83 protein-coding genes and 2 pseudogenes (2 of these 85 only partly in view) are annotated in these 115,343 nt (G+C 73.2%); 34 read left to right on the plus strand and 51 right to left on the minus strand.

What is annotated here, in order from left to right:
* Positions 1-677 carry the 5' portion of an amidohydrolase family protein gene (locus O7609_RS02580; RefSeq protein WP_269733277.1) on the minus strand. It extends 415 nt beyond the left edge of the window, so the window shows 677 of its 1,092 coding nt (coding positions 1-677); its start codon is at positions 675-677; the stop codon falls past the left edge of the window.
* A 482-nt stretch (positions 678-1,159) separates the two neighbouring features.
* On the opposite strand from O7609_RS02580, the gene ectA reads away from it, so the two are divergent.
* From ectA to thpD, 4 genes are all read left to right on the plus strand, one after another.
* Positions 1,160-1,675 carry a diaminobutyrate acetyltransferase gene (gene ectA / locus O7609_RS02585; RefSeq protein ID WP_269733278.1) on the plus strand — a complete coding sequence of 172 codons (516 nt, stop codon included), beginning with the start codon at positions 1,160-1,162 and terminating at the stop codon, positions 1,673-1,675.
* 181 nt (positions 1,676-1,856) lie between these two features.
* Complete coding sequence (gene ectB / locus O7609_RS02590; RefSeq protein ID WP_269733279.1) at positions 1,857-3,125, plus strand: diaminobutyrate--2-oxoglutarate transaminase; 1,269 nt, start codon at positions 1,857-1,859, stop codon at positions 3,123-3,125.
* 91 nt (positions 3,126-3,216) lie between these two features.
* Entirely contained in the window at positions 3,217-3,615 is a 399-nt protein-coding gene (locus O7609_RS02595) for an ectoine synthase (protein WP_219090865.1), read from the plus strand.
* 162 nt (positions 3,616-3,777) lie between these two features.
* Positions 3,778-4,677, plus strand: coding sequence for an ectoine hydroxylase (thpD, locus tag O7609_RS02600; protein WP_269733280.1), 900 nt, complete (start codon positions 3,778-3,780; stop codon positions 4,675-4,677).
* 268 nt (positions 4,678-4,945) lie between these two features.
* On the opposite strand, the gene O7609_RS02605 is transcribed toward thpD, so the two are convergent.
* Positions 4,946-5,995 (minus strand): aminotransferase class V-fold PLP-dependent enzyme, encoded by a 1,050-nt coding sequence (locus O7609_RS02605; RefSeq protein ID WP_269743008.1) that lies wholly within the window; start codon positions 5,993-5,995, stop codon positions 4,946-4,948.
* A 538-nt stretch (positions 5,996-6,533) separates the two neighbouring features.
* Here O7609_RS02605 and O7609_RS02610 point away from each other — a divergent pair.
* From O7609_RS02610 to O7609_RS02635, 7 genes and pseudogenes are all read left to right on the plus strand, one after another.
* Positions 6,534-7,172, plus strand: a complete 639-nt coding sequence (locus O7609_RS02610; RefSeq protein WP_269743009.1) for a hypothetical protein — start codon at positions 6,534-6,536, stop codon at positions 7,170-7,172.
* A gap of 41 nt (positions 7,173-7,213) precedes the next feature.
* On the plus strand, positions 7,214-7,513 hold the full coding sequence (locus O7609_RS24540) for a hypothetical protein (protein WP_332330030.1): 300 nt from the start codon (positions 7,214-7,216) through the stop codon (positions 7,511-7,513).
* A gap of 26 nt (positions 7,514-7,539) precedes the next feature.
* A complete protein-coding gene (locus tag O7609_RS24545; RefSeq protein ID WP_332330031.1) occupies positions 7,540-7,869 on the plus strand; it encodes an ATP-binding protein in 330 nt (109 codons plus the stop codon).
* A gap of 69 nt (positions 7,870-7,938) precedes the next feature.
* Positions 7,939-8,079: pseudogene (locus tag O7609_RS02620) on the plus strand (DNA-binding response regulator); the annotation flags it as partial.
* Between the two features lie 263 nt (positions 8,080-8,342).
* Positions 8,343-8,546 carry a hypothetical protein gene (locus O7609_RS02625; RefSeq protein WP_269743010.1) on the plus strand — a complete coding sequence of 68 codons (204 nt, stop codon included), beginning with the start codon at positions 8,343-8,345 and terminating at the stop codon, positions 8,544-8,546.
* A 31-nt stretch (positions 8,547-8,577) separates the two neighbouring features.
* A complete protein-coding gene (locus O7609_RS02630) occupies positions 8,578-9,297 on the plus strand; it encodes a class F sortase (protein ID WP_269743011.1) in 720 nt (239 codons plus the stop codon).
* Positions 9,298-9,355: 58 nt separating this feature from the next.
* Complete coding sequence (locus O7609_RS02635; RefSeq protein WP_269743012.1) at positions 9,356-10,522, plus strand: TerD family protein; 1,167 nt, start codon at positions 9,356-9,358, stop codon at positions 10,520-10,522.
* A gap of 60 nt (positions 10,523-10,582) precedes the next feature.
* Here the strand turns inward: O7609_RS02635 and O7609_RS02640 are convergent, their stop codons facing one another.
* Positions 10,583-12,112 (minus strand): hypothetical protein, encoded by a 1,530-nt coding sequence (locus O7609_RS02640; protein ID WP_269743013.1) that lies wholly within the window; start codon positions 12,110-12,112, stop codon positions 10,583-10,585.
* Between the two features lie 260 nt (positions 12,113-12,372).
* On the opposite strand from O7609_RS02640, the gene O7609_RS02645 reads away from it, so the two are divergent.
* Positions 12,373-14,229 (plus strand): endonuclease/exonuclease/phosphatase family protein, encoded by a 1,857-nt coding sequence (locus tag O7609_RS02645; RefSeq protein WP_269743014.1) that lies wholly within the window; start codon positions 12,373-12,375, stop codon positions 14,227-14,229.
* A 13-nt stretch (positions 14,230-14,242) separates the two neighbouring features.
* On the opposite strand, the gene O7609_RS02650 is transcribed toward O7609_RS02645, so the two are convergent.
* The 12 genes from O7609_RS02650 to O7609_RS02705 all read right to left on the minus strand — a co-directional run bounded on the left by O7609_RS02650 (position 14,243) and on the right by O7609_RS02705 (position 24,623).
* Complete coding sequence (locus tag O7609_RS02650; RefSeq protein WP_269743015.1) at positions 14,243-15,052, minus strand: EI24 domain-containing protein; 810 nt, start codon at positions 15,050-15,052, stop codon at positions 14,243-14,245.
* Between the two features lie 239 nt (positions 15,053-15,291).
* Complete coding sequence (dapD, locus tag O7609_RS02655; protein ID WP_269743016.1) at positions 15,292-16,281, minus strand: 2,3,4,5-tetrahydropyridine-2,6-dicarboxylate N-succinyltransferase; 990 nt, start codon at positions 16,279-16,281, stop codon at positions 15,292-15,294.
* A gap of 85 nt (positions 16,282-16,366) precedes the next feature.
* A complete protein-coding gene (locus tag O7609_RS02660; RefSeq protein WP_269743017.1) occupies positions 16,367-17,320 on the minus strand; it encodes an NAD(P)/FAD-dependent oxidoreductase in 954 nt (317 codons plus the stop codon).
* Between the two features lie 78 nt (positions 17,321-17,398).
* Positions 17,399-17,719 carry a DMT family transporter gene (locus O7609_RS02665; RefSeq protein ID WP_269733290.1) on the minus strand — a complete coding sequence of 107 codons (321 nt, stop codon included), beginning with the start codon at positions 17,717-17,719 and terminating at the stop codon, positions 17,399-17,401.
* Positions 17,720-17,849: 130 nt separating this feature from the next.
* On the minus strand, positions 17,850-18,191 hold the full coding sequence (locus O7609_RS02670) for a metal-sulfur cluster assembly factor (RefSeq protein WP_269733291.1): 342 nt from the start codon (positions 18,189-18,191) through the stop codon (positions 17,850-17,852).
* Positions 18,188-18,655, minus strand: a complete 468-nt coding sequence (gene sufU, locus O7609_RS02675; RefSeq protein ID WP_219090877.1) for a Fe-S cluster assembly sulfur transfer protein SufU — start codon at positions 18,653-18,655, stop codon at positions 18,188-18,190. The genes O7609_RS02670 and sufU overlap by 4 nt, the downstream gene beginning before the upstream one ends.
* A 14-nt stretch (positions 18,656-18,669) precedes the next feature.
* Positions 18,670-19,926, minus strand: coding sequence for a cysteine desulfurase (locus O7609_RS02680; protein WP_269733292.1), 1,257 nt, complete (start codon positions 19,924-19,926; stop codon positions 18,670-18,672).
* Positions 19,923-20,687 carry a Fe-S cluster assembly ATPase SufC gene (gene sufC / locus O7609_RS02685; protein WP_269733293.1) on the minus strand — a complete coding sequence of 255 codons (765 nt, stop codon included), beginning with the start codon at positions 20,685-20,687 and terminating at the stop codon, positions 19,923-19,925. Before sufC ends, O7609_RS02680 begins: the two co-directional genes overlap by 4 nt.
* 6 nt (positions 20,688-20,693) lie before the next feature.
* Positions 20,694-21,026, minus strand: a complete 333-nt coding sequence (locus O7609_RS02690; protein WP_269743018.1) for a non-heme iron oxygenase ferredoxin subunit — start codon at positions 21,024-21,026, stop codon at positions 20,694-20,696.
* Positions 21,023-22,195 carry a Fe-S cluster assembly protein SufD gene (sufD, locus tag O7609_RS02695; protein ID WP_269733295.1) on the minus strand — a complete coding sequence of 391 codons (1,173 nt, stop codon included), beginning with the start codon at positions 22,193-22,195 and terminating at the stop codon, positions 21,023-21,025. Before sufD ends, O7609_RS02690 begins: the two co-directional genes overlap by 4 nt.
* A gap of 179 nt (positions 22,196-22,374) precedes the next feature.
* Positions 22,375-23,796 (minus strand): Fe-S cluster assembly protein SufB, encoded by a 1,422-nt coding sequence (gene sufB / locus O7609_RS02700; protein WP_269733296.1) that lies wholly within the window; start codon positions 23,794-23,796, stop codon positions 22,375-22,377.
* Positions 23,793-24,623: a helix-turn-helix transcriptional regulator gene (locus O7609_RS02705; protein ID WP_443072043.1), complete on the minus strand. Its 831-nt coding sequence runs from the start codon at positions 24,621-24,623 to the stop codon at positions 23,793-23,795. The genes sufB and O7609_RS02705 overlap by 4 nt, the downstream gene beginning before the upstream one ends.
* A gap of 159 nt (positions 24,624-24,782) precedes the next feature.
* Between O7609_RS02705 and O7609_RS02710 the strand changes: the two genes are divergently transcribed.
* Both O7609_RS02710 and O7609_RS02715 read left to right on the plus strand, forming a co-directional pair.
* Positions 24,783-25,709, plus strand: coding sequence for an ABC transporter ATP-binding protein (locus O7609_RS02710; protein WP_269743019.1), 927 nt, complete (start codon positions 24,783-24,785; stop codon positions 25,707-25,709).
* A gap of 142 nt (positions 25,710-25,851) precedes the next feature.
* Entirely contained in the window at positions 25,852-26,574 is a 723-nt protein-coding gene (locus tag O7609_RS02715; protein WP_269736989.1) for an ABC transporter permease, read from the plus strand.
* Between the two features lie 11 nt (positions 26,575-26,585).
* On the opposite strand, the gene O7609_RS02720 is transcribed toward O7609_RS02715, so the two are convergent.
* Both O7609_RS02720 and O7609_RS02725 read right to left on the minus strand, forming a co-directional pair.
* Complete coding sequence (locus O7609_RS02720; protein WP_269733298.1) at positions 26,586-26,786, minus strand: hypothetical protein; 201 nt, start codon at positions 26,784-26,786, stop codon at positions 26,586-26,588.
* Between the two features lie 77 nt (positions 26,787-26,863).
* On the minus strand, positions 26,864-29,764 hold the full coding sequence (locus O7609_RS02725; protein WP_269743020.1) for a type 2 lanthipeptide synthetase LanM family protein: 2,901 nt from the start codon (positions 29,762-29,764) through the stop codon (positions 26,864-26,866).
* A gap of 154 nt (positions 29,765-29,918) precedes the next feature.
* Here O7609_RS02725 and O7609_RS02730 point away from each other — a divergent pair, with 154 nt between their 5' ends.
* From O7609_RS02730 to O7609_RS02760, 7 genes are all read left to right on the plus strand, one after another.
* On the plus strand, positions 29,919-32,858 hold the full coding sequence (locus O7609_RS02730; protein WP_269733300.1) for a helix-turn-helix transcriptional regulator: 2,940 nt from the start codon (positions 29,919-29,921) through the stop codon (positions 32,856-32,858).
* A 182-nt stretch (positions 32,859-33,040) separates the two neighbouring features.
* Positions 33,041-50,062 (plus strand): non-ribosomal peptide synthetase, encoded by a 17,022-nt coding sequence (locus O7609_RS02735; RefSeq protein ID WP_269743021.1) that lies wholly within the window; start codon positions 33,041-33,043, stop codon positions 50,060-50,062.
* A gap of 1 nt (position 50,063) precedes the next feature.
* Positions 50,064-51,854, plus strand: a complete 1,791-nt coding sequence (locus O7609_RS02740) for a carbamoyltransferase family protein (protein ID WP_269743022.1) — start codon at positions 50,064-50,066, stop codon at positions 51,852-51,854.
* Positions 51,847-55,203, plus strand: a complete 3,357-nt coding sequence (locus tag O7609_RS02745) for a non-ribosomal peptide synthetase (protein WP_269743023.1) — start codon at positions 51,847-51,849, stop codon at positions 55,201-55,203. Before O7609_RS02740 ends, O7609_RS02745 begins: the two co-directional genes overlap by 8 nt.
* On the plus strand, positions 55,200-56,744 hold the full coding sequence (locus O7609_RS02750; RefSeq protein WP_269743024.1) for an amino acid adenylation domain-containing protein: 1,545 nt from the start codon (positions 55,200-55,202) through the stop codon (positions 56,742-56,744). The genes O7609_RS02745 and O7609_RS02750 overlap by 4 nt, the downstream gene beginning before the upstream one ends.
* Positions 56,745-56,860: 116 nt before the next feature.
* Complete coding sequence (locus O7609_RS02755) at positions 56,861-57,070, plus strand: MbtH family protein (RefSeq protein ID WP_269733305.1); 210 nt, start codon at positions 56,861-56,863, stop codon at positions 57,068-57,070.
* A gap of 94 nt (positions 57,071-57,164) precedes the next feature.
* Complete coding sequence (locus O7609_RS02760; protein WP_269733306.1) at positions 57,165-58,367, plus strand: MFS transporter; 1,203 nt, start codon at positions 57,165-57,167, stop codon at positions 58,365-58,367.
* Positions 58,368-58,392: 25 nt separating this feature from the next.
* On the opposite strand, the gene pgl is transcribed toward O7609_RS02760, so the two are convergent.
* Genes pgl through tkt form a run of 5 tightly spaced genes read right to left on the minus strand, consistent with a single transcriptional unit; the run spans position 58,393 to position 64,986 of the window.
* The gene (pgl, locus tag O7609_RS02765) at positions 58,393-59,175 is read right to left on the minus strand and encodes a 6-phosphogluconolactonase (protein ID WP_269733307.1); all 783 of its coding nucleotides are present in this window, start codon (positions 59,173-59,175) and stop codon (positions 58,393-58,395) included.
* Complete coding sequence (gene opcA, locus O7609_RS02770; protein ID WP_269733308.1) at positions 59,172-60,194, minus strand: glucose-6-phosphate dehydrogenase assembly protein OpcA; 1,023 nt, start codon at positions 60,192-60,194, stop codon at positions 59,172-59,174. The genes pgl and opcA overlap by 4 nt, the downstream gene beginning before the upstream one ends.
* Positions 60,191-61,738 carry a glucose-6-phosphate dehydrogenase gene (zwf, locus tag O7609_RS02775; RefSeq protein WP_269733309.1) on the minus strand — a complete coding sequence of 516 codons (1,548 nt, stop codon included), beginning with the start codon at positions 61,736-61,738 and terminating at the stop codon, positions 60,191-60,193. The genes opcA and zwf overlap by 4 nt, the downstream gene beginning before the upstream one ends.
* 5 nt (positions 61,739-61,743) lie before the next feature.
* Positions 61,744-62,862 carry a transaldolase gene (tal, locus tag O7609_RS02780; protein ID WP_269733310.1) on the minus strand — a complete coding sequence of 373 codons (1,119 nt, stop codon included), beginning with the start codon at positions 62,860-62,862 and terminating at the stop codon, positions 61,744-61,746.
* A 39-nt stretch (positions 62,863-62,901) separates the two neighbouring features.
* A complete protein-coding gene (gene tkt, locus O7609_RS02785; protein WP_269743025.1) occupies positions 62,902-64,986 on the minus strand; it encodes a transketolase in 2,085 nt (694 codons plus the stop codon).
* Positions 64,987-65,344: 358 nt separating this feature from the next.
* On the opposite strand from tkt, the gene O7609_RS02790 reads away from it, so the two are divergent.
* Positions 65,345-66,295: a heme o synthase gene (locus O7609_RS02790; RefSeq protein ID WP_269743026.1), complete on the plus strand. Its 951-nt coding sequence runs from the start codon at positions 65,345-65,347 to the stop codon at positions 66,293-66,295.
* A gap of 106 nt (positions 66,296-66,401) precedes the next feature.
* A complete protein-coding gene (locus O7609_RS02795) occupies positions 66,402-66,764 on the plus strand; it encodes a hypothetical protein (protein ID WP_269733313.1) in 363 nt (120 codons plus the stop codon).
* Between the two features lie 139 nt (positions 66,765-66,903).
* Here O7609_RS02795 and O7609_RS02800 read toward each other — a convergent pair whose 3' ends face one another.
* The 15 genes from O7609_RS02800 to O7609_RS02870 form a co-directional block, all read right to left on the minus strand.
* A complete protein-coding gene (locus O7609_RS02800) occupies positions 66,904-67,899 on the minus strand; it encodes a COX15/CtaA family protein (RefSeq protein ID WP_269736990.1) in 996 nt (331 codons plus the stop codon).
* Positions 67,900-68,020: 121 nt separating this feature from the next.
* Entirely contained in the window at positions 68,021-69,679 is a 1,659-nt protein-coding gene (pgi, locus tag O7609_RS02805) for a glucose-6-phosphate isomerase (protein ID WP_269733314.1), read from the minus strand.
* Between the two features lie 140 nt (positions 69,680-69,819).
* Entirely contained in the window at positions 69,820-70,155 is a 336-nt protein-coding gene (locus tag O7609_RS02810) for an RNA polymerase-binding protein RbpA (RefSeq protein ID WP_219090901.1), read from the minus strand.
* 208 nt (positions 70,156-70,363) lie between these two features.
* Positions 70,364-70,591, minus strand: coding sequence for a preprotein translocase subunit SecG (gene secG / locus O7609_RS02815; protein WP_219090921.1), 228 nt, complete (start codon positions 70,589-70,591; stop codon positions 70,364-70,366).
* 176 nt (positions 70,592-70,767) lie between these two features.
* Complete coding sequence (gene tpiA, locus O7609_RS02820; protein WP_269733315.1) at positions 70,768-71,544, minus strand: triose-phosphate isomerase; 777 nt, start codon at positions 71,542-71,544, stop codon at positions 70,768-70,770.
* Between the two features lie 5 nt (positions 71,545-71,549).
* Positions 71,550-72,761: a phosphoglycerate kinase gene (locus tag O7609_RS02825; RefSeq protein ID WP_269733316.1), complete on the minus strand. Its 1,212-nt coding sequence runs from the start codon at positions 72,759-72,761 to the stop codon at positions 71,550-71,552.
* A gap of 120 nt (positions 72,762-72,881) precedes the next feature.
* Positions 72,882-73,886: a type I glyceraldehyde-3-phosphate dehydrogenase gene (gene gap / locus O7609_RS02830; RefSeq protein ID WP_269733317.1), complete on the minus strand. Its 1,005-nt coding sequence runs from the start codon at positions 73,884-73,886 to the stop codon at positions 72,882-72,884.
* 279 nt (positions 73,887-74,165) lie between these two features.
* A complete protein-coding gene (whiA, locus tag O7609_RS02835) occupies positions 74,166-75,143 on the minus strand; it encodes a DNA-binding protein WhiA (RefSeq protein WP_219090905.1) in 978 nt (325 codons plus the stop codon).
* Entirely contained in the window at positions 75,134-76,150 is a 1,017-nt protein-coding gene (locus O7609_RS02840; RefSeq protein ID WP_269736991.1) for a gluconeogenesis factor YvcK family protein, read from the minus strand. Before O7609_RS02840 ends, whiA begins: the two co-directional genes overlap by 10 nt.
* A 5-nt stretch (positions 76,151-76,155) precedes the next feature.
* Entirely contained in the window at positions 76,156-77,151 is a 996-nt protein-coding gene (rapZ, locus tag O7609_RS02845) for an RNase adapter RapZ (RefSeq protein WP_269744303.1), read from the minus strand.
* Between the two features lie 49 nt (positions 77,152-77,200).
* The gene (gene uvrC / locus O7609_RS02850; protein ID WP_269743027.1) at positions 77,201-79,198 is read right to left on the minus strand and encodes an excinuclease ABC subunit UvrC; all 1,998 of its coding nucleotides are present in this window, start codon (positions 79,196-79,198) and stop codon (positions 77,201-77,203) included.
* A gap of 119 nt (positions 79,199-79,317) precedes the next feature.
* Positions 79,318-79,734, minus strand: a complete 417-nt coding sequence (locus tag O7609_RS02855; RefSeq protein WP_269743028.1) for a RipA family octameric membrane protein — start codon at positions 79,732-79,734, stop codon at positions 79,318-79,320.
* Positions 79,689-80,309, minus strand: a complete 621-nt coding sequence (locus O7609_RS02860) for a GNAT family N-acetyltransferase (protein WP_269743029.1) — start codon at positions 80,307-80,309, stop codon at positions 79,689-79,691. Before O7609_RS02860 ends, O7609_RS02855 begins: the two co-directional genes overlap by 46 nt.
* 86 nt (positions 80,310-80,395) lie before the next feature.
* Positions 80,396-81,052 carry an MBL fold metallo-hydrolase gene (locus tag O7609_RS02865; RefSeq protein WP_269733320.1) on the minus strand — a complete coding sequence of 219 codons (657 nt, stop codon included), beginning with the start codon at positions 81,050-81,052 and terminating at the stop codon, positions 80,396-80,398.
* A gap of 52 nt (positions 81,053-81,104) precedes the next feature.
* Entirely contained in the window at positions 81,105-81,806 is a 702-nt protein-coding gene (locus tag O7609_RS02870) for a maleylpyruvate isomerase family mycothiol-dependent enzyme (protein ID WP_269743030.1), read from the minus strand.
* Between the two features lie 243 nt (positions 81,807-82,049).
* Here O7609_RS02870 and uvrA point away from each other — a divergent pair, with 243 nt between their 5' ends.
* Positions 82,050-85,076 (plus strand): excinuclease ABC subunit UvrA, encoded by a 3,027-nt coding sequence (uvrA, locus tag O7609_RS02875; protein WP_269743031.1) that lies wholly within the window; start codon positions 82,050-82,052, stop codon positions 85,074-85,076.
* Positions 85,077-85,098: 22 nt separating this feature from the next.
* A complete protein-coding gene (locus O7609_RS02880; protein WP_269733323.1) occupies positions 85,099-85,524 on the plus strand; it encodes a Rieske (2Fe-2S) protein in 426 nt (141 codons plus the stop codon).
* A 72-nt stretch (positions 85,525-85,596) separates the two neighbouring features.
* On the opposite strand, the gene O7609_RS02885 is transcribed toward O7609_RS02880, so the two are convergent.
* The 4 genes from O7609_RS02885 to uvrB all read right to left on the minus strand — a co-directional run bounded on the left by O7609_RS02885 (position 85,597) and on the right by uvrB (position 91,704).
* Positions 85,597-86,619 carry a TerC family protein gene (locus O7609_RS02885; protein WP_269733324.1) on the minus strand — a complete coding sequence of 341 codons (1,023 nt, stop codon included), beginning with the start codon at positions 86,617-86,619 and terminating at the stop codon, positions 85,597-85,599.
* A gap of 254 nt (positions 86,620-86,873) precedes the next feature.
* A complete protein-coding gene (locus O7609_RS02890) occupies positions 86,874-88,790 on the minus strand; it encodes a TerD family protein (RefSeq protein ID WP_269743032.1) in 1,917 nt (638 codons plus the stop codon).
* Between the two features lie 29 nt (positions 88,791-88,819).
* Positions 88,820-89,398: a TerD family protein gene (locus tag O7609_RS02895; RefSeq protein ID WP_269733326.1), complete on the minus strand. Its 579-nt coding sequence runs from the start codon at positions 89,396-89,398 to the stop codon at positions 88,820-88,822.
* 161 nt (positions 89,399-89,559) lie between these two features.
* On the minus strand, positions 89,560-91,704 hold the full coding sequence (gene uvrB, locus O7609_RS02900) for an excinuclease ABC subunit UvrB (protein WP_269743033.1): 2,145 nt from the start codon (positions 91,702-91,704) through the stop codon (positions 89,560-89,562).
* A 205-nt stretch (positions 91,705-91,909) separates the two neighbouring features.
* Here uvrB and O7609_RS02905 point away from each other — a divergent pair, with 205 nt between their 5' ends.
* Entirely contained in the window at positions 91,910-92,935 is a 1,026-nt protein-coding gene (locus O7609_RS02905; protein ID WP_443072045.1) for a glycerophosphodiester phosphodiesterase, read from the plus strand.
* 61 nt (positions 92,936-92,996) lie between these two features.
* Positions 92,997-93,641, plus strand: a complete 645-nt coding sequence (locus tag O7609_RS02910; protein WP_269743034.1) for a methylated-DNA--[protein]-cysteine S-methyltransferase — start codon at positions 92,997-92,999, stop codon at positions 93,639-93,641.
* A 32-nt stretch (positions 93,642-93,673) separates the two neighbouring features.
* On the opposite strand, the gene O7609_RS02915 is transcribed toward O7609_RS02910, so the two are convergent.
* The gene (locus O7609_RS02915; protein ID WP_269733329.1) at positions 93,674-94,435 is read right to left on the minus strand and encodes a PIG-L deacetylase family protein; all 762 of its coding nucleotides are present in this window, start codon (positions 94,433-94,435) and stop codon (positions 93,674-93,676) included.
* 72 nt (positions 94,436-94,507) lie between these two features.
* On the opposite strand from O7609_RS02915, the gene O7609_RS02920 reads away from it, so the two are divergent.
* The 3 genes from O7609_RS02920 to O7609_RS02930 all read left to right on the plus strand — a co-directional run bounded on the left by O7609_RS02920 (position 94,508) and on the right by O7609_RS02930 (position 97,383).
* Positions 94,508-95,287, plus strand: a complete 780-nt coding sequence (locus tag O7609_RS02920) for a class I SAM-dependent methyltransferase (RefSeq protein WP_269733330.1) — start codon at positions 94,508-94,510, stop codon at positions 95,285-95,287.
* A 156-nt stretch (positions 95,288-95,443) separates the two neighbouring features.
* Positions 95,444-96,616: a CapA family protein gene (locus tag O7609_RS02925; protein ID WP_269736994.1), complete on the plus strand. Its 1,173-nt coding sequence runs from the start codon at positions 95,444-95,446 to the stop codon at positions 96,614-96,616.
* 23 nt (positions 96,617-96,639) lie between these two features.
* Entirely contained in the window at positions 96,640-97,383 is a 744-nt protein-coding gene (locus tag O7609_RS02930) for a Mut7-C RNAse domain-containing protein (RefSeq protein WP_269743035.1), read from the plus strand.
* A gap of 2 nt (positions 97,384-97,385) precedes the next feature.
* Here O7609_RS02930 and O7609_RS02935 read toward each other — a convergent pair whose 3' ends face one another.
* The 6 genes from O7609_RS02935 to rpsA form a co-directional block, all read right to left on the minus strand.
* Positions 97,386-98,363, minus strand: a complete 978-nt coding sequence (locus O7609_RS02935) for a pirin family protein (protein ID WP_269733332.1) — start codon at positions 98,361-98,363, stop codon at positions 97,386-97,388.
* A 634-nt stretch (positions 98,364-98,997) separates the two neighbouring features.
* Positions 98,998-99,711, minus strand: coding sequence for an HNH endonuclease family protein (locus tag O7609_RS02940; protein WP_443072225.1), 714 nt, complete (start codon positions 99,709-99,711; stop codon positions 98,998-99,000).
* Positions 99,712-99,844: 133 nt separating this feature from the next.
* The gene (locus tag O7609_RS02945; RefSeq protein WP_443072046.1) at positions 99,845-100,207 is read right to left on the minus strand and encodes a tetratricopeptide repeat protein; all 363 of its coding nucleotides are present in this window, start codon (positions 100,205-100,207) and stop codon (positions 99,845-99,847) included.
* 62 nt (positions 100,208-100,269) lie between these two features.
* Positions 100,270-100,863 carry a dephospho-CoA kinase gene (gene coaE, locus O7609_RS02950; RefSeq protein ID WP_269743036.1) on the minus strand — a complete coding sequence of 198 codons (594 nt, stop codon included), beginning with the start codon at positions 100,861-100,863 and terminating at the stop codon, positions 100,270-100,272.
* Between the two features lie 10 nt (positions 100,864-100,873).
* A complete protein-coding gene (locus O7609_RS02955) occupies positions 100,874-101,842 on the minus strand; it encodes a PAC2 family protein (RefSeq protein WP_269733336.1) in 969 nt (322 codons plus the stop codon).
* A 231-nt stretch (positions 101,843-102,073) separates the two neighbouring features.
* Positions 102,074-103,573, minus strand: a complete 1,500-nt coding sequence (rpsA, locus tag O7609_RS02960; protein WP_269733337.1) for a 30S ribosomal protein S1 — start codon at positions 103,571-103,573, stop codon at positions 102,074-102,076.
* Between the two features lie 385 nt (positions 103,574-103,958).
* Here rpsA and O7609_RS02965 point away from each other — a divergent pair, with 385 nt between their 5' ends.
* Together O7609_RS02965 and hrpB are read left to right on the plus strand one after the other, a co-directional pair.
* Complete coding sequence (locus O7609_RS02965) at positions 103,959-104,855, plus strand: class I SAM-dependent methyltransferase (RefSeq protein WP_269743037.1); 897 nt, start codon at positions 103,959-103,961, stop codon at positions 104,853-104,855.
* A 6-nt stretch (positions 104,856-104,861) separates the two neighbouring features.
* A pseudogene (gene hrpB / locus O7609_RS02970) lies at positions 104,862-107,406 on the plus strand (ATP-dependent helicase HrpB).
* 7 nt (positions 107,407-107,413) lie between these two features.
* Here hrpB and O7609_RS24550 read toward each other — a convergent pair.
* Positions 107,414-109,030, minus strand: a complete 1,617-nt coding sequence (locus O7609_RS24550; protein WP_332330032.1) for a lytic transglycosylase domain-containing protein — start codon at positions 109,028-109,030, stop codon at positions 107,414-107,416.
* A gap of 177 nt (positions 109,031-109,207) precedes the next feature.
* On the minus strand, positions 109,208-111,877 hold the full coding sequence (polA, locus tag O7609_RS02980; protein WP_269736995.1) for a DNA polymerase I: 2,670 nt from the start codon (positions 111,875-111,877) through the stop codon (positions 109,208-109,210).
* A gap of 185 nt (positions 111,878-112,062) precedes the next feature.
* Between polA and O7609_RS02985 the strand changes: the two genes are divergently transcribed.
* Together O7609_RS02985 and O7609_RS02990 are read left to right on the plus strand one after the other, a co-directional pair.
* Positions 112,063-114,348, plus strand: a complete 2,286-nt coding sequence (locus O7609_RS02985) for an FdhF/YdeP family oxidoreductase (RefSeq protein ID WP_269743038.1) — start codon at positions 112,063-112,065, stop codon at positions 114,346-114,348.
* 80 nt (positions 114,349-114,428) lie between these two features.
* Positions 114,429-114,881, plus strand: coding sequence for a PaaI family thioesterase (locus O7609_RS02990; protein ID WP_269733342.1), 453 nt, complete (start codon positions 114,429-114,431; stop codon positions 114,879-114,881).
* A 66-nt stretch (positions 114,882-114,947) separates the two neighbouring features.
* On the opposite strand, the gene O7609_RS02995 is transcribed toward O7609_RS02990, so the two are convergent.
* A protein-coding gene (locus O7609_RS02995; protein WP_269733343.1) for an ABC transporter ATP-binding protein crosses the window boundary here: on the minus strand, positions 114,948-115,343 show its 3' portion. Its footprint extends 372 nt past the window's final position; 396 of the gene's 768 nt are visible here — the last part of the coding sequence; its start codon lies off the right edge, out of view — the gene reads right to left on this strand; the stop codon is at positions 114,948-114,950.

The following is a 115,343-nucleotide window of genomic DNA, read 5'->3' on the forward strand; positions in this document are numbered from 1 at the left end:
CCGCGTTCCGCGAAGAGCGGGATCGTCTCCTCCGTCAGCCCGGTGGCGTGCTCGACGCAGTCGATCCCCGCGTCGGCGAGGTCGCGCAGGGAATCCTCGGCGAAGCAGTGCGCCGTGACGCGGGCGCCCTCCTCGTGGGCGGCGGCGATGGCCGCGTGGACGGCCTCCCGGGGCCAGCAGGCGGAGAGGTCGCCCGCGTCGCGGTCGATCCAGTCCCCGACGAGCTTGACCCAGCCGTCACCTCGCCGAGCCTCCCGGCGCACATAGGCGACGAGGTCCTCGGGCTCGACCTCGTGGGCGTAGTTGCGGATGTACCGGCGGGTGCGGGCGATGTGCCGCCCAGCGCGGATGATCTTCGGCAGGTCCTCGCGGTCGTCGATCCAGCGGGTGTCCGCCGCGGAGCCGGCGTCCCTGATCAGGAGGGTGCCGGCCTCCCGGTCGGTGAGCGCCTGCTTCTCGCTGGTGACCTCGTCGACGGCGCCGTGGGCGTCCAGGCCGACGTGGCAGTGTGCGTCGACGAGGCCCGGCAGCGCCCAGCCGCGCACCGTGACCGCGTCCCGAAGCCCGCGCGGGCGCTCGTAGGTGACGCGGCCGTCCACCACCCACAGCTCGTCCCGTACGTCCTCCGGGCCCGCCAGTATCCGTCCCGTGATGTGCAGCACCGCGCTCGCGTCCATGACCGCACTGTACGAGGACCGCCCGGGCCGGCACGAGGGCCTCACGGGGAGGGCGGCGGCACGGTCTCCGGGAAAGCCGGCCGAGGAATTCACCGGATGCGCTACGATCACGGAATCAGTGAGATCGAATACATCCCGAATTCACTGCACTGCGTAGCCGCCCGTCCTCTTCTGCCCGGTTTTCCCCAGGTCAAACCATCTTCTTTTCCAGTGACCACAGGCGCCCGTGATTCGGACAGGAGCCTCGGTCGTTATGCACCTGTGACAGACTCCACATCGCCTGGATTCTGTACCCGCATGTCCGACATGACCAGTCATTTTACCCCTACCTGTGAGCACAGGCGCGCCCGCGCGCGATAACACATCATCGGGCTCCGCGTAACCCCGCGCCGCGATGCAATCTGACTTTTTCCTGGGTAAATTGAATCGACATGACCCCCGCACAAGCTGACCATGCAAGTGCCCGAAGCGAATTTCTCGAAATGCCCGAGGGGCTGAAGCTCGACACGCCAAGGGTCGACGACGGCGCGGCCATCTGGCGCATCGCCCGCGACTCCCAGGTGCTCGACCTGAACTCCTCGTACAGCTACCTCCTGTGGTGCCGCGACTTCGCCGCCACCTCCGTGGTGGCGCGCGACGGGGACGGCGAACCGGTCGGCTTCATCACCGGCTACATCCGCCCGCAGTCACCGCAGACGCTGCTGATCTGGCAGGTGGCGGTGGATCACAGCCAGCGGGGCCGGGGGCTCGCCGGTGCCATGCTGGACGGACTGACCGCACGGGTGTCGGAAGACCTGGGCGCCGACCGGATCGAGACGACGGTCACCCCCGACAACGCACCCTCCAACCGGCTGTTCACCTCCTTCGCCGAGCGCCACGGCGCCGAGCTGCACCGCGAGGTGCTGTTCGACGGCGCCGTCTTCCCGGGCGACGAGCACGAGCCCGAGGTGCTGTACCGCATCGGCCCGGTGCGCACGCTCGTCGGCGCACTCGGCTGAACCCGGTGCCCGGCCGTCGCGCGGCCCGTCCCGGCGCCCTTCGGCCCGGTGCGAACCGCCCCGGCACGAGCCGGTCCGGACGTGGGCCGTACGGCCTCCCGGACCGCCGGCCCGGCCGACCGCCGGTTACCCCCCGACCACAGACTTCCCTCCCTTCACGACTCACTCCCAGGAGCCTTCCGTGACCATCACCCAGCCGGACCTGAGCGTCTTCGAGACCCTGGAGTCGGAGGTGCGTGGCTACTGCCGTGGCTGGCCCACGATCTTCGACCGTGCCCAGGGCAGTCACATGTACGACGAGGACGGCCATACGTACCTCGACTTCTTCGCCGGCGCCGGGTCGCTCAACTACGGGCACAACAACCCGGTGCTCAAACGCGCCCTGATCGACTACCTGGAGCGCGACGGCGTCACCCACGGCCTGGACATGTCCACCGTCGCCAAGCGCGCCTTCCTGGAGACGTTCCAGAACGTCATCCTGCGCCCGCGTGACCTGCCCTACAAGGTCATGTTCCCCGGTCCGACGGGCACCAACGCCGTCGAGGCCGCGCTGAAGCTGGCCCGGAAGGTCAAGGGCCGCGAGTCGATCGTCTCCTTCACCAACGCTTTCCACGGCATGTCGCTGGGCTCGCTGGCCGTGACCGGCAACGCCTTCAAGCGCGCCGGGGCCGGCATCCCGCTGGTGCACGGCACCCCGATGCCGTTCGACGCCTACCTCGACGGGCAGACGCCGGACTTCATCTGGTTCGAGCGGCTGCTGGAGGACTCCGGCTCCGGTCTGAACAAGCCCGCCGCCGTGATCGTCGAGACGGTCCAGGGCGAGGGCGGCATCAACGTCGCCCGCCCGGAGTGGCTGCGCGCCCTGGCCGACCTGTGCGAGCGGCACGACATGCTGCTCATCGTCGACGACATCCAGATGGGCTGCGGCCGCACCGGTGCCTTCTTCTCCTTCGAGGAGGCGGGCATCACCCCGGACATCGTCACCGTCTCGAAGTCGATCAGCGGCTACGGACTGCCCATGTCCCTGACGCTGTTCAAGCCGGAGCTGGACGTCTGGGAGCCGGGCGAGCACAACGGCACGTTCCGCGGCAACAACCCCGCCTTCGTCACGGCCACCGCCGCCCTGGAGACCTACTGGGCCGACGGCCAGATGGAGAAGCAGACCCTGGCCCGCGGCGAGCAGGTCGAGGCCGCCCTGCGCGAGATCGCCGCCGAGCACCCGGACGCCGTCGTGGAGTACCGCGGCCGCGGCCTGGTGTGGGGCATGGAGATGGCCGACAAGGCCGTCGCCGGCAAGATCGCCCGGCGCTGCTTCGACCTGGGCCTGCTGGTGGAGACCTCCGGCCCCGAGAGCGAGGTCGTCAAGCTGCTGCCCGCCCTGACCACCACCCCCGAGGAGCTCGACGAGGGCCTGCGCATCCTGGCGCGCGCCATTCGCGAGACCCTCTGACCAGCAAGGACACCCGGCCCGCCCCGACCGGGGCGGGCCGCCCCGTGGCTGGGCCAACCCGTAGCCGAACGACCAGAAAGGCACTCCGACTGTGATCGTCCGTTCCCTTCAGGAGATCGAAGGCACCGACCGGGACGTCAAGTCCGCTTCCGGCACCTGGCGCAGCAAGCGCATCGTCCTCGCCAAGGAGAAGGTCGGATTCTCCCTGCACGAGACGGTGCTCTACGCCGGTACCGAGACGTCCATGTGGTACGCGAACCACATCGAGGCCGTGCTCTGCGTGGAGGGCGAGTGCGAACTCACCAACGACGAGACGGGTGAGAAGCACTGGATCACCCCCGGCACGATGTACCTCCTCGACGGGCACGAGAAGCACACGCTGCGCCCGAAGACCGACTTCCGCGTGATCTGCGTCTTCAACCCGCCGGTCACCGGTCGTGAGGACCACGACGAGAACGGCGTCTACCCGCTGCTCACCGAGGACGACTGAGGCTTCGGCACGGGCCGTAAGCCTCCGAACAGGGGGTTTGCGGCCCGTGTCGTCATTGGAACGTTTCCTGCGGGGAACACTCCATCTCACGGGTCTCGCGACCCGCAGGCAACGATCCGGAAAGAGGACAGGGCCGTACGAGAGGAGAGGAAGGAAACTCCCATGACCACCGCACCCGAGCGCATCACCGACCTGTATCCGACCCGGGGGGCCACCGAAGTGGCCAGCCCGCGGCAGGACCCGGTGGTGTGGTCCGCACCGGGCGCTCCCGGCCCCATCTCGGCCGGGCACCTGGCGGACTACGAGCGTGACGGTTTCCTCGCGGTCGACCAGCTCATCACTCCCGAAGAGGTGACGCTGTACCGCGGGGAACTGGAAAGGCTCATCTCGGACCCGGAGATGCTCGCGGACGAGCGCTCGATCGTCGAGCCGAAGTCCCGGGAGATCCGGACCGTGTTCGAGGTGCACAAGATCAGTCAGATCTTCGCCGGGCTGGTCAGCGACCCGCGGGTCGTCGGCCGGGCGCGGCAGATTCTCGGCTCGGACGTCTACGTCCACCAGTCCCGTATCAATGTCAAGCCGGGCTTCGGCGCGAGTGGCTTCTACTGGCACTCCGACTTCGAGACCTGGCACGCGGAGGACGGCCTCCCGAACATGCGGACCGTTTCGGTGTCCATCGCTCTCACCAAGAACTACGACACCAACGGCGGCCTGATGATCATGCCGGGATCCCACAAGAAGTTCCTCGGCTGCGCCGGCGCCACGCCGAAGGACAACTACAAGAAGTCCCTGCAGATGCAGGACGCCGGGACGCCGTCGGACGAGGCGCTCACCGAGTTCGCCGACGCACACGGCATCCGGCTGTTCACCGGCCAGGCCGGTTCGGCCACCTGGTTCGACTGCAACTGCATGCACGGTTCGGGTGACAACATCACTCCGTACCCGCGCAGCAACGTGTTCATCGTCTTCAACAGCGTGGAGAACACCGCTGTGGAGCCGTTCGCCGCTCCGGTCCGGCGGCCCGATTTCCTCGGGGCACGGGATTTCACCCCCGTCCGCTGACCGCTGACCGCTGAGCCCGACCCACCCGGTGGCTCGTCCCCGGGTGCCGGAAAGGCCGGAAGACGGCCCGTCCGGCCCCCGAGGCGGATGACCGGAGCTCCCGAGTGAGCCACGCGGCGCGGTGCGCCCCTTCGTGGAGGGACGCACCGCGCCGCTGTCATGTCACGGTGCCGCTGTCGTGCCGGGGGACGCTGCCGTCGTGTCCGGACCCGCTGGCGTTCAGGGCCCGCCGGCGTTCGGGAACGGCGCGCTCCGCTGCCGCGGCGCGTCAGCGAAGCCCGGCCAGCGCCGCCAGCAGCCGGTCCACGTCGGCGGTCGTGTTGAACAGGTGGAAGGACGCCCGCAGGTTCCCCGCCCGCGCCGAGACGTCGACGCCCGCCTTGGCCAGCCCCGGGACCGCGTCCCCCAGCCCGGGCACCGCGACGATCGCGGAGTCGCCCGCTACCGGACGGTGCCCCGCCTCCACCGCTCCCGCGCGGAACCGCGCGGCCAGCTTCTTGTTGTGCTCCCCGATCGCGGCCGGTCCGACCTCCTCGATCAGGCCGAGCGAGGCGGCCGCGCCCACGAAGGGCAGGTAGGGCGGGCACTCGTCGAAGCGGCGCGCCGAGCCGGCGAGCTCGTCGATCGGTCCGTAGCACGTCTCCCAGCGGTTCTCCCCCGCGAACCAGCCGGCATGCGTCGGCCGCAGCCCGCCGCCGTCTTCCGGCACCGTCAGGAAGGACGTTCCGCGCGGGCACAGCAGCCACTTGTAGGCGCCGCAGACCGTGTAGTCGGCCAGCGCCGGGTCCATGGGCAGCCAGCCGGTCGACTGCGTCGTGTCCACGAGCACCCGGGCGCCCACCGCCCGGGCGGCCGAACTGACGCCCACCAGGTCCGCCACCCGGCCGTCGGCGGACTGCACGGCGCTGACGGCGACCAGCCCGGTGCCGGGCCGGACGGCCTCCGCCAGCCCCTCCAGCGGAGCCTGCCGCAGGGCGAGGTCGGGGCGGACGTGGAAGGGATTGACCAGGGAGCTGAAGTCGCTCTCGGCCACCAGCACCTCGGTGCCCTCCGGCAGGGACTGGGCGATCATCCCGACATGGACCGACACGGCCGAGCCCGTGGCCACGCGCCCGACGGGAAGTCCGACCACGGCGGCGAAGCTCGTCCTGGCCTCCTCGATCCGCTCGATGAGGGCGTGGTGGTCCAGCCGGGCCGCGGCCATGTCCTCCACGGCGGACCGGAGCGCGGCGGCCGTCCTGACCGGGAACACGCCGTGTGCGGCGGTGTTGAGATACGTCGTCTGCGGCGCGAACTCCGCGCCCATCGAAATCGACATGATCGGATTCTCCGGGGCCGGGCGCCGGCTGTCCACGGGGATTCGAGGTCCGTCGGGGCTCCCGGAGGACTTCTGCCGTCCTGCGGGCACGTGGGTCCTCCGGTGGCGGAGGAGGCGCTCCCCGTGGCGGAGGCGGCGCTCCCCCGCACGGGGGAGGTGAATCGCCACCACGCACGACGCCCCGGTCCCGGGCCCCACGGGACGGTGGGGGCATGGAAAAGCTCCCGCGGCTACGCCCCGTCCTGTGCACCCTCGCGATCCTCGCCTGCGGGCCCTACCTCGCGCTCAAGCTCACGTGGATGGCCGGCGGCCACCTCGGCATCCCCGAGGGCAGCCCCCTGACCGAGCCGGGCCGGGCACCTCTCATGCTGGCGGTCAACGGGGCGACGCTGCTGATGGACGTCTCCGTCATCGTCCTCGCCCTGGCGCTCGTGCGGCCCTGGGGACGCCGGCTGCCCGCGCCGCTCCTGCTGGGCCCCTGTGGCTGGCCTGCGGGTTCCTTCTCCCCGTCCTGGTCGCCACCTCGCTGGAGGCCGTGGTGGCCCTCGGCGGCGCCGGTGCCCCACCGCCCGCCGAGCCCTTCCTCGACCCGTGGGTCTTCACCGTGGTCTACGCCGGGTTCAGCCTGCAGGCCCTCGCCCTGGGCGGCCTGTTCGCCGGATACGTGATGAGCCGCTGGGGCGAACTGCCGCGGGGCCCCCACGGCCTCGGCTCCCCGATACGCCCGCGCGGGCGCCGCTCCCACGCGTGGCTGACCGCCGCCCTGGCCGCCGTCCCCTTCCTCGGAAACCTCCTCCACGGGCTCGGCCTACGCGCCGCCGGTTCCGACGGTGGCCTGAGCGTCGTCAGCCTCGTCCTCGCCTCGCTCGCCGCCTGCGCCGCCGCAGGTGTGCTGGCCCCCGTGCTCCGCCCCCGGCCCGGGCGTCGGCGGGCCCCGGCCCTCGTCGCCCTGTGGTGCGGCGGCTCCTCGCTCGCCGCCTGGGGCCTGTGGTGGCTGGTCGTCCCGCTGATCGGCCTGGCCGGCGCCCCGGCCTCAGGCGCAGGACCCTCGGCGGTGCGGTGGCTCACCTATGCTGCCCAGGTGATCGTCGGGTTCCTCACCCTCGCCGGGCTGCCCAGGGCGGTGTCGTCCGCCCCCGTCGGCCACTGCGTCCCCCGACGGCCGGTGACGTGCTGAGCCGCCGGCCCGCGTTCCCGCGGCTCCCCGCGGTACGCCGCATGGCGCTGCGCTGGGTCCACCTCCTGCTGGGTGGGGCGCTGCTGATGCCGTTCTTCCTCCTCTCCGGCATTCTCGTCGCCCTGCTGGGCGACACGGGGGGCGTCTCGGCGCACGGCCCGGCCGAGCAGACGCTGTCCTTCCTCGTCTCCCTTCCGCTGGCCGCCGTGGCGGGCCTGTCCGGGCTCGTGCGGCCGCTGTCGGCGACGGCGGTGCGGGCGCTGTGCGGGGTGGCGCCCGGGCGGCTCGCCGACACGCCGGCGGAGAGCTGGTCGGCGCGGTGGCGGACGGCGGGCTCCTGAGCCGGCTGGAGTCCGGAGGGGCGACGGTGCGGCTGACCGCTTCGGAGGAGCTCGCGGCGCGCGTGCCGCCGTTGGTCTCCCGCGAGGCCTACCGGATCGTGCAGGAAACGCTGTCCAACGCCCTGCGCCACGCAGCCTCGGCCCCGGTCGCACTGTGCCTGTCCCTGGATGACGAGGAGCTGATCATCACCGTGACCAACCCCCTGACCGGGGCGTCCCCGAGGCGCCGTGGCGGCGGCCGTGGGCTGGGCGGCATGAGGGAGCGGGCCACGCTGCTCGGCGGCAGCCTGGAGGCCGGAGCGGAGCGGGACGGCTGGCAGGTCACCGCCCGACTGCCCCTGCGAGGTCGGCGGTGAACCCGGTGCGGGTCGTCCTGGCCGACGACGAGCGGCTGGTGCGCGGCGCCCTCGGCGCGATCCTGGCCAGCGAGCCGGACCTGCGTGGGCGGGGAGACGGTCACGTCCCACGTGGGGGCCGTGCTGGCCAAGCTACGCGCCCGCGACCGGACCCAGGCGGTCATCGCCGCCTACGAGCAGGGGTTCGTCCGCCCCGGCGGGCAGGGCTGACGCCAGCACGCCCCCGCCCGGGCGCGGGTATCGCGGGGGCGGCAGCGGCCTGCCGCGGGACACGCCGGGTCGCCCGTTCGCCACAGGTCGCCCGGACGCCGTAACCGCACCGTTGAGCTGCACGGACACCCCCGAGCCGGCCGCCCCGGGGCCACAACGGCGGCGCTCGGGGTCACGATCGTCTCGCGACCGCGGCGGGCCGCCGGTTTCCTCGGTTCATGGACGGACACCGTCCCCCGTCCGGTGCCGAAGGAGTGAACCGCATGCGTACAGTCCACGCCCTGACCGGTCCCGCCCTGAGTGCCGCGATACCGGTCGCCCTCGGGCTCGCCGCCGAGCCGGCCGCGGCGGCCGGCGGGCAGGGGAGCCGCGGCACCGGAGGCTTTCTGATCACCGCCGCCGTGCTCGCCGTCGGCGCGCTGTGCGGCAGTCTCCTCCACCGCCGCCGCGGCCGGGACCGCTTCTGACGGGCGCCGCCGGGTCACCGGAGGAGCGGCGATGGGCCGCAGGAAGGCCATGAACCGAGCCGAGCGCCGACGCGAGACGATCGCCGCGACCCTCGTGGCCATCGGTCTCTGTACCGGGGTGTGGCTGCTGGACCACAGCCCCCAGGAGGCGCTGCCGCCCCAGCCCTCCCCCGAGCAGGCCGTCCGCCCCGCGGAGCGGCCGGGAGCGGGGGCCGAGCGGGACTCCGTGGCCCCGCTGCCCCCGGCGGCGCCGGTGCGGATACGGATACCGGAGATCCGCGTCGACGCGGCGGTCATGCCGCTCGGGCTGGAGCCGGACGGCGGTCTGGAGGTCCCGCCGCAGGACGCGGAGAACCTCACCGGCTGGTACGAGGGCGGGGTGACGCCCGGAGCCCGGGGAACGGCCATCATCGCCGGTCACGTGGACAGCGAGACGGGGCCGAGCGTGTTCTACGGCCTGGGGGCGCTGGAGCGGGGGAACACCGTCGCCGTGGACCGGGCCGATGGTCTCACCGCGATGTTCGAGATCGACGCCATCGAGGTGTACTCCCGGGAGGACTTTCCCGACGACAGGGTCTACGGCCCTGCGGAGGGCGCCGAGATCCGGCTCATCACCTGCGGCGGCGGCTACTCCAGCACTGAGGGCTACCTGGGAAACGTCGTCGTCTACGGCCACCTGACGGAGATCGCCGCCACCCCCGGTTCCGGCCCGGAGGGCAGGGTGGAGACCGCGGCCCGGCGGAGCGGATAGGGGCGTGGCGGGGAGGAACCGTGCCGCGCGGCCGGTCGTTACCACGGGCATGACCGCAATGACTCCTGGCTCGAACCTGCCCCTCACCGCGGCCCGCGTGGCCGTCGACGTCTCCGCTCCGGTGCGGCTGGACGTCTCGGGGCTGCTGATCGCCGCCGACGGCAAGGTGCGTTCCGACGCCGACTTCGTCTTCTACAACCAGCCGTCCGGCCCGGGCGTGTCGCACAGCAGCGGCGGTGCCGCGGACACCATCACGGTGGACACGGCGGCCGTGCCGGCCGACATCGAGAAGGTGGTCGTGACGGCGAGTCTGGACGCTGCGGGGTCGACGTTCGCCGGTACCGAGCCGACGGCCACGGTGCGGGACGCCGTCTCCGGAGCCGTGGTGGCGACGTTCACCCCGCCGCAGCTCGGCACGGAGACGGCACTCGTCGTCATGGAGGTCTACCGGCGCGGCGGCACCTGGAAGGTGCGAGCCGTCGGCCAGGGGTACGCGAACGGGCTGGCGGGCATCGCGACGGACTTCGGGGTGACCATCGAGGAGCCGGCCCCCGCTCCGGCCCCTGCTGCGGCGGCCGCGCCCGCTCCGGCCGCCGCCCCGGCTCCGCCCGCGCAGGCCGCCGCTGCGCCCGCCCCGGCGCCCGGGGCCGGGAAGATCAACCTGGACAAGGGCCGGGTGAACCTGCGGAAGAACGAGACCGTCTCCCTGGTGAAGGACAACCAGCCGGTGCGTTCCGCGCTGCGGATGGGCCTCGGGTGGGAGCCGGCCTACCGGGGCAAGAACATCGACCTGGACGCCTCGGTCATCGCCTACGACGCCAACCGCAAGCCCCTCGACGTCTGCTACTTCGGCAAGCTGAACATCCTGCGGGGCGCGATCCAGCACTCCGGGGACAACCTCACCGGTGAGGGCGCGGGGGACGACGAGAGCATCACCGTGCACCTGGAGGGGCTGCCGCCCGAGGTCACCGGGCTGGTCTTCACCGTCAACTCCTACCGGGGGCAGAAGTTCAGCGACGTGGCCAAGGCGTACTGCCGGCTGCTGGACGAGCGCGGCCAGGAGCTGGTGCGGTTCGACCTCACCGACTCCGAGCCGCGCACGGCCGTGCTGATGTGCAAGTTCATCCGGCAGTACTCCGGCGAGTGGGAGATGACGGCGCTCGGGCAGTTCCTCGACGCCCGCACCGCCCGCGGCCTCCTCAAGCCCGGCGGCCAGGCCCTGTAGGCCGGACGCCGGGTTCCGCCGCGGAGCCGGCCCGCTCGCCGCCCGTCCGCCGACGGGGGTTCAGCTCTGGCGGGAGCGGGCCTTGTAGGCCGCCTTTCGGGCCGCCTTGGCCGTGGCGCGGTCCGGGTGCGCCCGGGCCATGGCCTCCAGCACGTGTGCGGTGGCCGGGTGGTCGACGCGCCACGCCTTGTCGAAGAACCCGCTGTGCTGGGCCACCAGCCCGGCCATCAGCTCGCCCAGCTCCGGAGGCGCGACGGCCGGGTCCTCCGGGTCGAGCTGGGCGGCGAGGGTGTCCACGGTGAGCCAGAAGACGAGCTCCTCGTCCGGTGGCGGCACGTCCTGGGCACCGCGTTCGCTCAGCCAGACCCGGGCGAGCCCGCCCAGCTCGGGGTCGAACAGCACCTCGCGCAGGGCGGGTTCCGCCTCCGGGCCGACCACCGACAGACCCTGCTGGCACAGCAGCCTGCGGCGCGGGGCCAGTACGTCCGTGCCCCGGGCCGCCGACAGCAGGGCGCGTGCGGCCTCCGCCACCGGGCGGCCGTCGAGCCACTGCTCCAGCTCCGCCTGCGCCGACTCCTCGGGGTAGCCGCACACCGCGGAGAGGACCTCGGCCGCGTCGGCGCCGGCGAGATCGCCCACCAGGGGTGCCTCCACGCCCGCCTCCAGCAGCCGTACCCGCTCCCCGTAGAGCCCGAGCGCGGTGAAGCGGAGCATGCCGTAGCGGGTCAGCTCCTCGTCCTCGAGCTCCTCGGTCGCGACCTGCTGTTCGTCCGCCTCCAGCAGCAGGGCCTCGTCCACGGGCCGGTACTCGACGGCGCCCGCGGCCTCCAGCCCGCGCAACTGGGTGTCCAGCCGCATCATCACCTCGGAGACCTCCTCCAGCACGGCGTCCGTGGGGGGCTCCAGGCCGTCGGCGTCGTCGGGGAGGACCATCGAGGCGGCGAGTACGGGCAGCGGCACCGGGGCCCCGGCGGTGACGGCCGGGTCGGTCGCGGTGAGGAGGTAGAGGTTGGCCAGCGCCGCGTCGAGGAAGTCGGCCGCCTCCTCGACGTCCCACTCCGCCTCCGCGGCCTCGGCGGCCTCCGTCTCGCCCGAGCCGTCACCGGGCGCGGTTTCGAGGAGGTCGCCGACGAGTTCGTCGAGGGGCGGTACGAGGGCGAGGGCGAGAGCCGACCCCCACACGTCGCGCCAGACGTCGAGCACGTCACCGGGGCCGCCCGCCGTGAGCAGCTTGACCGCCTCGCCAGCGGTCGCGACGTCCTCCTCATCGCCGGCCTGCGGGGCGATGGTCACCAAACCCGACTCCACGGCGATCCGCCAGGCGTCCGTGACCGGTTCGTCGCCCGACCCGTCCTCGGCACCAGCCGCCTCGTCCGACGGCCGGGCGGCGGTGAGCCCGAGCGCGTCGCGGGCCTGCGCGAGCCGGTCCGCGGGCAGCTCACCGCCCACGGTGAGGCGCACACCGTCACCGGCCCACCGGGCCAGGGCCGCCGCCCGGTGGAGCAGGGGTGCGGCCAGCGCGTCCCGGGCCAACTCGGCCTCGGCGGGCAGCCGCACGGGCGGCATGGACGGACGGTCGTCACCGGTCATCGGCGTCGGACTCCTCGCGCGGATCGGAAGGGCAGGCGGCCTCCGCGCACCGGTGCGTCGAAACCCCGTCGGTGCACGGCAGTTATCAGCCGGTCACCCAGACTAGACGGAAGACGCCCCGGACGTCGGGTTCACCGATCCGTCCACCGCGGGCAACCTGGCGTGCCTTGACACGGGCCGCCCGCTGGGCGACTTTTACGCGCGTAGAAATTCCCCCCACAGACCCCTTGTCGCACCACTCCGTCCCGGAGGGACCGCACGTGACCACTCGACAGATATCCAGGCCCGGTGCCGCGCTGGCCGCGCTCACCGTCGCGGCCGTGACGTCCACGCTGCTCGCCGTCGACGCCTCGGCCGCCGATCCGGCCGGTGCCGCCGCCACGGCCGGCACCGCCGACGTCCGCATCCACGACATCCAGGGCGAGTCCCGGGTCAGCCCGCTGGCCGGGCAGCGGGTCGCCGACGTGCCCGGGATCGTGACCGGCGTGCGCCCCTACGGTTCGCGCGGCTTCTGGTTCCAGGACGTCGAGGGGGACGGGAACCCCGCCACCAGCGAGGGTGTGTTCGTCTACACGGGCCGGACGCCCTCCGTGGAGCCGGGAGACGTCGTGCGCGTCAGCGGCCGCGTCGGCGAGTACACCTACGGGGGCGGGGGCTCCGGCAACCAGTCGGTGACGCAGCTGTCCGGCGCCGAGGTCACCGTCGTCTCCTCCGGGGCCGAGCTGCCCGCGCCGACGGTGCTGGACGCGGACGCGGTGCCCGAGCGGTACGCGCCGCGCGGTACCGGCCCCGACGGTTCCCTCGACGGACTGGTCCTGCGGCCCGAGCGGTACGCGCTGGACCGCTACGAGTCGCTCGAGGGCATGAACGTCCGGGTGGACGACGCCCGCGTGGTCGGCCCGAGTTCCCGCTACCACGACCTGTGGGTCACCGTGGAGCCGGAGCAGAACCCGACGCACCGGGGCGGCACCCGCTACGGGGGCTACGAGGAGCAGAACTCCGGGCGCCTGAAGGTCACTTCCCTCACGCCCGTCTCCCAGCTGCCCTTCCCCCGGGCCGACACCGGAGACGTCCTGGGCTCCGCCGAGGGCCCGCTCGACTACGACCAGTACGGCGGCTACCTGCTCGCCGCCCGCGACCTGGGCCGGGTGCGGGACGCCGGTCTGCGCCCCGAGGCCACCCGGGCTCAGCGCCGCGGCGAACTGGCCGTGGCCACCTACAACGTGGAGAACCTGGACCCGGGCGACGACCGGGCCAAGTTCGACCGGCTCGCGGAGGGCATCGTGCACAACCTGGCCGCGCCCGACATCATCGCGCTGGAGGAGATCCAGGACGACTCGGGGCCCGAGGACGACGGCACCGTCACAGCCGACGAGACGCTGCGCCTGCTCACCGACGCCATCGCGGCGGCGGGCGGCCCGCGGTACGCGTGGCGCGGCATCGCACCGCAGGACAAGCGGGACGGCGGCCAGCCCGGGGGCAACATCCGCAACGTCTTCCTCTTCAACCCCGAGCGGGTCTCGTTCGTCGACCGCGGCGAGGGCGACGCCACCCGTGCGACGGGGGTCGTGGGGCGTCGCGGCAGGGCGTCGCTGACTCTCTCCCCCGGCCGTGTCGACCCGCTGAACCCGGCCTGGGAGGACAGCCGCAAGCCGCTCGCCGGGGAGTTCCGCTTCCGCGGCCGGACGGTCATCGTCGTCGCGAACCACTTCGCGTCCAAGGGCGGGGACCAGGCGCTCCACTCGCGCTTCCAGCCGCCGAACCGTTCCTCCGAGGTGCAGCGGCTGGCCCAGGCACGCTCGGTGAACGCGTTCGTCAAGGACGTGCTGGCCGTGCAGAGGAAGGCGAACGTCGTCGTCCTCGGGGACATCAACGACTTCGAGTTCTCACCGGTCACCGACGCCCTGACCGAGGGCGGTGTGCTGTCCAGCGCGGTGTACTCCCTGCCCGCCGAGGACCGCTACACCTACGTCTTCCAGGGCAACGCACAGGTGCTGGACCAGACGCTGGTCTCCCCCGGCATCCGCCGGTACGACTACGACATCGTCCACACCAACGCCGAGTTCTCCGACCAGGTCAGCGACCACGACCCGCAGGTCCTGCGCTTCCGGCCGTAGCGGGCGCCGCGGTCTAGCGGTACGGCCCGAGGGTCCGGGTCCGGTTGTCCTCCGGGACGCCGGGCCCGGGCCCGGGGCCGGGCCAGGTCTCGTCGTACAGCTCCCGTACCAGCAGGGCGGCCCCCGCGACCGCGCCGGGCATCAGGAAGACGGCGACGAAGGGCACCAGGAACGCGGCGGCCAGCGGCACGCCGAAGCCCAGGGCGAGCCGGAGGCGCCCCCGCACCAGCCTCATCCGCTCGCGCACCGGCACCCCGCGGCGCTGGAGGGCCACCGAGGACAGCTCCACGGTGAGGAAGAAGCCGGAGACCGCCAGGCCGGCCAGGGGGACGACGGTCTGCCCGACGAAGGGCACGAACCCGAGCAGGAGCAGCGGCACCGCGAAGACCAGGGCCCACATCAGGACGTACAGGCTGTCGCACGCGGAGCGCCACAGCCCTCGCCACAGGGGCTCGTCGGGCGCGCTGGGGCAGCCGCCCTCGCTCTCCTCCACCTTCTCCGAGAGCTTCTCGTAGAACGGGTCGCCGATCAGCAGCGTGACCGCGGTGAAGCTCAGGACGGCGAGCATCAGCCCGCCCGCGAAGACCAGTACGGCCACGGAGACCCGAAGCAGCGTGCGCCAGGTGGCGTCCCAGTCGTCGGCGAAGGGGGTCGCCCAGGCGGCGCGATCCCCCGCGAAGAGGCCCAGGATGACCAGGGCCGCCGCGTACAGGACGAGGGCGATCGCGGCCGGGATCAGCCCGAAGCCGTACCACCGCCCGTGCCCGGCCACCCAGCGCTGCCCCCGGCCCAGGCAGCGCAGCCCCGTTGTGAGATCACTCATGCGGCCAGCGTAGCGGTGCGCCGGAGGAGGCTCGGTGCGCGTGCCCGGGCACGGCCCGCGCACCCCGTGCCGCTCCCGTACCGGCCCCGGAACCGGCCGTGGTACCGGCCCCGGAACCGGCCGGAGCGCGCGAACGCCGTGCGCGACGGGGGCGTCCCTTCGCGCACGGCGTTCGCGGTGTCCGGCGTCCGGCCTCCGTCCCAGCCCTCGTACGTTCGGCGGCCGGGAGGAGGAAGCGCCTAGTTGTGGCTGTGCAGCGCCTCGTTCAGCCCGCCCCACGAACCGCTGCGGGGCAGGGCCTCCACCACGCCGGTGGAGGAGTTGCGGCGGAACAGCAGGTTCGTCACGCCCGAGAGCTCCAGCGCCTTGACGACCTGGCCGTCCGGCAGGGTGACGCGGGTGCCGGCCGTGACGTAGAGCCCGGCCTCCACGATGCAGTCGTCGCCCAGGGAGATGCCGATGCCGGCCTCGGCACCCAGCAGGCAGCGCTGCCCGATGGAGATGGTCTGCTTGCCGCCGCCGGAGAGGGTGCCCATGATCGAGGCGCCGCCACCGATGTCCGAGCCGTCGCCGACGACGACGCCGGCGCTGATGCGGCCCTCCACCATCGAGGTGCCCAGGGTGCCGGCGTTGAAGTTGACGAAGCCCTCGTGCATGACGGTCGTGCCCTCGGCCAGGTGGGCGCCGAGCCGGACGCGGTCGGCGTCGCCGATGCGCACACCCCCCGGCATGACGTAGTCCGTCATGCGCGGGAACTTGTCGACGCTGGTGACGTTGAGCTGACGGCCCTCGGCCCGGGCGGCGAGCCGCACGTCCTCCAGCCGGTCCACCGGGACGGGGCCGAGGGAGGTCCAGGCGACGTTGGCGAGCAGGCCGAAGACGCCGTCCAGGTTGATGCCGTGGGGCTTGGCCAGGCGGTGGCTGATGAGGTGCAGCCGCAGGTAGGCGTCGTGGGCGTCGGCGGGCTTCGCGTCCAGGGAGTCGATGACGGTGCGGACGGCGACGATCTCCACGCCCCGCAGCGGGTCCGGCCCCAGAGCGCGGGGGGCGGCCTCGCCCAGCAGCTCGGCCGCCTGCTCGGCGGAGAGCCGCTCGGTCCCGGCCGGGTCGGGCTCGGCGGCCAGCCCGGGGCGGGGGAACCAGGTGTCGAGGACGGTGCCGTCGGCGGTGACGGTGGCGAGCCCGGCGGCGACGGCGCCGGTGGTGCTGGTGGTGGCTGCATCGGTCATGTGGAAAACCTAACGTCACGGGGAGCCCGCCCGCGAACCGGTCTCGCACAGTGGCCCCCGGGCCGCGGACGGACTTCCGCCGGCCTCACCGGCGGGCTTCGACCGCCCGGCGGGTCTCCTCGGCGATGAGGTCGGCGTTGATCTGGGCCGCCGCCGCGGTGCCCGCCGCGGCGGCGGGGCCGACCTGGGCGGAAGGCTCGGTCACGTTGCCCGCGGCCCACACCCCGGGGACGTCGGTACGGCCCGCGGCGTCGACGGGGAGGTGCTCACCGGCGCCCGAGGGGTGCGCTACCGGCTTCAGGCCCAGCCCGGAGAGGAACCCGGCGCGGGCCACCATCCGCGGGGACACGACCAGCGCCGCGCGCCGGACCACCGTGCCGTCGCTCAGCCGGACGTCCGTCAGCCGGCCGTCGCCGACCTCCACGGAGGCCACCTCGCCGTGGACCACGGGGATGCCGCGGGCCGCCAGCTTCTCGGCGTCCTCGCCCTCCGGCGGGGGCATGGTGTGGGCGAAGTACGTCACGTCCTCGCTCCACTGGCGCAGCAGCAGCGCCTGGTGCACGGACAGCGGGCCGGAGGCCAGCACGCCGATGGGCTGGTCGCGCACCTCCCAGCCGTGGCAGTACGGGCAGTGGAGCACGTCGCGCCCCCACCGCTCGCGCAGGCCCGGCACCTCGGGCAGTTCGTCGACGAGCCCGCTGGCCACGAGCACCCGGCGCCCCCGGACGGACGCCCCGTCGGCGAGCGCGACCCGGAACCCGTCCTCCTCCCGGACGACGGCGGTGGCCTCACCGGAGAGCACCCGGCCGCCGTAGTGCCGAACCTCCTCCCGGCCTCGGGCCAGCAGCTCGCCCGGCGCCATCCCCTCTCTGCCCAGCAGCCCGTGCACCCCTTCGGCAGGGGCGTTGCGCGGGGCGCCGGCGTCGATCACCAGCACGGAGCGGCGGGCCCTGGCCAGCGTCAGCGCCCCGCTCAGCCCGGCCGCCCCGCCGCCGAGCACCACCACGTCGTATCCGCTGTTCCTCAGCGTGTCGGTCATCGTGACCACCTCCGCGACCGACGATGCGAGCCGCGCCTCGAAATCAGCAAACATCGTTGCCGATTCCGCAACACGACGTCAGTGCGCGCCGCCGAGGTTCAGTACGAGGACACCCGCGATGACGAGCAGGATGCCGGAGATCCGCGCGAGGGTCACCGGCTCGTTGATGAAGACCATGCCGATGACGGCGATCGCGGCGGTGCCCGCCCCGGACCAGATGGCGTAGGCGGTGCCGACGGACATCGTCTTGAGCGCCTGCGCCAGCAGCACGAAGGCGACGAGGTAGCCGACGCCGGTGCCCAGCGTCGGCCAGAGCCGGGTGAATCCGTCGCTGTACTTCATGGAGGTCGTGGCCAGCACCTCGGCCAGGATGGCCGCCCCGAGCATCGCGTACACCATGCCGATGATCGTACGCGTGCCCGCGCCTCACCCGGTGCGACCGGGAACCGCACCCGGGGAACGCGACGGCGCCCCGGCCGGTGGGGCCGGGGCGCCGAAGCGGACCGTCGGGTGGAGACCCGAGACGGTCTCAGACGTTGAAGCCGAGAGCGCGGAGCTGCTCGCGGCCGTCGTCGGTGATCTTGTCCGGACCCCACGGCGGCATCCAGACCCAGTTGATCTTGAGCTCCTTGACGATACCCTCGGTGGCCGACTTCGCCTGGTCCTCGATGACGTCGGTCAGCGGACAGGCCGCAGAGGTCAGCGTCATGTCGATGGTGGCGGTGTTGTCGTCGTCCACGTGAACGCCGTAGACCAGCCCGAGGTTGACGACGTCGATGCCCAGCTCGGGGTCGACGACGTCCATCATGGCCTCGCGGACCTCTTCCTCGCTGGCCGGGGTGGCCGCGTCGGCGGTGGTCGTCTCGGTCATGCCGTCTTCTCCTTCGCGGGGGAGTCGCCCAGTGCCTGGGCGGTCGCGTCCTTCCAGGCCATCCAGCTCAGCAGCGCGCACTTCACCCGGGCCGGGTACTTCGAGACCCCGGCGAAGGCGACCGCGTCCTCCAGCACGTCTTCCATGGCGTCGTCGGGCGTGATCTGGCCCTTGGACTGCATCAGCTCCAGGAACGTCTCCTGGACGCGCCGCGCTTCGGCCAGCGTCTTGCCGACCAGCAGCTCGTTCAGCACGGAGGCGCTGGCCTGGCTGATGGAGCAGCCCTGCCCCTCGTAGCTGACGTCGGCGACCGTCTCGCCGTCGTAACGCACCCGCAGCGTGATCTCGTCCCCGCAGGTCGGGTTGACATGGTGCACCTCGGCGTCGCCGTCGCGCAGCCCGCGCCCGTGCGGGTTCTTGTAGTGGTCCAGGATCACGTCCTGGTACATGGAGTCCAGCTTCACGAGTCAGGCCACCCTCATCCGAAGAAGTTCCGTACGTACTCCAGCCCCTCGACCAGGGCGTCCACCTCGGCCGGTGTGGAGTACAGATAGAACGACGCTCGTGTGGTCGCGGGAATTCCGTAGCGCAGGCACACCGGGCGGGCGCAGTGATGGCCGACGCGCACGGCGATGCCCTGCTCGTCGAGCACCTGGCCGACGTCGTGCGGGTGGATGTCCCCCAGCACGAAGGAGATCGCCGCGCCCCGGTCCTCGGCCGTGGTGGGGCCGATGATCCGCAGGTCGGGGACTTCCTGGAGCCGCCGCACCGCGTACTCGGTGATCGCGTGCTCGTGCCGGGCGATGTTCTCCATGCCGATGCCGGACAGGTAGTCCACCGCCGCGCCGAGGCCGACGGCCTGCGCGATCGGCGGCGTGCCGGCCTCGAACTTGTGCGGGGCGGGCGCGTAGGTCGAGGAGTGCATCGAGACCGTCTCGATCATCTCGCCGCCACCGAGGAAGGGCGGCAGGTCCTCCAGCAGCTCCTGGCGGCCCCACAGCACACCGATGCCCGTCGGGCCGCACATCTTGTGCCCGGTGAAGGCCACGAAGTCGGCCTGTATGGCCTGCACGTCCAGCACCATGTGCGGCGCGGCCTGGGAGGCGTCGACGACGACGAGCGCGCCGACCTCCTGCGCCCGGCGGACGATGGCCTCGACCGGGTTGACCGTACCCATGATGTTGGAGACCAGGGTGAAGGAGACGACCTTCGTCTTCTCCGTGATGATCTCGTCCATGGCGGAGAGGTCGAGCCGGCCGTCGTCGGTCAGCCCGAACCACTTCAGCTTCGCGCCCGTGCGCTGCGCGAGCAGCTGCCACGGCACGATGTTGGAGTGGTGCTCCATCTCCGTGATGACGATCTCGGTGTCCTGGTCCACCCGGTAGGGCTCGTCGGCCCAGCCGAGCATGTTCGCCACCAGGTTCAGCGACTCCGAGGCGTTCTTGGTGAAGATCACCTCGTCGCGGCTGGGCGCGTTCACGAAGGCGGCGACCTTGTCGCGCGCCCCCTCGTAGAGCGCCGTGGCCTCCTCGGCGAGGACGTGGACACCACGGTGGACGTTGGCGTTGTGCCGCTCGTAGTAGGTGGTCAGCGCGTCGAGCACCTGGCGCGGCTTCTGCGAGGTCGCCGCGTTGTCCAGGTACACGAGCCGCTTGCCGTCGTGGATCTGGCGGTCCAGGACGGGGAAGTCCTTGCGAATCGCCTCGGTGTCGAGGAGGCCCGGCAGGTTTGTCACGAAGTCGTGCCACCCTTCACGTACTGCTCGTAGCCCTCCGCCTCCAGCTTGTCGGCCAGCTCGGGCCCGCCGGACTCGACGATGCGGCCCTTGGCGAAGACGTGGACGTGGTCGGGCTTGATGTAGCGGAGGATACGCGTGTAGTGGGTGATCAGCAGCGTGCCGACGTCACCGCCCTCGCGCACCCGGTTCACGCCCTCGGAGACGACGCGCAGGGCGTCGACGTCCAGACCGGAGTCGGTCTCGTCGAGGATCGCGATCTTCGGCTTCAGCAGTTCGAGCTGAAGGATCTCGTGGCGCTTCTTCTCACCGCCGGAGAAGCCCTCGTTGACGTTGCGCTCGGCGAAGGCCGGGTCCATGGAGAGCCGCTCCATGGCCCCCTTGACCTCCTTCACCCAGGTGCGCAGCTTGGGCGCCTCGCCGCGGACGGCGGTGGCGGCGGTGCGCAGGAAGTTGGAGACGGAGACGCCGGGGACCTCGACGGGGTACTGCATGGCGAGGAAGACACCGGCGCGGGCGCGCTCGTCGACGGACATCTCCAGCACGTCCTCACCGTCGAGGGTGACGGCGCCGCTGGTGATCGTGTACTTGGGGTGACCCGCCAGGGAGTAGGCGAGCGTCGACTTGCCGGAGCCGTTGGGGCCCATGATGGCGTGCGTCTCGCCCTGCTTCACGGTCAGGTCGACACCGCGCAGGATCTCTTTGGGCCCGCTGTCGGTCTCGGCGGAAACGTGCAGGTCGCGAATCTCAAGGGTGGCCATGGGGCTTCAGGACTCCTGGGTGACGGAGACGTACACGGCCGCGTCCGGGCCGTCTCCTTCGATCTTTACGGGGTACACGGGAACGGGTCGCGTGGCGGGCAGACCCGAGGGCATTCCGGTGCGCAGGTCGAAGCTGGAGCCGTGCAGCCAGCACTCGATGGCGCAGCCCTCCACCTCGCCCTCGGAGAGCGAGACGTTCGCGTGCGAGCAGATGTCGTTGATCGCGAACACCTCGCCCTCGGTGTGCACGAGCGAGACGGGGACGCCGTCGATCTCCACCCGCTTCGGGGTGTCCTCCTCCAGCTCGCCCAGGCTCGCGACTTTGACGTATGCGCTCATGCCACCGACGCTTCCAGCTCTTCGTCGATCTTCGCGAGCAGCCGCTCCTGCAGGTCGGGCAGGCCGATCTGCTGGACCAGCTCGGCGAAGAAGCCACGCACGACCAGACGGCGGGCCTCGTCGGCCGGGATACCGCGCGCCATGAGGTAGAAGAGCTGCTCGTCCTCGAAGCGGCCGGTGGCCGAGGCGTGGCCGGCGCCGGCGATCTCGCCGGTCTCGATCTCCAGGTTCGGCACCGAGTCGACCCGCGCGCCGTCGGTCAGGACGAGGTTGCGGTTCAGCTCGTAGGTGTCGGTGCCCTCGGCGACCTTGCGGATCAGCACGTCGCCGATCCACACGGCGTGCGCGTCCTTCCCCTGCAGCGCGCCCTTGTAGGCGACGTTGCTGCGGCAGTGCGGCGCGTCGTGGTCGACGAAGAGGCGGTGCTCCTGGTGCTGCCCGTCGTCGGTGAAGTACAGGCCGTACAGCTCGGCCTCGCCGCCGGGGCCCGCGTAGGTGACGCGCGGGTGCAGCCGCACCACGTCACCGCCGAAGGTCACGACGACGGACTTGAAGCTGGCGTCCCGGCCGACGAGCGCGTTGTGCTGCGAGCAGTGCACGGCGGTGTCGGCCCAGTCCTGCACGGAGACGACGGTCAGCTTGGCGTTGTCCCCGAGGACGAACTCCACGTTGGCGGCGCGCACGGCGTCACCGGTGTGGTCGATGACGATGACGGCCTCGGCGAAGGCACCCAGCTCGAAGACGGTGTGGCCGTAGGACACGCCGCCCTCGCCGTGCAGGCCGACCCGGATGGGCTCGGTCAGCACGGCCTCCCTGGGGACGGTGACCACGGTGGCCTTCTCGAAGGCGCTGTAGGCCTGCGCGGCCACCCGGTCCACCGGCTTGCCCGCCCGGCCGAGCCGGGCGTCGTCCCGGCCGACGGCCTCGATGGTGACGACGTCGGGCGCCGACACCTCGGCCTTCAGGACTCCGGAGGCCTCGGCACTGCCGTCGTGCAGCCCGCGCAGCCGCTCCAGCGGGGTGAAGCGCCACTCCTCCTCGCGGCCGTGCGGCACGGGGAAGTCCGCCACGTCGAACGAGGGCGGTGCGCTCATCCGGGTGGCGACGGTGGACTCGGCGGCCACCGCGATGGCGGTGTTGCCCGCCGGGTTTGTCTGGGCGTCAGCCATGGCTGTCGTACTGCTCGCTTTCTGCGTCTTTTTTGTTCACTCGCCGGGCGCGTGGCCCGGTGTCGACTGTCGACCGTGCTCGGGCCCTCGGTCCTCGGGCCCTCCGCGCGCTCTCCCTTTCGACACCGGCGCGCCCTTCGGCTCGCTCACGGTGGGCGGGATGCTGAAGCGGGACGGCGTCAGCCGACCGCGCCCTCCATCTGCAGCTCGATCAGCCGGTTGAGCTCCAGGGCGTACTCCATGGGCAGCTCCTTGGCGATCGGCTCCACGAAGCCGCGCACGATCATCGCCATGGCCTCGTCCTCGGCCATGCCCCGGCTCATCAGATAGAAGAGCTGGTCGTCGCTGACCTTGGAGACCGTCGCCTCGTGGCCCATCGTCACGTCGTCCTCGCGGACGTCGACGTAGGGGTAGGTGTCGGAACGGGAGATCGTGTCCACCAGCAGCGCGTCGCACAGCACGTTGGACTTGGCGTTCTCCGCGCCCTCGGCGATCTCGATCAGACCGCGGTAGGAGGTGCGGCCACCGCTCCGGGCCACCGACTTGGAGACGATGTTGGAGGAGGTGTTCGGCGCCATGTGGACCATCTTGGCGCCGGCGTCCTGGTGCTGACCCTCGCCGGCGAAGGCGACGGACAGCGTCTCGCCCTTGGCGTGCTCGCCCATCAGGTAGACGGCCGGGTACTTCATCGTGACCTTGGAGCCCAGGTTGCCGTCGACCCACTCCATGGTCGCGCCCTCGTAGGCGACGGCGCGCTTGGTCACCAGGTTGTAGACGTTGTTCGACCAGTTCTGGATCGTCGTGTAGCGGCAGCGGCCGCCCTTCTTGACGATGATCTCCACGACGGCCGAGTGCAGCGAGTCGGAGTTGTAGATGGGCGCGGTGCAGCCCTCGACGTAGTGCACGTAGGCGTTTTCGTCGACGATGATCAGCGTCCGCTCGAACTGGCCCATGTTCTCGGTGTTGATCCGGAAGTAGGCCTGCAGCGGGATGTCGACGTGCACGCCAGGCGGCACGTAGATGAAGGAGCCACCGGACCACACGGCCGTGTTCAGCGCGGCGAACTTGTTGTCACCGGCCGGGATGACCGTGCCGAAGTGCTCCTGGAAGATCTCCGGGTGCTCGCGCAGCGCGGTGTCGGTGTCCAGGAAGAGGACGCCCTGCGCCTCCAGGTCCTCGCGGATCTGGTGGTAGACGACCTCCGACTCGTACTGGGCGGCGACGCCGGCGACGAGGCGCTGCTTCTCGGCCTCCGGGATGCCCAGCTTGTCGTAGGTGTTCTTGATGTCCTCCGGCAGGTCCTCCCAGGACTGGGCCTGCTTCTCGGTGGACCGCACGAAGTACTTGATGTTGTCGAAGTCGATGCCCGACAGGTCCGAGCCCCAGTTCGGCATGGGCTTCTTCTCGAAGAGCTTCAGGCCCTTCAGGCGGAGCTTGAGCATCCACTCCGGCTCGGACTTCTTCGCGGAGATGTCGCGCACGACCTCCTCGGACAGGCCGCGCTTGGCCGCGGCTCCGGCCGCGTCGCTGTCGGCCCAGCCGTACTCGTAGTTGCCCAGACCCTCCAGCTCGGGGTGGGCAGTCTCCGTGGGGAGCGTCATGCGGGGTTCCTCCCGGCGGTGCTTGCAGAAGCAGTTGCGTTTGCGGTGTTCTCTGAGGTCAGCGCGGGCCCGTCTGCTCGCGGGACGAAGGTGGTGCACACCCCGTCGCCGTGCGCGATGGTGGCCAGGCGCTGCACGTGGGTGCCGAGCAGGCGGGAGAAGACCTCGGTCTCCGCCTCGCACAGCTGCGGGAACCGCTCGGCGGCGTGCGCCACCGGGCAGTGGTGCTGGCAGAGCTGCTCACCCCCGGGGCTGCGCCCGGGGGTGCCCTCGGCCGGAGCCGGAGCGCTGCGCGCGGTAGCAGCGTACCCGTCCTCCGACAGCGCCTCGGCCAGCACACGCGCGCGGTCCTCGGGCGCGGAGCCCGCCAGCCGCTCGCGATAGCGGTCGGCCTGGGCGTTCGCCCGGGCCCGGGCGAACGCCGCGACGGCGGCCTCGCCCTTCTCCCCGCCGCCGGCCATCCGCGCGATCCAGCGCATGGCGTCGACGGCGAGCTCGTCGTAGGCCTGGTCGAAGGCATCCCGGCCGCAGTCGGTGAGCGCGAAGACCTTGGCCGGACGACCGCGGCCCCGGCTGCCGTAGACCCGCTGGGCGCGGGCCTCGACGGTGCCCTCGGACACCAGGGCGTCCAGATGTCGGCGCACGGCGGCCTGCGTCAGCTCCAGGCGCTCGGCCAGCTCCGCCGCGGTGGACGGGCCGTGGTCGAGAATGGACCGCGCCACGCGGTTACGGGTGCCGTGCTGCTCGTCCAGCGCGACGTGCACACCCGAAATCGCGGGGGCCACCAGCGGCTCCCGCGTCGTGCGTGCGTCTCCCGTGTTTTTCACAACGCCATTGTTGCGTAATTCCTCGGAGCCGGGCAAGCCTGGTCTGTGACCTGCGGCAATGGGCTGCGTCACGTAAGGCAAGCCTTACCCGCGCCGGGCCTCCGGCGGCGCGGACACCCGGGGCCCGGGCCGTGGGCGGGGGTTCCTAGACTGGCCGGTATGCACGAGAAGGCGGCCGTCGAGGTCGCGGGGCTGGTCAAACGGTACGGCCGGACGAAGGCCGTGGACGGCGTGGACCTCACCGTCGGGCACGGCACCGTCATGGCGGTCCTCGGACCGAACGGCGCGGGGAAGACGACCACCGTCGAGATCTGCGAGGGCTACCGCCGCCCGGACGCCGGCGAGGTGCGGGTCCTCGGTCTGGACCCCGTCGCGGACGGCGCGGCGCTGCGGCCCCGGATCGGGGTGATGCTCCAGAGCGGCGGCGTCTACCCCGGTGTGCGGGCCGAGGAGATGCTGCTCCACATGGCCGCCTTGCACGCCCACCCGCTGGACGTGGCGGCGCTGGTCGAGCGGCTGGGCCTCGGCTCCTGCGGACGCACCCCCTACCGGCGGCTCTCCGGCGGCCAGCAGCAGCGGCTCGCCCTGGCCATGGCCGTCGTCGGCCGCCCCGAGCTGGTCTTCCTCGACGAGCCGACCGCGGGCCTCGACCCGCAGGCGCGCCGCGCCACCTGGGACCTGGTGCGCGAGCTGCGCTCCGACGGCGTGGGCTGCGTGCTCACGACGCACTTCATGGACGAGGCCGAGGAACTGGCCGACGCCGTGGCGATCATCGACGGCGGCCGGGTCATCGCCCACGGCACGCCCGAGGAGCTGTGCCGCGGCGGCGCCGAGAACAGCCTGCGCTTCAGCGGCAGGCCCGGCCTCGACCTCGGCTCGCTTCTGAAGGCACTGCCCCCGGAGAGCGCCGCCGTCGAACTGACGCCCGGCGCGTACCGCATCCAGGGCACCGTGGACCCCCAGCTCATCGCGACGGTCACTTCCTGGTGCGCGCAGAACGGCGTCCTGCCCGACCGTATCGCCGTCGAGCGCCGCACCCTGGAGGACGTCTTCCTGGATCTGACCGGTAGGGAGCTGCGCTCGTGACGGGCCCACACCACGTCACCCCGCCCGGCCGGGGGCCCGGGGGTCGCCCCCGGGGACAACACAGCCTGGATCCGACCGGTAGGGAGCTGCACGCGTGAACGGCACCTACGCACCGGCGCCCGGCGCGGCGCCCGCCGGGCGGATGGTCGCCGCGCAGGCGGCCCTGGAACTGCGGATGACGCTGCGCCACGGTGAGCAGCTGCTGCTCACCGTGGTCATCCCGACGCTGCTGCTCGTGCTGTTCAGCGCGGTGGACGTGGTGGAGCTGCCCGTCGACGGCGGCGAGCGGGTCGACTTCGTCGCGCCGGGCGTGCTCGCGCTCGCCGTCCTCTCCACGGCCTTCACCGGGCAGGCCATCGCGACGGGCTTCGAGCGGCGCTACGGCGTGCTCAAGCGGCTCGGTGCCTCGCCGCTCCCCCGCTGGGGGCTGCTGACGGCGAAGACCCTCGCCGTGGTGGGCGTGGAGCTGCTCCAGGTGGCCCTGCTGGGCGCGGTGGCCCTCGGGCTCGGCTGGTCGCCGCAGGGCAGCTGGGCCGTCGTGGGGCTGCTGCTCGTCGTCGGCACGGCGGCGTTCAGCGGCCTCGGGCTGCTGATGGCCGGCACGCTCCGGGCGGAGGCGACGCTCGCGGCGGCGAACCTCGTGTTCGTCCTGCTGCTGCTCGGCGGCGGGGTGGTCGTGCCGCTGGAGCGGTTCCCCGAGGCGGCGCAGGGCGTGCTGGGCGTGCTGCCCGTCACGGCGCTCTCGGACGGCCTGCGCGACGTCCTCCAGCACGGCGCCGGCGTTCCCTGGGGTGATCTCGGCATCCTCGCCGCATGGGCGGCGGTCGCCCTGACCGCCGCCGCACGCTTCTTCCGCTGGGAGTGAGCGCCGCCGCCTCAGTTCGGCTCGCTGACCGAGGTGATCGCGCCCACGAAGGTCGCCTCGTCGGGCCGTCTGGGTGAGTAGCCGGCCAGGGCGGCGGCACGGGCTCCGACCGGGGTGCGGGAGAAGGGCCTCAGGCGGCCCGCCGGGCGTGTGACGCCGTCCTCGGTGGCCGAGGCGGCGCGGGCGGTGTGGACGCTGTTCTCCGTGGACACGGTTCTCTCCTTCTGTCGTTGCCGGACCGGAACGGCTGTCCCGGCCGTGTGTCGGGCCTGGTCGTGCGGGGGACGGCTCAGGCCGTGGCCGCCCGGCGCGCCCCCAGCGTGGGGAGCGGGGGGACGTGCTCGGGGAAACCGTGGTGGAGGAGCGCGTACCCGATGCCCGCCAGCCCGGACAGGAGTCCCGGGGTCGGTACGGCGGCCGGGGTGCCGCAGCGGGGGCCCTGGTGTTCGAGCGCCCCGAGCAGGAGCTGGCAGCGGCGTTCGAGCAGGGCGGCGGCCTCAGGGCGGCCCGTGGCAGCGGCGGCGGCGATGCCGCTGAGTACGCCCGTCTCGCCGTGGCACAGCGTCGTGTCGCGCAGGGGGCCGGTCTCCCGCAGGGCGGCGAGGGCCGCCTCGACGGCGCCCGGGTGCCGGTGGGCCAGCAGCGGGTGGGACCACAGGGCGAGCCGCCCGGCGAGACCGGAGCACCAGCCGACGTCGTCCCCGTCGGCGGGCGGACCGAGGGGGCCGCCGCGCGGGGCCGCCGCCCGGCCGACCTCCGCCGCCGCGGGGGCGTCGCAGGTCTCCGCCAGGCGCAGCAGCGCCCAGGCCGCGCCGCCCGAGCCGAAGAGGAACCCGGTGTCGTCGGCGGGCGCGGTGCCCCGCAGCCGGGCGGTCAGGGTGTCCCCCAGGCGCACGGCCGTCCCGCGGGCCGCGGCCGAGCCGGTCTCGGCGTGGACGGCGAGCAGCGCGGCCACGCCGCCGGCGAGGCCGTCGTGCAGGGCGAGGGGCCCCTCGGGGTCGGCGGCCAGCCCCGTCGCGGCGACGGCGTGGCCGAGGGAGCCGCGGAGCTCGGCGTCGTCCAGGAGGGTGGACAGGCGGGCCAGGACGTAGGTGATGCCGCCCACGCCGGCGAAGGCGCCGCAGCCGACGGCGCGGGCCAGCTCCGGGTCGGCGGCGAACCGCTCGACGAGGCCGGGCAGGGGCCCCACGGCCCGGGCGGCGAGCTCACTGTAGCGGTCGGTGCCGGTGAGCCGGCCGAGTTCGGCGAGGAAGAGCGCGACCCCGCTGTAGCCGGTGGCCAGGCCGGCGCCCATCGGCATGACCTTCCAGTACAGCTCGTCCAGGGCCTCCAGGCCGAGCCAGTTGGCGCGGGTGCCGTCGACGGCGGCGCGGGCGACCAGGCTGTCGGCCAGGGCCCGGGCGGCGGTGAGGAAGCGCTGGGGGTCGGCCTCCTCCGCCGGGGGACGGGAGGGGGCTGGCGGCCGGGAGCGGTGCTCGACGGGTGCGTTGCGGCTGGCGAGGGTGGCGGTGATCAGCCACTCCTGGGTCTGGCGGTCCACTTCGCCGAGGGCGCCGATCTTCGCCGCGGCCTGGTCGAGGCCGCTGGTGTCCAGCGCGTTCCGCAGCACACGGCCGCCGAAGGCGTGCAGGTCGGTGTCGCCGGGGCGGCAGTGGAAGACGGGGACGTCGTCGTTCCACAGCTCGGCGATCTCCTGCTCGGTGAGCCGCGTCAGGGGCGGCGGCAGCGGCTCCTCGTGCAGCCGGGCGAGGAGTTCCGCGCGGTCGGCCGCGTCGTGCAGCACGTCCGGGTGGGTGGCCTCGTCGAGCAGCTTGGCGTAGACCTGGGTGTTCCGCAGCAGGACGCGCGCGTCGTCCTCGGCGAAGGCGCGCAGCAGCCCGTCGTCGCCGAGGAGTTCGGACCGGTGGGCGGTGAGGGCCCCGTAGGCCGCGCGGAAGCCGCCGAGGAAGGACGCCGTGTGCCGGGCCGGGTCGGCGTAGCGGTCGCCGACGCGCGGGCGGTTGGCGCTGCCGGGGAACAGCGCCGTGCGCCGGACCAGGTGCATCGTGTCGGTCCCTGCGTCGGCCCAGGCGACGGTGTCCCGGGGCAGGAGGGAGTTCTTGTCGCCGCCCATCCCGGAGATGTCGAGCGCGCCGTGCTCGCCGAAGATCATGCGGGGCAGCAGGGCCGTGCGCTCCACCGACGCGGCGAGGGCTCCGGCGGCCGGGCAGGAGCCGGTCGTCGCCACGGGGGTGAACACCGGCTGGAAGAGGGTCTCGATGTCGACGAGGACGGGCTGGTCTCCGGCGGCGACGATGTTCTCGTGGTGGATGTCGGTGGCGTTGACCGCGAAGAGCAGGGCGAGAAGGGCTCCCTGGCGGCGGTAGAAGGTGTCGAATCCGGCCATCTCGGCGCAGGGGGTGTGCTCGATGAACTCCATCCACCCGTAGCCGTCCCCGGGCAGGCACTCCGGTGCCCGCAGGCCCAGCTGGGGCACCCGGCCGTTGAACCAGCTCAGCAGCGCCGTGAAGTGGACGTGCAGGTCGAGCGAGCGCGGCTTGTACACCACGGACCGGCCGTCGGCGAAGTGCAGGCGGCTGACGGACCGGCCGCCGCGGTGCCGGTCGCCCAGGCCGCGTTCGACGAGGATCAGCGGGCTGGTCTCGCCGGGCAGCAGCCGGGCCGCGAGGGCGTGCCGGTCGGCGGTCAGACGGCGCAGCAGTTCGGCGTAGGCGGCCGTGGTCTGGTCGGTGGCCTGGGTCACCAGGCCGGCGAGCACGGGGTAGGTGGCGAACAGGTCGGTCAGCGCGCCGGGCCGGGACATCGAGCGGACGAAGTCGACGAAGCGCTCCCGGCTCGTCCGTCCGGTGAGCCGCTGCTCGCGGCGGGCGCGGTGCAGCTCCACGACCATCGTGCGGGCCGTCAGCCGGGCCAGGCGGGCGGTGAGTTCGGCTCCGGCTCCGGCGGCCACGGCGTCGGCGTCCACCCTGGCGCGGCGGCCCAGCCCCCAGGCGGCCTCCCGCACCTCGGCGACGGCGGCGCGCACCAGGGGCAGCAGGGGCACGGCCAGTGCCTCGACGTCGTGTCCCACGGCCGCCTCGTCGACGTGGGGCGGCTGCTCGGCGAGTACGCGCAGCCGCCGGGCCACCGCCTCGTCGGGCGGCGACGCGATGACGGTCCGCCTCTCGGCGGTCGCGGTCAGCTCTGTCACGGTGACGATCCAAGCACCGCGGAGGCGGCCCCCGCATGGGTAACGGCCCCCCAGATTCCCGGGGAGCCGCCCCACTCGGGGTGTGGCCGGTACCTGACCTGGGGCGGCGGCGTCGTCCTGGCAGCGGGGAGGATCGCCGAACTAAGGTGTGGCCATGCGAACACGTGCTTCGTTGCTTGTCGGGCGTGACGCGGAGCTCGACCAGCTCTCCGGCACGCTCGACGACGTGCGGAGCGGCGGCGGTGCGTGCTTCTTCCTGCGGGGCGAGGCCGGGATCGGCAAATCACGCCTGGCCGCCGAGGTGGTGGGCAAGGCCGTCGACGCCGGTATGACGGTGCTGCGGGGCCGGGCGAGCACGACGGGGCCGAGCGTGCCGTTCCGGCCGCTCACCGAGGCGCTGATGTCCCTCGTGCGCAAGGGGGTTCCGTTCGACGAGGAGACGCTCGGCCCGTACCGGTCGGTCCTGGGGCGCCTGGTGCCGGAGTGGGACACCGGGGCCGTCACCCGGACCCACGGCGACTCGCTGGTGGTGCTGGCGGAGGCCGTGCTGCGGCTGACCGCCGTCGCCGGCCGGGAGTCGGGGTGCCTGCTCTTCCTGGAGGACCTGCAGGACGCGGACGCCGAGACGCTGGCCGTCGTGGAGTACCTGTCCGACAACCTGCGCTCGGAGCCGACGGTCCTGCTGTGCACGGTGCGCTCCGAGCCGAGTTCCGCGCTGGACGTGGTGCACGCGGTGGCGCAGCGGCAGAGCGGCCGCATCGTCGAGCTGCACCGCCTCGGACGGGAGGCGATGCGGGCCTTCGTGGCCAGCTGCCTGAACGCCGGTGCCGAGGAGGTCCACGAGGCCGTCGTCGAGCAGCTCTGGCGGGACAGCGCCGGGGTCCCGCTGGTGATCGAGGAGCTGTTGAACGGGCTGGTCAGCAGCGGTCGGCTCGCCTGTGACAGCGGCGGCTGGCGGTTCATCGGCGACGCGGCGACGGCGCTGCCCGCCACGCTGACCCGCAGCGTCCTGGACCGGGTCGACCGGCTCGGCCCGGTGGGCAGGCACCTGTTCTCCGTCGCCTCGGTGCTGGGGCACCGGTTCCCCCTCACCATCGTGCAGGAGGTCACGGGGCTGGACGACCACACCCTGCTGGAGCACCTGCAGGCGGGCGTCGAGGCGCAGCTCGTCACGCCGGACGAGCGCGGCCCCGACTGGTACTCCTTCCACCACCCGCTGACGGCCGACGCCCTGCTGGGCGGCCTGACGCCCGCCGAGCGCGCCCACCTGTCCCGGCGGGCGGCGGAGGCCGCCGACGCCGTGCACCCCGGGCTGCCCCGGAGCTGGTGCCAGCTCGCCGCGAAGCTGTGGCTGCGGGCCGGGGAACCGGTGCGCGCCGCCGCCCTGTTCCACGAGGCGGGCGAACGCGCCCTGGACCGGGGGGCCGTGGGCACGGCGAGGAGCCTGCTCACACAGGCGGAGGAGCTGTTCGCCGAGCACGGCGAGACGCGGGCCCGCGCCGAGGTGCTGGAGACGCTGCTGCACCTGCTGGCGGAGTCGGGCAACTGGGCCGGCGTCCACGAGAAGTCGCAGCTCCTCGCCGACGAGCTCGCAGGGATGGCCCCGGAGCGGCGCGTGGCGCTGCACGTGCGGCTGGCGTGGGCCGCCTGCATCACCGGGCGGCATGCCGACGGCGACCGCCAGGTGGGCCTGGCCCGCGCGCTGCTGCCGCCGGGCGCCGGGGTCGACGTCACCGCCCCGGTCGACGCGGTCGCGGCCTATCTGACGCTGGAGGGGACGGGCCGCGAACGCGTCCAGCAGGCCGAGGAGCTGGCGAGAGGGCTGGTCGAGGCCGCCGACCGGGTCGCCGACCCCGTCGCGCTGTGCCAGGCCTGGCACCTGATCGGGCTCGTGTCGCGCGAGCGGGACCTCGGCCACGCCCACCACTGCTTCGAGCGCGCGCTCGACATCGCCACTCGGCACGGCATCCCGATCTGGCGCGCCTACGCCATGATCGGCGCGGCCGGGGTGGCCTGGCTGCGGGACGGCAACGTCGCGGTGCTGCAGAGCGCGCGGAGCGCCGCGCTCAACGTCGGCGGCATCACGCTGGCCGAGAACATGTCCGCGACCATCGTCATGGACACCATCCTGCGCGGCGAGTTCGAGCGGGCGGCCGAGCTGCTAGCGGCCTCGCTGGCGACGGCGCGGCGGATGCGGCTGGTCACGGTCGAGCGGTACCTGCAGGTCGCCCGCGCCACGCTCGCGGCGCACCAGGGCCGACGCGCGGAGATGGAGGAGGCGCTGGCGGCGTTCGACTCCTGCGGTGGCGACCGCCCGCACGAACAGAGCCTGGCCCTCGGCCTCGCTCGCGGCGTCTGCGCCCTGCTGGAGGAGGACGGCACGACGGCGCGCGGCCATCTGACGGACGTGGTGACGGCCGAGGAGCGGTACCCGACGACATTCTACCTGGCCGGGGCCCACGGCCTGCACCTGCTGCTGCGGGTGCTCGACGGCACGCTGGACGGGGGACGACTCGGCCGGGCCGCCGCCAGCGCGCCGGCGACCATGCGGTGGAACCAGCAGTTCGTCCTCCTGGCCGAGGCCGTGCTGCACGGCCGGGCCGGCCGGCCGCGGGAAGCGGAGGACGCCGTCGCCCGGTCCGCGCTCGCCGCGCGGGACTACCCGACGGCCCGGCACCTGGGGCTGCGGCTCGTCGCCGAGACGGCCCACCGGGACGGCTGGGGCGAGCCTGTGGAGTGGCTGCGCCGGGCGGAGGAGCACTTCCACGGCGCCTCCGTACCCGCGGTCGCCGGGGCCTGCCGGGCCCTGCTGCGGGCCGTCGGCGCCCCGGTGCAGCAGCGCCGCGCCGGAACCGACCGGGTGCCCGCCTCCCTGCGGGCGCTCGGCGTGACGGTCCGCGAGTTCGAGGTGCTCGAACTGCTGCCGAACCGGCTCACGAACAAGGCCATCGCCGAGCGGCTGCACGTCTCGCCGCGCACCGTCGAGAAGCACATCGCGAGCCTGTTCACGAAGTCGGGGTGCACCGACCGGCTGCAGCTGTCGGACTACGCCTGCACGGCGCTGGCCACGGAGCCGACGGCCACCGGGGCCTGACGCCTACCCACCCCACCGGGCCGCCCCCGCGCGAATGCGGGGGCGGTCTACCCATGCCCGCGCCCGTCCGCCGGCGGCAAGCTGACCGGCGGCCGGAACCTCCGGTCTGCCGCGCAGGAGCACCGCGCTGCACCTCGGCGATTTCCCGCAGACCGCACGGGACGGGTGAGAAGGGCGTCAGCATGGACGGCAACCGCACGACAGCAGGACACGGCACCACGGGCCCGGCGGCGGCGCCCACCACGCGCCGGAGGCTGCGGGCACGCCCCGCCGAGCGCGGGCCCCTCTCCTTCGGGCAGCGACGGCTGTGGTTCCTGGACCGCTGGCTCGGCGAGAACGCCGTCTACAACGTGCCGTTGACCCTGCGCTTCACCGGCAGGCTGGACGCCGGCCGGCTCGTGCGGGCCGTGACGTCCGTCGCCGCCCGGCACGAGGCCCTGTACACGGTGTTCGAGGAGGACGCGGACGGGGAGCCGCAGCAGCACCTGCTCGACGTGCGCGAACCGCACTGCCCCCTGGTGGAGCTGAGCGGCCTGGACCCCGCCGCGGCCAGGGAACGCGCCACGACGGCCGTCGAGGCCGACGCGCGGCTCCCGTTCGACCTGGCCAAGGACCCGATGCTGCGCATGACGCTGTACCGGCTGGCCGAGGACGAGCACTGGCTGCACCTCACGTTCCACCACATCGCCTGTGACGGCTGGTCCCTCAACCTGTTCCAGCGGCAGCTCGACGAGGCCTACCGCGCGGACGGACCGGGCGGCGAGCCGCCGCCCGTCCAGTACGCCGACTACGCGCTGTGGCAGTCCGAGATGCTGGACGACCCGCGCGTGGAGGCGGCCCTGGCCCGCTGGACCGAGGCGCTGGAGGGCGCCCCCGCCGTCCTCGACCTGGGCATCGACCGGCCCCGCCCCGCCGAGCAGACCTACCGCGGCAGGACCGTCGACTTCCCGCTGGACGGCGTCTCCCTCACGGCGCTGGAGGACTTCGCCGCCGGGGAGAACGTGAGCCTCTACACGGTGCTGCTCGCCGCCTTCCAGACCCTCGCCGCACGGCACTCGGGTGCGGGGGACGTCGTCGTCGGCTCCCCGGTGGCCGGCCGCGACAACGCCAGGCTGCACGAGCTCGTCGGCTTCTTCGTGGACACGCTCGTGCTCCGCGTCGACGTCGCGGACGACCCGTCCTTCCGGGAGCTCGTGGCCCGCTCGCGCACCTCGCTGCTGGACGCCATGGGCCGCGGCCGGGCGCCCTTCGACCTCGCCGTCAGCCATCTGCATCCGGAGCGGTCGCTGAGCCACAACCCCGTGGTGCAGACGCTGTTCGCCTTCCACGAGGAGGAGCACGACACCGCTTTCGGCGCCCCCGGCGACGGGCTCACCGTCGAGCGGCACATGGTGCCCACGGACACCGCCAAGTTCGACCTCACGTGGACCCTGTACCGCCGCTCCGGCAGCCTGCTGCTCCAGGTGGAGTACGCGACGGACCTGTTCGACGCCGACACCGTCCAGACCCTCGTCGACCACTGGCGGGTGCTGCTCGGCCAGGTGACCGCCGCGCCGGACGAGCCGGTCAGCCGCCTGGAGCTGGCCACTCCCGCCGAGCGGGGGCTGGTGCGGGAGTGGGCGGGTGACGGCCGGGACCTGCCGGTGGCGACGATCCACGAGCTCGTCCTGCGTCGGGCGGTCGAGACGCCAGAGGCCGTGGCGGTCGTCTGCGGGGAGGAGACCCTGACCTACGCCGAGCTGGTGGGCCGGGCCGCGCGCGTCGCGGAGGTCCTCACCGCCCGGGGGGTCGGGCCCGAGACGTGCGTGGGCGTGTGCGTCGAACGCTCGCTGGAGACGGTCACGACGACGCTGGGCGTCATGCTCGCCGGCGGCGTCTACGTCCCCCTGGACACCGCCTTCCCCACCGACCGCATGGGCCACATGCTCACCGAGGCCCACGCCCCGGTCCTCCTCGTCCACGGGCCCACCCGGGACATGGTGCCCGAGGGGCCCTGGGCCGTCGTCGACGTCAGCGAACCCGACTTCGCCGAGCCCCTCGGCCTCGACGCCGTCCCCCCGCCCGGGGACGTGGGGCCCGAGCACGCCTGCTACGTCATCTTCACCTCCGGCTCCACCGGGCGCCCCAAGGGCACCACCGTCACCCACGCCAACGTCACCCGGCTCTTCGCAGCCGTCCGGGAGCGCCTGGCCTTCGGCCCCGAGGACGCGTGGTCCCTCTTCCACAGCTTCGCGTTCGACGTGTCCGTGATGGAGATGTGGGGCGCCCTCACCACCGGTGGACGGCTCGTCGTCGTGCCGTACCTCGTCAGCCGGGACACCGACGCCTTCTACACCCTCGTCCGGGACACCGGCGTGACCATGCTGAGCCAGACCCCCTCGGCGTTCCGCCAGTTCGAGGCCGTGGACGCCGAGCGGGGCGACGCGCTGCGGCTGCGCGCCGTCCTGTTCGCCGGGGAGGCGCTCGACCGCCCCTCCGTGCGCCGCTGGGGAAGCCGCCGCGGATACGCCGAGCCTCTGCTCGTCAACCTGTACGGCATCACCGAGACCACCGTGCACGTCACCTACACGGAGGTGACCGAGGAGCACCTCGACGGCGTGTTCAGCCTGATCGGACGGGCCCTGCCCGACCTGCGACTCCACGTGCTCGACGCCCACGGGGAGCCCGCGCCCGTCGGCGTCACCGGCGAACTGTACGTCGGCGGCCCCGGTGTGACCCGCTGCTACACCGGACGCCCCGAGCTGACCGCCCAGCGCTTCGTCCCCGACCACCTCGGCGACCGGCCCGGCGCCCGCCTCTACCGCAGCGGCGACCTCGCCCGCTGGCGGGCCGACGGCAGGCTGGAGTACCTGGGCCGGGCCGACTCCCAGGTCAAGATCCGCGGCTTCCGCATCGAACTCGGCGAGGTCGAGGCCCAGCTCAGCCGGCAGCCCGGCATCCGCCAGGCCGTCGCCGTGGTGAGGGACGACCTCGGCGGACAGGCCGATCTCGTCGCCTACCTCGTCCCCGACACCAGCCCGCCCTCCGCCGGCGAGCTGCGCGAAGCGCTCAGCGCCGGTCTGCCGCCCTACATGGTGCCGCGCAACTTCGTCTTCCTCGACGCGCTGCCGCTCACTCCGCAGGGCAAGCTGGACCGCCGGGCCCTGCCCGCCCCCACCGGCGAACGCCCCGACCTCGGCGCCGGGTTCGAGCCACCCCTGCCCGGCCGGGAAGAGGTCCTCGCCCGCATCTGGGGCCAGGTCCTCGGCGTCGACCGCGTCGGCCGCCACGACAACTTCTTCCACCTCGGCGGCGACTCCATCCGCAGCATCCAGGTGCTGGGGCAGGCCCGCAACCAGGGCATCGGCTTCCAGCTGCAGGACCTCTTCCGCACCCCGACCCTGGCCGGGCTGGCCGAGGTCGCGCAGATCACGGACGGCGAGGGCGCGTCCCAGAACCGGGAGCCGTTCTCCATGATCTCCGCCGCGGACCGGGACCGGCTGCCCGACGGGGTCGTCGACGCCTACCCGATGGCGGAACTCCAGGTCGGCATGGTCTACGAGATGGAGCTGGACCCCGAGCGGCGGCCCTACCACAACGTCGACAGCATGCGGATCAGCGGCCGGTTCGACGAGGACGCCTTCAGACGGGCCCTGGAGATGGTCGTCGCCCGGCACGCCATCCTGCGGACCTCACTCGAACTCAGCGGATACAGCGAGCCCATCCAGCTCGTGCACCGGGCCGCCGAGATGCCGTGCCGCGTCGCCGACGTGCGGGACCTCGATTCCGCGGGCCAGGAGGCCGCGATCGCCGCGTACGTCGCCGCCGAGCGCGCCAACGGCTTCGACCACTCCCGCCCGCCACTGCTGCGGTTCGGCATCCACCGGCTGAGCGAGGACGCCTTCCAGTGGACGGTGACCGAGCACCACGCCATCTTCGACGGCTGGAGCCTGCACTCCACGCTGGCCGAGATCACCGGGCTCTACCAGCAGCTGGTGGCCGGCGAGGAGCCCGAGGCCCTCGCTCCTCCCGAGTCCGCCTACCGCGACTTCATCGCCGCCGAGCGCGCGGTCCTGCGCTCGGCGGAGAGCGAGGGGTTCTGGCTGGACCGGGTCGCGGACCGCCCGGACAGCCAGCTCCCCCGCTGGTCGACCGAGGTCGACGAGCGGCTCTCCGTCCCCGAGCGGGAGGACGAGTGGCGCGTCGTCCACGAGGCGGAGATGCACGGCGCGATCGAGACGCGGCTCCCGGCCCGCCTCTGCGACGCCCTGCTGGACCTCGCGCTGCGCTGCGGCGTGCCGCTGAAGTCGGTGCTCCTGGCCGCCCACCTGCGGGTGATGAGCCTCGTCACCGGCGACGTCGACGTCATCGCCGGGCTGTCGTCCAACGGGCGGCTGGAGGAGACCGGTGCCACCGAGGTGCGGGGTCTGTTCCTCAACACGCTGCCGTTCCGGCTGCGGCTGCCGGAGGGCAGCTGGGAGGAGCTGGTGCGGGCCGTGTTCGACGCCGAGCAGGAGATGCTGCCCCACCGCAGGTACCCCCTCGGCGCCCTGCAGCGTACGCTCGGCGGAGAGCCCCTCTTCGAGACGAGTTTCGTCTACAACCACTTCCATGTGCTGACCGACGAGTTCGGCAGCGGGCGCCTGGAGATCGTCGACGGCAAGATCGACAGCTTCAGCACGCTGCGGGCCGAGCCGACCAACTTCCCCCTGAGCGTGGGCGTCATCCGCAACCCCTACTCGACGCGCCTCCTGCTGAGCCTCGACTACCACCTCGGGGTCCTGGTCGAGGACCAGGTGGCGTTGTTGCGGGACTACTACGTGCGGGCCCTGGAGGCCATGGTCGCCGACCCCACCGCCCACTACGGCCACGACAACCTCCTCAGCCCCACCGAACGCCGACTCGTCCACCACTGGTCCGGAGACGGCCAGGACCTCCCCGTCACCACCCTCCACGAACTCGTCCTCCAACGAGCCCGCCAAACCCCCCACGCCACCGCCGTCACCCACGAAAACGCATCCCTCACCTACGCCGAACTCGTGGGCCGCGCCGCACGCATCGCCCAAACCCTCACCCGCCACGGAGTCGGACCCGAGACCTGCGTCGGCGTCTGCGTCGAACGCTCCCTGGACACCGTCACCACCACCCTCGGCATCATGCTCGCCGGCGGCGCCTACGTCCCCCTGGACACCGCCTTCCCCACCGACCGCATGCACCACATGCTCACCGAAACCCACACCCCCCTCCTCCTCGTCCACGCCCCCACCCGCGACACCGCACCCGAAGGCCCCTGGGACGTCATCGACATCAGCGAACCCGAGTTCGCCCAGCCCCTCGGCCTCGACACCATCACCCCACCCCACAGCGTCAGCCCCGAGAACGCCTGCTACGTCATCTTCACCTCCGGCTCCACCGGACACCCCAAGGGCACCACCGTCACCCACGCCAACGTCACCCGACTCCTCACCGCCGTCCAGCAACGATTCCCCTTCGGCCCCGAAGACGTGTGGACCCTCTTCCACAGCTACGCCTTCGACTTCTCCGTCTGGGAAATCTGGGGCGCCCTCACCACCGGCGCACACCTCATCGTCGTCCCCCACCACACCACCCGCGACACCCACGCCTTCCACACCCTCACCCACCACCACAACGTCACCATCCTCAGCCAAACCCCCACCGCCTTCCGCCAATACGAAGCCACCGACGCCCAACACGGCGGACACCACCACCTCCGCGCCATCATCTTCGGCGGCGAAGCCCTCGACCTCCCCTCCACCCGACGCTGGACCCAACGCCACGGCCACACCCACCCCACCCTCATCAACATGTACGGCATCACCGAAACCACCGTGCACGTGACGTCCACCGAGGTCACCGAGGGCCACCTCGACGGCGCGTTCAGCCTCATCGGTGATCCTCTGCCAGACCTGCGGCTCCACGTTCTGGACGCGCACGGACAGCCCACCCCCGTCGGCGTCACCGGCGAACTCCACGTCGGCGGCCCCGGCGTGACCCGCGGCTACACCGGACGCCCCGCACTCACCGCCGAACGCTTCGTCCCCGACCACCTCACGACCACGCGGCCCGGCACCCGGCTCTACCGCACCGGCGACCTCGCCCGCCGACGCGCGGACGGCAGGCTGGAGTACCTGGGCCGGGCCGACTCCCAGGTCAAGATCCGCGGCTTCCGCATCGAACTCGGCGAGGTGGAAGCGCGGCTCAGCCAGTTGCCCGGCATACGCCAGGCCGTCGCGCTCGCCCGCGGGGACCACGGCGGCGCCGTCGAACTCGTCGCCTACCTCGTTCCCGAGGCCGACGCGCCCGACGCCACCGAGCTGCGCGAGAGCCTGGCCGGCGTCCTGCCGCCGTACATGATCCCGCACCACTTCGTCACGCTGGACGCGCTCCCCCTCACCCCGCAGGGCAAGCTGGACCGCCGGGCCCTGCCCGCCCCCACCGGCGAACGCCCCGACCTCGGCGCCGGGTTCGAGCCACCCCTGCCCGGCCGGGAAGAGGTCCTCGCCCACATCTGGGCCAAGGTCCTCGGCGTCGAGCGCGTGGGCCGCCACGACGACTTCTTCCACCTCGGCGGCGACTCCATCCGCAGCATCCAGATCCTCGGCCACGCCCGGGACGCCGGCATCGGCTTCCACCTCCAGGACCTCTTCCAGCACTCGACGCTCGCCGAACTGGCCACCGTGGCCCGGGCCGACGCGGCGGCGGAGGCCGAAGACGGCACCGTCCCGGAACCCTTCGCCCTGCTCTCGGCCAAGGACCGGGACCGGCTGCCGGACGGGGTCGTCGACGCCTACCCGATGGCGGAACTCCAGGTCGGCATGGTCTACGAGATGCAGCGCGACCCCGACCGCAACCCCTACGTCAACATCACCTCCCTCCGCGTCCCCGGCCGTTTCGACGAGGCCGCGTTCCGTGCGGCCCTGGCCCGCGTGGCGGAGCGCCACGCCGTGCTGCGCACGTCGTTCGACCTGAGCGGGCTGAGCGAGCCGATGCAGCTCGTGCACGCCGTGGCGGAGCCCCGGCTTGACGTGGTGGACGTGCGGTCCCTCGACGAGGCCGCGCGGCGTGCCGCTCTCGCCGGTCACGTGGAGCGGGAGCGGGCCACCGCGTTCGACCCGGCCGCGGCTCCGCTGTGGCGGATGGCCGTGCACCTGCTGGCGGACGACGCCTTCCAGTGGACGGTGACGGACCACCACGCCATCCTCGACGGCTGGAGCCTCGCCGCCACCCTCACCGAGGTCACGGAGGTGTACCGCGCGCTGCTGGACGGGGACGACGCCGTCCCGCGGCCGCTGCGGTCGGCGTACCGGGACTTCGTCGCCGCCGAGCGCGCCGCCCTCGCCTCGGCCGACAGCGCCGCCTTCTGGCGGAGCCTGCTCGCCGACCATCCCGAGGGCCGGCTGCCGCGCTGGCCCGCGGACCGCCCGCACCTCCCCACCGGTGAGCGCGTCGCCGACGAGAGGTCAGAGCACGACGGCGACAGCGGCTACGGCGCCCTCGTGACGGTGCTGCCGCAGGAGCTGCTCGACGCGCTGGAGGAGAGCGCGGCCCGGATCGGCGTGCCGTTCAAGAGCGTGGTGCTGGCCGCCCACCTGCGGGCGCTGAGCCTGGTCACGGGCACGCCGGACGTGGTGACGGGACTGTCGTCCAACGGACGGCTGGAGGAGACCGACGGCACCGAGGTCCGCGGCCTGTTCCTCAACACCCTCCCCTTCCGACTCCGGCTGCCCGAAGGCACCTGGGCCGACCTCGCCCGCGACGTCTTCCGCTGCGAACAGGCCGTACTGCCCCACCGCAGGTACCCGATGGCCGCGATCCAGCGGGAGTCCGGCGGTGCGCCGCTGTTCGAGACGGGCTTCGTCTACAACCACTTCCGCCAGGTCGACGCGATGACGGAGTCCGGCGCCGCGGCGTTGTCGGGCCCGCACGCGGAGGGGAGCACGGGGGTCGCCCGGACGAGTTTCCCCGTGCACGTCGCCGTCAGCCGGGAGCCGGGCCAGGAGGGCATGCGCCTGGAGCTGGAGTACGACGCGCGGTCCTTCGCCGCCGAGCAGATGCGGCTCCTGCGCGACTACCACCTGCGGGCCCTGCGGGCCATCGCCGAGGACCCCGAAGCGGCCCACCACCACGGCGAGCTGCTGGGCGAGACCGAACGGGCGCTCCTCGCCGCCTGGAACGACACCGCCGCCCCGACGCCGACGACGACCGTTCACGCCCTCGTCGAGGAGCGCGCCGCGCGGACGCCCGGACGGATCGCCGTCGTGGCCGGGGAACGGAGCCTCACCTACGCCGAACTGGCCGCCGGCGCCGAACGCATGGCGGGACGGCTGCGCCGGCTCGGGGTCGGCCCCGAGCGGTTCGTCGGCGTCTGCCTGGACCGGTCGCCGGAGCTGGTCGTCGCCCTGCTGGCCGTGCTCAAGGCCGGCGGTGCCTACGTCCCCCTCGACCCGGCCTTCCCCGCCTCCCGGGCCGCCGACATGCTGGGCCAGGCCCGGGCGGACGTGGTGCTGGCGAGCGCGGAGACCGCGGAGCGGGTGCCCGACGGCCCCTGGCGGACCGTGGACGTGGAGGTCCTCGCCGCGGAAGGCGACGAGGACCACGGCGCCGAGGCACCGGCGCTCCCCGGCGCCGGACCGGACCACGCGTGCTACGTCATCTTCACCTCCGGCTCCACCGGGCGGCCCAAGGGCGTGGTGACGCGCCACCGCAACGTGGCCGAACTGCTGCACGGCGGTTCCACGATGGAACTGAGCCAGGACGACACGCTGCTGCAGATCGCCACCGTCGCCTTCGACGTCTCCACCTACGAGATCTGGGCGCCGCTGGCGGCGGGAGCGCGACTGGTCCTCGCACCCGCCGGGCCGTACACGCCGGAGGACGTCGCCGGCTGGGTCACCGAACACGGGGTGACGGTCCTGCACGCGACGGCCTCGCTGTTCGCCCTGCTGGTCGACCAGGAGCCGGCGGCCCTGGGCGGTCTGCGGCGGCTGCTGACGGGCAGCGAGACGGTGTCACCGGAGCACACGGCACGCGCGCTCGCGCTCCACCCAGGGCTGGAGGTGGTCAACTGCTGGGGGCCGACGGAGACGACGACCTTCTCCGTCTGCGGATCCTTCACCGCCCGGAACCTGCCCGACGGCCCGCTGCCGCTGGGCACCCCACTGGCCAACACCGAGGTGTGGGTGCTGGACGAGGCGGGCCGGCCCGTTCCCGTCGGCTCCCCCGGAGAGCTGTGCGTCGCGGGCCCCTGCCTGGCCCGCGGCTATCTCGGCAACCCGGAGCTCACCGCCGAACGCTTCACGCCGCACCCCCACCGTCCCGGCGTCCGGCTGTACCGGACGGGCGACCGGGGACGGTGGTCGGCCGACGGCCGGGTGGAGTTCCTCGGCCGGGTGGACCACATGGTGAAGATCCGCGGCTACCGGGTCGAGCCCGGGGAGGTGGGCGCGGCGCTCGGGGCACAGCCGCAGGTCCGGCAGTGCGTGGTGACGGCCGTGACGGACGCGGCGGGCGTCGCCGACCTCGTCGCCTACGTCGTGTGCGAGACCCCGGCGCCCGCGGCCGGTGAACTGCGTGCCGCGCTGCGCGAGCGGCTGCCGGACTACATGGTTCCGCGCATGTTCCTCTTCCTGGACGAGCTGCCGCTGACCCCGCAGGGCAAGATCGACCGGCGCAGGCTGCCCGCGCCCACCGGGGAGCGCCCCGAGCTGTCCGCGGAGTACGCGGCCCCGCTGCCGGGGGCGGAGACGCTGCTCGCCGATATCTGGTCGCAGGTGCTCGGCGTGGAGCGGATCGGCCGCGACGACGACTTCTTCGAGCTCGGCGGCGACTCCATTCGCAGCATCCAGGCCGTCGGCCGGGCGCGGGAGGCGGGCCTGCGGTTCGGTCTGCCGGAGTTGTTCCGCGCCCCCACACCGGCCCGGCTGGCCCGGCTGGCGCGAGTGGCGGGCGCGGACGGCGAGCGGCCGGCGGCACTCCCGGCCACCGAGCCGTTCTCCGTGCTGTCCGCCGAGGACCGGGCCCGGCTGCCGCACGGCACCGACGACGCCTACCCGATGGCGGAGCTCCAGCTCGGCATGGTCTACGAGATGGAGCGGGACCCCGAGCGCAACCCGTACCACAACGTGACGACGCTCCGGCACGAGGAGCCCTTCCGGGAAGCGGCCTTCCGCGAGGCCCTGGCCCTGGCCACCGCCCGCCACGCCGTCCTGCGCACCTCCTTCGACCCGAGCGGGTACAGCGAGCCCCTCCAGCTCGTCCACACGCGCGTCGAGCAGCCGCTGACCGTGGTCGACCTGCGGGCCTCGGGCGCCGAGGAGCGGCGGGCGGCGGTGGAGCACTTCGTCCGCGCCGAGCAGGCCGCGCCCTTCGCCCCCGGTCAGGCACCGCTGTGGCGCATGACCGTCCACGTCCTGGCGGACGACGCCTTCCAGTGGACCGTCACGAACCACCACGCCATCCTCGACGGCTGGAGCCTCGCCGCCACCCTCACCGAGATCGCCGGCCACTACCGGGCTCTCCTGGCGGGGCAGACGCCTGAACCGGCCCCCGTCCGCTCCTCCTTCCGGGGTTTCGTGGCCGCCGAGCGTGCGGCCCTGGCCTCCGCCGACAGCTCCGCCTTCTGGCGGGACCTGCTCGCCGAACGGCCCGACGGCCGCGCTCCCGTGCTCCCCGTCGACCACCTGCCCGCCACCGGGGACGACACGTCCGCCGGGTCGCTCAGCACGGCCCTCCCCCGGGAACTCGGCGAGCGGCTGGAGGCGCTGGCCCGGCACGGCGGCGTACCGCTGAAGTCCGTCCTGCTGGCCGCCCACCTGCGGATGCTGAGCGTCGCCACCGGCGACGTGGACGTCGTCACCGGGCTGTCGTCCAACGGACGGCTGGAGGAGACCGACGGCACCGAGGTGCGGGGTCTGTTCCTCAACACGCTGCCGTTCCGGCTGCGGCTGCCGGAGGGCAGCTGGGAGGAGCTGGTGCGGGCCGTGTTCGACGCCGAGCAGGAGATGCTGCCCCACCGCAGGTACCCCCTCGGCGCCCTGCAGCGCACGCTCGGCGGAGAGCCCCTCTTCGAGACGGGCTTCGTCTACCACCACTTCCGCCAGCTCGACGACCTGGCCACCGGCGTCGACGGCTCAGCCGAGAGCGAGCCCATCGCCGGGGCCGGCCGGACCCACTTCCCGCTGCTCGTCGCCGTCAGCCGGGAGTCCTGGCACGACGGCCTGCTCCTGGAGCTGGAATACGACGACCGGCTGCTGTCCTCCGGGCAGGTGGCGTTGTTGCGGGACTCCTACGTGCGGGCCCTGGAGGCCATGGTCGCCGACCCCACCGCCCACTACGGCCACGACAACCTCCTCAGCCCCACCGAACGCCGACTCGTCCACCACTGGTCCGGAGACGGCCAGGACCTCCCCGTCACCACCCTCCACGAACTCGTCCTCCAACGAGCCCGCCAAACCCCCCACGCCACCGCCGTCACCCACGAAAACGCATCCCTCACCTACGCCGAACTCGTGGGCCGCGCCGCACGCATCGCCCAAACCCTCACCCGCCACGGAGTCGGACCCGAGACCTGCGTCGGCGTCTGCGTCGAACGCTCCCTGGACACCGTCACCACCACCCTCGGCATCATGCTCGCCGGCGGCGCCTACGTCCCCCTGGACACCGCCTTCCCCACCGACCGCATGCACCACATGCTCACCGAAACCCACACCCCCCTCCTCCTCGTCCACGCCCCCACCCGCGACACCGCACCCGAAGGCCCCTGGGACGTCATCGACATCAGCGAACCCGAGTTCGCCCAGCCCCTCGGCCTCGACACCATCACCCCACCCCACAGCGTCAGCCCCGAGAACGCCTGCTACGTCATCTTCACCTCCGGCTCCACCGGACACCCCAAGGGCACCACCGTCACCCACGCCAACGTCACCCGACTCCTCACCGCCGTCCAGCAACGATTCCCCTTCGGCCCCGAAGACGTGTGGACCCTCTTCCACAGCTACGCCTTCGACTTCTCCGTCTGGGAAATCTGGGGCGCCCTCACCACCGGCGCACACCTCATCGTCGTCCCCCACCACACCACCCGCGACACCCACGCCTTCCACACCCTCACCCACCACCACAACGTCACCATCCTCAGCCAAACCCCCACCGCCTTCCGCCAATACGAAGCCACCGACGCCCAACACGGCGGACACCACCACCTCCGCGCCATCATCTTCGGCGGCGAAGCCCTCGACCTCCCCTCCACCCGACGCTGGACCCAACGCCACGGCCACACCCACCCCACCCTCATCAACATGTACGGCATCACCGAAACCACCGTGCACGTCACCACCCAGAACATCGATCCCCGGCAGCTCGGCGCCGAGCACAGCAACGTCGGGCGTCCGCTGCCCGATCTCTCCACCCACGTTCTGGACGCGCACGGACAGCCCACCCCCGTCGGCGTCACCGGCGAACTCCACGTCGGCGGCCCCGGCGTGACCCGCGGCTACACCGGACGCCCCGCACTCACCGCCGAACGCTTCGTCCCCGACCACCTCACGACCACGCGGCCCGGCACCCGGCTCTACCGCACCGGCGACCTCGCCCGCTGGCGGTCCGACGGCACGCTGGAATACCTGGGCCGGGCCGATTCCCAGGTCAAGATCCGGGGCCACCGCATCGAGACCGCCGAGATCGACGCCCAGCTCAGTCGACAGCCCGGCGTCAGGCAGGCCGTCGTCACAGCCCGGGACGACCACGACGACACGACCGCGCTCGTCGCCTACCTCGTCCCCGACGGCGCGCCGCCCACCACCGCCGAGCTTCGCGAGGCTCTGGGGCGTGCCCTGCCGCCGTACATGATCCCGCACCACTTCGTCACGCTGGACGCGCTCCCCCTCACCCCGCAGGGCAAGCTGGACCACCGGGCCCTGCCCGCCCCCACCGGCGAACGCCCCGACCTCGGCGCCGGGTTCGAGCCACCCCTGCCCGGCCGGGAAGAGGTCCTCGCCCACATCTGGGCCAAGGTCCTCGGCGTCGAGCGCGTGGGCCGCCACGACGACTTCTTCCACCTCGGCGGCGACTCCATCCGCAGCATCCAGATCCTCGGCCACGCCCGGGACGCCGGGCTCCGCTTCGGGCTGCCGGAGTTGTTCGCGGCCCCGACCGTGGCAGGGCTGGCCGAGGTCGCCGAGGAGGACGAGCCGCCGGCGGACACGGGGTGGCCGCCCCCGCGGGAGCCGTTCGCGATGGTCTCCGCCGCGGACCGGGACCGGCTGCCCGACGGGGTCGTCGACGCCTACCCGATGGCGGAACTGCAGGTCGGCATGGTCTACGAGATGCAGCGCGACCCCGACCGCAACCCCTACCACAACGTGGAGAGCCTGCCGATGTCCGGCCGGTTCGACGAGGGGACGTTCCGGCGTGCGGTACGGCTGGTCGCGCGGCGGCATCCGGCTCTGCGGACGTCGCTGTCGCTGACGGGTTACGGCGAGCCCCTGCAGCTCGTCCACGCCGAGGCCGAGGTGCCGTTGACGGTGGTCGACGTGCGGGGCGAGGGCGCGGACGCGCAGCGTGCGGCGCTGGAGGCGACGGTGCGCCGGGAGCACGCCACGCCCTTCGTCCTGGAGACGGCTCCGCTGATGCGGATGACCGTGCACGTGCTGTCCGGCGCGTCCTTCCAGTGGACCGTCACCGAGCACCACGCGATGCTCGACGGCTGGAGTGTCGCGTCGACGCTGGCGGAGATCGCGGAGACCTACCGCGCGCTCCTGGACGGGGAGGACGTCGCCCTGCGGCCGCTGCGGTCGGCGTACCGGGACTTCGTCGCCGCCGAGCGCGCCGCCCTCGCCTCGGCCGACAGCGCCGCCTTCTGGCGGAGCCTGCTCGCCGACCGCCCCGAGGGCCGGCTGCCCCGGCGCGCGGCGGACGACGGTGAGCCTGACGGTGACGGCGTCCTGTACGCGTCGGTTCCGGCGCGGCTCGTCGACGCGCTGGAGGAGTTCGCGGCGCACGCGGGCGTGCCGTTCAAGAGCGTGGTGCTGGCCGCCCACCTGCGAGTGGTGGGGCTGGTCACCGGCCGGTCGGACGTGGTGACGGGGCTGACGTCCAACGGGCGGCTGGAGGAGACCGACGGCACCGAGGTCCGCGGCCTGTTCCTCAACACCCTCCCCTTCCGCCTCCGGCTGCCCGAAGGCACCTGGGCCGACCTCGCCCGCGACGTCTTCCGCGCGGAGCGGGACCTGCTGCCGCACCGCAGGTATCCGATGGCGGCGCTGCGCCGCGAGCTGGGGGGCGGTCCGCTGGTCGACGTCAGCTTCACCTACAACAACTTCGCGCAGTACGGCGGCCTCGCCCGCTCCGGTGCCCTGGACACCGAGGGCCCGGGGAGCGGTGTCCAGGGCGTGGCGCTGACCGACTTCCCGTGCAGCGTCACCTTCAGCCGCGAGCCGGTGTTCGGCGGCATGCGCATGGAGCTGGAGTACGACGGCAGGGAGATCTCGGCCGCGCAGGCCGAGCGGCTGCGGGACTACCACCTGCGGGCGCTGGCGGCGATGGCCAGGGACGCCGGGGCCGGCCTGCGGGAGACCTCGCTGCTGAGCGGGGCCGAGCGCGCCCGGCTGGCGGCGTGGCGCGAGGAGGACGCCGACGGGGGCGCCGGGGAGGAGCGGGCCACGGTGCCGGAACTGCTGCGCCGTCAGGTGGCCCGGACGCCCGAGGCGGTCGCCGTCGAGCACGGTGCGGGGCGGCTGACCTTCGCCGAGCTGGACGCCCGGACCGACGCCCTCGCGCACCGGCTGCGCGCCGAGGGGGTGCGCCGGGGCGATCTGGTCGGAGTGCTGCTGCGGCCCGGCGTCCCGGTGGTGATCAGCCTGTGGGCGGTGTGGAAGGCGGGGGCGGCGTTCGTCCCCCTGGACCCGGACCTGCCTGAGCGGCGGCTGCGGCAGCTCCTGGACGACGCCGGGCCCGTCCTGGTCGTCACGGAGGCGCCGCACGCGGTGCCGCGGGGGCCACGGGTGCTCGACCTCGCCTCCGCCACGGAGGCGTCGGCGGCGGGCGATGCCGGGGGGCTGCCGGTCGTCGGGCACCGTGACCTCGCCTACGCGATCTTCACCTCCGGCACCACCGGACGGCCCAAGGGCGCGCTGATCGAGCACGGCGGCCTGGCGAACTACGCGACGGGCGCGCTGCGGGAGCGGGCGCGCTGCGTGGACGCGCCGAGCCCCGCCCGTCCCCTGCGCGTCGTGACCGGCACCTCCGCCTACGTGTCCGACTTCTTCCTCGGCCAGGTCCTGTTGCTGCTCGAGGGGCACACGCTGTGCGTGCTGGGCCCCGAGGAGCGGCGCGACCCGGCGCGGCTGGTCGCGTGGGCGCACGACGCGGAGCGCGCGGCGGACGTCCTGGACATCACGACAGCCCAGGCGCAGGTGCTGGTCGACCACGGACTGCTGGACGCCCCGCATCCGCCGCGGCTGCTCGCGGTCGGCGGCGAGGCGTGCCCGCCCGACCTGTGGCGCCGGCTGGCGGCGCGGCCGGGGCTGCGGGCCTTCAACACCTACGGTCCGGCCGAGGCGACGATCGAGGCCACCGTCGCCCCGGTGGACGCCCGCACGGGGCCGACCATCGGCACGCCGTGCCGCGGGGTCCGCGTGCATCTGCTGGACGACGTCGGCGACGAGGTGCCGCCCGGCTCCGTGGGCGAAGTCCACATCGGCGGGCCGGGAGTGGGGCGCGGCTATCTGGGGCGGCCCGGGGCGACGGCCGAGCGCTTCGTGCCGGACCCGTGGGGCGCGCCCGGCGCCAGGCTGTACCGGACGGGCGACCTGGCGCGCCGGACCGAGCGGGGCGACCTGGAGTTCCTGGGCCGGGCGGACCACCAGATCAAGGTGCTGGGCCAGCGGGTGGAGCCCGAGGAGGTCGAGGCCGTGCTGCGCTCGCACCCGGCGGTGACCGGCGCGCTCGTGGGCCGCGCGCCGGACGGGGAGCGGCTCGTGGCGAACGTCGTCACGGCCGGCGGCCGGCCGGTGGGGAGCCGGGAGCTGCGGGAGCACGCGGCGGCCCGGCTGCCCTCGGCGGCCGTCCCGGCCCGCTTCGTGCCGGTGGACGCCCTCCCGCTGGCGCCCAGCGGGAAGCTCGACCGGCGGGCACTGCGCACCGGTGAGGGCGCCGGCGCCCCGGCCGTCGAGTCGGCTCCTGACACATCGGCGTGGTCCGAGACGGAACGGCGGGTCGCGGCGGTGTGGGGCGCGCTGGGCCTGCGGCCGGAGCCGGACGACGACTTCTTCGCGGTGGGCGGCCACAGTCTGCTGGCCGTCCGGCTGGCCGCCGAGCTGGGTGCGGCTTTCGGCACGCCCGTGCCGCTCGGGCAGCTCTACCGCACGCCCACGGTGGCGGGCCAAGCCGCGTTCCTGGAGTCCGCCCGGGGCGCGCTGCTCGCCACGGCCCGCGGCGAGCGGAGCGTCGTGGCCATGGGCGGCCGCGCGGGCGCCCGGCCGCTCGTCCTGGTCCACCCGCTGGGCGGCACGCTCTTCTGCTACCTCGACCTGGTCGCCGGGGTGCGGGACTCCTTCGACGTCCTCGGGGTACAGGGCGATCTGACGGGCGGCACCAGGTCCGCCGACTTCACGGCGACGGCCCGGCGGTACGCCCGGGAGCTGGCGCCCCGGCTGCGGGGCCGGCGGCCGGTGGTCGCCGGCTGGTCGGCGGGCGGCGTGCTCGCCCACGAGGTCGCGGTGCGGCTCGCCGAACTCGGCGTCCTCGCCGAGCGCGTCGTCGTCGTCGACGCGTCTCCCCACCACGGCGGGGAGACGCGGGCCGACGCCGAGCGACTGGAGCGGCTGCGGCCCAAGGTGGCGCGGCAGGGGCCGCGGCGCCTGCTGGCGGAGGACGGCGCCGGGCGGCTGCTGGAACTCCTCGGCGTGGACCCGGAGGCGCTGGCCGAGCTGGACGGCGGTCTCGTCGCCTCGCTCATGGGGTTCTGGCAGGACATGCTCTCCGGCCTCGCCGGCCACCGGCCGTCCTCGTTCGCCGGGCCCGTTCGTCTCGTCGTCTCCCGGGACGGTGCGCCGCGGGCGCGCCGGGCCGCGATCGACGGATGGCGGCGGCTCGCCAGATCCCTCCGCGTGTCCCCGGCGGACGGCGACCACTACCAGCTCATGCGGGACCCATGGGTCACGGCCGTCACCGACGCGCTCACCGACCCGACCGAAACGGAAGGAGCTTGACGTGCTGGTGCTCGGTATCAGCGGACTCGACCGGTCGATGTCCGTGAAGAAGGAGATGCTGCCCGGCCTGGACTGGCGGGAGCAGCGGGTCGTGCAGGGGCTGGACTCCGCCGCGGCCCTCGTGAGCGAGGACGGCGTCCTCGCCGCGTCGGCCCAGGAGCGGCACGACGGGAACAAGGGCACCGGAGCCTTTCCGGTGGACGCGATCGAGGCGTGTCTGCGGACGGCCGGGGTGAGCCTGGACGACGTGGACGTCGTCGCCCACGGCTTCCGCTACGAGCCGTCACCCGCGTTCGAACGGGACGCGTTCGCCCGGCGCTGGTTCGACGACGTCTACCGCAGGGAGGTGCAGCTCGACGTCCTGCGCGCCCACTATCCGGACCAGGACTGGGAGTCGAAGTTCACCGGCGTCCGGCACCACCTGGCCCACGCCGCCAGCGCCTACCACCTGAGCGGCTTCCCCGACGCGACGGTGCTGGTGGCGGACGGCATGGGCGAGACGGAGGCGACGTCCGTGCTGCACGGCGACGGCCCTGACCTGCGGTTCGCCCGGACGTACCCCGTCTCCGCGTCCCTCGGCATCCTGTACAGCGTCGTCACCCAGTACCTGGGCTTCCTCCCGGGCATGGACGAGTACAAGGTCATGGGCCTGGCGCCCTACGGCGACGCGGGCCGGTACGCGGACCAGGCCGAGGAACTGGTGCGGCACACGTCCGGCGGGCGGCTGGTCGTCCCTGTGCTGGCGCACGACAAGTCGCCCGTGGAGCGGGAGACGCACCGGGGCGCGATCCGGCGGCTGGAGGAGCTGTTCGGTCCGGCGCGGCACCCACAGGCCCCGGTGGAGAGCCGCCACATGGACATCGCGGCGGCCCTGCAACGACGGCTGGAGGAGAGCCTGCTGACCGTGCTGCGGACGGCCGTCGAGGAGGGTGCGCGGTCGCGCAACCTGTGCATGGCCGGCGGTGTGGCGCTCAACTGCACGGCCAACGGTCTGATAGCCCGGAGCGGCCTGTTCGACCGGGTGTTCGTGCAGCCCGCTTCGGGCGACGACGGGACGGCACTGGGCGCGGCCCTGGCGGAGCTGCGGCGGCGCGTCCCGGCCCCGCCCGCCGCGATGACGATGCCTTACTGGGGCGAGGAGTTCGGCGCCGCCGACATCGACGCGGCGCTGGCCGGGCTCGGCCCGGACTACCGGGTGTGCGAGCTGTCCGAGGACGCGCTGCTCGCCGAGGTCTCCGCACTGATCAGGGCGGGGAAGGTGGTCTCGTGGTTCCAGGGCCGGATGGAGTTCGGCCCCCGGGCGCTGGGCAACCGCAGCATCCTCGCGGACCCGACGGCACCGGGGATGCGGGCCCACCTGAACGCGGTCGTCAAGCAGCGCGAGGAGTTCCGCCCCTTCGCTCCCGCGGTCCTGGCCGAGGAGGCGCACACCTACTTCGAGCTGGAGCCGGAGCGGGAGTCGATGTACCGGCACATGCTGTTCGTCACGCGGGTGCGGCCCGCCTACCAGGAGCGGCTTCCGTCGATCACGCACGTGGACGGCTCCGCGCGGGTGCAGACCGTCGACCGGGCCACCGCGCCGCGGTTCTGGAAGCTGATCCGGCGGGTGGGCGACGACTCGGGCATCCCCATGGTGGTCAACACCTCGTTCAACCTGAAGGGCCAGCCGATCGTCCGCACGCCCGAGGAGGCGGTGGCCACCTTCGCGCGTTCGACGCTGGACGCGCTGGCGATCGGCGACCGGCTGGTGACGCGCTCCGCCGACGACACCGGGGCGGCCGGCCGTGACTGACGACACGACGACGCGACGCGACGCGCGGCCGGAGACGTTCCGCGCCGAACTGGCCGGCGCCTGGCGCTCCGCCCTGGGCCTCGACGTCATCGAGGACGGCACGCACTTCTTCCACGAGGGCGGCGACTCCGTGCTGGCCGTCGAGGTGGCGCTGCTGCTGCGCGAGCTGACCGGCACCGAGCTCGACCTCGACATCCTCTACGAGTACCCGGAGTTCGGATCCCTCGTGGCGGCGCTGACCGGTCCCGGCGCGGGCGAGGCCCGGCAGGAGGGCCGGGAGCTGACCGGGCCGGAGGAGCGGCTGTGGGCCGTCGAGCAGCTCCACCCGGGAACGGCCGTCCACCACATCTGCGTCGCCTACCGCTTCCCGCACCGGCTGGACGTCGACCGGGTGCGGTCGGCGCTGAACGCGCTCGCCGGGCGGCACGACGCGCTGCGGCGGGGCTTCGTCAGGCCGGGCCGGACCGTCACGACGCCGGAGCCCACGGTGCCCTGCCGATGGGTGGACGCCCGGGGCGTGGCGGAGGCGAGCGTGCGGGAGCTGGTCGACACCGAGGCGCGGGCCCCGTTCGACCTCGCCCGGCCGCCGCTGCTGCGGGCCCTGGTCGTCGACGAGGGCGAGGCGGGGAGCCGGCTGGTTCTCACGGTCCATCACCTGGTGTGCGACGGGGTCTCCCTGACCCTGCTGGAGGAGGACGTCCAGCGGCTCTACGCGGGCGAGCCCGATCCCGGGCCGGACGGCGGCCGGGTGGCCCCCGCCCGCGTCCGCACGGTGGCCCCGGACGCAGCGCCCGGGGCGGCCCTGGAGGAGTGGCGGGCCGCGCTCGCCGACCGCCGGGAGGGCCTGCGGCTCCCGCACGACCTGCCGCGCCCCGCGCGTCCCGGCACCCGGGGCGCCGCGCACCGGGTCACGCCGGCCCCGGAGCGGCTGGAGCCCTTCCTCCGGGCCGCGCGGGAGGAACGGCTCAGCGGCTTCATGGCGTGGACGGCCGCCTACGTCGCCGCCCTCGTCTCCGTCACCGGGGACCGGGATCTCGTCGTCTGCGTGCCGGTGTCCGCCCGGGAGCCGGAGCGGGCCGCGGAGATCGGCATGTTCGTGGACCTCGTGCCGCTGCGGTTCCGGGTTCCGCCGGGGACGACGGCCCGGGAGCTGCTGCGCCACACGAGGCGGGTGATCACCCGTGCGCTGGCCCGCCCCGTGCCGTTCCAGGCGATCGTGGAGGCGCTCGGGACCGGCGCCGGCGGGCGGGCCCCGCTGGCCCAGACCGCGCTCACCTACCTGGACACGGCCGGGTGCGGCCTGCGGCTGGACGGTTACGCCGCCGAGCGGGAGCAGGTTCCCACCGGCACCGCCAAGTTCGAGCTGCTGTGGGCGGTGACGCGCGCGAGCGCCGGGACCGTCTGCGAACTGGAGTGGTCCGCCGACCTGTTCGCCGCGGAGCGCGGCGCCGACCTCCACCGGCGCGTGCTGCGGGCCGTCGAGGACGCCTTCGCCGAGCCGGACGCCCCGCTCGCGGCGGCCGAGACCGCGCCGGCGTCCGTCCCTGCGCCCGCCGGGGGCGGGACGTTCGTCGCCGTGCACGAGCGGGTGCGGCAGCGGGCCGCCGAACGGCCGGAGGCCGTCGCCGTCCGCCACGGCGGGCGTGAGCTGAGCTACGGCGAGCTGGACCGGCGGGCGTCGGCGGTCGCGGCCGGCCTCCGGGCCGCCGGGTACGGCCGGGGCACGGTCGTGGCCGTACCGGCCGAGCGCGGGCTCCCGTCCGTCGTCGCCTGCCTCGGCGTGCTGTACGCGGGCTGCGCGTACCTGCCGCTCGACGCGGGCCAGCCCGGCGAGCGCACCCGCGAGACGGTGCGCGCCGCGGCCGGGGCGGCGCTCGTCACGGACGGGGCGAGCGTGGACCTGCTCTCCGGCCTGGTGCCCGTCCACCGTCTGGACGAGCTCACGGCGCGGGGTGGCGGGCCGTTCGCCCCGACGCCCGTCACCGGAGCCGACGTCGCCTACGTGATGTGCACCTCCGGCTCGACCGGCCGGCCCAAGGCGGTCGTGGTACCGCACCGGGCGGTCAGCCGGCTGGTGCCGGACGCGGACTTCGTCACCTTCACGGAACGGGACCGGGTCGCCCACGTCTCCAACCCGGCCTTCGACGCCGCCACGTTCGAGCTCTGGGGAGCGCTCGCGGGCGGCGGCACGCTCGTCGTGGCGGACCGCGACGTGCTGCTGTCGCCGGACCGGATGCGCGCGTTCCTCGCCGAGGAGCGGATCACCGTCATGTTTCTGACGGTCACGCTGCTCAACCAGCTCGTGGACTTCGCCCCCGACGCCTTCCGCGACCTTCGGGTGCTCGTGTTCGGCGGCGAGAAGCAGGACGACCGCCGCCTGGAGAAGCTGTTCGCGGCGGGCCCGCCGGCCCGCGTCGTCAACGGCTACGGGCCGACCGAGAACACCACGTTCAGCACCACCCACGACGTCACACCCCGGGACCTGGCCGACGGGGTCGTGCCCCTGGGCGGGCCGCTGCCCGGCAGCACGGCGTACGTGCTCGACGCCGACGGCGCCCCGGCCCCGCCCGGCGGAACCGGCGAGCTGTACGTGGGCGGCGAGGGGCTGGCGCACGGCTACCTCGACGCCCCCGAGCTGACGGCCACGGCCTTCGTCCCCGACCCGTTCTCCACCGAAGGGGGACGGCTGTACCGCACGGGCGACCAGGTGCGGGTGCTGCCGGACGGCGGTATCGCGTACGTCGGACGCCTCGACGACCAGGTCAAGGTGCGCGGGCACCGGGTCGAACCGGCCGAGACCGTTCGGGCCCTGCGGGACCGGGACGGGGTGGCCGACGCCGTCGTCCTCCCCCGCCGCACCCCCGAGGGCACCGAACTCGTCGCCTTCGCCGTCCCGGTCACCGGCCCGGACGGGACGCCGGTGGCGCTCGACGGCCAGGCGCTGCGCGAGCGGCTGGCCGAGACCCTGCCGCCCTACCTGCTCCCGGCGGCCCTCCGCGTCGTCGACCGCATCCCGGCGACGCCCAACGGCAAGGCCGACCGGCAGGCCCTGCTCGCGGCCCTCGACACCGCCGGGCCCCAGCCGGTGGCGGGCCCGGCCGACGCGCCGGACCCGCTGGCCGAGGCCGTCGCGACACTCTGGTGCGAGGTCCTCGGCACCGAACGGGCCGCGCCGGGCGACGACTTCCACCGCCTGGGCGGGCACTCGCTCAAGGCCCTGCGGCTGCTGGCCCGGCTGGACGAGGAACTGGCCGCGGAGGTCGAGCTGGTCGACTTCTTCGCCGAACCCACCCTGGCGGCGCTCACCCGCCTCGCCCGGACCGCACACGCACAGGAGGAGAACCGATGACCGCGCCCGCACCCGCGGCCGACGCCACCGCGAGCGGAACCCCGGCGACGGCGTCCGGCGCCACCCTGGCACGGTTCCTGCACCACGTGGACCGGGCGCCCGACGCGATCGCCGTGCGGGAGCCGGACGGCCGCGAGCTCACCTACGCGGCCCTGCTGGCGGCGGCCCGCGCCCAGGCGGCGGCCCTGAGCGCGCAGGGCGTGCGGCCCGGGTACCGCGTCGCCGTCGAGTGCGGCTACGGCGGCTCCTACGTGGTCAGCCTGCTGGCCGCCTGGCTGCTCGGCGCCGTCGCCGTGCCGCTCGATCCGGCGGCCCCGGCCGAGCGGCGCGGGTACCAGGTCCGGCAGGCCGACTGCCGCGCGGTCGTGAGCGACGAGGCGCGCTCCGACGGGGTGGTGCGCGCGGCGGTCGCCGAGGTCGCCGCCACGCCGCCGCCCGGTGCCGAGGCCGGGCCCCCGGCCGCGTACATCCTGTTCACCTCCGGCTCGACGGGCCTGCCCAAGGGCGTGGAGATCGAGCACGCCGGGCTCCTCAACATGCTCGACTACTTCTCCGACGCCCTGGGGCTCGGGCCCGGCGACCGGATGCTGGCGCACAGCAGCGTCGTCTTCGACATGTCGGTGCCCGAGATGCTGACGCCGCTGACCAGCGGCGGGACGATCGTCGTCGCGCCCGGACGCTGCGCCCGCAACCCGGAGTTCTTCGCCCGGTGGCTGCTCTCCCGGCCGCCCGGGGCCGCGTTCGCGACCCCGAGCCAGCTCCGGCTGCTGCTGCCGTTCCTGGCCGGAGAGCGGGTCTTCACCCACCTCGTCAGCGCCGGCGAGGCCCTGACGGCGGCTCTGGCCGAGGAGCTCGAAGGCGTCACGGGAGCGCTGTGGAACGGCTACGGGCCGACCGAGACCACGGTCTGCGGCCTGTGCACCAGGGTGACACCGCCCTACCGCGACCCGCAGCCCATCGGGGTGCCGATCCCCGGGCTGCGGGCCCATGTGCTCGACGAGGAGGGCCGGCCTGCCGCCCCGGGCGCCGTGGGCGAGCTGTGCCTGTCCGGCCTCGGCGTCGCCCGGGGCTACGTGGGCAGCCCCGAGCTGACCGCCCGGTCCTTCACCACCGGGGAGGACGGCACCCGGACCTACCGCACCGGCGACCTGGTACGCCTCGGCCCCGACGGCCTCTTCACCTTCCACGGCCGGGCGGACGACCAGGTGAAGATCCGCGGCCACCGGGTCGAGCTGGGCGAGGTCGAGACCGTCGCCGAGCGCACGCCGGGCGTCGCCCAGGCCGTCGCGGTGCTCTCCGAGGCCCTGCGCGGCCGGGCCGAACTCCACCTGGCCCTCGTCCCCGAGGAAGCGGGGGCGGGGCCCGGGTCCCTGCGGGCCGTCGAGAGCGCGCTGCGCGAGCGGCTGGGCCGGGAGCTGCCCGCCTCCATGCGGCCCGGCCGGCTTCTCTTCTTCGACGCCCTGCCCCGCAACCGGTCCGGCAAGACCAGCAGACGGGACGTCGTGCGCCTCGTCGAGGACCGATTGCTCCGGCCCTCCTGACCCCGCGTCACCCCACGGCCCGCAGGGTGGCTTGGCACGTCACCGTGCCAGGCCCGCCCGCCCACGCGAAGCCGTACCCACCACCCACCACCCACCACCCGAAGGGAACCTGAACCATGAGCGAGCTCACCACCACCGAGCGCCGGTACACCGTCGTCCGCAACGACGAGGAGCAGTACAGCCTGTGGCCCGAGGGGCGTCCGCTGCCCGCGGGCTGGCACGACGCGGGCGTCAGCGGCGGGCGGGAGGAGTGCCTGGCCCACATCGGGACGGTCTGGACGGACATGCGCCCGAAGAGCCTGCGCGTCGCCATGGGCGAGAGCTGAGCCGACGCCCCGACCGGAGGGCGGGGGCGGAGCGCCCGGGCCGGGTGCTCCGCCCCCGCCTCCCCCGTACACCAGTGGAGGCCAGCCCGTGTGGGTGCTTCTTCGTCGTAACGCGCAGTTCCGCCGGGTGTTCGCCGGCGAGGCCGTCTCCAGCTTCGGAGACAGCGCCATGTTCCTCTCCCTCGCCATCTGGGCGAAGGACCTCACCGGCTCCGACGCCGCGGCCGGCGGCGTCATCCTGGCGCTGACCGTGCCCGGTCTCGCCGCTCCGCTGCTGGGGCACCTCGTCGACCGGGTGCACCGCAAGCCGCTGCTGCTGCGGATGTACGGCGCGATGGCCGTGCTGGTCCTCGCGCTGCTGGCCGTCGAGGACAGCGGGCAGCTGTGGATCATCTACGTGGTCGCCGCGGCCTACGGCGTCCTCGTCGCCACCCCGGCGCGGCAGGCGCTGCTGAAGGACCTGCTGCGGTCCTCCGAGGCCGTGCAGGCGAGATCGCTGCTCATCGCCACCAGGGAAGGGGTGCGGATCGTCTCGCCGGTGGTCGGCGCGGGTGTGTACGTCGCCTTCGGCGGCGGGGCACTGGCCGCCCTGGGCGCGCTCACCCTCACCGTCGCGGCCCTGCTGCTGGCCTCCGTCACGGTGGTGGAGTCCGAGCCGGAGCCCGCGGGCGAACGGTTCCGCACCGCGCTGGCCGCCGGCTGGCGGCACGTGCGGGACGTCCCCCTGCTGTTCCGGCTGACCCTGGCCATGACGTTCTTCCTCGGCGTGGTCGGCATGCTGGAGACCGCCGCCTTCGCGGCCGTCGACCAGGGGCTCGGGCGGGCCGCCGCCTTCGTCGGCGTGATGGCCTCCGTCCAGGGGGCGGGATCGGTGCTGGGCGGGCTGCTCGCCGGGCAGCTGATCCGCCGTCTGGGCGACGTCCGCACGACCTGCCTCGGGTACGGGCTCGTCGCGCTGGGGCTGCTGCTGTGCGTCTCGACGAACCTGGTGCCCTTCCTGGCCGGGGTGGCGCTCATCGGCGTGGGCCTGCCGTTCCTCGCCGTCGTGCTGGGCACCGCCTGCCACCTGTACGCCCCGGCCCGGATGCAGGGCCGCGTGAACGCCGTCGTCAACACCGCCAGGGACGGGGCACAGTCGCTCTCGCTGGCGGCGGGCGCGGCCCTGATCGGGGTGCTGGACTACCGGCTGATGTACGTGGTGATGGCCGTGTCCACCCTGGGGTGCGCCGTCTCCCTCCTCGTCCGGCCCGTCAGGACCCCCGAGGTGGTGCCCTCGATGGCCGACGAGCTGGCCTGAGCCCGCCCGGAGCCCGGGCCCGCCGTCAGGACGGGGAGGGCTGGAAGTCGGCGGGGAGCCGGGAGGCGGCGGTCTCGTCCAGGAGCCACAGCGTGCGGGTGCGGCCGTGGGCGCCCGCCGCCGGCGCCTGGACCTCCCCGGCGCCGCTCAGCGCGACGGCGACGGCCCGCGCCTTGTCCTCGCCGGCCGCCAGCAGCCACACCTCGCGGGCGGCCCGGATGGCGGGCAGGGTCAGCGACACCCGGGTGGGCGGGGGCTTGGGCGAGCCGTGCACGCCGACGACGGTCCGTTCCGTCTCCCGCACGCCCGGCAGCTCCGGGAACAGCGACGCGACGTGGGTGTCGGGGCCGACGCCGAGGAGCAGCACGTCGAACGCGGGCACCGGGCCGTGGTCCGCCGGGAGGGCGGCGGCCTCCAGCTCGGCGGCGTAACCGGCCGCCGCGGCGTCGGCGTCGTCCCCGAAGGTGCCTCCGGAGGGCTCCATCGGGTGCACCCGGGCCGGGTCGAGCGGCACCGCGTCCAGCAGAGCGGCGCGGGCCTGCGTCTCGTTGCGCTCGGGATCGCCGTCGGGCAGGAAGCGCTCGTCGCCCCACCACACGTCGAGGTGGGCCCAGTCGACCGCGTCGCGGGCGGGCGAGGCGGCGACGGCTTCGAGCAGGGCGATCCCGTTGCGCCCTCCCGTCAGGACGACGGAGGCGGTGCCGCGCTCGGTCTGGGCGGCGACCAGGGTGGTGACGAGCCGGGCCGCAGTGGCACGGGCCAGCTCCTCCTTGTTGCGGTGGACGACGACCTGGGTGGAGGGGGTCATCGGGCGGCCGCCTTCCGGTTCGGGGCCTTGCGTTTCGGGGCCGGTGCCGCCGCGGACTCCTGCGCCGGTGCCCGGCCGGGCCCGCCGAGGCTGTCCAGGCCGTGGCACAGGGCGTGGTGGTAGGCCTCGTCCGGGTCGAGCCGGCGCAGCTCCTCGGCGATCAGCTCGGCCGTGGAGCGCCGGTGGAGCGCCACGTGGCGGTCGGGCTGGCCGGGGACGGCGAGCAGGGCGAGCCGCCCGTCGGGCCGGTCGAGGCAGATCTCGCCCTCGGGGGTGGCGAGCCGTACGGCGGTGATGCCGGGGCCGTCGGAGAGGGCGCGCTCGACCGGGACGCGCAGCCGGTCCGCGAGCCACAGGGCCAGCAGCTCGGTGCTGGGGTTGTGCTCCTCGCCCTCGACGACGGCGGAGGTGACGGTGATCCGGCGCTGGCCGACCGCCCGCTGGTCCATCGCGGCGGCCAGGACGCTGCGCCAGGGGGTGATGCGGGTCCAGGCCAGGTCGGTGTCGCCGGGGGCGTACGTCCCGGCCCGGTGGGCGAGGGTGGCCGTCGGGTCCTCGGTGCGCGCGGCGTCGGTGATGCGGCGCTGGGCGAGGTTGCCGAGGAGGTCCTTCGAGGGGACGGCCGGGGAGTCCTCGGGCCACCAGACGACGACGGGCGCGTCCGGCAGGAGCAGCGGCAGGACCACGCTGGAGGTGTGGCTGGCCAGCTCCCCGTGGAGCCGCAGCAGGACCGTCTCTCCGGTGCCCGTCTCGCCGCCGAGCCGGACCTCGGCGTCCAGCCGGGCCTGGGCACGGTCGCGCGGAGAGCGGCCGGGGCGGCGGATGACGACGAGGATGCGGGAGGGGTGCTCGCGGGAGGCGTCGCTGGCGGCCTTGAGGGCGTCGTAGTGGTTGCCCTCGTCGGTGACGATGACGAGGGTGAGCACCATGCCGACGGCCGGGAAGCCGGCCGCCCTACGGGCCTTGACCAGGGCCGCGTTGATCTGGCTGGACGTGGTGTGCGTGAGGTCGATGTTCATGGCCGCCGCCAGCTCCTACCGTCGCGTGCCAGCATCTCGTCGGCCGCCCTGGGGCCCCACGTACCGGCGGTGTAGGGCTCGGGCTTGCCGTGCTTCTCCCAGTGTTCCTCGATCGGGTCGAGGATCTCCCAGGAGCGTTCGACCTCCTGGTGCCGGGGGAAGAGGTTGGCGTCCCCGAGGAGCACGTCCAGGATCAGCCGCTCGTAGGCCTCGGGGCTGGACTCGGTGAAGGACTCGCCGTAGGCGAAGTCCATCGTCACGTCGCGGATCTCCATGGAGGTGCCGGGCACCTTGGAGCCGAACCGGATGGTGACGCCCTCGTCCGGCTGCACCCGGATGACCAGCGCGTTCTGGCCGAGCTCCTGGGTGTCGGTGGTGTCGAAGGGCGAGTAGGGGGCGCGCTGGAAGACGATGGCGATCTCGGTGACGCGGCGGCCGAGCCGCTTGCCGGTGCGCAGGTAGAACGGCACACCCGCCCAGCGCCGGTTGTCGATCTCCAGCTTGATCGCGGCGAAGGTGTCCGTCTTGGACTTGGGGTTGATGCCCTCCTCGTCCAGGTAGCCGAGCACCTTCTCGCCGCCCTGCCAGCCGGCGGTGTACTGGCCGCGCACGGTGTGCAGGCCGAGGTCGGCGGGCAGCCGGACGGCGTTGAGCACCTTCAGCTTCTCCGTCACCAGTGCCTTCGCGTCGAAGGAGGAGGGCTCCTCCATCGCGGTGAGGGCCAGGAGCTGGAGGAGGTGGTTCTGGATGACGTCGCGGGCGGAGCCGATGCCGTCGTAGTAGCCGGCCCGGCCGCCGATGCCGATGTCCTCGGCCATCGTGATCTGCACGTGGTCGACGTAGGAGCGGTTCCACAACGGCTCGAACATGGTGTTCGCGAACCGCAGGGCCAGGATGTTCTGGACCGTCTCCTTGCCCAGGTAGTGGTCGATGCGGAAGACCTGGCTGGCGCGGAAGACGCCGTGGATGGTCTCGTTGAGCTCCTGCGCGCTGCGCAGGTCGTGCCCGAAGGGCTTCTCGACGACGGCCCGCCGCCAGGAGCCCTCGGGGGCGTCGGACAGCCCGTGCTTCTTGAGCTGCTGGACGACGGTGGGGAAGAACCGGGGCGGCACGGAGAGGTAGAAGGCGAAGTTGCCGCCGGTGCCGCGCTGCTTGTCCAGCTCCTCGATCGTCGCCTTCAGGGTCTCGAAGGCGGCGTCGTCGTCGAAGACGCCGGGCACGAACCGCATGCCCTGGGCCAGCTGCTGCCACACCTCTTCGCGGAACGGCGTCCTGGCGTGCTCCTTGACGGCCTCGTACACGACCTGCGCGAAGTCCTCGTGCTCCCAGTCCCGGCGGGCGAAGCCGACGAGCGAGAAGCCCGGCGGCAGCAGCCCGCGGTTGGCGAGGTCGTACACGGCGGGCATGAGCTTCTTGCGGGACAGGTCTCCGGTGACACCGAAGATGACCAGGCCCGACGGCCCCGCGATACGCGGGAGCCGCCGGTCCTGTGCGTCACGCAGCGGATTGCCGTCGCCCGCCGGATCTGCTGCCGGGCTGGTCACCGTGCTTACGCCTCCTTCGGGGCGAGACGCTTGAGCTCGGCTTCGGTGGAGGTGAGCAGGTCGGTCCAGGAGGCCTCGAACTTCTCGACGCCCTCGCGCTCCAGCAGGGACACGACCTCGTCGTAGGAGATGCCGAGCGCCTCGATGGCGTCGAGGTCGGCGCGGGCCTGCTCGTAGGTGCCGCGCACGGTGTCGCCCGTGACCTCGCCGTGGTCCTCGGTGGCCTCCAGCGTGGGCTCCGGCATCGTGTTCACGGTGTTCGGGGCGACCAGCTCGGTGACGTAGAGGGTGTCCGGGTAGGCCGGGTCCTTGACGCCTGTGGAGGCCCACAGGGGGCGCTGCACGTTGGCGTTCTTGGCCTCCAGCGCCTTCCAGCGGTCGGAGGCGATGACCTCCTCGTACGCCTGGTAGGCCAGGCGGGCGTTGGCGAGGGCGGCCCTGCCGCGCAGCGCCCCGGCGTCCTCGGTGCCCAGGGCGTCGAGCCGCTTGTCGATCTCGGTGTCGACGCGGGAGACGAAGAACGAGGCCACCGAGTGGATCCGGGAGATGTCCAGGCCCTTGGCGTCGGCCTTCTCCAGGCCGGTCAGGTAGGCGTCCATCACCTGGCGGTAGCGCTCCAGCGAGAAGATCAGCGTGACGTTGACGCTGATGCCGGCGGCGATCGTCTCGGTGATGGCCGGCAGGCCGTCGAGGGTGGCCGGGATCTTGATGAGCGTGTTCGGCCGGTCGACGAGCCAGGCGAGCTGCCGGGCCTCGGCGACCGTGGGCCGGGTGTGGTGGGCCAGGCGCGGGTCCACCTCGATGGAGACCCGGCCGTCCCGGCCGCCGGTGGCCTCGTAGACGGGGCGCAGGATGTCGGCCGCGTCCCGCACGTCGGCGGTGGTGATCATGCGCAGCGCCTCCTCCACGGAGACGCGGCGGGCGGCGAGGTCCTCGAGCTGGCGCTCGTACCCGTCGCCGGCCGAGATCGCCTTCTGGAAGATCGACGGGTTGGTGGTGACGCCGACGACGTGCTGCTGGTCGATCAGCTCGGCGAGGCCGCCGGACGTGATGCGCTCACGCGACAGGTCGTCCAGCCAGATCGCGACGCCCTCGTCGGAGAGGCGCTTGAGTGCGTCTGTCATAGGGGTTACATCTCCTGCTTGTCGCTGTTCGGGCGGTCGTCAGCGCGCCGCGGCTTCGATGGACTCGCGGGCGGCGGTCGCCACCGCCTCGGCGGTGATGCCGAACTCGCGGTAGAGCGTCTTGTAGTCGGCGGAGGCGCCGAAGTGCTCCAGCGAGACGGCACGGCCGGCGTCCCCCAGGTAGCGGTACCACGACTGGGCGACGCCCGCCTCGACGGTGACCCGGGCCCGCACGGACGGCGGGAGCACCGCGTCCTTCCAGGCCTGGTCCTGCTCCTCGAACCACTCCACGCACGGCATGGACACGACCCGCGCCCTGACACCCTCGGCCCGCAGCGCCTCCCGGGCCTCGACCGCGAGCTGCACCTCCGAGCCGGTGGCGATCAGCAGCACGTCGGGACCGCCGCCCTCGGCCTCGAACAGCACGTACCCGCCCTTGGCTGCGTCCTGGTCGGGCTCGTAGGTGGGCACGTTCTGCCGCGTGAGGGCGAGACCGTGCGGGGCGGGGTCGCGCTCGAAGCGCTCCATGATCTCCGCCCACACGACGGCCGTCTCGTTCGCGTCGGCGGGCCGGACCATGTTCAGCCCCGGAATCGCGCGCAGGGCGGACAGGTGCTCGACGGGCTGGTGGGTGGGGCCGTCCTCGCCCAGGCCGATCGAGTCGTGCGTCCAGACGTAGGTGACCGGCGTCCTCATCAGCGCCGCCAGCCGCACGGCGGGCCGCATGTAGTCCGAGAAGACGAGGAAGGTGCCGCCGTAGATCCGCGTGTTGCCGTGCAGCGCCACGCCGTTCATGACGGAGCCCATGGCGTGCTCGCGGATACCGAAGTGGACCGTGCGGCCGTACGGGTCCGCGGCGGGCAGCTTGTTGCCGACCGGGAGGAACGAGGTCTCGGCGATGGTGGTGTTGTTCGAACCCGCCAGGTCGGCGGAGCCGCCCCACAGCTCGGGCAGCACGCTCCCCAGCGCCTTCAGCACGGCGCCGGAGGCCTTGCGGGTGGCCACGTCCTTGCCGGGCTCGAAGGTCGGCAGGGCCTCGCGCCAGCCCTTGGGCAGCTGCCGCTCCCGGAGCCGGTCGAAGGTGGTGGCCCGCTCCGGGTTCGCGTCGCGCCAGGTGGCCAGCTCCTTCTCCCACGCGGCCTTGGCCTCGGCGCCCCGCTCCAGGGCCCCGCGGGTGTGGGCGAGGACGGCGTCCTCGACCGGGAAGTCCGCCTCGGGGTCGAAGCCGAGGACGCGCTTGGTGGCGGCGATCTCCTCGGCCCCGAGGGCCGAACCGTGGGAGGCCTCGGTGTTCTGCGCGTTCGGGGCGGGCCAGGCGATGATCGAGCGGGCCGCGATGAGGGAGGGGCGCGAGGTCTCGTCCCGGGCGGCCCGCAGCGCCGCGTGGAGCGCCTTCGGGTCCAGGTCGCCGTTCTCCGCCTGCTCGACGCGCTGGACGTGCCAGCCGTAGGACTCGTAGCGCTTGAGGGTGTCCTCGGAGACGGCCGTCTCGGTGTCCCCCTCGATGGAGATGTGGTTGTCGTCCCACAGCACCACGAGGTTGCCGAGCTTCTGGTGGCCGGCCAGCGAGGAGGCCTCGGCGGCCACGCCCTCCTGGAGGTCGCCGTCGCCGCAGAGCACCCAGACGGTGTGGTCGAACGGGGACGCGCCCGCGGGGGCCTCCGGGTCGAACAGGCCGCGCTCGTAGCGGGCGGCCATCGCCATGCCCACCGCGTTGCCGATGCCCTGGCCGAGCGGGCCCGTCGTCGTCTCCACGCCGACCGTGTGGCCGACCTCCGGGTGGCCCGGCGTCTTGCTGTCCCAGGTGCGGAAGGCCTTCAGGTCCTCCAGCTCCAGGCCGTAGCCGGCCAGGAACAGCTGGATGTAGAGCGTCAGGCTGGAGTGGCCCACGGACAGCACGAAGCGGTCCCGGCCCGCCCAGTGCGCGTCGGCCGGGTCGTGCCGCATGAGCTTCTGGAAGAGGACGTAGGCCGCCGGAGCGAGGCTCATCGCCGTGCCCGGGTGGCCGTTGCCGACCTTCTGCACGGCGTCCATGGCCAGGACGCGAACGGTGTCGACGGCCCGCTGGTCCAGCTCGGTCCAGGCGAAGGTCTCGGCATCTGTGGTGTTCGGCTTGGTGCTCACCCTGGCTCAGGGCTCCTCTCCGCATACGAAAAGCCGGTGACCTGTCCCTCACCGCGCGATGCCGAGCCTACCGCCGACCGCGGGGCCCGCCCGCCGGTGCTCACCCTGTGGTCACGTTCGTCGGTACCCCTGCGGGGCCCTGACCTCACGTGCGGAGCGGAGAAATCCGGACCCCCATGCGACCGCGAGGCCCGGGAGCGCATACCGGGCCAACACGGCCACCCCGGGATCGGGCCGAGTACGCCAGCCGTCTAAAGTGGCGTGGTACGTGCGAGACGCAGCCGGACGCAAGGGTCCGGCCCTCGCTTGTTCCCACTGCGGTGCGAGCCGCGGATGTCGCTTGTGATCAGGGGTGTTCGTGACGGCCGTCGAATCCCGTCCCGCGGGGAGTATCGCGCCGGACCAGGGGACGCGTTCGGGCCCGCCCGCCATGGCGCGGGTGAAGGCGTTCGTGGCCCTCACCAAGCCCCGCATCATCGAACTGCTCCTCACCACGACCATCCCGGTGATGTTCCTGGCGGCGCAGGGCGTGCCCGACCTGCTGCTGGTGCTCTACACCTGCGTCGGCGGCTATCTGTCGGCCGGTGGCGCCAACGCCCTCAACATGTACATCGACCGGGACATCGACGCGCTGATGGACCGCACGGCGCGGCGCCCGCTGGTCACCGGCGTCCTCTCGCCCCGCGTGGGCCTCGTCTTCGGCCTGACCCTCGCCGTCGGGTCCACACTGTGGTTCGGGCTGCTGGTCAACTGGCTCTCGGCCGCCCTCTCGCTCGGCGCCCTGCTCTTCTACGTCGTCGTCTACACCATGCTGCTCAAGCGGCGCACCGCGCAGAACATCGTGTGGGGCGGCATCGCGGGCTGCATGCCCGTGCTGATCGGCTGGTCCTCGGTGACGAACGAGGTGAGCTGGGCCGCGGTCATCCTGTTCCTGGTGATCTTCTTCTGGACGCCGCCGCACTACTGGCCGCTGTCGATGAAGGTCAAGGACGACTACGCGCGGGTGGGCGTGCCCATGCTCCCGGTCGTCGCCTCCAACCGCGTCGTGGCCCGGCAGATCGTCTGGTACAGCTGGGTCATGGTCGGCGTCTCGCTGGCCCTGTGGCCGCTGGGCTACGTGGGCTGGTTCTACACGACGGCCGCGCTCGCCGCGGGCGGCTGGTGGCTGTGGGAGGCGCACGCCCTCCAGGCCCGGGCGAAGGCCGGCGTCACCGGGCCGAAGCTCAAGGAGATGCGGCTCTTCCACTGGTCGATCGTCTACGTCACGATCCTCTTCTCCGCCGTCGCCATCGACCCGTTCCTGCGCTGAGCGCGCTCCGGCGCCGGTCACGTTCCCGCTGAGCAGGCCCGTCGTTCCGGCGGCCGTGGCGCAGCCCACGCTGCCCCGACCGACTACTCGGCGGTAGCCTTGGTCCATGGCAGACACGCAGAGCAGCGAGACCCCGAAGCCCGAGCAGAAGGCGGACGCCAGGGCGCAGCGGCAGGCGGCCCGGCTGGCCAAGCAGATCACCGCGTTCACGCGACGGCACGGCGGCAGCGCCGAGGGCCAGCTCGCCTACATCGGGCAGCGCGGTGTCCGCATCGTCCTCGTCGGTGAGGACGGCGGCTGGGGCGACCTCGTGGCCACCAGCCAGGCCGTCGCCGAGGAGGCCGTGCGGACGGCGGGCATCACCGTCCGGGAGAGCTTCGACGGCGAGATGGCGGCCAAGGTGCGCACCGGCCCGTACGAGTGGACGCGCATGGCCGGCATGCAGATCGGCGGCCCCAGCAACACCTGAGCCCGTCCGCGGCGGCCTCCGAGCGGCGCCCCGCACACGCGGTCCGCACCGGGCCCGTCCCGTCCTCCCGCACCGGGCGGACGGGACGGGCCCGTCGGTTCGTGGCCGCGACCGTCGGCTCAGCGGCGGGCCGGGCGGCTCAGACGACGGCGGCGGGACGCGCGACGGGCCGGGCGCCTTCCCCGGCCCCCTCGGCGGCTCCGGCCACCGCAGGGGTGCCGCGCTCGCGCAGGGACAGCACGACGCGCAGGACAGCGATCCACACGAGCGTCGAGCCGAGCAGGTGCACGCCGACGAGCAGCTCGGGCACGTCCGTCACGTACTGGACGTATCCGACGGCGATCTGCGAGGCCAGCACCAGAGCGAGATCCCGGGTGCGCGCCAGCGGCCCGGGCGGGGCGTCCATGGCGCGCAGAAGCAGCCACAGGGCCAGCGTCAGGGCCACGACGAGCCACGCGAGGGCGGCGTGGGCCCGGGTGACGGCCTCCCACTCCAGCGGGATGCGCGGCACCTCGCTGCTGTCGCCGGCGTGCGGCCCGGCCCCGGTGACCACGGTGCCGACGACGATGAGCGCGGCCGTGGCGAGCAGCAGCGCCGTGCCGAGCTGCCGGACCCGGGGGCCGACGAGCGGACGGGCCGGGGCATCGCCCTCACCGGCCCGGTGCCAGGTCAGCACCGTGACGGTGATCAGGGCGGTGGCCAGGAGGAAGTGCCCGGCGACGGAGTAGGGGTTGAGCCCGGTCAGCACGGTGATGCCGCCGAGCACCGCGTTGGCCGCGACGATCCAGAACTGGGCCCAGGCCAGCCGGGTGAGGCCCCGGCGGCGGGGGGCGGTGCTGCGGGCGGCCACGATGGCCCAGCCGACGGCCGCGCACAGCACGTACGTCAGCATCCGGTTGCCGAACTCGATGGCGCCGTGCAGCCCCATCTCCGGGGTGGCGAAGAGGCTGTCGTCCGTGCACTTGGGCCAGGTGTCGCAGCCCAGCCCGGAGCCGGTCAGCCGGACCGCGCCGCCGGTGACGACGATGACGACGCTCATGACCACCGCGGTCAGGGTGGCGCGGCGGAGCGTGCGCTGGGACGGTGTCCAGCGGCTGTCGATGTACGCCAGGGGGTTACGCACGGCTTTGAGCATGTTCGGCACGGACCCATGGTAAGCGGGTGCTTGTGCGAGTTTTCACGAGGGTGGGCCCGGAGCGCGCTCCGGTGGGCCGGACGGGGGCGGTCACGCACCCCCGTCCGGCCCACCGCCGCGGTCAGCGGCCGCGTGCCGCGCGGTAGTGGGCGACGAGCGCGGCCGTCGAGCCGTCGAGGCCCGGAACGTCGGCCGCGCCGGTCAGGGCGGGCTCGATGCGCTTGGCGAGCACCTTGCCCAGCTCCACACCCCACTGGTCGAAGGAGTCGATGTTCCACACGGCGCCCTGGACGAACACCTTGTGCTCGTAGAGGGCGACGAGCTGGCCGAGCACGGACGGGGTCAGAGCCGAGGCCAGGATCGTCGTCGTGGGACGGTTGCCCGGGAACGTGCGGTGCGGCACCTGCTCCTCGGCGACGCCCTCGGCGCGGACCTCGTCGGCCGTCTTGCCGAAGGCGAGCGCCTGGCCCTGGGCGAAGAGGTTCGCCATCAGCAGGTCGTGCTGCTCCCGCAGCGGGCCGAGCTCGGACACGGGCTCGGCGAAGCCGATCAGGTCGGCGGGGACGAGCCGGGTGCCCTGGTGCAGCAGCTGGAAGTAGGCGTGCTGTCCGTTGGTGCCGGGCGTGCCCCACACGACGGGCCCGGTCCGCCAGCTGACCGGACGTCCCTCGCGGTCCACCGACTTGCCGTTGGACTCCATGTCGAGCTGCTGCAGGTAGGCGGTGAAGCGGCTCAGGTAGTGGGAGTAGGGCAGCACGGCGTGCGACTCGGCCCCGAGGAACGCCCCGTACCAGATGCCGAGCAGCCCCAGGAGCAGCGGTGCGTTGGCCTCCGGCGGCGCCGTGCGGAAGTGCTCGTCGACGAGGCGGAAGCCGTCCAGCATCTCCCGGAACCGCTCGGGGCCGATGGCGACCATGAGGGACAGCCCGATGGCCGAGTCGTAGGAGTACCGGCCGCCGACCCAGTCCCAGAACTCGAACATGTTGGCCGGGTCGATGCCGAACTCGGCCACCTTCGCGGCGTTCGTCGACACGGCGGCGAAGTGGCGGGCGACGGCCTCCTCCGCCCCGCCGAGACCGGCCAGCAGCCAGTCCCGCGCGGCCCGGGCGTTGGTGATCGTCTCGATGGTGGTGAAGGTCTTCGAGGCGACGACGAACAGCGTCTCGGCCGGATCGAGGTCGCGGACGGCCTCGTGCAGGTCCGCGCCGTCCACGTTGGAGACGAAGCGGAAGTCCAGCTCGCGGGCCGTGTAGGGGCGCAGCACCTCGTACGCCATCGCCGGGCCGAGGTCGGAGCCGCCGATGCCGATGTTCACGACGGTGCGGATCGGCCGCCCGGTGTGGCCCGTCCAGCGGCCCGAGCGCACCTCCTCGGAGAACGCCGCCATCCGGTCCAGAACGGCGTGCACGGCCGGTACGACGTTCTCCCCGTCGGTCTCGACGACGGCGTCCCGCGGGGCGCGCAGCGCGGTGTGCAGAACCGCCCGGCCCTCGGTGTTGTTGATCTTCTCGCCACGGAACATGGCGTCGCGGAGCGCCGCGACCCCGGTGGCGTCGGCGAGCGCCCGCAGCAGCGCCAGGGTCTCGTCCGTGACGAGGTGCTTGCCGTAGTCGAGGTAGAGGTCGCCCACCTGGAGGTGGTACCGCTCGCCGCGTCCGGGGTCGGCGTCGAAGAGGTCCCGCAGTCTCACGTCGCCCAGCCGCTTGCGGTGTTCGGCCAGAGCGGTCCACTCCGGCAAGCGGTCGAGCCGTTCGCCCAACGGTGCGCCTGCTGCATTCATCTGCGCTGTCAGCCCATCTTTGTCGTCCGTAACCCCGCCGTGGACGACTCTAGAGGGCGGGCGGCCCGGGACCGCCCGAAGCCCGCCGTTTCCCGCCGCTCCGCGGGGGTGTGCGGGGGCGCGCGGCAGGCCGGGAAGGGCTAGATCTCGCCGCGCAGCTTGGCCAGTGCCTCGGCGAGGATCGCCTCGCCGTCCGCGTCGGAGCGACGCTCCCGCACGTAGGCGAGGTGCGTCTTGTACGGCTCCGTGCGCGGCGGGGCCGGCGGGTTGTCCTGGTCCGTGCCCGCGGGGAAGCCGCACCGGGGGCAGTCCCAGGTGTCCGGAACCTGCGCGTCACTGGCGAAGCTGGGCTTCGTCTCGTGCCCGTTGGAGCACCAGAAGGAAATGCGGAGGCGGGGTGCGGACTCGCCGCGCTCCGCCTCGCCCATCGGCCCCGCCCCGACCCGGCTGCCCCGGATCGCGTTGCCACCTGCCACGGTCGTAACTCCCTGCCTCAAGGTGCTGCGAAGTCGCCCCGAATCTGTGTAGGGCCCAACGCGCGTCCCGGCGTGGGAGTTACCTCCCGTTGCGGAACGCGGTCCTCATGATAGGCAGCAGGGTGGCCCCCCTGTCAGCGGTGCGTCAGCGCCGGAACACGATCGACACCTCGTACGGGGGACGGTTTCGAACGCCCTGGGGACGGCTTCAGGACGTCTTCATCATGATGCCGAGGGCCACGATGATGGCGAACCAGATGAGCCCCACGACGATGGTGATGCGGTCCAGGTTGCGCTCGGCCACGGAGGAACCGCCGACGGAGGACTGCATGCCGCCGCCGAACATGTCGGACAGGCCGCCGCCCTTGCCCTTGTGCATCAGCACCAGCAGCATCAGCAGACCACTGAAGACGAGCAGGGCGATCGACAGACCCAGTTCCACGGTTGGACCAACTCTCGGACTTCGTAACGTGACGGACGGTGAACGCGCGTCGCACCCTCGACGGGGGCGGCGCGGCGCCGGTGCGGGACCGGCCCGCGGGGCCGGATCGACGACCCGGCCCCGCACAGCCTACGACGGGAGCGGCCCGTCGGCCCAGCCCGACGGTCTGGCTACTGGTCGCGGAAGCGGACGATCTTGACGAACTCGTCCACATCGAGCGAGGCGCCGCCGACCAGGGCGCCGTCCACGTCCGGCTGCGCCATGATCGCTGCGACGTTGCCGGACTTGACCGAGCCGCCGTACTGGATGCGGACCTTCCCGGCCAGCTCCTCGTCGTACAGCTCCGCCAGGCGGCGCCGGATCGCGTGGCAGACCTCCTGGGCGTCCTCCGGCGTGGCGACCTCGCCGGTGCCGATGGCCCACACCGGCTCGTAGGCGATCACGACCGTCTCGGCGTGGGCGGCCGGGACGCCGTCGAGGGCGCCGTCGAGCTGGGCCAGGGTGTGCTCGACGTGACGGCCGGCCCTGCGGACGTCCAGTCCCTCGCCCACGCACAGGATCGGCGTCAGGCCGTGCTCGAAGGCGGCCTTCACCTTGGCGTTGCACAGCGCGTCGCTCTCGCCGTGGTACTGGCGGCGCTCGGAGTGGCCGACGACGGCGAACGTGCACTTCAGCTTGGCCAGCATCGCGCCGCTGACCTCACCGGTGTAGGCGCCCGACGCGTGGGCCGAGACGTCCTGGGCACCGTAGGTGATCTTCAGCTTGTCGCCGTCGACCAGGGTCTGCACCGAGCGCAGGTCCGTGAACGGCGGGAGGACGGCGACGTCGACGCCCTCGTAGTCCTTGTCGGAGAGCGCGAAGGCGAGCTTCTGGACGTGGGCGATGGCCTCGAGGTGGTTGAGGTTCATCTTCCAGTTGCCCGCCATGATGGGCGTGCGGGAAGTCATGGTGTTCAGTCCTCCAGTGCGGCGAGGCCGGGCAGGGTCTTGCCCTCGAGATATTCGAGGCTGGCGCCGCCGCCGGTCGAGATGTGGCCGAAGGCGTCGTCGGCGAAGCCCAGCGTGCGCACGGCGGCGGCGCTGTCACCGCCGCCGACGACGGTGAAGGCGGAGCTCTCCGCGAGGGCCTCGGCGAGCGCCCGGGTACCGGCCGCGAAGTCGGGGTGCTCGAAGACGCCCATCGGCCCGTTCCAGAAGACGGTGGCGGCGTCGGCCAGCTTCGCGGCGTACAGCTTGCGCGACTCCGGGCCGATGTCCAGGCCCTCCAGCCCGGCGGGGATGGCCGTGGCCGGCACGGTCACCGGGTCGGCCGGGGCCATCGTCTTCAGGTCCGGGAAGCCGTCGGCGGCCAGGACGTCGACGGGGAGGACGAACTCCACCCCGCGCTCTCTGGCCCGCTCCAGGTAGCCCTGGACGGCCGGGACCTGGTCCTCCTGGAGGAGCGAGTTGCCCACGTCGTGGCCCTGCGCCTTGAGGAAGGTGTAGGCCATGCCGCCGCCGATGAGGATGCGGTCGGCCTTCTCCAGCAGCCGCTCGATCACGGCGAGCTTGTCCGAAACCTTCGCCCCGCCGAGGACGACGGCATACGGACGCTTGACATCGTCCGTGAGCTGCTTCAGCACGCCGACCTCGGTGACGATGAGGCCGCCCGCCGCGTGCGGCAGCTTGGCCGGGAGGTCGTAGACGGAGGCGTGTCTGCGGTGCACGGCGCCGAAGCCGTCGCCCACGTAGGCGTCGGCGAGGGCGGCCAGCTCGGTGGCGAACGCTGCGCGCTCGGCGTCGTCCTTGCTGGTCTCACCGGCGTTGAAGCGGAGGTTCTCCAGCAGCGTGACCTCGCCGTCGCCCAGAGCGGCGACGGTGGCCTTCGCGCTGTCCCCCACCGTGTCGGACGCGAACGTCACCCCGGCGTCGAGCAGCTCGCCCAGCCGCGCGGCGACGGGGGCGAGGGAGAACTGCGGGTCGGGTGCGCCCTTGGGCCGGCCCAGGTGTGAGGCGACGACCACCCGGGCGCCCGCCTTCGCGAGCTTCTCGATGGCCGGCACGGCGGCGCGGATGCGTCCGTCGTCGGTGATGGTGTCCCCGGCGAGCGGGACGTTGAGGTCGGCGCGGACGAAGACCCGCTTTCCGGCGACCCCTTCGGAGACGAGTTCGTCGATCGTCTTCATATGTGTGCGTGGCTCCTTGGTTCAGCCCTGCGACATGGGACGAGGCCCGTGCGGCGCGCCGGTGCGCCGCACGGGCCTCGTTCCGGTCACTTCTCGGATGCCTGGGGGACCGCTACGCGGTCAGAGCTGGTTGCCGACGAAAAGCGTCAGGTCGACCAGTCGGTTGGAGTAGCCCCACTCATTGTCGTACCAGCCGACGATCTTCACCTGCTTGCCCATCGCCATGGTCAGCGAGGAGTCGAAGGTGCAGGACGCCGGCCAGTTGACGATATCCGAGGAGACGATCGGGTCGCTCGTGTACTCCAGGATCCCCTTGAGCGGGCCCTCGGCGGCCTCCCGGAAGGCCGCGTTGACCTCCTCCTTCGTGACCTCCCGCTCCAGCTCGACCACCAGGTCGGTGACGGAGCCGGTGGGCACGGGCACCCGCATCGCGATGCCGTCCAGCTTGCCCTCGAGCTGCGGGAGCACCAGCGCGGTGGCCTTGGCGGCACCGGTGGAGGTGGGGATGATGTTCTGCGCCGCCGCGCGGGCACGGCGCAGGTCCTTGTGCGGGAAGTCCAGGATCCGCTGGTCGTTGGTGTAGGCGTGGACGGTGGTCATCATGCCCTTGACGATGCCGAAGCCCTCGTCGAGGACCTTCGCCATCGGCGCGACGCAGTTCGTCGTGCACGAGGCGTTGGAGATGACGTCGTGCTCCCCGGCACGGTAGGCGTCGTTGTTGACGCCCATGACCACGGTGATGTCCTCGTTCTTGGCCGGAGCCGAGATCAGGACCTTCTTGGCGCCGCCCGCCAGGTGCTTGGCCGCGTCCTCACGCTTGGTGAAGATGCCGGTGGACTCGACGACGACGTCGACGCCCAGTTCGCCCCAGGGGATGTCGGCCGGGTTGCGCTCGGAGAGGACCCTGATCGTCCTGCCGTCGACGGTGATGGTGTCCTCGGTGTGGGTCACCTCGGCGTTGAGACGTCCCATGATCGTGTCGTACTTCAGGAGATGCGCGGTGGTCGCGGTGTCGCCCAGGTCGTTGACTGCCACGACCTCGATGTCCGCACCCTGCTCCAGGAGTGCGCGGAAGTAGTTGCGACCGATGCGGCCGAAGCCGTTGATTCCTACGCGGATCGTCACGAACCGATCTCCTCGTTAGGTACGCCGGCGATGGATGTGCCGACGAGCGTGTTTGGGATATCCCCGACCACAACCGACCCTACCGCGCTCGGTGTGGTCCACGTGACATCGCCGGCGGGACGACGCGCGGATCCGGCGGCCGTGGAGCCGCGGGTCCGGCCGCCGGGGAACTCTCGCCTGCCGCGTCGGCGCGCACCGCCGCGGCAGGCGGGCCCCGCGGGTCCGGCCGTGCGGCGGCGCGGTTCGCGGCACCGCCAGGCCGGGTCCCGCCGGACCCGCTCAGCCGACCATCTCCTCCGTGAGCGAGGACTCCGTCCCGGGAATGCCCAGGTCCGAGGCGCGCTTGTCGGCCATCGCGAGCAGCCGCCGGATACGGCCGGCCACCGCGTCCTTCGTCAGCGGCGGGTCCGCGAGGGCGCCCAGCTCCTCCAGCGAGGCCTGCTTGTGCTCCATGCGCAGCCGCCCGGCGGCGGCCAGGTGCTCGGGGACGTCCTCCCCGAGGATCTCCAGCGCGCGCTGCACCCGGGCCCCCGCGGCCACCGCGGCGCGGGCCGAGCGGCGCAGGTTCGCGTCGTCGAAGTTCGCCAGCCGGTTCGCCGTGGCCCGCACCTCGCGGCGCATGCGCCGCTCCTCCCAGGCGAGCACGGAGTCGTGCGCGCCGAGCCGGGTGAGCAGCGCCCCGATGGCGTCCCCGTCCCGGACGACGACGCGGTCCACGCCGCGCACCTCGCGGGCCTTCGCCGCGATCTGGAGCCGGCGCGCGGCACCGACGAGCGCGAGGGCGGCCTCCGGCCCGGGGCAGGTCACCTCCAGCGAGGAGGAGCGGCCCGGCTCGGTCAGCGAGCCGTGGGCGAGGAACGCGCCGCGCCAGGCGGCCTCGGCGTCACAGGTGGCGCCGGAGACGACCTGGGGTGGCAGCCCGCGGATCGGCCGGCCGCGGCCGTCGACCAGCCCCGTCTGCCGGGCGAGCTGATCACCCCCGGCAACCACCCGGATGACGTAACGGCTGCCGCGGCGCAGCCCGCCCGGGGCCATCACCACGAGGTCGGACTTGTGCCCGAAGATCTCCTCGATGTCCCTGCGCAGCCGCCGGGCCGCGATGGCCGTGTCCAGCTCGGCCTCGATGACGATGCGCCCGCTGACCAGGTGCAGCCCGCCGGCGAAGCGCAGGATCGAGGAGACCTCCGACTTGCGGCAGCAGGTCCGGGTGACGGTGAGCCGGGAGATTTCGTCCTTCACCGCTGCCGTCATCGCCATGGGCCGATCCTTCCATGCATCCGAAAAATACGGTCGTACGCGGCGGCCAGCCGTTCCGGGTCGTGCCGCGGCGTGCCGTCCTGCGCGGCCACCCGCGCCAGCTCCACCGTGCCGCCCAGCCGCTCGGCGGCCTCGCGCAGACTCTGCTGGTCGGGCACAGCATCCTGGTCCGCCAGCACGACGTCGAAAGCGAGTTTAGGGGCGTGTCGGGCCAAAACCTCCAAATGACGCTGCGGGGAGAATCCGGCCGTCTCGCCCGGCTGGGGTGCCAGGTTCAGCGAGAGCACCCGGCGCGCCCTGGTCTCGACGAGGGCCTGGCGCAGCTCCGGCACCAGCAGATGCGGGATCACCGAGGAGAACCAGGAGCCCGGGCCGACGACGACCCAGTCGGCGTCGAGCACGGCGGCGACGGCCTCCGGGACGGCCGGCGGGTCGGGCGGCACGAGCCGCACCTCCCGCACCTCCCCCGGGGTGAGGGCCACGGTGGCCTGCCCGACGACGGTGCTCTCCTCCTCCGGCAGGCCGGGGTCGTGCCCGCGCACCTGGGCCTGGAGCTGGAGCGGGACGGCCGACATCGGCAGCACCCGGCCGTGGGCGCCGAGCAGCTTGCCGACGAGGTCCAGCGCGGCCACGTGGTCGCCGAGCTGCTCCCACAGGGCGACGATCAGCAGGTTGCCGACGGCGTGCCCGTTCAGCTGGCCCTCGCCGCCGAAACGGTGCTGCACGACCCGGGACCAGGTCTGGCCCCAGTCGTCGTCGCCGCACAGCGCGGCCAGCGCCTTGCGCAGGTCACCGGGCGGGAGGACGTCGAGTTCCGCCCGGAGCCGCCCGCTGGAGCCCCCGTCGTCGGCGACCGTGACCACGGCGGTGAGGTCGCCGGTGATGCGGCGCAGCGCGGTCAGCGACGCGGACAGGCCCCGGCCGCCGCCGAGCGCGACGACCTTGGGCTGCCCCTTGCCGCCGGGCAGCAGCCGGCGCCGTCGCAGCCGCAGGGAGCGGCCGGCCACCGAGCTCATTCGCGGCCCATGTCTCGGTGGACGACGACGGTCTCCACGCCCTCGGCGGACAGCCGACGGCCCAGCCGCTCGCTCACGGCGACGCTGCGGTGCTTGCCACCCGTGCAGCCGATGGCGATCGTGACGTAGCGCTTGCCCTCCCGGCGGTAGCCGGCGGCGATCAACTGGAGCAGCTCGGCGTAGCGGTCCAGGAACTCCTTGGCACCGGGCTGCTCGAAGACGTAGTCGGCGACCTCGGGGCTGGTGCCGGTGTAGGGGCGCAGCTCGGGCACCCAGTGCGGGTTCGGCAGGAACCGGCAGTCCGCCACGAGGTCGGCGTCGACGGGCAGGCCGTACTTGTAGCCGAAGGACATGACGGTGGCCCGCAGCTCGGGTTCCTCCTCCCCGGCGAACCGGGCGTCCATCTTGGCGCGCAGCTCGTGCACGTTGAGGCTGGAGGTGTCGATGACGAGGTCGGCGTCGCCGCGCAGCTCCCGCAGCAGGTCGCGCTCGGCGGCGATGCCGTCGACGATGCGGCCGTCCCCCTGGAGGGGGTGCGGGCGGCGGACGGACTCGAAGCGGCGCACCAGGGTCTCGTCCGAGGCCTCCAGGAACACGGTGCGCCGGGCGACGTGCTTGGCCTCCAGCGACGCCAGCGACTCCTTGAGGGCGTCGAAGAAGCGGCGCCCGCGGACGTCGACGACGACGGCGATGCGGGCGACGTTCCCCTGGGAGCGGGCCCCGAGGTCCACCATGGTCGGGATGAGTGCGGGCGGCAGGTTGTCGACGACGAACCAGCCGAGGTCCTCCAGGCACTTCGCCGCGGTGCTGCGCCCCGCCCCGGACATGCCGGAGATGATGACCAGCTCGGGGATCGTCGTGCCCTCCGCGCCGTTGCCCTCGGCCGGGGTACCCGCGTTCACGTCTGCTCCCGTGTCGTCTCTGCTCTGGTCCGCGGCTCTGCTCCCGTCCGCGGTTCGGTTCTGCTCGGCGGCTCTGCGCTGCTCGTCCATGATCTCTTCCCCCGGTCCGGTGGCGCGGGACGCGCCGTGCGCGCGGCCCTCACCGTTCATCATCGTCGATGATTTCGCCCGTGGTGGTGTTGACCGCCGGGGCGGGACGCGTGGATTCCGCCAGCGCCGCCGCCACCAGCTCCGCCGTCCGCCGCCCTATCCCGGGGACCTCGCACATCTGTTCCACCGTCGCCGACCGGAGTTTCCTGACGGACCCGAAGTGCTTGACGAGGGCCTGCCTGCGGGTCTCGCCCAGGCCCGGGACGGCGTCCAGCGGACCGGTCCTGAGCGCCTTGGAGCGCTTGCCCCGCTGGTAGCGGATGGCGAACCGGTGGGCCTCGTCCCGCACCCGCTGGAGCAGGTAGAGGCCCTCGCTGCTGCGGGGCAGCACCACGGGGTCGTCGTCCCCCGGCAGCCAGACCTCCTCCAGGCGCTTGGCCAGCCCGCACACGGCGACGTCGTCGATGCCCAGCTCGTCCAGCGCCCGGCGCGCGGCGGCCACCTGCGGCTGCCCGCCGTCCACCACGACGAGCTGCGGCGGGTACGCGAACCGCTTGGGCCGGCCCTCCGGGGTGCGCGGCCCCGCCTCCCCCGGCTCCCGGGCCTCGCCCTCGTCGTCCTCCGGCACGGCCCACTCCCCCGTCTCCCGCCGCTCGGCGAGGTAGCGGCGGAAGCGGCGGGAGACGACCTCGTGCATGGCGCGGACGTCGTCCTGCCCGGCGAAGGACTTGATCTGGAAGCGGCGGTACTCGCTCTTGCGGGCCAGGCCGTCCTCGAAGACGACCATGGAGGCGACGACGTCGTCCCCATGGAGGTGGGAGACGTCGAAGCACTCGATGCGCAGCGGCGCCGAGTCCAGCTCCAGGGCCTCGGCGATCTCCTCCAGGGCGCGGGAGCGCGTGGTGAGGTCGGAGGCGCGCTTGGTCTTGTGCAGGGCGAGGGCCTGCTGGGCGTTCCGCCCGACGGTCTCCATCAGGGCGCGCTTGTCACCCCGCCGGGGCACCCGCAGGCTGACCCGGGAGCCGCGGCGTTCGGCCAGCCACTCGGCGACCGGTTCCACCGGCTTCGGCAGCGCGGGGACGAGCACCTCCTTGGGGACGGCCTCGCCCTTCTCCTCGCCGTAGAGCTGCTGGAGCGCGTGCTCGACGAGGTCGGCGCTGCCGAGGGGCTCCACCTTGTCGGTCACCCAGCCGCGCTGGCCGCGCACCCGGCCGCCGCGGACGTGGAAGATCTGGACGGCGGCCTCCAGCTCGTCCTCGGCCAGCGCGATGAGGTCGGCGTCCGTGGCGTCGGCCAGCACCACGGCCTGCTTCTCCATGGCACGCGTCAGCGCCCCGATGTCGTCCCGCAGGCGGGCCGCCCGCTCGTATTCCATGTCCTCGGACGCCTCGCGCATCCGCGCTTCGAGCCGGCGGAGGTGGGTGCCCGTCCGCCCGGCCACGAAGTCGCAGAACTCCTCGGCCAGATCGCGGTGGTCCTCCGCGCTGATCCGCCCCACGCAGGGGGCCGCGCACTTGTCGATGTAGCCCAGGAGGCAGGGCCGCCCGATCTGGGCGGACCGCTTGAAGACCCCGGCGCTGCACGTGCGGACGGGGAAGACCCTCAGCAGCAGGTCCACCGTCTCCCGGATCGCCCAGGCGTGCCCGTAGGGGCCGAAGTAGCGCACGCCCTTCCGCTTGGCGCCCCGCATGACCTGGACCCGGGGGAACTCCTCGTTCATCGTCACGGCGAGGAACGGATAGCTCTTGTCGTCCCGGTACTTGACGTTGAACCGGGGATCGAACTCCTTGATCCAGGTGTACTCGAGCTGGAGGGCCTCGACCTCGGTGCCGACGACCGTCCACTCCACGGAGGACGCGGTCGTCACCATCGTCGCCGTGCGCGGGTGCAGCCCGGCCAGATCCTGGAAGTACGACGAGAGCCGCTGCCGCAGGCTCTTGGCCTTCCCGACGTAGATCACCCTGCGGTGCTCGTCCCGGAAGCGGTACACGCCCGGCGAGTCGGGAATCTGCCCCGGTGAGGGCCGGTAGCTCGACGGATCTGCCATACCCACCAGCCTACGTGCGCACGGTGACAGCCCGGATGCGCCCCGCCCCGCCGCGCGACCGCCGGCCGGCCTCGGGGCGGACGGGCGGCCGGCGGGGCGCCGCTCCCGGGCGGCGATCGCTACCCGGTGGCGATCAGCACCAGCACCACCAGCCAGCACACGGCCACCAGCGCCGGTATGAACACCATCAGCGTCCCCGTCGGCGAGGCCCGCAGCCAGCTCGCGGGGCGCTCGCCCTCCATCCCCTGACCGACGACGCGCTCACCGCCGTGCCAGAGCAGGTACCGCTCGAACTCCACGACGGCGGTCTTGCGGGCCTGGAGGTAGCGCCGCCCGAAGCGGAGCATCTGCGAGAAGGCGACGGACGCGCCGAAGCCGATGACGGCGACGACGACGGCCAGTCCGCGCAGGGGCTCGGAGTCGTCCCCCTGCCCGCCCAGGGCGAAGGCGGTGGCGGCCGCGAGACCGGCGGTGATGTAGAAGAAGTTGTTCAGCTTCTGCCAGTTGGTGGTGTCCTCGTGCTTGTAGAGGTCCACGGCGACGCCGTACTGGCTCTGCACCAGTGCCTGCGGCGCCTGCGCCGCACCCAGACCACCCGCGGCATTCCGTCGGGCGGTGTCTGCCGGACCAGCTCCTGGAAGCCGAGCCTGCGGTGGAAGCGCGTGGACGCCTCGTTGGGCGGTTCGGCGACGACCGCGGCGATCACCGGGCTCGTCTTCCACTGGTCGAGCACGTGGTTGTACAGCCGGGAGGCGACGCCCTGCCGGGCGGCGCGCGGCGCCACACACACCTGCTTGATCACGAGGAAGCCGCCCAGATCGGCCCTGATCCGGTGGTTCAGCCACTCGTGCGCGCCCAGGGCCTCGTCGCTGTAGGCGAGGAGGAAGCCGACGACGTCGGCCCCCTTGACCGCGACGTAGAAGTGCTCGGCGGTCTTGAGCCGCGCCCGGTAGGTGTCGGCGGTGTAGCCAGAGACGAGGAACCCGCTCCTGCTCGCCTCGTGGGGGTCCGTGCGGTCCAGGCTCCGCGAGGCGGCCAGCTCCACGATCGCGTCCACGTGCTCCTCACGAGCCCGGATGATCGCCAGGTCGTTGCTCTCCCCGGTGGCCATGCCGCCGTCCCCTCCCCGCTGCCTGCTGCCGACCTCCTCAATTTACCTTCTGCGCTGGGGTGTTGACGCACGCGGTGACGCGGCTGTCACCAGCCGCGCTCGCGCCACTCGGCCAGGTGGGGGCGCTCGGCGCCGAGGCTGGTGTCGGCGCCGTGGCCCGGGTAGACCCAGGTCTCGTCCGGGAGTTGCCCGAAGAGCTTGGTCTCGACGTCGTGCAGGAGCGAGGCGAAGTGCTCGGCGTTGCCGAAGGTGTTGCCGACGCCGCCCGGGAAGAGGCAGTCGCCGGTGAACAGGTGCGGGTGGCCGTGCGGGTCGTCGTAGACGAGCGCGACGGATCCGGGGGTGTGGCCGACCAGGTGCCGGGCGGTGAGGCGGACCGCGCCGAAGGAGACGGTGTCGCCGTCGTCCAGCGGCACGTCGGTGGGGACGGGGATGCCGGCCACGTCCTCGCGGCCCGCATAGGTGCGGGCGCCCGTCGCGGCGACGACGTCGGAGAGGGCCTGCCAGTGGTCGCCGTGCCGGTGCGTGGTGACGACGGCGGTGATGCCGTCACCCCCGATGAGGCTCAGCAGGGTCTGCGGCTCGTTGGCGGCGTCGATCAGGAGCTGCTCGTCGGTGGTGCGGCAGCGCAACAGGTAGGCGTTGTTGTCCATCGGGCCGACGGCGACCTTGGAGATGATCAGGTCGGCCAGCTCGTGGACGTCGGCCGGGCCGCCGACCGTGACCTTTCCGGTGTAGGACATGTGGGTCTCCTTGCGGCGAGGCCGCGGACGGCGGCCGGGTGGTCGGATGGGGTCAGAGCGGGGGCAGGACGGGCAGCGCGCCGGGTCCGGCGCTGAGACCGGTGCCGTCGGTGCGCCCGGCGAGCCAGCCTGCGAGCGCGCCGGGGGCTCCGGTGACGGTGACCTCGGGGCCGCCGGCCTCCGCCCCGCGGCCGGTGCGCCACGTCCGGCCGTCCTCGGTGCGCAGCTCGGTCGCCGGGACGTCGGGGTTCCCGGAGAAGCGCCGGGCCAGGTAGCCGATGAGGGCCTCGGTGAAGGCGGCCGGCATGTCGTCCGGCTTGCGGCCGGCGTCCAGGTCGACGTGGTGCAGCTCGACCTCGACCTGGCGCCGGAAGGGGATGGCCCCGGCCCGGTCGGTGACGCCGTTGCGCAGCTCGACGCGTTCCTCCCAGCGCTCGCCCTCGTACCGGGCGAAGGCCGCGCTGAGCCGCTCGGCCGTGGCGCGCAGATCGTCGAGCTGGGCGGCGAGCGGGCGGGGTGCGCCGCTCTCGATGTCGGCTTCCCGGGCCTCCGCGCTCGCGTACATGGGCCGCCCTTCGAGGACGTTGACCAGCGCGTCGGCGTTGCGGGCGAGGTGGGCGAGGACATGGCCGCGGGTCCAGCCGGGCAGCCCCGAGGGTTCGGTGAGGGACGCGTCGTCCAGTCGCGAGACGGCGGCCAGGAGTGCGTCGGTGGACTCCTGGAGGGCCGCTACGTCGTCTTGTGGCACGTTCATGATCCAACGCTATCGCCGCCCCGCGACGGGGTGAAGTCGGCTCCGGTCGTGGTGGTGGGGTTGCGCGCGGGGGCGCGTGGTCGTGCACGCGCGGCGCAGTGACGGACACGCCGCGAAATCGAATGTGCGTGCTATAAGCTCGCGGTAGTGGCATCCCGAAGACACACCGGCCGCGGCCGCCATACCCTGGTATGCGGGGCCGCTCGTCCGGACCCGCAATCCACATGAAAGGTGCCAATCGGCGTGGCCGACCGTCTCATCGTCCGTGGCGCTCGCGAGCACAATCTGAAGAACGTCTCGCTCGACCTCCCGCGTGACTCCCTCATCGTCTTCACCGGGCTCTCGGGATCGGGCAAGTCCTCGCTCGCGTTCGACACGATCTTCGCCGAGGGCCAGCGCCGTTACGTGGAGTCGCTCTCGTCCTACGCACGGCAGTTCCTCGGGCAGATGGACAAGCCGGACGTGGACTTCATCGAGGGCCTGTCCCCCGCGGTGTCCATCGACCAGAAGTCGACCTCGCGCAACCCGCGCTCCACGGTCGGCACCATCACCGAGGTCTACGACTACCTGCGGCTGCTGTTCGCCCGGATCGGCAAGCCGCACTGCCCGGAGTGCGGGCGTCCCATCGCCCGCCAGTCGCCGCAGGCCATCGTGGACAAGGTGCTCGGCCTGGAGGAGGGCAGCCGGTTCCAGGTGCTCTCGCCGCTGGTGCGCGAGCGCAAGGGCGAGTTCGCCGACCTCTTCTCCGACCTCCAGACCAAGGGCTACAGCCGCGCCCGGGTGGACGGGAAGACGGTCCAGCTCTCCGACCCGCCCAAGCTGAAGAAGCAGGAGAAGCACACGATCGAGGTGGTCGTCGACCGCCTGACCGTGAAGGGGGGCGCCAAGCGGCGGCTGACGGACTCGGTGGAGACGGCGCTCGGGCTCTCCGGCGGCATGGTCATCCTCGACTTCGTGGACCTCGACGAGGACGACCCGCAGCGCGAGCGGATGTACTCCGAACATCTCTACTGCCCCTACGACGACCTGTCGTTCGAGGAGCTGGAGCCGCGCTCGTTCTCCTTCAACTCCCCCTTCGGGGCCTGCCCCGAGTGCACCGGCATCGGCACCCGGATGGAGGTGGACCCGGAGCTGCTCGTCCCCGACGGGGAGCGGTCCCTCGACGACGGCGCCATCCACCCGTGGTCGCACGGGCACAACCGGGAGTACTTCGGGCGGCTGATCGGCGCCCTGGCCGACGCCCTCGGCTTCCGCACCGACATCCCCTGGGACGGGCTGCCGCAGCGGGCGAAGAAGGCGCTGCTGCACGGGCACCGCACCCAGATCGAGGTCAGCTACCGCAACCGTTACGGCCGCCAGCGCTCCTACACCACCCCCTTCGAGGGGGCGGTGCCCTTCGTGCGGCGGCGCCACGCGGAGGCCGAGTCCGACTCCAGCCGGGAGCGCTTCGAGGGCTACATGCGCGAGGTGAACTGCCCGTCCTGCGAGGGCACCCGGCTGAAGCCGATCGTGCTGGCCGTGACGGTCAAGGGGCGGTCCATCGCCGACGTGGCCGCCATGTCGATCAGCGAGTGCGCCGACTTCCTGCGCGACATGACCCTCAACGCCCGCGAGAAGAAGATCGCCGAGCGGGTGCTGAAGGAGGTCAACGAGCGGCTGCGCTTCCTCGTGGACGTCGGCCTCGATTACCTCTCGCTCAACCGCGCAGCCGGGACGCTCTCGGGTGGCGAGGCGCAGCGCATCCGGCTGGCGACGCAGATCGGCTCGGGCCTCGTGGGCGTGCTCTACGTGCTGGACGAGCCGTCGATCGGCCTGCACCAGCGGGACAACCACCGGCTCATCGAGACCCTCGTGCGGCTGCGGGACCTGGGCAACACCCTGATCGTCGTCGAGCACGACGAGGACACCATCCGCACCTCGGACTGGGTTGTGGACATCGGTCCGGGCGCGGGCGAACACGGCGGCAAGGTCGTGCACAGCGGGCCGCTGGCGGAGCTGCTGTCCAACGAGTCCTCCATGACGGGCCAGTACCTCGTCGGCAAGAAGCAGATCCCCACCCCCGCCGAGCGCCGCCCGGCGGACGCGGAGCGGCAGCTGACGGTCGTCGGCGCGCGGGAGAACAACCTGCGCGACATCGACGTCGACTTCCCGCTGGGTGTGCTGACGGCCGTCACCGGGGTCTCCGGTTCCGGCAAGTCGACCCTGGTCAACGACATCCTCTACACCCACCTCGCCCGGGAGCTGAACGGCGCGAAGGCCGTGCCGGGGCGGCACACCCGGGTCGTGGGCGACGACCAGGTGGACAAGGTCGTCCACGTCGACCAGTCCCCCATCGGGCGCACCCCGCGCTCCAACCCCGCCACCTACACCGGGGTCTTCGACCACGTCCGCAAGCTGTTCGCCGAGACGATGGAGGCGAAGGTCCGCGGCTACCTGCCCGGCCGGTTCTCCTTCAACGTCAAGGGCGGACGCTGCGAGAACTGCTCGGGCGACGGCACGATCAAGATCGAGATGAACTTCCTGCCCGACGTGTACGTGCCCTGCGAGGTGTGCCACGGCGCCCGGTACAACCGGGAGACGCTGGAGGTCCACTACAAGGGCAAGAACATCGCCGAGGTGCTGGACATGCCGATCGAGGAGGCGATGGACTTCTTCGAGGCCGTCCCCGCCATCGCCCGGCACCTGCGCACCCTCAACGACGTGGGGCTCGGCTACGTGCGGCTGGGGCAGTCCGCCCCCACCCTCTCCGGCGGCGAGGCACAGCGCGTGAAGCTGGCCTCGGAGCTGCAGAAGCGCTCCACGGGCCGCACGGTCTACGTGCTCGACGAGCCCACGACCGGCCTGCACTTCGAGGACATCCGCAAGCTCATCTCGGTGTTGGAGGGCCTGGTCGACAAGGGCAACACGGTCATCGTCATCGAGCACAACCTCGACGTCATCAAGACGGCCGACTGGGTCGTGGACATGGGCCCCGAGGGCGGCGTCGGCGGCGGTCTCGTCGTCGCCGAGGGGTCGCCGGAGGAGGTCGCCGCCATCCCCGCCAGCCACACCGGCAAGTTCCTCCGGGACGTGCTGGGCGACCGGGTCAGCGACGCGCCGGTGGACGGCGGCCGGCGGCGCCGGACCGCCGCGGCCAAGCCGAAGGCCAAGGCGGCCGCGGCGGGCCAGGCGAAGAACGTCACGGCGGTCCGCAAGGCGGCGGCCAAGACGTCCGCCAAGACCCCCGCCAAGAAGACGGCCAGGAAGACGGCCGCGGGCAAGCGGGCCTGACCCCGCACGTAGGCTGACCCGCGTGACAGACGACGAACGGCGCAGCCCGGGCCGTCGCACCGTGCTCTGCGGTGCGGCGGCCTCGGCCGCCGGCCTCACCCTCTCCGGCTGCGGGGGCGCCGACGCCCCCACGGCCCCGCAGTCGGCCACTCCGACGGCGCCCGTCGAGCTAGGCTCCGCCGACGACGTCCCCGTGGGCGGCGCTCATGCGTTCGCTGCGCGGAGCATCGTCGTATCGCAGCCCGAGCCCGGGCGGTTCAGGGCGTTCAGCGCGGTGTGCACGCACAAGGGCTGCGTGATGGCCGCGGTGCGGAAGCTGACGATCCACTGCGCCTGCCACGGCAGCAGCTTCGACACGACGACGGGCGAGGTGCTCGGTGGCCCTGCGCGGGAGCCCCTGCCGGAGGTACCGGTCCGGGTCGAGGGCGACGGACTGATCGCCGGCTGACGGTACGTCGGCCGGCGATCAGTCCGGTAGGTCGCGCCCCTGCCTCGCGCACGGGAAGCCGTGCGCGGTGCCTCAGCGGCCCGCGCTCTCGCTCTCCCGGGCGGGCCGCTCGGCCTCGTCGCCCCCGGCTGCGTCCCTCTCGGCCTGCGCGTTCTGCTTCTTCGCTGCGATCAGGCTGGTGACGGTCGTGACGACCAGCACGCCGCAGATGACGCCCAGCGAGACCGGGGTGCTGACGACGGGGACGTGCACACCCTGCTCGTGCAGCGCGTGCAGGACGAGCTTCACCCCGATGAAGCCGAGGATGACCGACAGCCCGTAGGAGAGGTGAACCAGCTTCTTCAGCAGCCCGCCGATCAGGAAGTAGAGCTGCCGCAGCCCCATCAGCGCGAAGGCGTTGGCGGTGAAGACGATGTACGGGTCCTGGGTGAGGCCGAAGATGGCGGGGATCGAGTCCAGGGCGAACAGGACGTCCGTGGTGCCGATGGCCAGCATGACGATCAGCATCGGCGTCATGAGGCGGCGGCCGTTCTCGACGATCGTCACGCGCGTGCCGTGGTACTGGTCGGTGGAGGGGAAGCGCTTCTCGACCAGCTTCAGCAGGCGGTTCTCCTCGTACGCCTCTTCCGAGGCGTCGGCGCGGGCCTCCTCGATGAGCTTCCACGCCGTCCAGACGAGGAAGGCGCCGAAGATGAAGAACACCCAGGAGAACTGGGAGATGACGGCCGCGCCCGCCGCGATGAACACACCGCGCAGCACCAGCGCGATCAGCACCCCGACCATCAGCACCCGCTGCTGGTAGGCGGCGGGTACCGCGAACTTGGCCATGATGAGGACGAAGACGAAGAGGTTGTCGACGCTGAGCGACTTCTCGGTGATGTAACCGGCGAAGAACTCACCGGACGAGGTGGCGTTCCCGAAGAACAGCAGCCCCAGACCGAACAGGACGGCCAGGGCCACCCAGACCGCCGACCAGATACCGGCCTCCTTGACGGAGACCTCGTGGGGTTTGCGTCCGCCGATGAAGAAGTCGACGGCGATCAGGGCACAGAGACCGAGAATGGTCACCGCCCAGGTGGTCATGGTGACGTCCATGCAGCACTCCTCCGGCTGTCGTCGCCGGAGGTCTCTTCCGCCCGGGCCTGGCCACGGGCCGACGCCCCGGGACCGCAACGGGCGGCCCGTACTGACGGGGTCATCGCAGCCGGGAATACTCCCCTCCGCAAAGTGCAGGCTATGGCAAGGTCAAGGATTCACCAAGTGGGACCCGTTGAGGTGTGACGCAACGCACAACGCGGGCCGCGCCCAGCAGAGGTGCCGCGCCGTCAGACGTGCCGTCAGACCCGCCGTCAGACGTGCCGTCCGCCCGGGCGGGCCCGGACAGCCTCGGCCAGCGTGCCGAGGACCCGCGGCAGGATCGCGCTGCCCTGCGGCACGTGCGGCGGCTCGTACGTCCACTGGTGCCGCACCCACGGGTCGGCGACGTGGTCGTCCGGGATGGGCGTGATCCGCAGGAGCGAACGCCACAGCGGGTCCAGCAGCGGGCCGAAGTCGGCGGCGTCCTCCCGGTCCGCGACGAGGAGCAGATGGACGCCGACGGCCGGTCCCTCGTCCGCGAGGTAGCGCAGCTGGGTGATCGCGCGGTCGTCGAAGCCGTGCGGGAAGTCGTGCACGAGCAGGAGCTGATCGCTGGTGTCCAGGCCGGGCGGCAGGGCGTCGGCGGCCCGGTTGCGGACGGCCAGCTGCACCAGGTCCACCCGCTCGGTGAGGCGGCCGAGGACGCCCGACACACCGGCGGCGCCGCGCGCCGGGGCCTCCCGCAGCAGCCCGGAGTCCAGCAGGGGGCGCAGGGTGTGTGCCGCCGAGCCCGCCGCGTCGATCACGTGCACCGTGAACCCGCCCGGCGGGTGCACGGCCAGCAGCCGCCCCGCCACCGCCGTGGCCAGCAGCCCGGCCTCGCGCCGCAGCTCCTCGGCGTCGATGACCTCGGCGGCGGGCTGGCCGCCCCGGCCGGAGTCGATCCACAGACCGCGTTCCAGCGGCAGCCTGACCAGCATGGGTATCCGCAGCCCGATGCGCTCGGGCAGGCTCAGATCCCCCAGCCGCAGGGCCGAGGGCGCCGACCGCGGAACCCGGTAACCGTGCCAGACCGGGTTGTCCCAGCCGGCGAACGCGGGCGGCAGGGCGGGCTCGACGACCCCGGACTCGGCCGCCAGCTGGTCCAGGTCCCGGTCGAGGGCCTGCTGGGCGCGGGCGATCAGCTCCGCCTGCCGGGCGCGGGCGCGCTCCCGGGCGGCGTCGGCCGCCGGGCCCGTGCGGGTGCGCGGGTCCGCGAGCACCTCGTCGATCTCCTTCTCCAGCCGCTCGTCGGCGAAGGCGACGGCGCCGCGGTAGGCGGCGACCGTACGGGCCAGGTCCTCGAACATGCCCCACACCTGGTTGTAGAGCCGCTCCTCCATGGACCAGCCCGAGGCGTCGCCGGCGACGGGCTGCGGCGCCTCCTCCCGCTGGGCCCCGTCCGGCGGGCCTTCGTTCGGCGCGGCCCCGGCCTGCGGAGCCTCGTTCCGCGCTGACCCGGCCTGTGACCCGGCCCCGGGGCGAGTGGGGTGCCGGTAGTCGACGCGCGCGCCCGGCTGCGGCTCGGGGCGGGCGGACGCGCCGCCGGGAGCCGCAGCGGTCCCGGGGGCGGCGGCCCGCGTCGGGGGCCCGGGAACTCCGGCCGGGGCGGCGACGGAGGCCAGGATGCCCTCGGCCAGGGACCGCGCCCGTTCGTCCGGCAGGCCGTGGTCGGCGCACAGGGCGGACAGCCCGCCCGCGTAGCCCTGCCCGACGGCCCGAACCTTCCAGGCACCGGCCCTGCGGTACAGCTCGACGGCCGTGACGGCGGACTCCCCGTCGAGGCCGGTGAGGCTGTACCCCGCCCACGGCACGCCGTCGGGCCCCAGGACGGCGATCCGCGGCGCCGCGATGGCGCCGAACCGCACCGGCCCACCCGGAGTGAGCGTCAGCCAGATCCGCACGGACTCCGCCTCGCCCGGCACCTCGTCCAGCGCCAGGGTGATCCGGTGGCTCTCCCGGGAGCCCGCCGCGGGCGACACCCCGGGCGGCCCGGCCGCTCCCGGGTGCCCGAACCAGCCCTCGCGGGTGCGGCCCTCGGCGTCGCACAGGGCGGCGCCGGCGATGACGGGCCGCTCCGCCGTGACGTGAACCTGCAGGTCCGGGCCCACCAGCGGATGGTTCTGCCCGCGCACGAGCTCGGCCGTCATCGTCGGTTCCCCCCTCGTCCCCGCGTTCCCTACAGGTGCGGCGCGATGGCCGGCATCAGGTCCTGGAAGGTGCGGCCGTTGGCCGGGGCGCCGATGGCCGTCATCGACCAACCGTCCCCCTGCCGGTGCACCTTGGCCATGATCTGGGCCGTGTACGCGCCGCCGCCGGTGAGCGTGTAGCGGGCCAGTTCGGTGGCCGTCGTCTCGTCCAGCAGCCGGCAGAAGGCGTTCTCGACCTCCGCGAACGTCTGGCCGGTGAAGGAGTTGACGGTGAAGACGATCTGGTCGACGTGGACGGGCACCCGGTGCAGGTCCACCAGGATCGCCTCGTCGTCACCGCCCTCCCCCACGCCGCCGACCAGGTTGTCGCCGGTGTGGGTGACGGAGCCGTCGTCGCTCTTCAGATGACGGAAGAAGACGACGTCGACGGGCTGCTGACCGGCGAACAACACGGCCGAGGCGTCGAGGTCGATCTCCTTGCTCCGCCGGCCGAAGAGCCCGCGGCGGGCCGCCGACCGCCATCCCAGGCCCATGCGCACCGCGCTGAGGGAGCCTCCGCCGGTCTTCTCCAGGCTGATCGCCTGCCCTTTGGACAGATTGACCGTCACGTGTCCTGCTCCCCTCTCGGCGGTGTCACGACAGCCGCCCTCGACGCCGCCTCGAACCCTACGCAGTGCGCCCGGACCGTGTACCGGTCCACCCGTGCTTTGTGGCGGTCCTGCAACAGTCCGGCCACAGCGGACGGCTCCCCGAGCCCGGCACGGGCCGGCTACTTGAGCCCGGCCTCGCGCATCTGGCGGAGCTCCTTCTTCAGCTCGCCGACCTCGTCCCGCAGCCGCGCGGCGACCTCGAACTGCAGCTCCGCGGCGGCGGCCCGCATCCGCTCCGTCATCTGCTCGATGAGACCGGCCAGCTCGGTGGCGGGCCTGTCGGTGGGCTTGCCGTCGGCCGGCGTCTTGCCCGCCGCGGAGGCCGCGGCCTTCACCTGCCCCTTGGCCAGGGCCGGCACCGGGGCCTTGCCCTTGCGCTCGCCCTCCGGGGCCTGGCGGTACCCGGTGCCCAGGAGCTGCTCGGTGTCGACCTCCTCGCGCGCGATGGCGGAGACGATGTCCCCGATCTTCTTGCGCAGGGGCTGGGGGTCGATGCCCTTCTCCTTGTTGTAGGCGATCTGCTTGGCACGGCGGCGGTTCGTCTCGTCGATGGCCTTCTCCATCGCCGGCGTGATCTTGTCGGCGTACATGTGCACCTGGCCGGAGACGTTGCGGGCGGCGCGGCCGATGGTCTGGATCAGCGAGGTGCCCGAGCGGAGGAAACCCTCCTTGTCCGCGTCGAGGATGGCCACCAGCGAGACCTCGGGGAGGTCCAGCCCCTCCCGCAGCAGGTTGATGCCGACCAGGACGTCGAACTCGCCGGCCCGCAGCTCGCGCAGCAGCTCCACCCGGCGCAGGGTGTCCACGTCGCTGTGGAGGTAGCGGACGTTGATGCCCAGCTCCAGGAAGTAGTCCGTGAGGTCCTCCGCCATCTTCTTCGTCAGCGTCGTGACGAGGACGCGCTCGTCCTTCTCGGTGCGGGTGCGGATCTCGTGGACCAGGTCGTCGATCTGGCCCTCGGTGGGCTTGACGACCACCTCCGGGTCCACCAGCCCCGTCGGGCGGATGATCTGTTCCACCACGCCGTCGGCCCGGGACAGCTCGTAGGAGCCGGGCGTCGCCGACAGGTACACCGTCTGGTCGATGCGCTCCAGGAACTCCTCCCACTTCAGCGGGCGGTTGTCCATGGCGGACGGGAGCCGGAAGCCGTGCTCGACCAGCGTCCGCTTGCGGGAGGCGTCACCCTCGTACATGGCCCCGATCTGCGGCACCGTCACGTGCGACTCGTCGATGACGAGCAGGAAGTCCTCGGGGAAGTAGTCGAGCAGGGTGTGCGGGGGCGAGCCGGGCTCGCGGCCGTCGATGTGCAGCGAGTAGTTCTCGATCCCGGAGCAGGTGCCGATCTGCTGCATCATCTCCAGATCGTAGGTGGTGCGCATGCGCAGCCGCTGGGCCTCCAGCAGTTTGCCCCGCTTCTCCATCGTCTCCAGGGTCTCGCGCAGCTCGTCCTCGATGGCGCGCACGGCCCGGGCCATCCGCTCCTCGCCCGCGACGTAGTGCGAGGCGGGGAAGACGTACAGCTCCGTGTCGTCCGACATCACCTCGCCGGTGATCGGGTGCAGCGTCGAGAGCGCCTCGATCTCGTCACCGAACATCTCGATGCGGACGGCCAGCTCCTCGTAGACGGGGAACACCTCGATGGTGTCGCCCCGCACCCGGAAGGTGCCGCGGGTGAAGGCGGCGTCGTTGCGCGCGTACTGGATCTCCACGAGGCGGCGCAGCAGGACGTCCCGGTCGGTCTCCTCGCCGACCCTGAGCGGCACCATCCGGTCCACGTACTCCTGCGGCGTGCCCAGGCCGTAGATGCAGGACACCGAGGCGACGACCACCACGTCCCGCCGGGTGAGCAGCGAGTTCGTCGCGCTGTGCCGCAGCCGCTCCACCTCCTCGTTGATCGAGGAGTCCTTCTCGATGTAGGTGTCGGACTGCGGAACGTAGGCCTCGGGCTGGTAGTAGTCGTAGTACGAGACGAAGTACTCCACCGCGTTGTTCGGCAGGAGCTCGCGGAACTCGTTCGCCAGCTGCGCGGCGAGCGTCTTGTTCGGCGCCATCACCAGCGTGGGGCGCTGGAGCTTCTCGATCATCCACGCCGTCGTCGCCGACTTGCCGGTGCCCGTGGCGCCCAGCAGCACGACGTCCTTCTCCCCCGCCTCCACCCGCCGCGCGAGATCGGCGATGGCCGTGGGCTGGTCACCGCTGGGCTGGTAGGGGCTGACGACCTCGAAGGGCGCCACCTTGCGTTCGATCTGGGATACGGGCCGCATGTTCCCACCGTACGGCGCACCACCGACAACGTTCAGCTCGTCGTCATCCGGCACCCGTTTGGCGCCCATGCACCGGCAGCCCTCGCTGGAAAACCTCTCTCACGGCCGCGTTGCCGACGCGGCGCGACGGACCGCCGACGCGGCGTGGACGCCCCCGCTCCGCCGGGTGCGGTCGCCGCCGTCCCCCACCGTGAGGAGTCGCCCCGTGTCCCTTCGCCCCATCGCCCTGACCGGTTCGCTGCTGGGAGTCCTCGCCCTCGTCCTCGCCGTGGCCCCGGCCCCGGCCGCACCGGCCCCGGTGGGGCCGCTGGACGCCGGTCCGCGGGAGCGCCCCGCCCCCGCGGCCTCCCCCACCGCCGTGCCGCGGACGCCGCCGACGCCGTCCGGGGCGACGCCGGAGGGCTCGGCAGACGTGCTGGCGATCGCCCACCGCGGCGCCTCGGCCTACGCCCCGGAGAACACCCTGGCCGCCGCCGACAAGGCCCTGGAGCTGGGCGTGGCGTGGGTGGAGAACGACGTGCAGCGCACCCGCGACGGCGAGCTCGTCGTCATGCACGACGCGACGCTGGCCCGCACGACGAACGTCGAGGAGGTCTTCCCCGACCGCGCCCCGTGGCGTGTCGGGGACTTCACCGCCGCCGAGATCGCCCGGCTCGACGCGGGAAGCTGGTTCGGCACCCGCTACACGGGCGAGCCGGTGCCCACGCTGGAGCGGTTCCTGGAGCGGATGACCGTCAACCACCAGAAGCTGCTGCTGGAGATCAAGAAGCCCGAGCTGTACCCGGGCATCGAACAGGACATCCTGGACGAGCTGCGCGACGAGGGCTGGCTCAGCCCCTACCACGTGCGGCGGCGCCTGGTCGTCCAGACGTTCGACGCGGACTCGCTGCGCCGGGTGCACGCGCTCAACCCGGCGGTCAGGACCGGCTTCCTCGGGACCCCGGAGGTCGCCGAGCTCCCCGAGTACGGCACCTTCGCCGACCAGGTCAACCCGCGTTTCACGACGGTGACGCCCGAGTACGTGGCGGCCGTCCACGCGGTGCTCGGCGCGCACGGCCGGCCGCTGGAGGTGTTCACGTGGACGGTGGACGACGGGCCCACGGCCGCCAGGCTGGCCGGGGCGGGCGTCGACGGGGTGATCAGCAACCGTCCCGACGTCGTCCGCGACGCGATCGAGCGCGGGGAGCGGGACCACGAGCGCGATGACGCGTGGGGCCGCGTCGGCCGCTGAGGCGGGCTCGACGGGCGGGCTCCCCGCCGCGCCGTCGGCGGGGAGCCGTAAGGTCGGTCGCATGACCGCCACGAACGTGCAGTCCTGCTGGACGGTGGTGCCGACGCCGATCGGCCCCCTGCTGCTCGTCGCCACGGACGCCGGGCTGGCCACGGTCGGCTTCCACGCTGACGAGCGCCTGGTGGGCCGGACCCTGGCCCGGCTCACCGCGCGCTTCGGCGCGGAGCCCACGGCCCTGCCCGAGCCGCCCGGGCCACGGCCCGCGCCGGAGGCCGGCCAAGGGCCCGCTCCGGGCCCGGGCCCGGCCCCCGCGTCGGGGCCCGGAGCGGGGCCGGTGTCGGGGCCCGGCGTCCTGCGGGCCACGGCGGCGGAGCTGGCCGCCTACTTCGCGGGGGAGGTGCGCGGCTTCGGCATCCCCCTGGACTGGCGGCTGACGGGCGGCTTCAACGCCCGCGTGCTGCACGCCCTGGCCGAGACCGTCCCCTACGGCGGGGTGGCCACCTACCAGGATCTGGCCGAGGCCGTGGGCGAGCCCGGCGCCGCCCGGGCGGTCGGGATGGCGATGGGGGCCAACCCGCTGCCCGTCGTCGTGCCCTGTCACCGGGTGGTCGCGAGCGGCGGCGGCCTCGGCGGCTTCGGCGGCGGGCTGGAGGCGAAGCGGTCGCTGCTAGCCCTGGAGGGCGTGCTCCCCGCTCCGCTCTTCTGACTCCCGGTGCGCTCGGCTGACTCCGGGCGCGCTCAGCAGGGGTGGAGCCGAAAGCCCACGGCGCGCCGGCCGCCGGTGTGCTCGGCGACGCCGTCCAGAATCGAGGTGATGAACCTGCGGGCGTACGCGTCGGGGTCCTCGTCACTGAGCGCGGTGAGATAGGCGCGGTGCTCGGCGAGCGAGGCGATGGCCAGCTCGACGTCCGGCTCGTCGACCTCCTGGATGTGGGTGGCGCCGGGGGCGGCCACGGCGACCCAGCGCACGCCGTCCCAGCGCTCCAGCGTGCCGTCGGCGAGCTGGTCGGGGAAGATCCAGCGGTTGCCCGCGTCGGCCACGGCGTCCAGGGTGGCCCGGCCCACGGCCTTGTGGTCGGGGGTGTTCCAGTAGCCGCCGGGCCAGGTGTCCTCGTGGTTGAGCGTGATCACGAGCTCGGGGCGGTGGCGGCGGATGGCGGCGGCCAGGTCGCGGCGGAGCGGGACGCCGTACTCGATGACGCCGTCGCGGTGGTCGAGGAACTCCACGTCGCGGACGCCGACGACGGCGGCGCTGGCGCGCTGCTCGGCCTCCCGCACCGGGGCGGCCTCGGCCGGGGCCATGGTGTCGATTCCGGCCTCGCCCCGGGTGGCCAGGAGGTAGGTGATCTCCTTGCCCGCCCGCACCCAGTGCGCGAGGGCTGCGGCGGCTCCGTACTCGAGGTCGTCCGGATGGGCCACGATGGCCAGTGCCCGGTCCCAGTCCTGGGGCATCTGAGCGAGTTCCTCCGCCACGTGGGCCTCCCGTCGGTCGTTACGCATCGCGAAGATCCTCACACAGCAGCGCGGCGGGGCTGGTGTCCGCCGTCCCGCTTCCGGCGAAAGGCCCTCTCCGTGTCCCGACGACTGCACGTCGACCGCTCCTCCCTCGCACACCGTATCCAGTACGCGGTCAAGCACCCGGCCCGGATTCCCCCGTACGTGCGACGCTGGGTCCGCGACCTGCGGCTGCGCCGGCTGACCGGGGGCGACCACGTGGCCTACTACCGGGCGGTGATGAAGGAGGACACCCGGCGCGATCCGGAGTCGGCGGTCGGCAGCGCCACCCACGACCGCTGGCTGGCCCTCGGCGAGATGCAGTACGACTACCTGGTGCGGCACGGGCTGTCGCCCGAGGACCGGATGCTGGAGATCGGTTGCGGGAACCTGCGCGCGGGGCGGCTCTTCATCGCCTACCTGGACGCCTCCCACTACCACGGCATCGACATCTCGCCGGAGATCCTCCTCTCCGCGCAGGAGACGCTGGTGCGGCACGGCCTGCAGGCCAAGCTGCCGCATCTGACGCTGGTCCGGGACCTGCGGCTGGCCCATCTGCCCGACGCCTACTTCACCGTCGTCCACGCGCACAGCGTCTTCTCCCACTCCCCCATCGAGGTGATCGACCAGTGCCTGGCCCACGTGGGCCGGGTGCTGGCGCCCGGCGGCTCCTTCGACTTCACCTACAACCGCACGGTCGACCGTGAGCACCACGTGCTGCGGGAGGACTTCTACTACCGCACCGAGACGCTGGTCCGGCTCGCGGAGACGCACGGTCTGCGGGCGCGCCCCATGACGGACTGGGACGAGCTCCCGCACCGGCAGTCGAAGATCCGGGTGATGCGTCCGGAGGAGTGAGCGCCGGCCCGGCACCCGCCGCCGGCGCTGGGCCCGACGTGTGGTTTCCCGCCGCCATCCCGGCGACATGCCGGGCGTGGCGGCGTTCGCACGTCCACCTTCGGGAGAACAAGTGGGATTGTCCTATTAATCCTATTTGTATGATTCTGGAGTGGGATCGTGCGCCATCCCCCACGCCGCCCGACGACGGCGTTGCTCACCGCCCTGCTGCTCGGAACGGCCGCCGCCTGCACCGGCGCGGACCACGCCTCCTCCGAGGCCGACTCCGCGTCCCCCGCGCCCGCCGCCGAGACCGGCACGGAGTTCACCCTCGTCGCCACCGGCGACATCCTCAGCCACGACTCCGTCATCCGGCAGGCCGCCGCCGACGCGGACGGCGGCGGCGAACGCGCCTACGACTTCAGCGCCATGCTGGCCGGAGCGAAGCCCGTCGTGGCCCGGGCGGACCTCGCGATCTGCCATCTCGAGACCATCCTCGGGGCCGAGGACGGGCCGTTCACCGGCTATCCGATGTTCCGCACCCCGCCCCAGGTCGCCCAGGCGATCCAGGAGACCGGCTACGACTCCTGCTCCACGGCCTCCAACCACACGCTGGACGCCGGCCCCGAGGGCGTCACCCGCACCCTGGACGCTCTGGACGCGGTCGGCGTACGGCACGTGGGCTCGGCCCGTGACGCCGCCGAACGCGCCAAGCCCGCCCTGCTGAAGGCCAACGGCGCCACCGTCGCCCAACTGGCCTACACCTACGGGACGAACGGCATCCCCGTACCCGGGGACGCGCCCTACCTCGTCAACCTGATCGACGCCGACCAGGTCATCGCCGACGCCCGCGCCGCGCGCAAGGCCGGAGCCGATGTCGTCGTCGTCAGCATGCACTGGGGCACGGAGTACCGGGAGGCGCCCGACGATCGGCAGCGCGAGCTCGCCGAGCGGCTCACCGCGGCCCGCACGGACGGCCGCCGCGACATCGACCTCGTCATCGGCACGCACGTCCACGTGCCCCAGCCCTACGAGAAGGTCAACGGGACCTGGGTCGTGTACGGGATGGGCGACCAGGTGGCGGGCGTCATGAACGACCCCCGCGGCCAGATGGGCTACGCCGCGCGCTTCACCTTCGCCCCGCCCGAGCGGAAGGGCGCGCCGTGGCGGGTACGGAAGGCCGAGTTCGTGCCGCACGTCATGGCCAACGACCCCCTGCGCGTCGTCAACCTGGCCAGAGCCCTCGACGAGCAGCCCGACAACGCCGAGTACGCCCGGGCCCTCGACGTCATCCGCGACGCCGTCCTCAGCCGGGGCGGTGCCGAGGACGGGCTGCGGCTGGGCCGCTGAGCCGGTGGTGAAGGGGGCCACGCGTGACCGGGCCGGGTGACGGGGGCGGGCTGGAGCTGTGGTTCGCTCCCGAGCTGCGCTTCCTGCTCGCCTCCCGCCACCGCGGACCCGACGTGCTGCGGGTGCCCTACGACCTCACCTCGTCCCTGGGCCACGTCGTGCAGTCGCTCGGCGTACCGCTCACCGAGGTCGGCGCGCTGACGGTGGCCGGCCGGCGGGTGCCGCCCGAACACCGGCCCGGCGACGGCGCCCTGGTCGAGGTGGCGGCGCGGCCCCGGCCGCAGCCCCTGCCGCCCTCGGCGACCGGGTTCGTGCTCGACGTCCACCTGGGCGCCCTGGCCCGCAGGCTGCGTCTGGTCGGCCTCGACACGGCCTACGCCAACGACGCCGACGACCCCGAGCTCGTGGAGCGGGCCAACGCCGAACGCCGCGTCCTGCTCACCCGGGACCGCGGGCTGCTGTGCCGCCGCACCCCATGGCTGGCCGCGTTCGTCCGCGGCACCCGGCCCGACGAACAGCTCCTGGACGTCCTCACCCGCTTCCGGCCCCCGCTCGCCCCGTGGACCCGGTGCCCGGCCTGCAACGGCGGGCTTGCGCCCGTCGCCAAGGCCGCGGTCGCCCATCTGCTGGAACCGGGCACCCGGCGCACGTACGACACGTTCACGCGGTGCCGCTCCTGCGGGCGCGTCTACTGGCGTGGCGCCCACGGCAGCCGGCTGGAAGCCACCGTCACCGCCGCCCGTGCCGCGGTGACCGGGCGCGGCTGAGCTCAGGGAGCGGTCTCCCCGTGCCGGTCGCGGGCCTTGAGCCGGACGGTGGGCAGGGCGGGGGCGGGCAGCGGGGCGTCCGTACAGTGCCCGACCACGCCGAAGCGGGTGCCGTCCTCCCAGTCGGCCCGGGCCCGCACGATCTCCTCGTGGCTCCGCCCGACGAAGTTCCACCACATGACGAGCGGCTCCTCGAAGGGCGCGCCGCCGAACAGGAACAGCCGGGCCTCCCCCGCCGCCCGGACGTCGAGCTCCTCGCGGCCCCGGCCGAGGTAGAGCAGCGAGCCCGGCTCCAGCGCGGTGCCGGCGACGTCCGCGGTGCCGGACATCGTCAACACCGCTGCCTCGAAGGTCGGCTCGACGGGGAGCCGCACGGAGCCCGGACCGCCGAAGCGGATCTCGGCTCCGAACAGGGGGCTGTGCACCCGGGCGGGCGAGCGCGCCCCGGCCAGCTCCCCGGCGACGACGGTGACCGTGGCCGCGCCGTCCCGCAGCACCGGCAGGTCCCCGTGGTGTTCGAAGCGCGGCTCGCCGTGCCGGGCGTCCTCCGGCAGCGCGATCCACAGCTGGAGGCCGTGCATGACGGGCGGATGCTCCGGCGGCGACTGCTCGGAGTGGGCGATGCCGTGACCCGACGTCATCAGGTTCAGCTGTCCCGGCGCGATCGGCTGGAGGTTGCCGAGGCTGTCGGCGTGCACGATCTCACCGTCCGCCAGCCAGGTGACGGTCTGGAGGCCGGTGTGCGGGTGGGGCGCGATCTGCATGCCGGGCCGCCCGGTGACGTCGGAGGGCCCGAAGTGGTCGACGAAGCACCAGGCGCCCACCATGCGGCGCCGGCGCTGCGGCAGCAGCCGCCGCACCGTCGTGTAGCGGCCCAGCGGTACGTCGTGGCCGGGCAGCAGCAGGCTGTCCGGTTCCTCGGCGGTGCCCAGCGTGCACGCGAACACGGCCTGATGGGCGTCTGATTCTCCGTCACTCATGGTGCGACTGTACGACGGGGGACGGCGACGGCCGCGGAGGCCGGATGGAGGGGCCCTGGGTCGTTGCCAGACCCAGGGCCCCGGAGTGCCGCCCGATCCGCACGCCCGGCGATCTGGGCGCGGGTCATGTTCACGATCTCGCGTTCTCCCTCTGGACCACCGGGCCCTCGGCCAGTACCGGGAGCGGCGGATCGAACGGGAACTGCGGTACGCCGGCGTGCGCGAGGTCGAGCCGCTCGGCCCGGAGCAGGCCCGCACGCTCGACGCCTGCCGGGCCGAACTGGCCGAGGCCGCCCGCGCCCGCTGCGACGGACCGCTGCCCCGGCGGAGAGGGACGTCATCGCGGCGCAGTTCCGCGACCGCAGAACGGCTCTGGAGGACCAGCGCGCCGCCGCCGGGACGGCCGCCGCGCTGGCCACCCTGCGGGCCGGTCAGGAGCTCAGGGAGCAACGGGACCGGCTGACGCGTGCCGAGAGCCGGGCGGCCCAGGCCGCCCGCGTCCGCCGCCAGGACCTGGAGCGGCGCAGGGCGCGGCTGTCCCTGGCCGAGGCCGGACTCCCCGTCGTGGACGAGGCGCTGGCCGCGGCCCGGGCCACGATGCGGGCCGTTTCCCCGGGCCGCTACCTGGTCTTCGTCACGACGGGGCGCTGAACTCCGGCGGGGCCGTCGTCGGGGCGCTTCCCGTGGGCAGCGGGGTGTCCGGGCACGGCTCCAGCACCCGGGAGAGCGCGTCCTTCTCCTCCTGGGTGACCCACAGTCCGTACTTCGTCTTGACCGCCACCTGGGCCGCCGCGTACGTGCAGTGGTGGGGCTCGTGCGGCGGCAGCCACTCGGCGGCGTCGGCGTCTCCCTTGGCACGGTTGGCGCCCGCGTCGACGGCCAGGAGGTTGAGGGGGTCGTTGGCGAAGGCGATCCGCTGGGCGGGCTTCCAGCCGTCGGCACCCTTCTGCCAGGCGTCGGAGAGCGCCACCAGGTGGTCGATGTCCACCTCGCTCGCGCCGCCCTTCTCGAAGTGGACCACCGTGCCGGTGAACGGGTCGGGGCGGAGCGTCCCGGATTCGACGGTGCAGTCGTCCTCGGTGAGCTTCACGTCCCGCAGGTCGCGGGCGAGGATGTCGTCACGGGTGTCGCAACCGTTCTGGTCAACGTCGGCCCAGGGGCTGCCGAACATGCGGCGGTCGTAACCGGTGCGGGGCGCACGGTCCTTGACGGGGAGTTCTCGCAGGGCCGCGAGGACGCGCCCGTCGGGTCCGGGCCCACCGTCCTCGGCGGTGTCGTCGACGGTGCAGGCGGTGGCGACGGTGGCCAGGAGGACGAGCGCGGCGGCTGCGGTGGTGCGGCGGGATATCACGGCCGCTGAGCCTATCGGGGGATCCCGGCCCACGTCAGCGGCCCGGGCCGGGGAGCGGCCGACGGGGCGTGGCGGGGCCGCGGCCGACGGGACGGACGGGGCGTGGGAGCGCCGCGCCCGTCCCGGTAGGTCAGCCGGCCTCGAACCCGGCCGCCTCCACGTACTCCGGCCGCGGCTCCAGGGCGGCGGCCAGCCGGAAGTGCCGGCGCGCCTCGCCCGTCCGGCCCGCTCGCTCCAGGGTCCTGGCCAGGGCGAAGTGGGCGAAGGCGTTGTCCGGCTCCCGCTCGATGACGAGCTGGAACTCCAGCTCGGCGGAGCGGAGTTGGGCCGAGTGGAAGAAGGCCCTGGCCCGCAGCAGCCGCGCCGCGGTGTTCTCCGGGTGGGCGGTGATCAACGGGTCGAGCAGCTTGACCGCACCACGTGGATCGCGGGCTTCGAGCAGCTTCTCCGCGGCACGGAAATCGATCACGTTGGTCTGGGGCGTTCGGGACATCACAGGCGCCTCCTTCGGCCGGGACAACGACCGCGTGCCCGGGAGCATTCCCGGCGAGAACCTCAGGCACGCCTCCGCAGGCGCTCCCATAGCTCCCTCACCTGGGGCTCCAGCTTCTCCAGCGGACCGTCGTTGTCGATGACGTGGTCGGCGATGGCCAGCCGGTCCGCCCGGGTGGCCTGGGCCGCCATCCGCGAGCGCGCCTCCTCCTCGGACATCCCGCGCAGGTGCACCAGGCGGTGGAGCCGCGTCTCGGGCGAGGCGTCCACGACCACGACCACGTCGTAGAGGGAGGCCAGACCGTTCTCCGTGAGGAGGGGGACGTCGTGGACGACGACGGCGTGCTCGCCCGCGGCCCGCTGGAGTTCGGCGGATCGGGCACCGACGAGGGGGTGGACGATGGTGTTCAGCGCGGCGAGCCGGTCCGGGTCGTTGAAGACGATCCGGCCGAGGGCCGGCCGGTCGAGGGCCCCGTCGGCCCGCAGCACGCCCTCGCCGAACTCGGCGACCACGGCGGCGTGGCCCTCGGTGCCCGGCTCGACGACCTCGCGCGCGATCCGGTCGGCGTCGACGATCACCGCTCCGTAGGAGTCCAGCAGGCGCGAGACCTCGCTCTTGCCCGCGCCGATGCCCCCGGTCAGTCCCACTGTCAGCATGGCCGCAACCCTACTGGCCGGTTCCCCCCTCGCCCTCCTCGGACTCCCGCTCGCGGTCGGCCAGGAAGCGCTCGAAGACGGCACCCAGCTCGTCGGCCGAGGGCAGCTCCGACGGCTCGGCCACCAGGTTGCCGCGCGTCGCGGCACCGGCGACGGCGTCGAACTGCTGCTCCAGGCCGCGGACGACGGCGACCAGCTCGCTGTCCCCGTCGGCGAGCTGCCGTTCGATCTCCGTCTGCGTCGTGTGCGCCCGCCCGCGCAGCGTGTGGGCGATGGCGGGCAGCACCAGCCCGGTGGCGGCGGTGATCGCCTCCACGACGACCAGCGAGGCGTCCGGGTACGGCGAGCGGGCCACGTAGTGCGGGACGTGCGCGGCCACCCCCAGGACGTCGTGGCCCGCGTCGACGAGCCGCAGCTCCAGCAGGGAGGCAGCGCTGCCGGGCACCTGCGCCTCGTCGAAGAGCCCGGGGTGGCCCGGCACGAGGTCGGCGCGGTTCCCATGCGGGGTGAGGCCGACGGGGCGGGTGTGCGGCACGCCCATGGGGATGCCGTGGAAGCCCACCGAGAGCCGCACGCCCAGCCGTTCGACGATCTCCCGGACGGCGGCGACGAACGCCTCCCAGTGCACGTCCGGCTCGGGGCCGCTGAGCAGCAGGAAGGGACTGCCCGTCGCGTCCCGCAGCAGCCGGAGCTCGAGTGCGGGCCGGTCGTAGGACACCCACTGGTCCCGTCGGAACGTCATCATCGGGCGCCGCGCCCGGTAGTCGATCAGACGGTCGACGTCGAACCGGGCGATCGTCTGCCGGGGGCGTCCGTCGAGGAGGAGGGAGGTGATCTGCTCGCCGGTGGCGCCGGCGTCGATGAAGCCCTCGAAGTGGTACAGCAGGACGAAACCGGATCCGACGCCCTGGTCGATGATCTCGTCCACCGCCCGAAGGCCACTCGGGTCCCATTCGTACAGCTCGCGCGGCTTCAACACGTTCTCTCGCCCCTCCGTCCAGCGGTTCCGCTCTGTGCCAACGCACAAGCCCGGCTTGGCATTCCCGCCCCCCGCCGCTCTCGACCCGCGCTCCACCGGACCACCAGCCGCCGGCCGGTGCGGGCGTCCGCGTTCGCCACGCGGACGCGGACGCCGACACGGACACGGGCGAGGGCCCGCCCCCAGGGGGGGACGGGCCCTCGTCGGTCGTGCTCGCGCCGGGCGCAGGGCTCAGCTCTGGCCGCCGGCCAGCTTCTCCCGGAGTGCGGCGAGGGCTTCGTCGGAGGCCAGCGCACCGGAGTCGTCAGTGGACTCCGAGGAGTACGAACCGCCGCCGCCCTGGCCGCTGGGAGCGGCACCGGCGCCGGCCCCCTCGGCCTCGGCCTGGGCGTCCGCCTCGCGGGACTTGATGACCTGGGCCTGGTGCTGCTCGAAGCGGGTCTGGGCAACCGCGTACTGGTTCTCCCACTCCTCGCGCTGCTTCTCGTACCCCTCCAGCCAGTCGTTCGACTCGGGGTCGAAGCCCTCGGGGTAGATGTAGTTGCCCTGGTCGTCGTAGGACGCCGCCATGCCGTACAGCGTGGGGTCGAACTCGACGGCCATCGGGTCGGCGCCGAAGGACTCGTTGGCCTGCTTCAGCGAGAGGCTGATGCGGCGGCGCTCCAGGTCGATGTCGATGACCTTGACGAAGATCTCGTCGTTGACCTGGACGACCTGCTCCGGGATCTCGACGTGGCGCTCGGCCAGCTCGGAGATGTGGACCAGGCCCTCGATGCCCTCGTCGACGCGGACGAACGCACCGAACGGCACCAGCTTGGTGACCTTGCCGGGCACGACCTGGCCGATCTGGTGCGTACGGGCGAACTGCTGCCACGGGTCTTCCTGGGTCGCCTTCAGCGACAGGGAGACGCGCTCGCGGTCCATGTCGACGTCCAGGACCTCGACCGTGACCTCCTGGCCGACCTCGACGACCTCGGACGGGTGGTCGATGTGCTTCCAGGACAGCTCGGAGACGTGCACCAGGCCGTCCACGCCACCCAGGTCCACGAAGGCACCGAAGTTGACGATGGAGGAGACGACGCCGGAGCGCACCTGGCCCTTCTGCAGGGTGGTGAGGAAGGTCTGGCGGACCTCGCTCTGGGTCTGCTCCAGCCAGGCACGGCGGGACAGGACCACGTTGTTGCGGTTCTTGTCCAGCTCGATGATCTTGGCCTCGAGCTCCTTGCCCACGTAGGGCTGCAGGTCCCGGACGCGGCGCATCTCGACCAGGGACGCGGGGAGGAAGCCGCGGAGGCCGATGTCGAGGATGAGACCACCCTTGACGACCTCAATGACGGTACCGGTGACGATCCCGTCCTCTTCCTTGATCTTCTCGATCGTGCCCCAGGCCCGCTCGTACTGGGCGCGCTTCTTCGACAGGATCAGGCGGCCTTCCTTGTCCTCCTTCTGGAGAACCAGGGCCTCGATCTCGTCGCCGACGGCCACGACCTCGTTCGGGTCGACGTCGTGCTTGATCGACAGCTCACGGGAAGGGATGACGCCCTCGGTCTTGTAACCGATGTCGAGCAGGACCTCGTCCCGGTCGACCTTCACGATGACGCCGTCGACGATGTCGCCGTCGTTGAAGTACTTGATCGTCTCGTCGATCGCGGCGAGGAAGGCTTCCTCGGAACCGATGTCGTTGACCGCAACCTGCGGGGTGGTCACGGTGGTCTCGGTGCTGCTCGTCATGTGGTAAAGGGCTCCGGTACGGACACAGAAGTCGTAGGTACTGCTACGCCGTGAGCCCTTATCGCACCGCCGAAGCCGGACAGCCTGAGAGGCGCTTCCCCGTTTTCCGAAAGCACCTCGACAACCGAGGGGACATACAACAGATGCGAGCGTGACCTGCTCCGTCCGAGGTCCGCAGGCCCGCAGCGCAACTTGTAGCATACGGCCGCATCCGGGCACGGTCAATGCGCGATTGCGACACGAGGGGCGGATGGGGCGAAACCGCCACCCTCGGCACCCCGGCCGACGCGCATCGCAGTGTGCTCATCCGCACGCCGCACGTACAAGTGGCCTCAGCTTATCGTTACGGTCGCCACACGAGAACGACGGGGTGCGGGGAGACGACATGAGTGCGGACGTGCACGACGGGGCCTTGGACGATGCCCTTGGCGACGCCCTCGGCGGAGGCGTCGGCGGAGGCGTCGGCGGAGCCTCCGGCGACGGCTCGGACGACGGCGAGGCCGTGCGACGCGCCGTCGGCGAGGCCGAGAGCAGCCGAGCGAGCCGGCTCTGGTGGGACCGCAACGCCGACGCCTACCAGAACGAGCACGGCGCCTTCCTCGGCGACGACCGCTTCCTGTGGGGCCCCGAGGGGCTGGCCGAGGACGAGGCCCGGCTCCTGGGCCCGACCGAGCGGCTCGCCGGGGCGCGGGTCCTGGAGATCGGCGCGGGCGCCGCCCAGTGCTCGCGCTGGCTGGCCGCGCACGGTGCCCGCCCCGTCGCCCTGGACGTCTCCCACCGGCAGCTCCAGCACGCCCTGCGCATCGGCGCCGAGGGCATCGCCCTGGTCGAGGCGGACGCCGGGGCCCTCCCCTTCCCGGACCACAGCTTCGACCTGGCCTGCTCCGCCTACGGCGCGATCCCCTTCGTCGCCGACCCGGTCGCCGTCTTCCGCGAGGTGCGGCGCGTACTGCGGCCCGGGGGCCGCTGGGTCTTCAGCGTCACCCACCCCATCCGCTGGGCCCTGCCCGACGAGCCCGGTCCCGAGGGGCTGACCGTCTCCGCCTCCTACTTCGACCGCACCCCCTACGTCGAGCAGGACGAACAGGGCCGGGCCCGGTACGTCGAGCACCACCGGACCCTGGGCGACCGGATCCGCGACATCTCCGCCGCCGGACTCCGGCTCACCGACCTCGTCGAGCCCGAGTGGCCCGCGTGGAACGGGCGGGAGTGGGGCGGCTGGTCGCCGCTGCGCGGCTCCCTCATCCCCGGCACCGCCGTCTTCGTCTGCGAGCGGGACTGACGCCCGATGACCACCGGGACGAGGACGGCCGCCTCGCGGGAGCGGGCCCGCGACCTTCCCGTCGCACAGGCGCTGCCCGCCCTGCGCGACGCGCTCGCCACGGCGGGCGGCGCCGTGCTGTGCGCCCCTCCCGGCTCCGGCAAGACGACCCTGGTTCCGCTGGCGCTCGCCGGGCTCCTCGACGACGGCCCCGTGCGCCGCGTCGTCGTGGCCGAGCCCCGCCGCATCGCCGCGCGGGCGGCGGCCCGGCGCATGGCCTGGCTGCTGGGCGAGGGCGTGGGCGGGCGGGTCGGCTACACCGTGCGCGGCGAACGGCGCGCCGGACCGGACACCCGGGTGGAGGTCGTCACCACCGGCGTACTGCTCCAGCGTCTCCAGCGCGACCAGGAGCTGCGCGGAACCGACGCCGTCATGCTCGACGAGTGCCACGAGCGGCACCTGGACGCCGACACCGCGGCCGCGTTCCTGCTGGACGTGCGGGAGACGCTGCGCCCGGAGCTGGAGCTCGTCGCGGCCTCGGCCACCACCGACGCCCAGGGCTGGGCCCGACTGCTGGACGCTCCCGTGGTGGCCGCGGAGGGTCTCAGCCACCCCGTCGACGTCGTGTGGGCGCCCCCGGCCGCCCCCATCGCCCCGCCGCACGGCCTGCGCGTGGACCCGGCCCTGCTCGGCCACGTGGCCGCCGTCGTCCGCCGAGCCCTGCGGGAACGTTCAGGCGACGTCCTGTGCTTCCTGCCCGGCGTCGGGGAGATCGGCCGCGTCGCCGCGGCCCTGGGCGACCTCGAAGGCGTCGACGTCCTCCGGGTCCACGGCCGGGCCCGGGCCGAGACCCAGGACGCCGTGCTGGCCGGTCCCGGCGCCGGCGGACGGCGCCGGGTGGTCCTCGCCACCGCCGTCGCCGAATCCAGCCTCACCGTGCCCGGCGTCCGCGTCGTCGTGGACGCCGGACTCGCCCGCGAACCGCGCACCGACCACGCCCGCGGCCTCAGCGCCCTCACCACCGTCCGGGCCTCCCAGGCCGCAGCCCGGCAGCGCGCCGGACGGGCCGGGCGCGAGGCGCCGGGCACCGTGTACCGCTGCTGGGCCCAGGCCGAGGACGCCCGCCGCCCGCGCTTCCCCCAGCCGGAGATCGCCGTCGCGGACCTGACCGCCTTCGCGCTCCAGGCCGCCTGCTGGGGTGAGCCCGGCGGCCACGGCCTCGCGCTGCTGGACCCGCCGCCCGCCGGGGCCATGGCGGCCGCGGGGGAGGTGCTGCGGGCCGTCGGCGCGATCGGCGCGGCCGGCCGGGCCACCCCGCGCGGCACCGCCATGGCCCGCCTCGGGCTCCACCCCCGGCTCGCCCGCGCCCTCCTCGACGGTGCCCGCCGCGTCGGCCCCCGCGCCGCCGCGGACGCCGTCGCGCTCCTCAGCGAGGAGCCGCCCCGCGGGCTCGGCCGCGACCTGGCCGACGCGCTGCGCGCCGTCCGCCGCGGCGGCAGCGCCGCCCCCGCGGACTACGCCGCCCGCTGGCGGCGTGAGGCCGGGCGCCTGCGCCGCGCGGTCGCCGACATCCCCGAGCGGGCCGGTTCCGGGGCCGCCGGTGCGGCGGAGGACGCGGCGGCCACCGTCGTCGCCCTCGCCTACCCCGAACGGGTCGCACGCCGCCAGGGCCCCGCGGGGGCGGGCGGCAGCTACCTCATGGCCTCCGGTACCCGGGTCGAGGTCGACGCGCCGCACGGCGGTGCCCCCTGGCTGGCCGTGGCGGTGGCCGACCGGCCCGCGGGGGCCGCCTCCGCACGCGCTCGCCTGGTGACCCCCGTCGACGAGGACACCGCGCGCCACGCCGCCGCGGCCCTGTACCGGGAGGAGGACGACGTCACGTTCGACGCCCAGCGCTCGACCGTCACCGCCCGCCGCGTCACCCGGCTCGGCGCCATCGAGCTCTCCGCGCGACCGTTGTCCCGGCCCGGGCCCGAGCGGCTCCGCCAGGCTCTGCTGGAAGCCCTGCGCACCGAGGGCCCCGGCCTGCTGCGCTGGACCGAACCGGCCCGGGCCCTGCGGCTGCGGCTCGCCTTCCTGCACCGGGAGCTCGGCGCCCCCTGGCCCGATGTCGGCGACGGCGCGCTCCTGGCCGACGCCGACACCTGGCTGACCGGCGAGCGGCTCGACACCGTCGACACCCTCGCCCTCCTGCGCTCCCTGCTGCCCTGGGCGGGCAGGCAGGCGGCCCGGCTGGACGAACTGGCGCCGGAGCGCGTCGAGGTGCCCTCCGGCTCACGGATCCGGGTCGACTACTCCGGCGAGCGGCCCGTCCTCGCCGTCAAGCTCCAGGAGCTGTTCGGCTGGACGGACACCCCGCGGCTGGCCGACGGCCGCGTCCCGCTGCTCGTGCATCTGCTCTCGCCCGCCGGGCGGCCCGCCGCCGTCACCGCCGACCTCGCCTCGTTCTGGGCCGAGGGCTACCACGCCGTGCGGTCCGAACTCCGCGGCCGCTACCCCCGGCACCCGTGGCCCAGAGGACCCGACGACGGCTCAGGCCACCCGGCGCGCCAAGCCGCGGCAACGCGGGTAGGCGCGGCTCACTCGGTGCGGGCGGCGTCCTCGGGCCGGGCGGCGTCGTCAGCGTCCGCCCCGGAGTCGCCCGTGCCCCCGGTGGCCCCGCCCTCGTCGGCGGTCTGCTCGCCGTGCCGGGGCTGCTCGTCCTCCTCCGGGGTGTCCCCGTCGGCGCCCTCGCAACCGTCCTCCGGGTCGTCGGCGTCCGGGTCCTCGGCGTCCGGGTCCTCCGGGTCCTCCGGGTCGTCACCGTCACCGTCCGGCTCCTCGGCGTCCGGGGCCTCCGGGTCGCCGCCGTCACCGTCCGGGTCCTCCGGGTCGTCACCGTCCGGGTCCGTCGCCTCCGGGTCCCCGGCGTCCGGCTGCTCGACTTCCGGGTCTTCCGACGGTTCCTCGGTGCCCTCCCCGGGCTCCTCGGTGTCCGGGTCCTCGGGGTCCCCGGGCTCCGCAGGGTCGACGGGGCACTCGCCCGGCTCGTCCGGCTCCTCCTCCGGGTCCCCGGGCTGCTCCGGGTCCTCCGGCTCCTCGTCCGGGCTGTCCGGGTCCTCCGGCTCCTCGTCCGGTTCCTCGTCCCCGGGCGTGTCGCCGTCGGGCTCCTCCCCCGGCGGCGTGTTCGGCCCGCTGTCGGGGCCGTCCGCGCCGTCATCGGGCACCTCGCCGGTGCCGTCCCCGGGGTCCTCGTCGGGCGGCACGTCGCCGTCCGGGTCGCGGTCGCCCTTGCCCGGAGGCTTCGGCGCGTCGCTCTCCTCGTCCTTGCCCGGCTCCGCGTCGGGCTCCGGCTCCCGCTTCTCCTTCGGCTGCTCGTCGTCCGCCGGGCGGACGGCGGGCCTGTCCGGGTTGCCGGCGCCCGGGGAGTCGGGGAGCTCGCCGCTGCCGTCGGGCACCTCGTGGACGCCCTTGCGGTAGAACTCCAGCCAGGACAGGACGGTGTGCAGGTAGTCGCGGGACCTGTTGTAGCTGAGGATGGCCCGCTCGAGGTCCGCCGCGTTCGACAGGTCCCGGCCGCCGGCGCACAGGTAACGCCCGGCCGCGAGCGCGGCGTCGAAGACGTTCTCCGGGTTCCGGGCGCCGTCACCGTTGGCGTCGGCACCCCAGGTGGCCCAGGTGGAGGGGATGAACTGCATGGGCCCGACGGCCCGGTCGTAGGTCGTGTCGCCGTCGAAGGCGCCGCCGTCGGTGTCCGTGATGCGCGCGAAGCCGTTGCCGTCCAGCCGGGGCCCGCGGATGGGCTCGACCGTCGTGCCGCGCGCGTCGACGGCACCGCCCCGGGCATGCCCGGACTCCACCTTGCCGATGGCCGCGAGCAGTTGCCAGGGGAGGTTGCAGCCGGGCTGTTCGCTGCGCAGGGTGCTCTCCGCCTGCTGATAGGCGCTCAGGACCGTGGCGGGGATGCCCGCCTCGGCGGGACCGGTGACGACGGGCTCGTCCGCGTCGTCGGAATGCCCCGGGCGCCCGGAGGGACCGGGGGACTCCAGCGGCGGAAGCTCCGTGTGGTACGGGCCGTTGCCGTCGGCCGGGGGCGTGTCGTCCGCCCCGCGCGCGGGGTCCTCGGCCGAGGGCCCGGCGAGCGGCAGCGGTATGCCCGGCGCCTGCGACGCGGTGAGGGCCACCATGGCCGCCGCCGCGACGGCCGTGGCGCTCACGCCCCTGCGAATCCTGCCCCCGGTACGACCGGACATATGGCCGTTTCCTCCCCTGTCGCCCACGTGGTCGCGCTGACCGTCATGACCCTGCCGCCGCAGTCAGCGAAGTGACCATACGGCACCCCGGGGCCCGCGGTCACGCCTTCGGGCCCCGGGGCTTCAGACTTCGCCCGGCGGTCAGTGGGCCGCCGACTCCCAGTCGGGGCCCACCCCCACGGACACGTCCAGCGGGGCGCGCAGTTCCACCGCGCCCGCCATCTCCCGTCGCACCAGCTCCTCGACCGCCTCACGCTCTCCCGGGGCGACTTCGAGAACGATCTCGTCGTGTACCTGGAGCAGCATCCGGGAGGAGAGGTCCTCCCGGCGCAGCGCCTCGTCCACCCGCAGCATGGCGATCTTGACGATGTCGGCGGCGGTGCCCTGGATCGGGGCGTTGAGCGCCATCCGCTCGGCCATCTCCCGGCGCTGCCGGTTGCTGGAGTTGAGGTCCGGAAGGTAGCGGCGGCGGCCCAGCATCGTGTTGGTGTAGCCGACGGCACGGGCCTCCTCCACGGCGTGGCGCAGATAGTCCCGCACGCCGCCGAAGCGCTCGAAGTAGGTGTCCATCAGCCCGCGCGCCTCCTCGGGGCTGATGCCCAGCTGCTGGGACAGCCCGAACGCGGAGAGCCCGTAGGCCAGTCCGTAGGACATCGCCTTGATCTTGCGCCGCATCTCGGCGTCGACCTGCTCGGGCGCGACGCCGAACACCTGCGAGGCGACGGTGGTGTGGAGGTCCTCCCCGGAGGCGAACGCCTCAAGGAGCCCCTCGTCCTCCGACAGGTGCGCCATGACCCGCAGCTCGATCTGGCTGTAGTCGGCCGTCATCAGCGACTCGAAGCCCTCGCCCACGACGAACGCGCGGCGGATCGCGCGCCCCTCGTCGGTGCGCACCGGGACGTTCTGCAGGTTCGGCTCGGTCGAGGACAGCCGGCCGGTGGCGGCGACCGTCTGGCTGAAGGTGGTGTGGATGCGTCCGTCCGCGCCGATCGTCTTGATCAGCCCCTCGACGGTGGCGCGCAGCTTGGACTGCTCGCGGTAGCGCAGCATCAGCACCGGCAGCTCGTGGTCCGTCTGCGTCGCCAGCCACGCCAGCGCGTCGGCGTCGGTGGTGTAGCCCGTCTTCGTCTTCTTCGTCTTCGGCAGGCCCAGCTCGCCGAAGAGGACCTCCTGGAGCTGCTTGGGCGAGCCCAGGTTGAACTCGTGCCCGACGGCGGCGTGCGCCTCCCGCACGGCCTGCTGGGCCGCGTCCGCGAACTGCTGCTCCAGACCGCCCAGCCACGCGCGGTCCGCCGCGATCCCCGCCCGCTCCATGCGGGACAGCAGCTCCGAGACGGGCAGTTCCATCTCCGCCAGCAGCCGGGCGGCGCCCACCTCGGCCAACCGCTCCGCGAACGCCTCGCCCAGGTCCAGCACGGTGCGGGCCTGCCCCATCAGGGCGTCGGCCTGCTCCTGCTCGTCGGCTCCCAGCGCCAGCTGCCCCGCCGCGCCCTCGGCGGGCTGCGGCAGCTCACGGCCCAGGAACTCGATGCTGAGCGTCTCCAGCGCGAAGCTGCGGCGCCCGGGCTGCACCAGATAGGCGGCCAGCGCCGGGTCCGTCGTGATGCCCTCGACCCGCCAGCCGTGCTCGGCGAACACCCGCTGCGTGGCCCGGGCGTTGTACACCACCTTGGGCCGCTCGGCGTCCGCCAGCCACGCCGCGAACGCCTGCTCGTCCGCCGCGTCCAGCGTGGCCGGGTCGAACCAGACGGCCGGGCCGTCCGCCGTGGCGAGCGCGACCTCGCTGACCTGGCCCGCCCCCAGCCGCCAGTCGTCCACCGACACCAGGCCCAGCGGACGGCCCGCCGGGGGCGCGTGCCCGGCCAGCCACGGTGCCAGCTCCCCGCCCCGCAGCACCCGCCCGTCCAGCTCCACGCCCGCGGCCGGGGCCTCCTGCCCGGCCTCGGCGGCGGCCGGGTCGACGGCGAACAGCCGCTCACGGAAGTTGGGGTTGCGGATCTCCAGCACGTCCAGCAGCGAGGTCAGCGTCTCGCGGTCGTAGCCCGCGCGCTCCAGCTCCGGCGGGCCGCAGGGCAGCTCGACGTCCCGCACCATCTCCGTCAGCCGCCGGTTGAGCTTGACCGCCTCCAGGTGGTCCCGGAGGTTCTGCCCGGCCTTCGTCCTGATCTCGTCCACCCGGGCCACCAGCTCGTCGAACGAGCCGAACTGGGTGATCCACTTCGTGGCCGTCTTCTCCCCCACCCCCGGGATGCCGGGCAGATTGTCCGACGGGTCACCCCGCAGGGCCGCGAAGTCCGGGTACTGGGCGGGCTCCAGCCCGTACTTCTCCCGGACCTTCTCCGGAGTGAACCGCGTCAGTTCCGAGACCCCCTTCGTGGGATAGAGCACCGTGACCCGGTCCGAGACGAGCTGGAAGCAGTCCCGGTCGCCGGTGACGATGGAGACCTCGAACCCCTCCGCCTCCGCCTGCGTGGCCAGGGTGGCGATCACGTCGTCCGCCTCGAAGCCCTCCACCGCGAACCGCTTGACCCGCATCGCGTCCAGCAGCTCGCCGATCAGCTCCACCTGCCCGCGGAAGCTGTCCGGCGTCTTCGAACGGTTCGCCTTGTACTCGGCGAACTCCTCCGCCCGCCACGTCTTGCGCGAGACGTCGAACGCCACCGCGAAGTGCGTGGGCGCCTCGTCACGCAGCGTGTTCGACAGCATCGACACGAACCCGTACACCGCGTTCGTCGTCTGCCCCGTGGTGGTGGAGAAGTTCTCCTCCGGCAGAGCGAAGAACGCCCGGTAGGCCAGCGAGTGCCCGTCCATGAGCAGCAGCTTCCGCGCACCGCCCCGCTCCGCCTGCTCCTGTACCGCCACGCCGCCTGCCCGCCTGCTCTGCTCGTCCTTTGCCACGCCCCCGATCCTGCCACGCCCCACCGACAACCCCGAGCCGCACCGCCCCTCCGCACCGGACACGACCGGCCCGCCCGCACGCGTGGCAGGATCGGAGCATGACGCGTGCCACTCCGTCCTCTTCCGGCGACCCCGTCCAGGACGCCCCCAGCGTCCGGCCCCCGCGGCGCTCCGCGGCCGGACTGCCCGCCATCGGCCACGCCCTGCGCATGGCTCACCGCGAGATGGGCGTCAAACGCAGCGCGCTCACCCTCCTGCGGGTGAACCAGAAGGACGGCTTCGACTGCCCCGGCTGCGCCTGGCCCGAAGACGAGCGCCGGCACGCCGCCGAGTTCTGCGAGAACGGCGCCAAGGCCGTCGCCGAAGAAGCCACCCGCGCCCGCGTCACCCCCGCCTTCTTCGCCCGCCACACCATCGCGAAACTCGCCGAACGCTCCGGGTACTGGCTCGGCAAGCAGGGCCGCATCACCCAGCCCGTCTACCTCGCCAAGGGCGCCGACCACTACCAGCCCGTGAGCTGGACCCAGGCCTTCGGCATCATCGCCGACGAACTGCGCGCCCTCGACTCACCCGACGAGGCCGTCTTCTACACCTCGGGCCGCACCAGCAACGAGGCCGCCTTCCTCTACCAGCTCTTCGCCCGCGAGTTCGGCACCAACAACCTGCCCGACTGCAGCAACATGTGCCACGAGTCCTCCGGCACCGCCCTGACCGAAACCCTCGGCGTGGGCAAGGGCAGCGTCCTCCTCGAGGACCTCCACCAGGCCGAGCTCATCATCGTCGCCGGCCAGAACCCCGGCACCAACCACCCCCGCATGCTCACCGCCCTGGAGAAGGCCAAGCAGGGCGGGGCCCGCATCATCACCGTCAACCCGCTCCCCGAAGCCGGGATGGAGCGCTTCCGCAACCCGCAGACCCCCCGCGGCCTCGCCGGCACCGGCACCCCGCTCACCGACCTCTTCCTCCAGATCCGCATCGGCGGCGACCAGGCCCTCTTCCGCCTCCTCAACAAGCTCGTCCTGGAATCCCCCGGCGCCGTCGACCAGGAGTTCGTCGACACCCACACCGACGGCTACGAGGACCTCGTCAAAGCCGCCGCCGAGACCGGCTGGGAGGAGACCCTCACCGCCACCGGCCTGGAGCGCTCGCGCATCGAGGAAGCCCTGCGCATGGTGCTGGAATCCCGGCGCATCGTGGTGTGCTGGGCCATGGGACTGACGCAGCACAAGCACGCCGTCGCCACCATCCGCGAAGTCGTCAACCTCCTCCTGCTGCGCGGCGCCATCGGCCGCCCCGGCGCCGGAGTGTGCCCCGTACGCGGCCACAGCAACGTCCAGGGCGACCGCACCATGGGCATCGTCGAACGCCCGACCCCCGGCTTCCTCGACGCTCTGGAGAGCGAGTTCGGCTTCGCCCCGCCCCGCGAACACGGCCTCGACACCGTCGAGTCCATCCGCGCCCTGCGCGACGGACGCGCGCAGGTCTTCTTCGCCATGGGCGGCAACTTCGTCGCCGCCTCCCCCGACACCCGCGTCACCGAGGACGCGATGCGGCGCGCCCGCCTCACCGTCCACGTCTCCACCAAGCTCAACCGCTCACACGTCGTCACCGGCTCCCGGGCCCTCATCCTGCCCACCCTCGGCCGCACCGAACGCGACGTCCAGGCCACCGGCGAGCAGTTCGTCACCGTCGAGGACTCCATGGGCATGGTCCACGCCTCCCGCGGCACCCTCGAACCCGCCGGCGAACACCTGCTGTCCGAGACCGCCATCGTCGCCCGCCTCGCCCGCCGCGTCCTCGGCACCGCCAGCACCACACCCTGGGAGGACTTCGAGCGCGACTACAGCCTCGTACGCGACCGCATCGCCCGCGTCATCCCCGGATTCGAGGACTTCAACACCCGCATCGCCCGGCCCGGAGGCTTCACCCTCCCCCACGCTCCCCGCGACGACCGCCGCTTCCCCACCGCCACCGGCAAGGCCCGCTTCACCGCCGCCCCCGTCGAACACCCCCACGTTCCCGAGGGCCGGCTCCTTCTGCAGACCCTGCGCTCCCACGACCAGTACAACACCACCATCTACGGCCTCGACGACCGCTACCGCGGCATCAAGGACGGCCGCCGCGTCGTCCTCGTCCACCCCGACGACGCCACCGCCCTCGGCCTGGCCGACGGCGCCTACGCCGACCTCACCAGCGAATGGCACGACGGCACGGAACGCACCGCCCCCGGGTTCCGCGTCGTCCACTACCCCACCGCGCGCGGCTGCGCCGCCGCCTACTACCCCGAGACCAACGTCCTCGTCCCGCTCGACGCCACCGCCGACGGCAGCAACACCCCGGCCAGCAAGTCCATCGTGATCCGACTCACCCCCGCCCGCGGTTGAGCAACCGCTTAGCATCAGGACGGCAACCGCCCCACCGGGCGCCACCACCACGCCGCCAACGATCGGAGCCGCACAACGCCATGGGCGAGAACACCACCACCCGCTTCCCCCAGGACGTCCTCGACCAGTGGTCCGGACTCGGCATCGACCTGCCCACCCTCTTCTCCGCCGGCCACCTCGGCAGCCGCATGGGCCTGAAGATCCTCGAAGCCGCCCCCGACCGCGTCGTCGGCACCCTCCCCGTCGAAGGCAACACCCAGCCCTACGGGCTCCTGCACGGCGGCGCCTCCGCCGTCCTCGCCGAGACCCTCGGCTCCGTCGGCGCCATGCTCCACGGCGGCCCCGGCAAGGTCGCCGTCGGCGTCGACCTCAACTGCACCCACCACCGCGGCCTGCGCTCCGGACTCGTCACCGGCACCGCCACCCCCGTCCACCGCGGACGCACCACCGCCACCTACGACATCGCCATCAACGACGAAGAGGACCGGCGCGTGTGCACCGCCCGCCTCACCTGCCTCCTGCGCGACGCCTGACCCCCGAACACGGGCGAGGGGCCGGGCACCGTGTGGTGCCCGGCCCCTCGCCCGTTCACGGCGACCTCAGGCCGCGCCCTCGCCCAGGTAGGCCTCCCGCACCCGCGGATCGGCCAGCAGCGACGACGCCTCACCCGACATCGCCACCTCACCCGTCTCCAGCACATAGCCGCGGTCGGCCAGCTGCAGCGCCTGCGAAGCGTTCTGCTCCACCAGCAGGACCGTCGTCCCCTGCTCGTTGATCTCCTTCAGAATGTCGAAGATCTGCTGCACGATCAGCGGAGCCAGCCCCATCGACGGCTCGTCCAGCAGCAGCAGCTCCGGCTTGCCCATCATCGCCCGGCCGATCGCCAGCATCTGCTGCTCACCGCCGGACAGCGTGCCGCCCAACTGCGACTTGCGCTCATGCAACCGCGGAAAGAGCGAGTACACCCGGTCCAGGGTGTCCCGGTCGGGAGACCG

It is taken from the genome of Streptomyces sp. WMMC1477 (assembly GCF_027460245.1).
Classification (GTDB): domain Bacteria; phylum Actinomycetota; class Actinomycetes; order Streptomycetales; family Streptomycetaceae; genus Streptomyces.

Coding starts and splice junctions, on each gene's coding strand:
- dapD (WP_269743016.1), bottom strand. CDS start 16,281: ATGACCGATGCAGCCACCACCAGCACCACCGGCGCCGTCGCCGCCGGG.
- rpsA (WP_269733337.1), bottom strand. CDS start 103,573: ATGACGAGCAGCACCGAGACCACCGTGACCACCCCGCAGGTTGCGGTC.
- O7609_RS02910 (WP_269743034.1), top strand. CDS start 92,997: ATGACCGCCACGAACGTGCAGTCCTGCTGGACGGTGGTGCCGACGCCG.
- O7609_RS02870 (WP_269743030.1), bottom strand. CDS start 81,806: ATGAACGTGCCACAAGACGACGTAGCGGCCCTCCAGGAGTCCACCGAC.
- O7609_RS02890 (WP_269743032.1), bottom strand. CDS start 88,790: ATGACGGCCGAGCTCGTGCGCGGGCAGAACCATCCGCTGGTGGGCCCG.
- O7609_RS02825 (WP_269733316.1), bottom strand. CDS start 72,761: ATGAAGACGATCGACGAACTCGTCTCCGAAGGGGTCGCCGGAAAGCGG.
- sufD (WP_269733295.1), bottom strand. CDS start 22,195: ATGGCTGACGCCCAGACAAACCCGGCGGGCAACACCGCCATCGCGGTG.
- O7609_RS02670 (WP_269733291.1), bottom strand. CDS start 18,191: ATGACCGAGACGACCACCGCCGACGCGGCCACCCCGGCCAGCGAGGAA.
- whiA (WP_219090905.1), bottom strand. CDS start 75,143: ATGGCGATGACGGCAGCGGTGAAGGACGAAATCTCCCGGCTCACCGTC.
- O7609_RS02650 (WP_269743015.1), bottom strand. CDS start 15,052: ATGAGTGATCTCACAACGGGGCTGCGCTGCCTGGGCCGGGGGCAGCGC.
- O7609_RS02690 (WP_269743018.1), bottom strand. CDS start 21,026: ATGAGCGCATACGTCAAAGTCGCGAGCCTGGGCGAGCTGGAGGAGGAC.
- O7609_RS24540 (WP_332330030.1), top strand. CDS start 7,214: ATGGCGCTGCGCTGGGTCCACCTCCTGCTGGGTGGGGCGCTGCTGATG.
- O7609_RS02800 (WP_269736990.1), bottom strand. CDS start 67,899: ATGCTCAAAGCCGTGCGTAACCCCCTGGCGTACATCGACAGCCGCTGG.
- O7609_RS02715 (WP_269736989.1), top strand. CDS start 25,852: ATGGTCGCCGCGCAGGCGGCCCTGGAACTGCGGATGACGCTGCGCCAC.
- O7609_RS02730 (WP_269733300.1), top strand. CDS start 29,919: ATGCGAACACGTGCTTCGTTGCTTGTCGGGCGTGACGCGGAGCTCGAC.
- O7609_RS02660 (WP_269743017.1), bottom strand. CDS start 17,320: ATGACCGACACGCTGAGGAACAGCGGATACGACGTGGTGGTGCTCGGC.
- polA (WP_269736995.1), bottom strand. CDS start 111,877: ATGGACGGGCACTCGCTGGCCTACCGGGCGTTCTTCGCTCTGCCGGAG.
- O7609_RS02965 (WP_269743037.1), top strand. CDS start 103,959: ATGAGTGCGGACGTGCACGACGGGGCCTTGGACGATGCCCTTGGCGAC.
- O7609_RS02990 (WP_269733342.1), top strand. CDS start 114,429: ATGGGCGAGAACACCACCACCCGCTTCCCCCAGGACGTCCTCGACCAG.
- O7609_RS02985 (WP_269743038.1), top strand. CDS start 112,063: ATGACGCGTGCCACTCCGTCCTCTTCCGGCGACCCCGTCCAGGACGCC.
- O7609_RS02860 (WP_269743029.1), bottom strand. CDS start 80,309: ATGGCCACCGGGGAGAGCAACGACCTGGCGATCATCCGGGCTCGTGAG.
- pgi (WP_269733314.1), bottom strand. CDS start 69,679: ATGAATGCAGCAGGCGCACCGTTGGGCGAACGGCTCGACCGCTTGCCG.
- O7609_RS02795 (WP_269733313.1), top strand. CDS start 66,402: ATGGCAGACACGCAGAGCAGCGAGACCCCGAAGCCCGAGCAGAAGGCG.
- sufC (WP_269733293.1), bottom strand. CDS start 20,687: ATGGCCACCCTTGAGATTCGCGACCTGCACGTTTCCGCCGAGACCGAC.
- O7609_RS02865 (WP_269733320.1), bottom strand. CDS start 81,052: ATGTCCTACACCGGAAAGGTCACGGTCGGCGGCCCGGCCGACGTCCAC.
- uvrB (WP_269743033.1), bottom strand. CDS start 91,704: ATGCGGCCCGTATCCCAGATCGAACGCAAGGTGGCGCCCTTCGAGGTC.
- tal (WP_269733310.1), bottom strand. CDS start 62,862: ATGACAGACGCACTCAAGCGCCTCTCCGACGAGGGCGTCGCGATCTGG.
- O7609_RS02915 (WP_269733329.1), bottom strand. CDS start 94,435: ATGCGTAACGACCGACGGGAGGCCCACGTGGCGGAGGAACTCGCTCAG.
- O7609_RS02640 (WP_269743013.1), bottom strand. CDS start 12,112: ATGACCGGTGACGACCGTCCGTCCATGCCGCCCGTGCGGCTGCCCGCC.
- opcA (WP_269733308.1), bottom strand. CDS start 60,194: ATGAACATCGACCTCACGCACACCACGTCCAGCCAGATCAACGCGGCC.
- O7609_RS02635 (WP_269743012.1), top strand. CDS start 9,356: ATGACTCCTGGCTCGAACCTGCCCCTCACCGCGGCCCGCGTGGCCGTC.
- tpiA (WP_269733315.1), bottom strand. CDS start 71,544: ATGACTTCCCGCACGCCCATCATGGCGGGCAACTGGAAGATGAACCTC.
- O7609_RS02710 (WP_269743019.1), top strand. CDS start 24,783: ATGCACGAGAAGGCGGCCGTCGAGGTCGCGGGGCTGGTCAAACGGTAC.
- sufB (WP_269733296.1), bottom strand. CDS start 23,796: ATGACGCTCCCCACGGAGACTGCCCACCCCGAGCTGGAGGGTCTGGGC.
- O7609_RS02630 (WP_269743011.1), top strand. CDS start 8,578: ATGGGCCGCAGGAAGGCCATGAACCGAGCCGAGCGCCGACGCGAGACG.
- pgl (WP_269733307.1), bottom strand. CDS start 59,175: ATGACCCCCTCCACCCAGGTCGTCGTCCACCGCAACAAGGAGGAGCTG.
- coaE (WP_269743036.1), bottom strand. CDS start 100,863: ATGCTGACAGTGGGACTGACCGGGGGCATCGGCGCGGGCAAGAGCGAG.
- rapZ (WP_269744303.1), bottom strand. CDS start 77,151: ATGGACGAGCAGCGCAGAGCCGCCGAGCAGAACCGAACCGCGGACGGG.
- O7609_RS02625 (WP_269743010.1), top strand. CDS start 8,343: ATGCGTACAGTCCACGCCCTGACCGGTCCCGCCCTGAGTGCCGCGATA.
- O7609_RS02755 (WP_269733305.1), top strand. CDS start 56,861: ATGAGCGAGCTCACCACCACCGAGCGCCGGTACACCGTCGTCCGCAAC.
- O7609_RS02735 (WP_269743021.1), top strand. CDS start 33,041: ATGGACGGCAACCGCACGACAGCAGGACACGGCACCACGGGCCCGGCG.
- thpD (WP_269733280.1), top strand. CDS start 3,778: ATGACCACCGCACCCGAGCGCATCACCGACCTGTATCCGACCCGGGGG.
- O7609_RS02935 (WP_269733332.1), bottom strand. CDS start 98,363: ATGAGTGACGGAGAATCAGACGCCCATCAGGCCGTGTTCGCGTGCACG.
- O7609_RS02945 (WP_443072046.1), bottom strand. CDS start 100,207: ATGTCCCGAACGCCCCAGACCAACGTGATCGATTTCCGTGCCGCGGAG.
- O7609_RS02665 (WP_269733290.1), bottom strand. CDS start 17,719: ATGGTGTACGCGATGCTCGGGGCGGCCATCCTGGCCGAGGTGCTGGCC.
- O7609_RS02885 (WP_269733324.1), bottom strand. CDS start 86,619: ATGGACGTCACCATGACCACCTGGGCGGTGACCATTCTCGGTCTCTGT.
- O7609_RS02750 (WP_269743024.1), top strand. CDS start 55,200: ATGACCGCGCCCGCACCCGCGGCCGACGCCACCGCGAGCGGAACCCCG.
- ectA (WP_269733278.1), top strand. CDS start 1,160: ATGCCCGAGGGGCTGAAGCTCGACACGCCAAGGGTCGACGACGGCGCG.
- O7609_RS02605 (WP_269743008.1), bottom strand. CDS start 5,995: ATGTCGATTTCGATGGGCGCGGAGTTCGCGCCGCAGACGACGTATCTC.
- uvrC (WP_269743027.1), bottom strand. CDS start 79,198: ATGGCAGATCCGTCGAGCTACCGGCCCTCACCGGGGCAGATTCCCGAC.